Annotated in this window: 96 protein-coding genes and 1 pseudogene (2 of these 97 cut by a window edge); 40 read left to right on the forward strand and 57 right to left on the reverse strand. The window is 70.9% G+C overall.

The window, feature by feature from the left end; all coding sequences use genetic code 11:
• The 3 genes from ACIBHY_RS32770 to ACIBHY_RS32780 form a co-directional block, all read left to right on the forward strand.
• Positions 1-132, forward strand: the 3' end of a protein-coding gene (locus tag ACIBHY_RS32770; RefSeq protein WP_397248455.1) for a carbohydrate ABC transporter permease. The gene continues 888 nt to the left of window position 1, outside the view; 132 of the gene's 1,020 nt are visible here — the last part of the coding sequence; its start codon lies off the left edge, out of view; its stop codon occupies positions 130-132.
• Positions 129-980 carry a carbohydrate ABC transporter permease gene (locus ACIBHY_RS32775; RefSeq protein ID WP_397248453.1) on the forward strand — a complete coding sequence of 284 codons (852 nt, stop codon included), beginning with the start codon at positions 129-131 and terminating at the stop codon, positions 978-980. The genes ACIBHY_RS32770 and ACIBHY_RS32775 overlap by 4 nt, the downstream gene beginning before the upstream one ends.
• 74 nt (positions 981-1,054) lie before the next feature.
• Positions 1,055-2,473: a glycoside hydrolase family 3 protein gene (locus ACIBHY_RS32780; RefSeq protein ID WP_397308723.1), complete on the forward strand. Its 1,419-nt coding sequence runs from the start codon at positions 1,055-1,057 to the stop codon at positions 2,471-2,473.
• Between the two features lie 196 nt (positions 2,474-2,669).
• Here the strand turns inward: ACIBHY_RS32780 and ACIBHY_RS32785 are convergent, their stop codons facing one another.
• The 5 genes from ACIBHY_RS32785 to ACIBHY_RS32805 are packed head-to-tail and all read right to left on the reverse strand — an operon-like array spanning position 2,670 to position 8,418.
• The gene (locus tag ACIBHY_RS32785; protein WP_397308724.1) at positions 2,670-3,752 is read right to left on the reverse strand and encodes a 2-oxo acid dehydrogenase subunit E2; all 1,083 of its coding nucleotides are present in this window, start codon (positions 3,750-3,752) and stop codon (positions 2,670-2,672) included.
• Entirely contained in the window at positions 3,745-4,710 is a 966-nt protein-coding gene (locus ACIBHY_RS32790) for an alpha-ketoacid dehydrogenase subunit beta (protein WP_397308726.1), read from the reverse strand. Before ACIBHY_RS32790 ends, ACIBHY_RS32785 begins: the two co-directional genes overlap by 8 nt.
• On the reverse strand, positions 4,707-5,618 hold the full coding sequence (locus ACIBHY_RS32795) for a thiamine pyrophosphate-dependent dehydrogenase E1 component subunit alpha (RefSeq protein ID WP_397308727.1): 912 nt from the start codon (positions 5,616-5,618) through the stop codon (positions 4,707-4,709). Before ACIBHY_RS32795 ends, ACIBHY_RS32790 begins: the two co-directional genes overlap by 4 nt.
• Positions 5,615-7,018: a condensation domain-containing protein gene (locus ACIBHY_RS32800; RefSeq protein WP_397248443.1), complete on the reverse strand. Its 1,404-nt coding sequence runs from the start codon at positions 7,016-7,018 to the stop codon at positions 5,615-5,617. Before ACIBHY_RS32800 ends, ACIBHY_RS32795 begins: the two co-directional genes overlap by 4 nt.
• On the reverse strand, positions 7,015-8,418 hold the full coding sequence (locus ACIBHY_RS32805) for a class I adenylate-forming enzyme family protein (protein ID WP_397308728.1): 1,404 nt from the start codon (positions 8,416-8,418) through the stop codon (positions 7,015-7,017). Before ACIBHY_RS32805 ends, ACIBHY_RS32800 begins: the two co-directional genes overlap by 4 nt.
• A gap of 203 nt (positions 8,419-8,621) precedes the next feature.
• Between ACIBHY_RS32805 and ACIBHY_RS32810 the strand changes: the two genes are divergently transcribed.
• From ACIBHY_RS32810 to ACIBHY_RS32820, 3 genes are read left to right on the forward strand one after another with little or no spacing between them, the layout of a single operon-like run.
• Complete coding sequence (locus tag ACIBHY_RS32810; protein ID WP_379625479.1) at positions 8,622-8,858, forward strand: acyl carrier protein; 237 nt, start codon at positions 8,622-8,624, stop codon at positions 8,856-8,858.
• Positions 8,855-10,117 carry a condensation domain-containing protein gene (locus ACIBHY_RS32815; protein WP_397248439.1) on the forward strand — a complete coding sequence of 421 codons (1,263 nt, stop codon included), beginning with the start codon at positions 8,855-8,857 and terminating at the stop codon, positions 10,115-10,117. The genes ACIBHY_RS32810 and ACIBHY_RS32815 overlap by 4 nt, the downstream gene beginning before the upstream one ends.
• A complete protein-coding gene (locus ACIBHY_RS32820; RefSeq protein ID WP_397308729.1) occupies positions 10,114-11,943 on the forward strand; it encodes a N,N-dimethylformamidase beta subunit family domain-containing protein in 1,830 nt (609 codons plus the stop codon). The genes ACIBHY_RS32815 and ACIBHY_RS32820 overlap by 4 nt, the downstream gene beginning before the upstream one ends.
• Before the next feature lie 388 nt (positions 11,944-12,331).
• Here the strand turns inward: ACIBHY_RS32820 and ACIBHY_RS32825 are convergent, their stop codons facing one another.
• The 7 genes from ACIBHY_RS32825 to ACIBHY_RS32855 are packed head-to-tail and all read right to left on the reverse strand — an operon-like array spanning position 12,332 to position 22,525.
• Positions 12,332-13,045 carry a PIG-L family deacetylase gene (locus tag ACIBHY_RS32825; protein ID WP_397248434.1) on the reverse strand — a complete coding sequence of 238 codons (714 nt, stop codon included), beginning with the start codon at positions 13,043-13,045 and terminating at the stop codon, positions 12,332-12,334.
• Positions 13,045-14,178, reverse strand: a complete 1,134-nt coding sequence (locus ACIBHY_RS32830; protein WP_397308730.1) for a hypothetical protein — start codon at positions 14,176-14,178, stop codon at positions 13,045-13,047. Before ACIBHY_RS32830 ends, ACIBHY_RS32825 begins: the two co-directional genes overlap by 1 nt.
• Positions 14,179-14,202: 24 nt before the next feature.
• The gene (locus ACIBHY_RS32835; RefSeq protein ID WP_397248430.1) at positions 14,203-14,856 is read right to left on the reverse strand and encodes a DUF6875 domain-containing protein; all 654 of its coding nucleotides are present in this window, start codon (positions 14,854-14,856) and stop codon (positions 14,203-14,205) included.
• Positions 14,857-14,859: 3 nt separating this feature from the next.
• A complete protein-coding gene (locus ACIBHY_RS32840; protein WP_397308731.1) occupies positions 14,860-16,089 on the reverse strand; it encodes an FAD-dependent oxidoreductase in 1,230 nt (409 codons plus the stop codon).
• A complete protein-coding gene (locus ACIBHY_RS32845) occupies positions 16,086-17,069 on the reverse strand; it encodes a methyltransferase (RefSeq protein WP_397248426.1) in 984 nt (327 codons plus the stop codon). The genes ACIBHY_RS32840 and ACIBHY_RS32845 overlap by 4 nt, the downstream gene beginning before the upstream one ends.
• Positions 17,070-17,112: 43 nt before the next feature.
• Positions 17,113-18,423, reverse strand: coding sequence for an MFS transporter (locus ACIBHY_RS32850; protein WP_397248424.1), 1,311 nt, complete (start codon positions 18,421-18,423; stop codon positions 17,113-17,115).
• Positions 18,416-22,525 (reverse strand): thioester reductase domain-containing protein, encoded by a 4,110-nt coding sequence (locus tag ACIBHY_RS32855; protein ID WP_397308732.1) that lies wholly within the window; start codon positions 22,523-22,525, stop codon positions 18,416-18,418. The genes ACIBHY_RS32850 and ACIBHY_RS32855 overlap by 8 nt, the downstream gene beginning before the upstream one ends.
• A 114-nt stretch (positions 22,526-22,639) precedes the next feature.
• Here ACIBHY_RS32855 and ACIBHY_RS32860 point away from each other — a divergent pair, with 114 nt between their 5' ends.
• A complete protein-coding gene (locus ACIBHY_RS32860; protein WP_397248420.1) occupies positions 22,640-24,148 on the forward strand; it encodes a glycoside hydrolase family 3 protein in 1,509 nt (502 codons plus the stop codon).
• Here the strand turns inward: ACIBHY_RS32860 and ACIBHY_RS32865 are convergent.
• Complete coding sequence (locus tag ACIBHY_RS32865; RefSeq protein ID WP_397249137.1) at positions 24,138-25,316, reverse strand: ROK family protein; 1,179 nt, start codon at positions 25,314-25,316, stop codon at positions 24,138-24,140. The two genes, ACIBHY_RS32860 and ACIBHY_RS32865, sit on opposite strands and share 11 nt — an antisense overlap.
• An 89-nt stretch (positions 25,317-25,405) precedes the next feature.
• Here ACIBHY_RS32865 and ACIBHY_RS32870 point away from each other — a divergent pair, with 89 nt between their 5' ends.
• Both ACIBHY_RS32870 and ACIBHY_RS32875 read left to right on the forward strand, forming a co-directional pair.
• A complete protein-coding gene (locus tag ACIBHY_RS32870) occupies positions 25,406-27,181 on the forward strand; it encodes an endonuclease/exonuclease/phosphatase family protein (protein ID WP_397308733.1) in 1,776 nt (591 codons plus the stop codon).
• An 8-nt stretch (positions 27,182-27,189) separates the two neighbouring features.
• Positions 27,190-27,639, forward strand: a complete 450-nt coding sequence (locus ACIBHY_RS32875; RefSeq protein ID WP_397248416.1) for an RrF2 family transcriptional regulator — start codon at positions 27,190-27,192, stop codon at positions 27,637-27,639.
• Here ACIBHY_RS32875 and ACIBHY_RS32880 read toward each other — a convergent pair.
• Complete coding sequence (locus ACIBHY_RS32880; protein ID WP_397308734.1) at positions 27,610-28,848, reverse strand: MFS transporter; 1,239 nt, start codon at positions 28,846-28,848, stop codon at positions 27,610-27,612. The two genes, ACIBHY_RS32875 and ACIBHY_RS32880, sit on opposite strands and share 30 nt — an antisense overlap.
• An 82-nt stretch (positions 28,849-28,930) precedes the next feature.
• On the opposite strand from ACIBHY_RS32880, the gene ACIBHY_RS32885 reads away from it, so the two are divergent.
• Both ACIBHY_RS32885 and ACIBHY_RS32890 read left to right on the forward strand, forming a co-directional pair.
• On the forward strand, positions 28,931-29,518 hold the full coding sequence (locus ACIBHY_RS32885; protein ID WP_397248412.1) for a TetR/AcrR family transcriptional regulator: 588 nt from the start codon (positions 28,931-28,933) through the stop codon (positions 29,516-29,518).
• The gene (locus tag ACIBHY_RS32890) at positions 29,505-30,278 is read left to right on the forward strand and encodes a DNA-formamidopyrimidine glycosylase family protein (RefSeq protein ID WP_397248410.1); all 774 of its coding nucleotides are present in this window, start codon (positions 29,505-29,507) and stop codon (positions 30,276-30,278) included. The genes ACIBHY_RS32885 and ACIBHY_RS32890 overlap by 14 nt, the downstream gene beginning before the upstream one ends.
• Here ACIBHY_RS32890 and ACIBHY_RS32895 read toward each other — a convergent pair.
• From ACIBHY_RS32895 to ACIBHY_RS32930, 8 genes are all read right to left on the reverse strand, one after another.
• The gene (locus tag ACIBHY_RS32895; RefSeq protein ID WP_184966807.1) at positions 30,275-30,631 is read right to left on the reverse strand and encodes a helix-turn-helix domain-containing protein; all 357 of its coding nucleotides are present in this window, start codon (positions 30,629-30,631) and stop codon (positions 30,275-30,277) included. The two genes, ACIBHY_RS32890 and ACIBHY_RS32895, sit on opposite strands and share 4 nt — an antisense overlap.
• A gap of 256 nt (positions 30,632-30,887) precedes the next feature.
• Complete coding sequence (locus ACIBHY_RS32900; RefSeq protein WP_397248408.1) at positions 30,888-31,385, reverse strand: CinA family protein; 498 nt, start codon at positions 31,383-31,385, stop codon at positions 30,888-30,890.
• Positions 31,382-31,954 carry a CDP-diacylglycerol--glycerol-3-phosphate 3-phosphatidyltransferase gene (gene pgsA / locus ACIBHY_RS32905; protein WP_379625429.1) on the reverse strand — a complete coding sequence of 191 codons (573 nt, stop codon included), beginning with the start codon at positions 31,952-31,954 and terminating at the stop codon, positions 31,382-31,384. The genes ACIBHY_RS32900 and pgsA overlap by 4 nt, the downstream gene beginning before the upstream one ends.
• Complete coding sequence (gene rimO / locus ACIBHY_RS32910) at positions 31,951-33,354, reverse strand: 30S ribosomal protein S12 methylthiotransferase RimO (RefSeq protein ID WP_397248407.1); 1,404 nt, start codon at positions 33,352-33,354, stop codon at positions 31,951-31,953. The genes pgsA and rimO overlap by 4 nt, the downstream gene beginning before the upstream one ends.
• 36 nt (positions 33,355-33,390) lie before the next feature.
• A complete protein-coding gene (locus tag ACIBHY_RS32915) occupies positions 33,391-34,161 on the reverse strand; it encodes a helix-turn-helix domain-containing protein (protein WP_397248405.1) in 771 nt (256 codons plus the stop codon).
• Between the two features lie 78 nt (positions 34,162-34,239).
• Positions 34,240-36,756 carry a DNA translocase FtsK gene (locus ACIBHY_RS32920; protein ID WP_397308735.1) on the reverse strand — a complete coding sequence of 839 codons (2,517 nt, stop codon included), beginning with the start codon at positions 36,754-36,756 and terminating at the stop codon, positions 34,240-34,242.
• A 134-nt stretch (positions 36,757-36,890) separates the two neighbouring features.
• Positions 36,891-37,517, reverse strand: a complete 627-nt coding sequence (locus ACIBHY_RS32925; RefSeq protein WP_397248402.1) for a two-component system response regulator — start codon at positions 37,515-37,517, stop codon at positions 36,891-36,893.
• The gene (locus ACIBHY_RS32930; RefSeq protein WP_397248400.1) at positions 37,514-42,730 is read right to left on the reverse strand and encodes a HAMP domain-containing protein; all 5,217 of its coding nucleotides are present in this window, start codon (positions 42,728-42,730) and stop codon (positions 37,514-37,516) included. The genes ACIBHY_RS32925 and ACIBHY_RS32930 overlap by 4 nt, the downstream gene beginning before the upstream one ends.
• Positions 42,731-42,825: 95 nt before the next feature.
• On the opposite strand from ACIBHY_RS32930, the gene ACIBHY_RS32935 reads away from it, so the two are divergent.
• The gene (locus tag ACIBHY_RS32935) at positions 42,826-45,252 is read left to right on the forward strand and encodes a SpoIIE family protein phosphatase (protein ID WP_397308736.1); all 2,427 of its coding nucleotides are present in this window, start codon (positions 42,826-42,828) and stop codon (positions 45,250-45,252) included.
• Here the strand turns inward: ACIBHY_RS32935 and ACIBHY_RS32940 are convergent.
• Both ACIBHY_RS32940 and ACIBHY_RS32945 read right to left on the reverse strand, forming a co-directional pair.
• The gene (locus tag ACIBHY_RS32940; protein WP_397248396.1) at positions 45,242-46,144 is read right to left on the reverse strand and encodes an aldose epimerase family protein; all 903 of its coding nucleotides are present in this window, start codon (positions 46,142-46,144) and stop codon (positions 45,242-45,244) included. The genes ACIBHY_RS32935 and ACIBHY_RS32940 overlap by 11 nt on opposite strands.
• Positions 46,141-47,082 carry a LacI family DNA-binding transcriptional regulator gene (locus ACIBHY_RS32945; protein ID WP_397308737.1) on the reverse strand — a complete coding sequence of 314 codons (942 nt, stop codon included), beginning with the start codon at positions 47,080-47,082 and terminating at the stop codon, positions 46,141-46,143. Before ACIBHY_RS32945 ends, ACIBHY_RS32940 begins: the two co-directional genes overlap by 4 nt.
• 89 nt (positions 47,083-47,171) lie before the next feature.
• Between ACIBHY_RS32945 and ACIBHY_RS32950 the strand changes: the two genes are divergently transcribed.
• A complete protein-coding gene (locus tag ACIBHY_RS32950) occupies positions 47,172-48,050 on the forward strand; it encodes an NAD-dependent epimerase/dehydratase family protein (protein ID WP_397308738.1) in 879 nt (292 codons plus the stop codon).
• Positions 48,050-49,096 carry a mandelate racemase/muconate lactonizing enzyme family protein gene (locus tag ACIBHY_RS32955; RefSeq protein ID WP_397249135.1) on the forward strand — a complete coding sequence of 349 codons (1,047 nt, stop codon included), beginning with the start codon at positions 48,050-48,052 and terminating at the stop codon, positions 49,094-49,096. The genes ACIBHY_RS32950 and ACIBHY_RS32955 overlap by 1 nt, the downstream gene beginning before the upstream one ends.
• A 2-nt stretch (positions 49,097-49,098) precedes the next feature.
• Here ACIBHY_RS32955 and ACIBHY_RS32960 read toward each other — a convergent pair whose 3' ends face one another.
• Positions 49,099-49,902, reverse strand: coding sequence for an NAD-dependent epimerase/dehydratase family protein (locus tag ACIBHY_RS32960; RefSeq protein WP_397308739.1), 804 nt, complete (start codon positions 49,900-49,902; stop codon positions 49,099-49,101).
• A 136-nt stretch (positions 49,903-50,038) separates the two neighbouring features.
• Here ACIBHY_RS32960 and ACIBHY_RS32965 point away from each other — a divergent pair, with 136 nt between their 5' ends.
• From ACIBHY_RS32965 to ACIBHY_RS32985, 5 genes are read left to right on the forward strand one after another with little or no spacing between them, the layout of a single operon-like run.
• Entirely contained in the window at positions 50,039-51,352 is a 1,314-nt protein-coding gene (locus ACIBHY_RS32965; RefSeq protein ID WP_397248388.1) for an extracellular solute-binding protein, read from the forward strand.
• Positions 51,349-52,275 (forward strand): carbohydrate ABC transporter permease, encoded by a 927-nt coding sequence (locus ACIBHY_RS32970; protein ID WP_397308740.1) that lies wholly within the window; start codon positions 51,349-51,351, stop codon positions 52,273-52,275. Before ACIBHY_RS32965 ends, ACIBHY_RS32970 begins: the two co-directional genes overlap by 4 nt.
• Positions 52,272-53,129, forward strand: coding sequence for a carbohydrate ABC transporter permease (locus ACIBHY_RS32975; RefSeq protein WP_184966839.1), 858 nt, complete (start codon positions 52,272-52,274; stop codon positions 53,127-53,129). Before ACIBHY_RS32970 ends, ACIBHY_RS32975 begins: the two co-directional genes overlap by 4 nt.
• Positions 53,130-53,169: 40 nt before the next feature.
• Positions 53,170-53,931, forward strand: coding sequence for an IclR family transcriptional regulator (locus ACIBHY_RS32980; RefSeq protein WP_397248384.1), 762 nt, complete (start codon positions 53,170-53,172; stop codon positions 53,929-53,931).
• Between the two features lie 12 nt (positions 53,932-53,943).
• Positions 53,944-54,843 carry a 5-dehydro-4-deoxyglucarate dehydratase gene (locus ACIBHY_RS32985; RefSeq protein ID WP_397308741.1) on the forward strand — a complete coding sequence of 300 codons (900 nt, stop codon included), beginning with the start codon at positions 53,944-53,946 and terminating at the stop codon, positions 54,841-54,843.
• 368 nt (positions 54,844-55,211) lie between these two features.
• Here the strand turns inward: ACIBHY_RS32985 and ACIBHY_RS32990 are convergent, their stop codons facing one another.
• The gene (locus tag ACIBHY_RS32990; RefSeq protein WP_397248380.1) at positions 55,212-56,033 is read right to left on the reverse strand and encodes a carbohydrate-binding protein; all 822 of its coding nucleotides are present in this window, start codon (positions 56,031-56,033) and stop codon (positions 55,212-55,214) included.
• 152 nt (positions 56,034-56,185) lie between these two features.
• Here ACIBHY_RS32990 and ACIBHY_RS32995 point away from each other — a divergent pair, with 152 nt between their 5' ends.
• Positions 56,186-57,568 (forward strand): pyridoxal phosphate-dependent decarboxylase family protein, encoded by a 1,383-nt coding sequence (locus ACIBHY_RS32995; protein WP_397308742.1) that lies wholly within the window; start codon positions 56,186-56,188, stop codon positions 57,566-57,568.
• Positions 57,569-58,136: 568 nt separating this feature from the next.
• Here ACIBHY_RS32995 and ACIBHY_RS33000 read toward each other — a convergent pair.
• Positions 58,137-59,795 (reverse strand): aldehyde dehydrogenase (NADP(+)), encoded by a 1,659-nt coding sequence (locus ACIBHY_RS33000; RefSeq protein ID WP_397308743.1) that lies wholly within the window; start codon positions 59,793-59,795, stop codon positions 58,137-58,139.
• 112 nt (positions 59,796-59,907) lie between these two features.
• Here ACIBHY_RS33000 and ACIBHY_RS33005 point away from each other — a divergent pair, with 112 nt between their 5' ends.
• A complete protein-coding gene (locus tag ACIBHY_RS33005; protein WP_397308744.1) occupies positions 59,908-61,179 on the forward strand; it encodes a glucarate dehydratase family protein in 1,272 nt (423 codons plus the stop codon).
• Positions 61,180-61,234: 55 nt separating this feature from the next.
• The gene (locus ACIBHY_RS33010; RefSeq protein WP_397308745.1) at positions 61,235-62,368 is read left to right on the forward strand and encodes a hypothetical protein; all 1,134 of its coding nucleotides are present in this window, start codon (positions 61,235-61,237) and stop codon (positions 62,366-62,368) included.
• 629 nt (positions 62,369-62,997) lie between these two features.
• Here ACIBHY_RS33010 and ACIBHY_RS33015 read toward each other — a convergent pair.
• The 3 genes from ACIBHY_RS33015 to ACIBHY_RS33025 all read right to left on the reverse strand — a co-directional run bounded on the left by ACIBHY_RS33015 (position 62,998) and on the right by ACIBHY_RS33025 (position 65,473).
• Positions 62,998-63,489, reverse strand: a complete 492-nt coding sequence (locus ACIBHY_RS33015; protein WP_379618240.1) for a DUF402 domain-containing protein — start codon at positions 63,487-63,489, stop codon at positions 62,998-63,000.
• Positions 63,490-63,500: 11 nt separating this feature from the next.
• A complete protein-coding gene (locus ACIBHY_RS33020) occupies positions 63,501-64,145 on the reverse strand; it encodes a response regulator (RefSeq protein ID WP_397248370.1) in 645 nt (214 codons plus the stop codon).
• 206 nt (positions 64,146-64,351) lie between these two features.
• Entirely contained in the window at positions 64,352-65,473 is a 1,122-nt protein-coding gene (locus ACIBHY_RS33025; RefSeq protein WP_397248368.1) for a sensor histidine kinase, read from the reverse strand.
• Positions 65,474-65,607: 134 nt separating this feature from the next.
• Between ACIBHY_RS33025 and ACIBHY_RS33030 the strand changes: the two are divergent.
• The 3 genes and pseudogenes from ACIBHY_RS33030 to ACIBHY_RS33040 form a co-directional block, all read left to right on the forward strand.
• Positions 65,608-66,249: pseudogene (locus ACIBHY_RS33030) on the forward strand (ABC transporter ATP-binding protein); the annotation flags it as partial.
• A gap of 74 nt (positions 66,250-66,323) precedes the next feature.
• The gene (locus ACIBHY_RS33035) at positions 66,324-67,088 is read left to right on the forward strand and encodes an ABC transporter permease (RefSeq protein ID WP_397308746.1); all 765 of its coding nucleotides are present in this window, start codon (positions 66,324-66,326) and stop codon (positions 67,086-67,088) included.
• Between the two features lie 84 nt (positions 67,089-67,172).
• Positions 67,173-67,931, forward strand: a complete 759-nt coding sequence (locus ACIBHY_RS33040; protein ID WP_397308747.1) for an ABC transporter permease — start codon at positions 67,173-67,175, stop codon at positions 67,929-67,931.
• A 132-nt stretch (positions 67,932-68,063) separates the two neighbouring features.
• On the opposite strand, the gene ACIBHY_RS33045 is transcribed toward ACIBHY_RS33040, so the two are convergent.
• Positions 68,064-69,749 carry a ribonuclease J gene (locus ACIBHY_RS33045; RefSeq protein ID WP_379618230.1) on the reverse strand — a complete coding sequence of 562 codons (1,686 nt, stop codon included), beginning with the start codon at positions 69,747-69,749 and terminating at the stop codon, positions 68,064-68,066.
• A 54-nt stretch (positions 69,750-69,803) separates the two neighbouring features.
• A complete protein-coding gene (gene dapA, locus ACIBHY_RS33050) occupies positions 69,804-70,721 on the reverse strand; it encodes a 4-hydroxy-tetrahydrodipicolinate synthase (protein ID WP_397308748.1) in 918 nt (305 codons plus the stop codon).
• 1,063 nt (positions 70,722-71,784) lie between these two features.
• Here dapA and ACIBHY_RS33055 point away from each other — a divergent pair.
• The 3 genes from ACIBHY_RS33055 to ACIBHY_RS33065 all read left to right on the forward strand — a co-directional run bounded on the left by ACIBHY_RS33055 (position 71,785) and on the right by ACIBHY_RS33065 (position 76,551).
• Positions 71,785-72,501, forward strand: a complete 717-nt coding sequence (locus ACIBHY_RS33055) for a GntR family transcriptional regulator (RefSeq protein WP_397248360.1) — start codon at positions 71,785-71,787, stop codon at positions 72,499-72,501.
• Between the two features lie 493 nt (positions 72,502-72,994).
• Positions 72,995-75,859, forward strand: coding sequence for a glycosyl hydrolase family 95 catalytic domain-containing protein (locus ACIBHY_RS33060; protein ID WP_397308767.1), 2,865 nt, complete (start codon positions 72,995-72,997; stop codon positions 75,857-75,859).
• A 32-nt stretch (positions 75,860-75,891) separates the two neighbouring features.
• Positions 75,892-76,551, forward strand: a complete 660-nt coding sequence (locus tag ACIBHY_RS33065) for a RadC family protein (protein WP_397308749.1) — start codon at positions 75,892-75,894, stop codon at positions 76,549-76,551.
• A gap of 886 nt (positions 76,552-77,437) precedes the next feature.
• Here ACIBHY_RS33065 and ACIBHY_RS33070 read toward each other — a convergent pair.
• The 12 genes from ACIBHY_RS33070 to asnB are packed head-to-tail and all read right to left on the reverse strand — an operon-like array spanning position 77,438 to position 88,499.
• A complete protein-coding gene (locus ACIBHY_RS33070; protein WP_397248354.1) occupies positions 77,438-78,445 on the reverse strand; it encodes a methyltransferase in 1,008 nt (335 codons plus the stop codon).
• Positions 78,446-78,455: 10 nt separating this feature from the next.
• Positions 78,456-79,115 (reverse strand): class I SAM-dependent methyltransferase, encoded by a 660-nt coding sequence (locus ACIBHY_RS33075; RefSeq protein ID WP_397308750.1) that lies wholly within the window; start codon positions 79,113-79,115, stop codon positions 78,456-78,458.
• Positions 79,112-80,461 (reverse strand): acetyl/propionyl/methylcrotonyl-CoA carboxylase subunit alpha, encoded by a 1,350-nt coding sequence (locus ACIBHY_RS33080; RefSeq protein WP_397248350.1) that lies wholly within the window; start codon positions 80,459-80,461, stop codon positions 79,112-79,114. Before ACIBHY_RS33080 ends, ACIBHY_RS33075 begins: the two co-directional genes overlap by 4 nt.
• Positions 80,458-80,928, reverse strand: coding sequence for a biotin/lipoyl-containing protein (locus ACIBHY_RS33085; RefSeq protein ID WP_184966878.1), 471 nt, complete (start codon positions 80,926-80,928; stop codon positions 80,458-80,460). Before ACIBHY_RS33085 ends, ACIBHY_RS33080 begins: the two co-directional genes overlap by 4 nt.
• A gap of 4 nt (positions 80,929-80,932) precedes the next feature.
• On the reverse strand, positions 80,933-82,561 hold the full coding sequence (locus ACIBHY_RS33090; protein ID WP_397308751.1) for an acetyl-CoA carboxylase carboxyltransferase subunit alpha: 1,629 nt from the start codon (positions 82,559-82,561) through the stop codon (positions 80,933-80,935).
• A 9-nt stretch (positions 82,562-82,570) separates the two neighbouring features.
• A complete protein-coding gene (locus tag ACIBHY_RS33095) occupies positions 82,571-83,146 on the reverse strand; it encodes an antibiotic biosynthesis monooxygenase family protein (RefSeq protein WP_397248346.1) in 576 nt (191 codons plus the stop codon).
• Positions 83,143-83,607: an anthrone oxygenase family protein gene (locus ACIBHY_RS33100; RefSeq protein ID WP_397248344.1), complete on the reverse strand. Its 465-nt coding sequence runs from the start codon at positions 83,605-83,607 to the stop codon at positions 83,143-83,145. The genes ACIBHY_RS33095 and ACIBHY_RS33100 overlap by 4 nt, the downstream gene beginning before the upstream one ends.
• 4 nt (positions 83,608-83,611) lie before the next feature.
• On the reverse strand, positions 83,612-84,064 hold the full coding sequence (locus ACIBHY_RS33105) for an SRPBCC family protein (RefSeq protein WP_397308753.1): 453 nt from the start codon (positions 84,062-84,064) through the stop codon (positions 83,612-83,614).
• A 2-nt stretch (positions 84,065-84,066) separates the two neighbouring features.
• Positions 84,067-84,384, reverse strand: a complete 318-nt coding sequence (locus ACIBHY_RS33110; protein WP_184966897.1) for a TcmI family type II polyketide cyclase — start codon at positions 84,382-84,384, stop codon at positions 84,067-84,069.
• A 2-nt stretch (positions 84,385-84,386) separates the two neighbouring features.
• Positions 84,387-85,505, reverse strand: a complete 1,119-nt coding sequence (locus ACIBHY_RS33115; RefSeq protein WP_397248340.1) for a PLP-dependent aminotransferase family protein — start codon at positions 85,503-85,505, stop codon at positions 84,387-84,389.
• Entirely contained in the window at positions 85,502-86,626 is a 1,125-nt protein-coding gene (gene mppP / locus ACIBHY_RS33120) for an enduracididine biosynthesis enzyme MppP (protein WP_397248338.1), read from the reverse strand. Before mppP ends, ACIBHY_RS33115 begins: the two co-directional genes overlap by 4 nt.
• Before the next feature lie 19 nt (positions 86,627-86,645).
• Positions 86,646-88,499: an asparagine synthase (glutamine-hydrolyzing) gene (gene asnB / locus ACIBHY_RS33125; RefSeq protein WP_397248336.1), complete on the reverse strand. Its 1,854-nt coding sequence runs from the start codon at positions 88,497-88,499 to the stop codon at positions 86,646-86,648.
• Positions 88,500-88,690: 191 nt separating this feature from the next.
• Here asnB and ACIBHY_RS33130 point away from each other — a divergent pair, with 191 nt between their 5' ends.
• Positions 88,691-89,440: an ABC transporter ATP-binding protein gene (locus ACIBHY_RS33130; RefSeq protein ID WP_379618196.1), complete on the forward strand. Its 750-nt coding sequence runs from the start codon at positions 88,691-88,693 to the stop codon at positions 89,438-89,440.
• Complete coding sequence (locus ACIBHY_RS33135; protein WP_397308754.1) at positions 89,437-91,386, forward strand: FtsX-like permease family protein; 1,950 nt, start codon at positions 89,437-89,439, stop codon at positions 91,384-91,386. The genes ACIBHY_RS33130 and ACIBHY_RS33135 overlap by 4 nt, the downstream gene beginning before the upstream one ends.
• Positions 91,387-91,393: 7 nt before the next feature.
• On the opposite strand, the gene ACIBHY_RS33140 is transcribed toward ACIBHY_RS33135, so the two are convergent.
• The gene (locus tag ACIBHY_RS33140; RefSeq protein WP_397248332.1) at positions 91,394-92,047 is read right to left on the reverse strand and encodes a response regulator; all 654 of its coding nucleotides are present in this window, start codon (positions 92,045-92,047) and stop codon (positions 91,394-91,396) included.
• A complete protein-coding gene (locus ACIBHY_RS33145; protein WP_397248330.1) occupies positions 92,035-93,315 on the reverse strand; it encodes a sensor domain-containing protein in 1,281 nt (426 codons plus the stop codon). Before ACIBHY_RS33145 ends, ACIBHY_RS33140 begins: the two co-directional genes overlap by 13 nt.
• A gap of 92 nt (positions 93,316-93,407) precedes the next feature.
• Here ACIBHY_RS33145 and mppR point away from each other — a divergent pair, with 92 nt between their 5' ends.
• Positions 93,408-94,184, forward strand: coding sequence for an enduracididine biosynthesis enzyme MppR (gene mppR, locus ACIBHY_RS33150; protein ID WP_397308755.1), 777 nt, complete (start codon positions 93,408-93,410; stop codon positions 94,182-94,184).
• An 86-nt stretch (positions 94,185-94,270) separates the two neighbouring features.
• Here mppR and ACIBHY_RS33155 read toward each other — a convergent pair whose 3' ends face one another.
• The 7 genes from ACIBHY_RS33155 to ACIBHY_RS33185 all read right to left on the reverse strand — a co-directional run bounded on the left by ACIBHY_RS33155 (position 94,271) and on the right by ACIBHY_RS33185 (position 102,422).
• Positions 94,271-95,224: a cytochrome d ubiquinol oxidase subunit II gene (locus ACIBHY_RS33155; protein WP_397308756.1), complete on the reverse strand. Its 954-nt coding sequence runs from the start codon at positions 95,222-95,224 to the stop codon at positions 94,271-94,273.
• Between the two features lie 11 nt (positions 95,225-95,235).
• Positions 95,236-96,495 carry a cytochrome ubiquinol oxidase subunit I gene (locus ACIBHY_RS33160; protein WP_397308757.1) on the reverse strand — a complete coding sequence of 420 codons (1,260 nt, stop codon included), beginning with the start codon at positions 96,493-96,495 and terminating at the stop codon, positions 95,236-95,238.
• 92 nt (positions 96,496-96,587) lie between these two features.
• A complete protein-coding gene (locus ACIBHY_RS33165; RefSeq protein ID WP_379618182.1) occupies positions 96,588-96,845 on the reverse strand; it encodes an acyl carrier protein in 258 nt (85 codons plus the stop codon).
• Positions 96,790-98,328, reverse strand: a complete 1,539-nt coding sequence (locus ACIBHY_RS33170) for an MFS transporter (RefSeq protein WP_397248322.1) — start codon at positions 98,326-98,328, stop codon at positions 96,790-96,792. Before ACIBHY_RS33170 ends, ACIBHY_RS33165 begins: the two co-directional genes overlap by 56 nt.
• A 103-nt stretch (positions 98,329-98,431) precedes the next feature.
• Positions 98,432-99,916, reverse strand: coding sequence for an FAD-dependent monooxygenase (locus tag ACIBHY_RS33175; protein WP_397248320.1), 1,485 nt, complete (start codon positions 99,914-99,916; stop codon positions 98,432-98,434).
• Entirely contained in the window at positions 99,913-100,929 is a 1,017-nt protein-coding gene (locus tag ACIBHY_RS33180) for a methyltransferase (protein ID WP_397248318.1), read from the reverse strand. Before ACIBHY_RS33180 ends, ACIBHY_RS33175 begins: the two co-directional genes overlap by 4 nt.
• Positions 100,926-102,422: a peptide MFS transporter gene (locus ACIBHY_RS33185; protein WP_397308758.1), complete on the reverse strand. Its 1,497-nt coding sequence runs from the start codon at positions 102,420-102,422 to the stop codon at positions 100,926-100,928. Before ACIBHY_RS33185 ends, ACIBHY_RS33180 begins: the two co-directional genes overlap by 4 nt.
• Positions 102,423-102,569: 147 nt before the next feature.
• Between ACIBHY_RS33185 and ACIBHY_RS33190 the strand changes: the two genes are divergently transcribed.
• Positions 102,570-103,751, forward strand: a complete 1,182-nt coding sequence (locus ACIBHY_RS33190; RefSeq protein WP_397248314.1) for a cytochrome P450 — start codon at positions 102,570-102,572, stop codon at positions 103,749-103,751.
• Positions 103,752-103,757: 6 nt separating this feature from the next.
• Here ACIBHY_RS33190 and ACIBHY_RS33195 read toward each other — a convergent pair whose 3' ends face one another.
• Together ACIBHY_RS33195 and ACIBHY_RS33200 are read right to left on the reverse strand one after the other, a co-directional pair.
• Positions 103,758-104,423 (reverse strand): response regulator transcription factor, encoded by a 666-nt coding sequence (locus ACIBHY_RS33195; protein WP_379635699.1) that lies wholly within the window; start codon positions 104,421-104,423, stop codon positions 103,758-103,760.
• Complete coding sequence (locus ACIBHY_RS33200; RefSeq protein ID WP_397248312.1) at positions 104,420-105,559, reverse strand: sensor histidine kinase; 1,140 nt, start codon at positions 105,557-105,559, stop codon at positions 104,420-104,422. The genes ACIBHY_RS33195 and ACIBHY_RS33200 overlap by 4 nt, the downstream gene beginning before the upstream one ends.
• 81 nt (positions 105,560-105,640) lie before the next feature.
• Between ACIBHY_RS33200 and ACIBHY_RS33205 the strand changes: the two genes are divergently transcribed.
• The 5 genes from ACIBHY_RS33205 (at position 105,641) to ACIBHY_RS33225 (ending at position 111,983) form a co-directional block, all read left to right on the forward strand.
• Positions 105,641-106,054 carry a cupin domain-containing protein gene (locus ACIBHY_RS33205; RefSeq protein ID WP_184966935.1) on the forward strand — a complete coding sequence of 138 codons (414 nt, stop codon included), beginning with the start codon at positions 105,641-105,643 and terminating at the stop codon, positions 106,052-106,054.
• Complete coding sequence (locus ACIBHY_RS33210; protein ID WP_397308759.1) at positions 106,051-107,313, forward strand: beta-ketoacyl-[acyl-carrier-protein] synthase family protein; 1,263 nt, start codon at positions 106,051-106,053, stop codon at positions 107,311-107,313. Before ACIBHY_RS33205 ends, ACIBHY_RS33210 begins: the two co-directional genes overlap by 4 nt.
• The gene (locus tag ACIBHY_RS33215) at positions 107,310-108,581 is read left to right on the forward strand and encodes a ketosynthase chain-length factor (protein WP_397308760.1); all 1,272 of its coding nucleotides are present in this window, start codon (positions 107,310-107,312) and stop codon (positions 108,579-108,581) included. The genes ACIBHY_RS33210 and ACIBHY_RS33215 overlap by 4 nt, the downstream gene beginning before the upstream one ends.
• A 177-nt stretch (positions 108,582-108,758) precedes the next feature.
• Complete coding sequence (locus tag ACIBHY_RS33220; RefSeq protein ID WP_397098095.1) at positions 108,759-109,538, forward strand: BTAD domain-containing putative transcriptional regulator; 780 nt, start codon at positions 108,759-108,761, stop codon at positions 109,536-109,538.
• 1,965 nt (positions 109,539-111,503) lie between these two features.
• A complete protein-coding gene (locus tag ACIBHY_RS33225; protein WP_397248306.1) occupies positions 111,504-111,983 on the forward strand; it encodes a GntR family transcriptional regulator in 480 nt (159 codons plus the stop codon).
• Here the strand turns inward: ACIBHY_RS33225 and ACIBHY_RS33230 are convergent.
• A complete protein-coding gene (locus tag ACIBHY_RS33230; protein WP_397248304.1) occupies positions 111,970-112,371 on the reverse strand; it encodes an ASCH domain-containing protein in 402 nt (133 codons plus the stop codon). The genes ACIBHY_RS33225 and ACIBHY_RS33230 overlap by 14 nt on opposite strands.
• Before the next feature lie 89 nt (positions 112,372-112,460).
• Here ACIBHY_RS33230 and ACIBHY_RS33235 point away from each other — a divergent pair, with 89 nt between their 5' ends.
• Positions 112,461-112,712, forward strand: coding sequence for a hypothetical protein (locus ACIBHY_RS33235; protein ID WP_397248302.1), 252 nt, complete (start codon positions 112,461-112,463; stop codon positions 112,710-112,712).
• Here ACIBHY_RS33235 and ACIBHY_RS33240 read toward each other — a convergent pair.
• Positions 112,709-113,599, reverse strand: coding sequence for a LysR family transcriptional regulator (locus ACIBHY_RS33240; RefSeq protein WP_397248300.1), 891 nt, complete (start codon positions 113,597-113,599; stop codon positions 112,709-112,711). The two genes, ACIBHY_RS33235 and ACIBHY_RS33240, sit on opposite strands and share 4 nt — an antisense overlap.
• A 63-nt stretch (positions 113,600-113,662) precedes the next feature.
• On the opposite strand from ACIBHY_RS33240, the gene ACIBHY_RS33245 reads away from it, so the two are divergent.
• Both ACIBHY_RS33245 and ACIBHY_RS33250 read left to right on the forward strand, forming a co-directional pair.
• On the forward strand, positions 113,663-114,118 hold the full coding sequence (locus ACIBHY_RS33245; protein WP_397248298.1) for a nuclear transport factor 2 family protein: 456 nt from the start codon (positions 113,663-113,665) through the stop codon (positions 114,116-114,118).
• On the forward strand, positions 114,115-114,549 hold the 5' portion of the coding sequence (locus tag ACIBHY_RS33250; protein WP_397248297.1) for an SDR family oxidoreductase. It continues 231 nt past the right edge of the window; the window shows 435 of its 666 coding nt (coding positions 1-435); its start codon is at positions 114,115-114,117; its stop codon lies off the right edge, out of view. Before ACIBHY_RS33245 ends, ACIBHY_RS33250 begins: the two co-directional genes overlap by 4 nt.

A 114,549-nucleotide genomic window follows, 5' to 3' on the forward strand; every position in this document is an offset into this window, starting at 1 on the left:
TACATCGAGGCCTTCAGCCCGCCGCCCGACATGGGCCTGGGCTCGGCCATCGCCGTCGTGCTGACCGTGATCCTGCTGCTGATCACGTTCGTGTACGTACGGCAGATCGTGAAGACGGAGGACGTCCGATGAATCCCGTGACCCGCAAGAGGCTCGGCAAGATCGGCCTCAACACGGCCGGCATCGCCGTCTTCCTCTTCGCGATCTTCCCGGTCTACTGGATGATCACGGCTGCCTTCAAGCCCAACGACCAGCTCAACAGCACCTCGTTCATCCCGTTCCCGATGCCGCCGACGCTCGAGCACGTCGAGCGTGCCTTCACCAAGGGCATCAACGGCAACTCCATCTGGACCTACATGATGAACAGCGTGATCGTGTCGGTGAGCACGATCATCATCGGAGCCGTGTTCGCGCTGCTCGCCGCCACCGCGGTCGCGCGCTTCCGGTTCCGCTTCCGGACGAGCTTCCTCATCCTGCTGCTGATCGTGCAGATGGTGCCGTCCGAGGCGCTGCTCATCCCGCTGTTCCTGAACGTGCGCCAGATGGGCCTCTACAACGAGCTGCTCGGCCTGATCGTCATCAACGTCGGCCTGACGCTGCCGTTCTCCGTATGGATGCTGCGCACCTTCGTGGCCGCCGTCCCGAAGGAGCTGGAGGAGGCGTCCTGGATCGACGGCGCCAGCCGTTTCACCACCTTCTGGCGGGTCCTGTTCCCGCTGGTCGCGCCGGGCCTGGTGGCCACGAGCATCTTCTCGTTCATCACGGCCTGGAACGAGTTCGTCTTCGCGCTCACGCTGATCGAGGACTCCAGCAAGTTCACGATGCCCAGGGCGCTGTCGTTCTTCGTCGGACAGCGCTCGACGGACTGGGGCGGCATCATGGCCGCGTCGACACTGATGACGATCCCGGTCCTGATCTTCTTCCTGCTGGTGCAACGCCGTATGGTCTCCGGCCTGGTGGCCGGGGCCGTCAAGGGCTAGCACCCCGCAAGCGGCTCGCGCCGCCCGCCGTACAGGCCGCGGCGCGAGCTCACCAACCTCTGTGATGAGGAGATATGAGTCAGAGTGATCGGGGGCTGCGCCGCCTGGCGGCCGGCACATTGCTCGTCGCCTTCCAAGGCACCACCGCGCCCGACTGGGTGCTGAGGGAGCTGGAGCAAGGCCTCGGCGGCGTCACGCTCTTCGGTTTCAACGTCGGCAACCCCGCCCAGGTGGCGGAGCTGACCGGCACCCTGCGGGCGGCCGGGGAGCCCGTCATCTCGCTGGACGAGGAGGGCGGCGACGTCACCCGTCTCGCCTACCACGTCGGCAGCCCCTACCCGGGCAACGCCGCTCTGGGCGCGGTGGACGACGTCGAGCTGACGCACCGGGTCTACCGGGCGATCGGCTCGGAACTCGCCGCCTGCGGGATCAACCTGGACATGGCCCCCGACGCCGACGTCAACACCGCCGACGACAACCCCGTCATCGGCACCCGCTCGTTCGGCAGCGACACCGCGCTGGTGGCCCGCCACACCGTGGCCGCCGTACGCGGCCTGCAGTCGGTGAACGTGGCCGCCTGCGTCAAGCACTTCCCCGGCCACGGCGCGACCCGCATGGACTCGCACCTGGCCATCCCCATCGTGGACGTCACCATGGACGTCCTGTACGAACGCGAGCTCGCACCCTTCCAGGCGGCCATCCAGGCAGGCGCCAAGTCCATCATGACCGCGCACGTCGCGGTGCCCGCGCTCACCGGCGACACCCCCGCCACCCTGTCCGCCGCCGCGCTGAGCGTGCTGCTCCGTCAGGAGCTCGGCTACGACGGCGTCGTCGTCTCCGACGCCCTCGACATGCACGCGATCACCAAGAGCGTGGGCCTGGCGGGGGGCGCCGCGCGCTCGCTGGCCGCCGGGGCGGACATGCTGTGCCTGGGCCCCGTCCCCGGCTACGACGACGTCCAGCGCGTCATCGCCGAGATCGCCGCCACCGTGCCGGTCGAGCGGCTGGAGGAGTCCGCGGCCCGGGTGGCCGCGCTGCGCGAGTGGTTCGGCTCCGGCACCGCCCCCACAGCCGAGCTGAACGTGATCGGCCTGGCCGCCGCGCGCCGCGCGGTCCGCCTGACCGGCGCCACGAACCCGCTCACCAACCCCCTCGTGGTCGAACTCGACACGCCGCCCACGATCGCCGTCGGCGACGTGCCGTGGGGCCTGGAACTGCCCGAGGCGGAGACGGTCAGGCTGAAGCCCGACGACGCGGACCCGCTGGGGATCTTGGAACGCGCCAGAGGCCGCTCGCTCATCGTCGTCGTCAAGGACGCCCATCGGCACACGGCCAGCCGGCGCCTCGTCACCATGCTGGTAACCGCCCGGCCCGACACCACGGTGATCGAGATGGGCCTGCCCGTGTGGCAGCCCGAGAGCGCCGCCTACATCGCCACGTATGGCGCGGCCAGGGCCAACGCGATGGCCGCCGTCGAACTCCTCACCGCCTGACACCCGGTCCTGGGCTGACCGCGAGTGGGATGACAACCCGTGGGATGACCCAGCGCCGGCGCGACGACCGACTCCGTGGCGTGGCGCCCTGAAGGGTCAACGGCCCGTAGGTCGGCGTTCAGGCGGCGGCTTCACACGCACCGCCTGAACGCCTGCCCTCCGGGCCCGAACCCCTGGGCCCGGGGACCTTGGCCCGCTACGCGAGCGTCCCGCCCGTCCAGCCGGTCACGGCCGTCCGTAACGCGGCGAGGAACAGCGAGGCGTCCCGGCCGTTGATGAGCCGGTGGTCGTAGGCCAGCCCGATCAGCGCCGGAGCCCCGTCGGCCGGTGAGGTCACGGCCAGCGCGCCGGCCGTGCCGGGGAAGACGAACGGGATCGCCATCTCGACCTCCCCCTCGGTGTGCAGGGTCACGACGAAGTTGGCGCCGGTGAGGTCGGACTCCTTGAAGTCGCCGGTCGTGGCGGCCAGCCGGTGCTTCATGAGCGTGCCCGCGAGGTCCTTGAGGGTACGGCCGGCCGCGTCGTGCACCACCGGCACGTACAGGCCCTCCCCCAGGTCCACCGTCACCCCGATGTCCGGCGTAGCGGACAGAACCGCATGGTTGCCATCAAGCCTGGCGAAGAACAGCGGGAACTCCCCGTGCAGCCCCGCGACCGCCTGGACGAAGATCTCGGCCACGCCGACGGGCCGCCGGACCTCCTTGGTCAGGGCGCTGGCTCGCTCCAGCGCGGGCGTCAGGTTCATGCGCACCGCGACGTAGGCGGCCGGGATGGTCTGGTGGGACAGCTCCACGGCCCTGGCGACGGCACGTTGCACGCGGGGCAGTTCGCGCCGGTCCGCCTGGGTCAGCAGGCGTTCCACGTCGGCCCGCCGTACCAGATGCACGCCTAGACTCGCGACCTGCTCGGGCGTGATGCCGTGCTGGTCGATGAGGACCTGGGCGGGCGCGGTCACCAGCGGCCCGGAGCCCGCGGAGGGCATGGCGGGCGGGGAAGGCTCGGCGGCGGACGCGGAGGGCGCGGAATCCAACGTGGGGGCCGCGGCGGGGTCGGAGCCGATCATGGCGATGACCTCGTCGGGGCGGCACCAGGCGCCGGCCTTCATCGCGTGGCGCAGGACGCCGGTGGTGTCGGCGGGGAGTTCCTCGGTCGCCTTGGAGGTCTCCACGAGCACGACCGCGTCGTCCTCGTGCACCTCGGTCCCGTCGGGAACCAGCCACTCGACGATCATGTACTCGGTGTCGTTGTTGTTCAGCTTGGGCACGCGCAGCTCAGCCACGGATGACCTCTCTGATGACGCGGTGGATCACGGTCTCGTCCACGACCACTTCGCGCTCCAGGTGGGCGGCGGTGGGGATGACGGAGTCCGCGGAGTGGACGAGCGTCACCGGGCCGGCCAGCCGGTCCCAGTGCCGCCGGTGGACGGCGTGGGCGACCTCGGCCCCCCAGGTGCCGCCCGCGGTGCTCTCCTCGACGACGAAGACGTGCGGCGCGGCGGGCACGTCGACGTCGAACGGGTAGAGGCGCGAGGGGACCAGCAGGGTGCAGGAGATCTCCTCTTCCATCAACAGCGAGTGCATGGCGGCCAGCGCCCGGTGGGCCATACCGCCGGGTGCGACGATCACGCAGTCGGGCCGGGTGTCGAGGGAGACGCGGGCGACGCCACCGGTGTTCTCGACGGTGAAGGGGGGCCGCACGGTGTGCATGGGGCGGGTGTAGAGGACCTTGTCCTCGAACAGGACGCACGGCTCCTCGCGGGCCAGCATCTCCTGGAGGACGGCGAGGTTGTCGTGCAGGTGCGACATCTCGTACAGGGCGAGGCCGGGGATGCCGACGAAGTGCTTCTGCAGGCTCTGGCTGTGGGTGGGGCCGTAGCCTCTGCCGCCGCCGACGGGGCAGCGCACGATCATGCGCATGGGTACGCGGGAGCCGTACATGGAGACGGACTTCGAGGCGAAGTTGAGCAGCTGGTCGAAGGCGAGTGCGGCGAAGTCGCCGAACATGACCTCCACGATGGCGCTGTCGCCGCACAGGGCCAGGCCGGCGGCGACGCCGGTGATCGCGCTCTCGCTGATCGGGGTGGTCAGCACGCGGCCGGGGTGGCGGGTGGACAGGCCGCGGGTGACCTTGAAGGCGCCGCCGTAGGGGTCGAGGACGTCCTCGCCGAGCAGGTACAGGTCCTGGCGGGTGTCCATGAGGGTGTGGAGGGCGGTGTTGAGGTTCTCTGCGACTCTCATGGGCGCGCCCATCGGGACGGCGGGCGGGCGACGACGTCGGCGGCGACGGCCTCGATACGGGCGCGAGCGGCCTGGTCGAGGCGTTCTGCCTGCTCGGGGTGGGCGGCGGCGTAGAGGGTGCGCCAGTCGCGCAGTTCGCTCAGAACCTCGGGCGGACGGGTGTCGTCGCCCTTGCTGTGCGGGCCGATCCGATGGGTGGCGAACTCCGCGATCAGCGGGTCGCCCTGCCGTACCCGCGCGATCAGCGGTTCCAGCGCGGTGCGGATGCCCTGCAGGTCGAAGCCCTCCACCAGGTGGTGGCCGATGCCGAAGGCGGCGGCCCGGCCGGCGATCGTGCCGGCCAGGTGCGAGGCGATCGGGGTGGACTGGGCGATGCCGTTGTTCTCGACCACGACGAGGACGGGCAGCCGCCAGAGCGCGATGATGTTGAGCGCCTCGTAGACGGCTCCCTCGCCGAAGGTGCCGTCGCCGATGTAGACGAGCGCGAGCGCGCCGGAGCCCGCCCGCGCGAGGTGCAGGGCGACACCGGCGGCGACGGGCAGGCTCTCGCCCTGGACGCCGGTGGACAGGTAGCCGTCGCGGCGGATGTGCTGGCTGCCGCCGACGCCCGCGCAGACCGCGCCTTCGCGGCCCATGATCTCGGCCAGCAGCCCTTCGAGGTCGCCGAAGCGGGCCAGGTAGTGGCCGTGGCCGCGGTGGTTGCTGAAGACGTGGTCGCCGGGGGTGAGCAGCGGGCGCAGGGCCACGGGCACGTACTCCTGGCCGAGGCAGGTGTGCGTGGTGCCGTTGAGCAGGCCCTGGGAGAACAGGTCGAGCAGCTTCAGCTCGAACGCCCTGATCTCCAGCATGAGGGACAGGTCCGCGTCGTCGAGCTTCGGCACCAGCGCCCGGTCGAGCGTGGTGGTCATCGGCGCATCACCTCGACGAGCCCGGCGATGGTCGGGTTGTCGAAGAAGTCGTCCAGCTCGATCTCGACGCCGAGGCGCTTGCGGACGCGGGCGATGATCTGGGTGATGGTCAGCGAGTGCCCGCCGAGGTCGAAGATGTCGTCGTGCGGCTCCACCGGCGAGAACTTGAGCACCTCCTCCCAGATCGCGGTGATCTCCGCGAGCAGCGGGTCGCCGGGCGTGGCCTCGGCGGCGGCCTGCCTGGACTCCTCGGGCGCGGCGGTGGCCAGGTCGTGGAAGGGGGTCAGTTCCTTCAGGGGGCGGCCGGGCTCGATGCGGGCCAGGAGCGCCTGGAGGTCGGCGGCGACGCGGCCGGGGTCGGGCAGTTCCCGCGGGTCGTGGCGCAGGCTGGCGGTCAGGCCCTCGGGGCCGTCGAGGAGCTGGAGCTGCAGGGCGCCGCGTACGGCCTCGTTGAAGGCCAGCCACTCGACCTGCCAGCCGGGGATCTCGGGTCCGGCCTTGCGGTAGCTGACGCTGACGGGGGCCAGCGACGCGTGTGGCCTGATCCCCGGTACGGCACGCGCCACGGGCACCTCGCGGAAGCCGTACACGAGACGCAGCTCGGCACGCAGCCCGGCGGCGAAGTCCCCGAACGTCGTGTCGGGAGACGGTTCGCCGAAGACCGGCACCTCGTTGACGAACGCCCCGATCCGTCCGGTCTCGGCGGGCGTGCGGGTGGACAGGTCGACCGCGGTCACGACGTGCTCGTTGCCATAGGAGCGCAGCAGCGTGTGCAGAGCCGCCAGGACGACCTCGAACCTGGTCAGGCCGGGCAGCTCCGGCGGTTCCAGCGTGAACTCCAGCACGCCGCCCTCGCCCGCGCGGCGCGAGCGCAGCCGTCCGCCGGGCACCGCCACCTCGCCCGGCTCCCGCCAGCGCGCCGACCAGAACGCCTTGGCGTCCTCCAACTGGGCGGCCACGCGCTCGCGCTGGGCGGCGGCGACGTCGAACGCCGGCAAGGAGGCGGGCTCGCGGCCCTCGTAGAACGCGGCGAGGTCGGCGACCAGCACGTCCTTGGACTGGCCGTCGAAGACCAGGTGGTGGGCGAGGACCAGGAGGCGGTCACCGGCCAGCGTGAAGCGGATCAGCGGCCCCTTCTCCAGGTCGAAGGGCCCGTCGACGGGCTGCGCGTCGAGCGCGGGCCGCAGGGCCGCGGGAATCAGGTGGGGCACGCCGGAGCGTTCCTCGACGGCGCAGGCCAGCAGCGGATGCCGTTCCACGAGCCTGGTCACGGCGGCGGCCAGGCGCTCGCGGTCGGGCGGAGTGGCGAAGCGGACGGTCAAGGGCATGTGGTACGCCGACCCGGCGCCCATGGTTTCCATGATCCACATGCCGTGCTGGGTGAAGGTCGCTTCGGTCATCTAACAACCTCTCGAAGTGCGTGTTTGTCCACTTTGCCGTTGTGGTTGCGCGGCAGAGCGTCGAGGGAGATGAGGCGGACGGGCAGTTCGTGGGGAGCCAGGCGCTCCTTGAGGAAGATCCGCAGCTCCTCGTGGGTCACCGGGCCGACGACGGCGACCGCGACGGCCTTGCCGAGCGTCGGGTGCGCCACGTCGAAGGCGGCAGCCTCGGTGACGTCGGGGTGCTGGTAGACGGCGTCCTCGACGTGGATGGTGGAGACCTTGTAGGCGCCGGACTTGATGACGTCGCTCTCGCGGTCGACCAGGTAGAGGTAGCCGTCCTCGTCGAGGTAGCCGAGGTCGCCCATGCGGACCCAGCCGGCGCGGAAGACCTCGCCGGTGGCCGCGGCGTCGCCGTAGTAGGCGCGGACCGCGGCGGGCGAGCGCATCCAGACCTCGCCCGTGGTGCCGGTCGGCAGGGGTTCGCCCTGCGCTGTGGCGATCTTCACGGCGCCGCCCGAGGCCGGTCGGCCCACGCTGGACGGTCGGTCGGGGTCGAAGATCATGACGGTCTGGGCGGGCGCGGCCTCGGTCGAGGTGTAGTAGTTGGTGATCGTGGCGTGGGGGAAGGCGTCGCCGAGCCCCACGGCGATCTTGGCGGGCAGCGGCGCGGCGGCCGAGCCGAGCAGCAGCACGCTCGACAGGTCGTGGCGCTCGTGCACGCGGGCGGCGAGCATCTCGATGGCCATGGCGGGGACCACGAAGACCGTGCCGGCCTCGTAGTGCTGGATGAGCTGGGCGAAGCGGCCGGGTGTGAAGCGGGGCAGCGTCACCGTCTCGGGGTGCGCGTCCACCGCGTTGACCAGCATCCACTGACCGGCGTTGGTGCCGATCGGGAAGGCGTGGGCCAGGTGCTTGCTGTGGGCGAAGGGGCGGCGCCGGCCGCCGCAGCCGTGCGCGAGGTTGGCGTGGGTGGCGGAGACGCCCTTGGGGCGCCCTGTGGTTCCGGAGGTGTAGAGGATTTGGGCGAGGGACCCGGGCGCGGGCAGCGACGGCGCGGCCGCGGCGGCCAGGACGTGCGGGACCTCACCCGGGCGTAAGACCGCGCTCGCGCCGCAGTGGGCGAGCATCGCGTCGATGTCGGCCCGCGCGAGCCGGTCGGACAGCGGTACGGCCACGCCGCCCGCCTTCACCGCCCCGAAGAAGGCGACGGCGTAGTCGAGCCAGTCGCCATTGCCATAGACCAGCCCCACCCGGTCACCCTCGCGGACTCCCCGTTCGACCAGCGCGGCGGCCAGGTCGGTCGACCTGGTCTCCCACTCACCGAAGGTCAGCGAGCCCGTGCCGTGGACGGTCATCGCCACGCGACCGGGGTCCGCGGCGGCTCGCGCGCGGAGAAGGGATGGAAGCGTCACGCTCACGATCGCCCCCAGGCTCGGACGTCTTTCTATTAGGAAAGTTTCCTTTTATTTCAACGAGCGCCAGTCTCGCACGCTGCCGCGACGGAGACAAGCCCCGAACCCCTTGCACTGCTGGCCTTGCGGTCTTCGGAAGATCCATGGAACACTCAACAGTAAAGAATCTTTCCAGTAAGGTGCTCTCCATCCAGGAGGCCGGGCAAGTGATGATCAAGGAAAGACTCGCCGAGCTCGTCGCGGAGTCGTCCGACGGTGAGATCAGCGCCCGGGAGGCGCTGACGGCGGGAGTACCGCTCAGCGCGCTCGGACTCACCTCCATCGCGCAGTTACGCCTGATCGACGCGATCGAGTCGGAGTTCGGCGTCGAGATCGACCTCACCGACGAGGGCGTGGCGCTGCTCGACGACCTCGACGCGCTGGCCGGGCGGCTGGCCGCGCGATGAGCGCCGACTTCGCCGCGCGCGACTCGGGCACGGCGCCGCTGACCTGGGGGCAGCGTGCGATCTGGGAGGCGATCCAGCGCACCGCCCCCGACGACCACTACTTCAACTTCGGCCGGGTGCTCAAGGTGCCGGGCCGGCGCTCGGCCGCCGAGGTCACGAGCGCGCTGGGCGCTCTGGTGGAACGGCACGGCGCCCTGCGCACCCGCCTCGGCGACCGGGCCGAGCAACGGCTCTTCGCCAAGGGCGGCCTGCCCGTCGAGGTCGTCGAGGGCGACCCGGGCAAAGTGCTGGACGACCTGGCCGCCACCCGGTTCGACTACTCCGCCGAGTGGCCGCTGCGCGTCGCGCTCGTGGCCGACGGCGACGCGGTCACCCACGCGGTGCTGGTCTTCTGTCACCTCGCCGCCGACGGGATCGGCGCCGAAATCGCCGTCCGCGACCTGCGCGCGCTGATCCTGCGCGGCCACGTGGCCGGGTCCCGCGCCCCGCAGCCGCTCGAACTGGCCCGCTGGCAGGGCGGCGCCGAAGGCCGCCGGGTCGCCGAAGCGGCCGCCGCGCACTGGGCGGAGGAGCACCACCGCGCGCCCGCCACGATGTTCGCCGAGCCGGGCGGCGAGACGAGCACGCCGCCCATCTGGCGGGCGATGCTCCGCTCCCCCGCGCTGGGCCTGGCCGTCCGCGCGATCGCGTACGCCCGGCACACCTCCACCTCGACCGTCCTGCTGGCCGCCACCGCCCAGCTCGCCGGCCGGCACTCCGGCCACGACACCTGCGCGATGCTGCCCATCGTGGCCAACCGCTTCCGCCGCGACAGCCTGGGCATCGTCAGCACGCTCTCCCAGGAGGGCCTGTTCACGCTGGACGTGAGCGGCGAGTTCACCGACGTGCTGAGCGCCGCGGGACCCGCCGCGATGCGCGCCTACCGCTCCGCCTACCACGACCCCGCTGACCGGGCGCGCGTGGTCGCCGCCGAGAGCGAGCGCAGGGGCGAACCCGTCCACCCCAACTGCTGCTTCAACGACATGCGCCTGGCCGACCCGGGCCCCGCGCCCTGCTCGGCAGCCGAACTCGACAAGGCGCTGGAGGACAGCGCGCTGGAGTGGCCGATGAGCCAGGACATGCTCAACTGCAGGTTCTGCGTGCACGTGACCGGCGAGGGCGTCTCGCTGACCGCCGACACCCGCTACCTGCCGCGCCCCGCCATGGAGCGCTACCTGCTGGACCTGGAGTCCCTGCTCGTCGAGACGGCCCGCCGATGACCGTCAGCGCCTACGCAGCCGCCACCTCCTGCGAGCAGGGGTCCTCACTGCGGTTCACGCTCTCCGCGCCCGCCGGCGTCGAGGTCGCCGACGTCGCCGACGAGCGCGTCCTCTTCTCCGGCACGGCCACGCGCGACTGGAAGCTGGAGATCGGCGCCGACTGGCCCAGCTCCCTCTACCGGGCCCGGTTCGGCGCCGAGATCCCCTGGCCGCAAAGCCTGCCGGGCGGGCGTCCCTGCCCCGACAACGAGGTCTACTTCGTCGTACGGCAAGCCGTCGCGACGTCCCCGATCCTGGTCAGCCTGCCGTTCACCACCTGGCAGGCGTACAACAGGTCCGGCGTGCCCGGCGAGGGCGTCTACTGGACCGAGTCCCCGCACCGGGCCGCCAGGGTCAGCTTCGACCGCCCCGGCGTCGGCCCCTCCCCCGAACGCTGGGAGCAGGGCATGCTGCGCTGGCTGCGCCCGGCCGGCTACGACGTGGCGTTCTGCTCCAACCTGGACCTGCACGACGGGCTCGACCTGCTGACCCGCCACCGCGTGCTCGTGGTGAACGGCCACGACGAGTACTGGACGGCCGGCATGCGCGACGCCGTCGAGGAGTTCGTCCGCCTGGGCGGCAACGTCGCCTTCTTCGCCGGCAACACCGCGTGGTGGCAGATCCGGCTGGAGGACGGCGGGCGGACCATGGTCTGCCACCGGGACGCCATCGCCGACCCGGTCGCCGATCCGCGCCTGGCCACGGTGGAGTGGTCGGCCGCCGGCCGTCCGGAGAACTCCCTGACCGGCGTCAGTTTCCGTGCCGGGGCGGGGACGTGGGGGCCGTACATGCCGCGCATGCTGGAGGAGTCCTACACGGCGCGCTTCGCCTCGCACTGGGTCTTCGAGGGGACCGGGCTGACCGACGGGGACGAGTTCGGGCGGGGCTGCCTGGGCTACGAGACCGACGCGGCCGAGTTCGAGGAGGTGGGCGGGGTGCCGCGGGCGACCGCACGGGACGGCACGCCGGCCTCGTTCGTCGTGCTGGCCACCGCCGACCTGCGCCACTGGGCCTCCTACGGCCAGGGCGGCATGGCCACCATGGGCGTCTTCACCAGCGGTCTCGGCCAGGTCTTCACCGCGGCCACCGTCAACTGGGGCAACACGCTGCACGACCCGGTCGTCGAGCGCATCACCAGAAACGTCATCGACCGCTTCTCCGCCGAGGAGAGCGAGCGGTGGGAGGTCATCGGCCCGAGCGCCGACCTGCGGGCGATGGCCGTGTTCGGCCGCACCCTGTACGCGGCGGGAGCAGGCGGCAGGCTCCTGAGACGCGAGCTGTGCGGCCAGAACCTGCCCTGGGCCGCCACCGCCGCCACCGCCGACCTCCGCGGCCTGGCGGTTCCCAGGGAGGCCGCCGGCGGCCGCGGCGTCGCCCTCTACGGCGTCTCCGCCGAGGGCCGCCTCCTGCAGCTCGACGGCACCGGTACGGCCTGGCTCGACCTGGCCCCGGCCCCGGAGAACCCCGTGGGCCTGGCCATAGCCGACTGCGTCTTCTACGTGGCCACCGCCACCGGCGAGCTGTGGCGCCAGCCCTTCGGATCCTCCGGATGGGAGCCGGCCGGATCCTCGGGCGGCGCCGTCAGCCTCGGCGGGATGAACGGGCGCCTGTTCGCGGTGGACGAGCGCGGCCTGCTGCTGACCATGCTGCCCGGAGGCGCGTGGGAGGAGCACGGGCTGGAGGTCCCCGGCACCGTCCTGACGGCCCATGCGGGGCTGCTCGTCGCGGGCGGCCCCGGCCTGCCGCTGCGCCGGCGCCCGCTCAGGAACATCGGGACGCTGGCATAGCGGGAGCCGGCGGTAAGAACCGCCGGCTCCCGGGTGCTCAGGCAGGGTGTGTTACCACCACCACCCTCCTCCCCACCAACGCCTGCGGCAGCCGCCACCCCAGCGGCGCCATCTACGGTGACGCCTCCGCCTGTGGCGACGGCGGTGGCCATGGCCCCAGCCATCCCAGTCTGTCGAGAAGCCGACATTCGCCATGATTCCCCTCCTCATGAACAAGCTCCCTCTGACGGGAGCCCCTATATGCCGACAAATCGACGCTAACACCGCATAAGTCACATATAAGGAGATAAAGGGAGTATTGGTGCGTTCTTGGCGTGCAGCCCCTCAAGCCCAAATCCGCATGGGAACGATCGGTGGAAAGTATCTTGAGGCCTTGGCATTACCGAGGTCAGAAGCGAGCCGCCCAGACCAGTTCGTGCATAAGGGGCCCCGGCATCGCCAGCACCTCCCCGAAATCGGTGGCCAGCGGCGCCAGTTGGGAGGCGTAAGCCAGCACCGCCCGGCGCTTGGCCACCCACGCCTCGCCCTTCAGCGACGGCGCGCGGCACGGCGCGATGGCACAGGACAACGCCCTGATCGGCGCGCCCGCCCGGGGATGCTCGGCCAGCGCGCCCGCCGCCGCCTCGGTGCCCCACTCGGGCACGACCGAGGCGTACGGCAGGTCGGCGTAGATCCACGGCGCGGGCAGCCCTGCCCCGGCCAGGGTGTCGAGCGCCTGGTCGCGTACCTGGGCGTGGTCGGCGTTGCCGATGCCCATCGGGATCAGGATCCTGGTGGCCGCGCCGGCGTGGGCGCGCAGGAATTCGGCCAGGCCGGCCAGCCGTACGCCGTTGGCGGGCAGATCCGGGTTGTCCAGGACGAGCTGCTCGACGCCGAGCAGGTCGCACGCCCTGGCGTCCTCGGCCCGTCGCTCGCGGGCGGCCTCAGCGGCCGAGGTGAACCCGCACAACCGCTCCCACGCCGACGGCGCGCGGCCGTTCGGCGGCGCGCCGCCGAACACGGTCACGAACACCGCCGGGCGGGGCAGCGCGTTGAGCAGCCCCGACACCGACAGCGCGGCGTCGTCGAAGTGTGGCGAGAGCACAATCGTGCGAAAGCTCACTATCTGGCTCCGTTTCGCGTCAGCGCCAATCCCCGGCTGCCGCGTTTTCGGACGTAGGCCAGGCCGTCGCAGACCTGTTCGAGGGCGGGCGGGGCCAGTTCGCGGCGTTCGGCGACCCGCCAGACGTCCTGCTCGCGCACCCATGGCCAGATCGTGTCGGCCATGCGCTCCTCGGCCAGCGAGATGAGCAGGACCTCCGCGGGCAGATCGTGCAGCACGTCGAGGTCCTGCCCGTAGTACAGCATCTCGCCGAGCAGGTAGACCTTGGCCGGCCAGCGGCGGTGCGCGGCCAGGTCCTCCAGGCTGTCGGGCAGCGCCGCCACGCCGTGCTCGCGTTCCAGGCGGTCGCGGAAGAGCGGATTGGGCTCGGCCGCGCGCACCTCATACCCCTTGGCCAGCAGCCGCGCGGTCAGCGCCCCCTGGCAGGCGCCGACCTCGACCACCGGCCCGTCCTCCGGCACGCACCAGCGCGCCACCCACGCCGCCGTGGCGTCCAGACGGGCCATCTCGTACGGCGAGCCGCGAAACTCCCACGGGTCGTCGGCCAGCGCGGCGTCCTCCCCGAGGCTGGCCGTGAGCGCGTAGAGCCGGTCGGCCTGCCCGGCGTCCACCCGGAAGAACCGCTCCACCGAGGGCACCCGATCGGTGGTAACCAGCCGCTCGGCCACCCGGCTCGCCAGCAGCGCGGCGCCGTGCCGTACCACGAAATCGATCTTCGCGGCCGCCTCGGCCGGGGTGAGCGCGGCGGCCTGGTCGGCGAGCACCTGCAGGTGCGCGCTGTCACCCGCCGAGCAGAGCGCCGCGCCCGCGCTCCGCGCCACGGTCCATCCGTGGCGCGCCCGCCGCATGCGGTGGTCGGCGGGCGAGTGGGTCCACACCACCGGGGCGCGCAGGGCGGCCAGGGCTTCGGCCACCTGCTCGGGTGTGGGCGGGGCGGCGGTGTTGCGTCCGGGCTCGACGTACGGCGCGAGCAGGCCGAGCCGCTCGCGCAAGGGCAGTCCGCCCGGCAGGACGAGCGCCGCGGCAGGCACCCCGACCAGCACGTGGACATCGTCGTCCGGGTGCCGGGTCAGGACGGAGACGAACTCCAGGGCGACGTCCTCGGCATGCAGGACGGCCAGGACAGGCAGCATGGTGGTTTCCCCCGTGAAGTGGTGTCAGCCGGGCCGGATCGCGGCGATGGCCTCGCGCAGCGCCGCCGGCGGGCGGTCGCCGAAACGCTCCAGGTAGGCGGCGGTCTGCTTGGGATCGTCCTTGAGGAACGGGAAGTCGCTGGCGACCATGTGCCGGATCGCCAGCAGCGGCACCGGGCTACCGAGCGGCCTGAAGTCGGGGTTCCAGAGTCCCGCCTTGGGCGGCGGCCCAGGGTAGAACTCGCCGATCATCAGCCCGGCCTCCACGTACTCCTGCTTGAGCTGGAGCTGCGCGGCGTCGATCAGGTCGGCCGCGCGGGCGTGGGGCAGGTCGGGCACCAGCACCAGGATCGTACGGAACTGCGGCGAGACGCCGGCGGGCGCCACCAGCCGCTGGAACCAGGAGCGGTATCCGGCCAGCAGGCCCGACAGCTCCTCCACGGTCGGCTCGCCGGGGCAGACGGCCAGGTAGAAGGTGCCCCGGTCGAGGGAGGTCTGGGCGTAGGGGCAGACGGGGCCTTTCCTGCCGAGGGACGGATGGGGCCGGGTCAGGTACGCGCGCGCCCAGTCGACGATGGCGCGCAGCGGCTTGCCGTACATCTTGACCAGGTCGGAGTCCCCGTCGAGGTCGGCCACTTCGATGAGCGCGCGAGTGGGGTCGGTGGGATCCGTGAGCATGGTTTAGCGGACCTTCCTGGCGAGCATGGCGACGGCGGCGAGTCCCGCGGCGCCCGCCGCGGCCCAGCGCAGGACGGCGTCCTGCCGCTTGGCCTTGGCGAGCGCGTCCGCGTAGGGCGTGGTGGTGTGGGAGACCATGGTGTAGAGGGGAACCCAGCGGCCGGGGAAGATCCTCGCCAACGTCAGATCGGCGCGCTTGCGCGCGTGGTGGAGCGGCGAGCGGACCCGCTCGCGCAGCTCGACGAAGTTCTGCCTGGACAGCTCGTCCAGGACGTCGGTGTGCGGCCGGCGCCGGTGCTCGAACTCGGCGAAGGCGGCGGCCAGGTCGTCGGGATGCTCGTCCAGGCAGGCGTCGAGCACGGTGCAGTCTTCGAGCGCGGAGTTCATGCCCTGGCCGTAGAAGGGGTAGACGGCGTGGGCGGCGTCACCGATCAGCACGACCCGGCCCTCGTGGTGCCACGGCGCGGTGCGGATCGAGACGAGATGGCCGACGGGGCGCTCGGCGAACTCCTTGGCCAGGTCGGGGATGAGCGCGAGCGCGTCGGGGAAGCGGTCGGCGAAGAACGCCTCCGGGTCGGTGATGGCGGCGAGCTTGTCGTAGGGCAGGAAGAGGGTGGCGGTGGCGGAGCCGTCCAAGTTCGGGTGGGTGACGATGAGCCCGTCGTCGCCGCCGGGCCACACGTGCAGCGCCTCGTGGTGGCTGGGCATCCTGGGGATGGTCAGCTCTTTGTACCCCCAGGGCAGGTACTCCTGGCGGAAGTCGGCGCGGGCGCCGCGGTGCATGAGCGTCCTGACCGTGGAGAACGCGCCGTCGGCGCCCACGACCGCGTCCGCCTCCGGCAGGGCGCTCAGGGTGGTGTCGAAGTGGAAGGCCACGCCGGCCGCGTCGGCCTGGTTGACCAGGCTGATGACCAGGTCGCGGCGGCGGATCGAGTGCAGGATCTCCGTCTGGCGGTTGCCGTAGGGATGGAAGGCGACCTTGCCGTCGGGCGCGTGTACGGCCCGGCCGCGCATGGGCACGGTCAGCGGCTGGATCTCGGCCATGAGCCCGACGTCGGTGAGCGCCCGCATGCCGCGGGCCGACAGGCCGAGGTTGATCGAGCGGCCCTCTTCGTCGTCGTAGCGGCGCGGGTCCGGCCGGCGTTCGTAGACTTCGACCTGGTGGCCGCGCCTGACCAGGTAGCAGGCGAGCAGGCTGCCCGCGGGCCCCGCCCCCACGATCGCGATCTTCACTGCGCCTCCCGCCGCGCCACGAGCAGTTCGTCGGTGCCCGGCGCCGACAGCGGCAGGCGCTCGACGCCGCTCAGCCCGGCCGCCGAGGCCCAGCCGGCGACCTCGTCGAAGGTGTACAGACGGCCGCCCTGGGTGGCGGCGAGGTTGAGGCTGAAGCCGCCCAGCAAGGCGGTGTCGTGCGCCCTCGCGCCGTCCGGCGGGTCGGCGAAGGGTTCCAGGACGAGCAGGACGCCGCCGGGCCGCAGCGCGCGGGCCGCACGGGCGACCAGGTCGGCGCCGGCCTCGGGGTCGAGGCCGTGCACGACGTTGAACAGCAGCACGGCGTCGTGGCTGCCGTCGATGGGGTCGGCCAGGTCGCCGGGGACGAGCTGGATCCGCTCGGCCAGCCCGGCCTCATCGACGTGGGCGCGGCCCTGCGTGAGCGCGCCGGGCAGGTCGACGACGGTCGCGGTCAGCTCGGGCGCGGCGCGGCAGAAGGCGATGCTGTAGATCGCGTGCCCGCCGCCGATGTCGAGAAGGCTGCCGCCGATCTCCGGGGCCGCCTCGACCACCGCGGGGGCCAGCATTCCGGCCAGCCCCGCCAGCATCGTCTGGAAGTCGCGCACCCGGTCGGGGCTGCGCTCCAGCCAGGGGTAGAACGGCTCGGGCGGGCGCCCGGTGCGGACCGCGTCCTCCAGCCCTTGCCACAGCTCGCCGAGCAGGTCGTGCCAGACGGCCAGGGTGGGCGCGAACCCGCCGTCGGCGTTGCGGTCGAGCCACGGGCTGGCGGGCGGGCCCGCCGTATAGAGGTCACCCGACTTGCGCAGGTAGCCGAAGCCCACGAGCGCGTCGAGCAGAACGGTCAGAGGCTCACCGGGCAGGCCGAGCTTCGCCGCCACGCCCGCGGCGGACTGCGGGCCGGCGCCCAGAACCTCGAAGAGGCCGAGCCGCTGGGCGGTCCCTGCCGCGCGGAAGGCCATGGCGCCGATCAGGTCGAGCATGGCGCCAGGGCCTTGGTTCAGATCACGAAAGGAATGAAGTACGTCAGGATCTAGATAGAGCGGCATCCGAGGGCTCCTCGATGTCGGGCAGTTCCGTCTCCACCCGGCGCAGGCGCGGCTGGAGGTAGGCCAGAGGCGCGAGCACGAGCAGCCCGGCCCCGGCGATCAAGAAGATGAAGGCGATCCCGCGGCCGGGACCGGTGCCGATCAGCGCCCCCACGCTGTCGGCCAGCGCGCCGCCGGGCGCGAGCATCGGCTCGAAGACCCGGTCGGCCAGCGGCCCCGCGGCCAGGTAGGTCAGGACGGTGGCGGCCTGGGTGACCATGCGGACCGCGCTGAGCACGCGGCCCAGCTCGTTCGGCGCGGTCTTGAGCTGGATGACGGTGATCCCGGTCCCCTGCACGAACGGCAGCGTGAACAGGAACGCGGGGGCGACCACGGCGATCAGCCAGGGCGACGGGCTCAGGCTGTGGGCGGCCAGCAGCACGCCGCCCGCGACCATGAAGACGAGCATGCCGCGCACCCGCTGTTTCGGGCCGCCCCAGGCGCTCATCACGAGCCCGCCGGCGAAGATCCCCCCGCCGCCCGCGGCCATGAGCACGCCGAGCACGGCGGCCGAGCCGAAGGACAGGATGAGCGGCTGGACGAGCACGCCGGCGATGCCGAAGAACAGGTTGTAGGCGGCGAGCAGGACGACCAGCCAGAACAGTCCTCGCCTGGTTCGCAGGTAGGACAGGCCGAAGGCCAGGTCGCGCAGCCACGGCTCGGCCGGTTTGCCCTCGCCGGGCCGGGTCACGGCCTTCGGCAGGGGCACCAGGTGGAGCACCACCCGGGAGATCAGGAAGGCCGCCAGGTCGATGACGACCACTCCGGTGAGTCCGACGGCGACCAGCAGCGTGCCGGCCAGCAGCGGCGAGGCGATGCGGACGGCGTCGGCCACCTGCATCATGCCGTTGGCCCTGCCGAGCTGTTCCTTCGGCACCAGCAGGGGCATCATCGAGTGGTAGGCGGCCATCTGCGCGGTGCCGAAGACGGCGCCGACGGCGGTGACGAGGTAGATGTGCCAGACCTGCAGCCCGCCGGTGGCCAGCAGCACCGCCAGGGCGCCGGTGGTCAGCGCGGCGCCCAGGTCGGCGCCCATCATGAGCTTGCGCCGGTCCCAGCGGTCGGCCAGCGAGCCGACCAGCGGCGCGAAGACCACCTCCGGCAGGATCGCGCAGAGCGTGATCGTGACGAACTGGGTGGCGGAGCCGGTCTGCTGGAAGACCCAGACACCCAGCACGAAGCCGGTGATGCTGGAGGTGATGATCGACAGCAGCTGGGAGGACCAGATGATGACGAAGGTCCTAGGCACGACATCCTCCCGGGAGTGTTCCGGAGTCGATCAGGTCGTCGAGGTAGGCGTCGAGCAGGGCGGGCGCGGGCGGGCACACCAGCCCCGCCTGGGCGAGCCTGGCCTCGGTGGCCGAGCAGTCGAAGCGCGGGCGGTGTTCGTCCCCGTGCTCGTCGCCGTACTCGGCGAAGTAGGCGGGGAAGGCGGCGACCGGCAGTTCCTCGCCCTTCTCCAGCCGCTCGCGCACCTCCGCCCGCCACTCCGACGCGGGTGACAGGGCCACGGCGACGCCGTGCGCGACCATGCCGTCCGCGAGCTGGGCCGAGCTGAGCGTGCCCGGGTTGTAGTAGTGGAAGTCGCCTTCGGCTCCGCTCCTGGCCAGGTGGCCGATGGCCGCCGCGACATGGTCCACGGGGGCCATGTCGAGATGTTCGCCGTCGGGAACCGTGCCGAGCAGCGCGCACGTGGCCAGGAACCTGGCCAGGAAGTCGTTCTTGGGCACCTTCCCGGTACGGCTGTCGCCCGAGATCCGCGCCGGCCGGTGGATCGCCACCGGCAGCCCCGCCTCCCTGGCCGCGGCGGCCAGCCGGTCGGCCACCCACTTGCTCTGGTCGTAGCCGAGGTGCAGGTGTTCGGGGTCGGGCAGCAGGTCGCCCTCACGCACCACCCGCTCCCCCGGCGCCAGGTAGACGCCGAGCGTGGAGACCAGGTGCACGGGCGTGGCCGAGCGGGCGGCCAGGCGCAGGATCGCCAGCGTGCCGTCCACGTTGGCGGCCTTGAGCCGGGCGTAGGGGCGGGTGAAGTCGACGGCGCCGCCGTTGTGCAGGATCAGGTCCATCTCGCGGGCGGGCATGATCGGCCCGGTGGCCAGATCACCGGGTTCGGGGACGATCCTGTCGGTGAACTCCTCCTGCCACAGGCCGTGCGCTTCGAGGTTGCGGCGCAGGCGGTCGGCGGGGGCGGCGCCCCTGACCAGGCAGTGGACGGTCGCCGTCGAGCGGGTCAGCAGATCGGCGAGGAGGTGGGCGCCGAGGAAGCCGGTGGCGCCGGTGAGCAGGACCCGGCCGGGTTCGCGGCGGGGGCGGGCGGGGACCACGGCGTAGTCGGCCGGCAGGACGGCGTCGCCGTACAGGCCGGGCGGGGCGGTGGCGGGGGCGTGGCCGTCGAGGGCGGCGGCGAGCTCGGCCAGGTCGGCGCAGGCGAAGAAGACGGGCAGTTCGACGCGGACGCCGGTGGCGTCGGCGAGGCGGGTGACGGTGCGCGGGGTGAGCAGGGAGTGGCCGCCGAGGTCGAAGAAGTTGTCGCGGCGGCCGGCGCGGACACCGAGCACCTCCTCCCAGACGGCGGCGACGGTCTCCTCGGTGGGGGTGCGCGGGCTCTCGTAGGCGACGGCGGCGATCTCGGGCTGGGGCAGCGCGCGGAAGTCGATCTTGCCGTGCGCGGTGAGCGGCAGGGCGTCCAGCGCGACGGCGGCGGCGGGCACCATGGCGGGTGGCAGCCGGTCGGCGAGGAAGGCGCGTAAGTCGGCGGTGGAGGGCGGGTTGCCGGTCAGGTAGGCGACCAGCCGGCCGCCCGCGGCGGTCACCACCGCCTCGCGGACGCCGGAGTGGGCGAGGCAGGCGCTCTCGACCTCGCCGGGTTCGATCCGGACGCCGTTGATCTTGAGCTGGCGGTCGGTGCGGCCGAGGAAGTCGAGCGTGCCGTCGGCGTGGCGGCGGACGAGGTCGCCGGTGGCGTACATGGTGGCGCCGGGCAGGAACGGGTCGGGCTGGAAGCGGGCGGCGGTCTGCTCGGGGCGTCCGAGGTAGCCGCGGGCCACGCACTCGCCGCCCAGGTGGAGCTCGCCCGGCACGCCGACCGGCGTGGGCCGGCCGTGCCGGTCCAGCACGTACGCGCGCACGTGCGGCAGAGCCGTGCCGATCGGCAGATGGGTGCGGCCGGTGAGCTCACCCCCGTCGACGGTCCGGTAGACGGTCGCGCAGACCGTGGCCTCGGTGGGTCCGTAGTGGTTGTAGAAGGCGACCCGGCCGCCGGTGAGCGTGGCCCACGCGCGCAGCCGGTCCAGCGGGACGCTCTCGCCGCCGACCATCATGGTGGTGAGCGGGCCGGTGTTCACGGGGCCGTGGCCGGTCAGGTCCTCCACCCACTGCTGCCACAGGGCGCTGGCGGTGTCGACCATGGTGATGCCGAGCCGTTCGCACAGCGCGAGCACCGCGGGGCCGCCGAGCGAGGCGGGGTCGGGGTGCAGGACGAGCGCGGCGCCGCTGACCAGCGCGGGGAAGATGTCGCCGACCGAGGCGTCGAAGCTCAGCGGCGGCACCATGAGCACGCGCTGGCCGGGGCCGAAGCCGTGCGCGTCACGGAAGGACATGGCCAGGCGCGCGGCGGTGCGGTGCTCGACGACGACGCCCTTGGGCGTGCCGGTCGAGCCGGAGGTGTAGATCACGTAGGCGGCGCCGGGTTCGCTCGCGCCGCCGGGCAGCCGCTCCACGCCCGTCTCGGAGATCACCGCGGCGCAGCCGTCCAGCATGAGCCGGGTCCTGGCCTCCGGCTGGGCCGGATCGACCGGCACGTACGCCGCGCCCGCCTTGAGCACGGCCAGCAGCGCCACGATCGCCTCGGGCCCGGCGCGCATCCTGATACCGACCAGCTCTCCCGGCGCGACGGCGAGTTCCTCCGCCAGCAGGCCGGCCCGCCGGTCGAGCTCGGCGTACGACAGCAGGCTCTCCTCGGTCACCACGGCCGGCGCGTCGGGGGTGCGGGCGACCTGCTGGGCGATGAGCCCGTCGAGCCGGTCGGGCAGCACCAGCGCCAGTTCGGCGGCGGTGAGCATCCGCAGCTCGCTCAGCCGCTCGCCGGGCCGCTCCACCATCTCCTCCAGCAGCCGCCGCAGGTGCGCGGCCATCCGCTCGACGGTGGCGGGTTCGAACAGCTCGCTGCCGTAGGTGAGCATGAACTGCAGGTGGCTCTCGTAGACGACGACGTCGACGGCCAGGTCGAACTTGGCAGGGGCCAGCCCCGAGATGACCGGGGTGCGCTCCAGCCCGGCGAGCGTGAGGCTGCCAGTGCCGTCCGTCAGTCCTTCGTCCGGGTTGTCGAGGTTGAGCATGGCCTGGATGAGGGTGCCGTCCTCGCCCTGCCGGCGTAACGCGGCGACCACCTCGTCGAAGGGCACCTCCCGGTGCGCGAACGACTTCAGCACCCTGCGGCGCACCCGCTTGATCAGGTCGCGCACGGTCGGGTCGCCGGCCAGGTCGGCGCGCAGCGCGAGCGTGTTCACGAACGGGCCGAAGACCTGCTCGAAGTCGACGTCCTCGCGCCCGGCGACGGGGATGCCGACGCAGAAGTCCTCCTGACCCGAGTACCGGGCCAGCAGAGTCTGGAAGGCCGCCAGCAGCACCATGAAGGGTGTGCACCGCTCGGCCCTGGCCAGCGCCGTCACCCGCGTCCAGAGCTCGGCGGGCATGCGGTGGATGACCAGGTCGCCGGCGCCGGTCGGCGCGGCCGGGCGCGAGTGGTCGGCGGGCAGGTCCAGCGCGGGCACGCCGCCCAGGTCGGCGGTCCAGAAGTCGAGGTGCGCGCCGTGGTCCTGCTCGCGCTGGCGCCGGGCATAGTCCGAGTACGGCGGCGCCACCGGCAGCTCCGGCGCCGGTCCGCCCGAGGCGTGGGCCGCGTACAGGGCCGACAGCTCGGGGAACAGGATCCGCTCCAGCGACCAGGCGTCGCCGATGATGTGGTGCAGCACGAACACCAGCACGTGCTCCCGCTCGCCGACGCGCAGCAGGCTCACTCTGGCCAGCGGGCCCGCGGCCAGGTCGAAGGGGCGGTTGGAGCGTTCGGACAGCAGGGCGGGCAGGTCGGCCTCGGTGGCGTCGAGCAGTTCGACGGGGACGGGGGCGGCGGGGCGCACCACGGCGGAGGGGACGCCCTCTGCCTCGGGAAAGACGGTTCGCAGCGCCTCGTGGCGGGTGGCCAGGTCGGTGAAGGCACGCTCCAGGGCGGCGACGTTCAGGGGGCCGGTCAGCCGCTCCGCGACGGCGATGTTGTAGGACGAACCTCCGCTGGAGAGGCGGTCGAGGAACCACAGGCGCTCCTGCGCCCTCGACATGACCGCACTGTGCATGAAGACCTCTCCTTGAGCACCATTTGGGAGGTTCACAAACTCTTAGGAAACTTTCCTATTTATTAGCCGAGTTTGATGCTATACACAGGTGATGACCACAGACAAGGACTTGGCATGACGTCATGGGTGAGCTCGCGGAACGCCGAGAGTTCCGCGCTGGCCGGGCTTGCCGACGCCGTGCTGCAACCCGGATTCAAGGGCACGACTCTGCCCGATTGGGTCCGCAAACGCCTTGCGACCGGCTTAGGCGGCATCGCCCTCTATTCGCGAAATTTGGTAGAAAAAGGACAGATAGAGGCACTTACGGCGGCAATCCGGGCGGAGAATCCGGACGTGATCCTCGCGCTCGACGAGGAAGGCGGCGACGTCACCCGCCTGGAGGCCTTCACCGGCAGCTCGCGGCCCGGCAACCTGGCGCTCGGCGCGGCCGACGACCTCGTGCTGACCCGGGGCGTCGCCCAGGGCATCGGGCGCGACCTCGCGCGCGCGGGCGTGAACCTCAACTACGCGCCGGTCGTGGACATCGACGCGGGCCTGGACAACCCCGTGGTCGGCACCCGCGCCTTCGGCGCCGACCCCGAGCTCGTCGCCCGGCACGCCGCGGCCTGGGTCACCGGCCTGCAGGCGGCGGGCGTGGCCGGGTGCGCCAAGCACTTTCCCGGCCACGGCGCCACCGCCGTCGACTCCCATGACGCGCTGCCCACCGTCGAGCTGCCCGCCGAGGAACTCGCCGTCACCGCCCTCGTCCCCTATAGGGCCGTCATCGCCGCGGGCGTCAAGGCGATCATGACGGGCCACCTGCTGGTGCCCGCGTACGACGCCGGCGCCCCTGCCACGGTCAGCGCGCCCATCATGATGCGGCTGCTCCGCGAGGAACTGGGCTTCGAGGGCCTGATCGTCACCGACGGCATCGAGATGCCCGCCGTCTCGGCCGCGTACGGGCTCGGGGGCACCGCCGTACGGGCGCTGGCCGCCGGGGCCGACGCGCTCTGCGTGGGCGGGGAGAACGCCACGCCCGGCGTGGTCGGGCTCCTGCGCAACAGCATCATGGCCGCCGTCAACGACGGCACCCTGCCCGAGGAGCGCCTGGCCGAGGCCGCCGCCCGCGTCCGGTCCGTCTCCGCGTGGGCCGCCCGCCACCGCGACCCCTTCCCCCGGCTGCCCGGCGACGACGGCTCGGAGGCCGCCGCGCGACGCGCGCTGCGCGTGAGCGTCCGGCGTCCGCCCGCCGGATCGGGCCCGCCGCACGTGATCGAGCTGGACGCCCCCACCAACCTCGCCATCGACCCGGTCACCCCCTGGGGCCTGGGCGTCCCCCTGTCCCGCCTGCTCCCCGGCACCACCGTGCTGCGGCTGAGCGCCCCGGGCGCCGCCGAGCTGGACGAGGCGGTGCGCGCGGGCGCCGGGCGCCCCCTGGTGATCGTCCTCAGGACCGCCTACCGCCACGCCCACCTGACCGGCGCGGCCGACCGCGTCCTGGCCCGCGTCCCCGACGCCGTCGTGGCCGAGCTCGGCGTGCCGGGCGAGCAGGTGCCAGGCGCCGTGCACGTGGCGACGTCCGGCGGGACCACGCTGTGCTGCGAGGTCGCCGCCGAGGCCCTGGCGAACCTGCTCAGGAACTGAGCAGTTCCTCCCTGGCCTGGTCGAGCGCGGCCAGCACCGCGCCACGCAGCACCGGGTTCTGCTCCATCGTGCTGGTGACGACCTGCGGCCGGACGGGGCAGATCCGCGCCACCGCCTCCTCCACCCGCGAGGTCAGGGCCGCGCCGCCCGCGTGGCCCACCTCGCCGGCCAGCACCACCAGCCCCGGGTCGAGGATCACGCACACGGCCGCCACGCCGAGGGCCAGGCGATGGGCCAGCTCGTCGAGCAGCGGGTCGCCCCGCTCCCCCGCCGCCACGGCCACCCGGACCGCCTCGCCGGCCGAGGCGGCGGCGAAGCCGTACCCCTTGGCGAGCTCGGCGACCACTTCGGCGCTGACGAGCGACTGCAGGCCGCCCGCCAGCGTGGGCAGGCGGCCGGGCACGGCGTGGATGTCCTGGGGCAGCGGCACGCCCGGCACGGCGAGGTAGCCGATCTCGCCCGCGCTGCCCGAGCGGCCGCGGTGGAGCTTGCCGCCGAGCATGACCGCGAGGCCGAGGCCGCGGCTGGCCCACAGCAGCACGAAGTCGTCGATGCCCTGCGCCGCGCCGTCGGAACGCTCGGCGATAGCGGCGAGGTTGACGTCGTTCTCGATCGTGACCTCGCGCTTGAGGTCGCCGGCCAGCGCCTCGTGGATGCCCTCGTGCCAGCCGGGCAGGTCGAAGGAGAAGCGCACGTCGCCGCTGCGCGGGTCGACCACGCCGGGCGTGCCGATCACGACGCCGCGCAGCTTGGCCAGGCTGACCTTCGCGCTGCGGCAGGCCTTGACGATCGCGCCGTGCACGACCGGCACGGGGTCGTCGTGGCCGTTGGGGTCGACGCTGACCTCCGCGATCGTGCGGCCGTGGATGTCGGCGATCACGGTGGAGATGAGCTCCGGCCCGACCTCCAGCCCCGCCACGAACGCGCTTGAGGACACCACCGAGTAAAGGGCGGCATTGGGCCCGCGCCCGCCGCCCTGCGTGCCGACGACCTCGACCAGCCCCCGCTCCTCCAGTCTGGAGAGCGTCTGCGAGGCCGTCACCTTGGACAACCCCGTCAGATCGCCGATCTGGCCCCGCGTCATGGGGCCGGTGGCCAGCAACAGGTCGAGCGCGGCCCGGTCGTTGATCTCTCTCAGCAACCTGGGCACACCAGGACGTCGCTCCACGCTGTATCCCACCGTCATTCAGTCAAGGTTGTTGGAAGTTTAGCGCTCCAGCTCTTGCGAATCATCGCAGGCGAACACGAGGATGGCTCATGACCATCCCCCGCGGCCCGCTCCTGCTCGGGCTGGGCGTCACTTTGCTCTTCGATGTGCTGCGTGTCTTCCTGCCCTCGTTGATCACGCTCTTCGGCCGCGCGGGCGAGACGCCACCCGAGCTGATGGGACTCTACGCCGCCGTATGGTTCATTCTGCCCTTCCTCGCCGTTCTGGTCAGGCCGAGGTGGGCTCTCGCGGGTGGCGCGGTCGCGCTCGTGCTGGCCCGCCTGCTGCTCCAGGCCGAGATCTCGCAGCTCTACGTCGCCTCGGCGGGCGTCAGCGCCGGTCTCGTCTTCCTGTACGGCAGCGCCCGCACCATGCCCAGATCCTGGGCCGCCCCCGGCGTCATGGGCGGCCTGGCCCTGTCGTTCACCGTCCACTTCCTGCTGGACGGCGTCGACCTGGTCTGGCGCGACGGCCCGGTCGCCTGGCTGGCGACCGCCACGCTGTGCGCCGCGTTCCTAGCCCTGACCTGGAGCTTCCGCCCTTCGGACGCCGATCCGGCCCCGTGGTCGGTGTGGTTCCTGGCGGGCCCGGTGATGCTGGTCGCCGGCATGTCGGCCACCGCGCAACGTACCGGCTCGGGTCCGGGCGGCGGCTGGCTGTGGGTGATGCCCGTGGTGCTGGCGCTGGTCTTCTCCCCCTACCTGGCCACCCGGCCGCCGCGCTCGTCCTGGAGCGCGATCGCCTTCGGCGTGTTGTGCGTGGCGGGCACGGTGTTCCTGCAGCCTTGGGCCGTCGTGGCCGGCGCCGCCGTGCTGATGGCGGTGCCCGGCGGCCCGTCCAGGCGGCCCGGCGCGGCCGTGCTGAGCGGCGGGCTCGTGTTCTTCGTGGGGTTGTTCGTCTACTACGCCGCCTACGACATGAACCTGGGCTTCCCCAACCGGGTCGTGCCCGTCGTGGCGGGCCTGCTGATCGCCGGCGTGGCATTGTCGGCATATTTCCGGCACCGTCCGCCGCCTTACGCCCTCGGCCGCATCTGGCCGCTCAGCGCCGCCGCGGTCGTGGTGGCGCTGCTGGCGGGCGCGACGGCCTACCAGCCGGAGCCGGCCGTACAGGCCAAGCAGGGTGACACGCTCAAGCTCATCGCCTACAACATCCGCATGGGCTTCGGCCTCGACGGCCGCCTCTCGCTCGACCGGATCGCCTCCTGGGCCGTCGCGCGCAAGCCCGACATCGTCCTGCTCAGCGAGGTGGATCGCGGCTGGCTGCTCAACGGCGGCCACGACGACCTGGCCCGCATCGCCCGCGGCCTCGGCATGAGCTACTACTTCGCCCCGGCAGCCGACGAGCTGTGGGGCGACGCTCTCCTGACCAACCTGCCCGTCGGCGCGCTGACCTCGCACAAGCTGGGCGGGCACGACTACCCCACCGGCGCCCAGGCCCAGACGTTCACGGTCGAGGTGGGCGGCAAGGAGGTGGGCGTCGTCAACACCCACCTGCAGGCGCCCGAAGGCCAGGCGCCCGAGGTGGCGGCCATCGTCCGCGGCCTGCGCGCGGGCGGGCGGCCCGTGGTCCTGGCCGGAGACCTCAACCTCCGGCGCGGCGACCCGGGCATGCGTGTGCTGGAGTCGGCGGGCCTGACGGACCCGCTGGTCGCGCTCGGCGACCCGCCCACCTCACCGGCCGACGCGCCGAAGGAACGCATCGACCACGTGCTCGTCAGCGACGGTCTCACGGTCGTGTCGGCGGAGGTGCCGCCCCTGCCGCACTCCGACCACCTGCCCGTTTTGGTGGTCCTGCGCATAACCAGTGTTGACCACCAGGGATAATCGACAACATGCGCCTTTCCGCTCGTGTCGACTACGCCCTCCGTGCCGCCGCCGAACTCGCCGCGGCCGGGGCCGGCCCCACCACCGTGGGCGAGCTCGCCAAGGAGCAGGACATGCCGCCCAAGTACCTGGAGAACATCCTGCTCCAGATGCGCCGCGCCGGGCTGGTGCGCGGCCAGCGCGGCCCGGAGGGCGGCTACGTCCTGGCCCGCCCGGCCGGCGAGATCAGCCTCGCCGATGTCATCAGGGCGGTCGACGGCCCCCTCGCCAACGTGCGGGGCGAGCGCCCCGAGCACGTCGGCTACCGGGGGCCCGCCGAATCGCTTCAGGCCGTCTGGATCGCGCTGCGGGCCACCGAACGCGCCATCCTCGAAGAGGTGACGCTCGACCAAGTGGCCACCGGCACCCTGCCCGAGCGGGTCCGCCAGCTAGCCGCCGACCCCGCCGCCTGGGACTGACCCCGGGACCTGCGCCGGGCCTGGGCCCGGATCGTGGCCTGGATCGGGGTCGGGCCCCCGGCTCGCGCCGCGGGCCGCCGCCCGGAGCAGCAGCAGCGCGGCCAGCTCGACGATCGCCGCGGCGGCCGGGAGCACGGCGCTGCCCCATGCCTCCAGGAGCAGGCCGCCGAGCGCGCCGCCGCCGGACACGCCCACGTAGACCGCGCTGCTGTTGAGCGCGAGCGCCTGCGGGCCGGCCGTACCCGCGAGAGCCAGCAGCCGTGTCTGGGCGGGCGGCGGGATCCACCACGAGACGCCCGCCCACACCGCCAGCAGCGGCAGCAGCGCGAGCAGCGGCACCGGCCGGACGAGCCAGCACGCGGTGAAGGCCGCCATGACGGCGGTGAAGCCGCCGACGCCCACCAGCAGCGCCCGGTCGGCGCCCCACTTGTCGGCCGCCCGGCCTCCGAGCTGCCCGCCGGCGAGCCCGGCCACCCCGGCGAGTACGAAGATCCAGCCCAGCTCCGCCGCCGACACCCCGGCGAGGTCGCGCAGGTAGGGGGCCAGGTAGGTGAGCACCATCATGCTGCCCATCACGATCGCGACGATGCCGAGGAGCCCGAGCAGCACGGGCCGCCTGGCCAGCGGGCGCAGCCGCTCGGCGATCGGCATCGCCGGCACCGGCGGCAGCTCGGGCAGCGTCCAGCGCACGGCCACCAGCGCGACGACGCCCAGCGCGCCCCCGAGCCCGAACGTGGCCTGCCAGCCGAAGGCGCCGCCGACCCAGGTCCCGATCGGTACGCCCAGCGCGAGCGAGCCAGTCAGCCCGCCCATCACCAGGGCCAGGTACCGCCCGCCGCGTCCCTCCGGCGCGAGCGCGGTGGCGATGGCGTAGGCGGCGGGCACCACCGCGGCGGCGGCCAGCGCGGCCAGCACCCGCAGGCCCATGAGCAGCGCGTACGACTCGGTGAAGGCGGCGGCCCAGTTGGCGGCCACGAACACCAGCAGCGCCCAGGTGACCAGCCCTCTGCGCGACCAGCGCGCGGTCACCACCGAGGCCACCGGCGCCCCGAGCGCGAAGGCCAGCGAGAACACGGTCACCAGCTGGCCGGCCGCCGCTTCGCTGACTCCGAGGTCGGCGGCGATGGCGGGCAGCACACCGGCGATGACGTAATCGTCGGTGGCGAAGGCGAACGTGGTGAACATCAGCGCGAACAACCACGCGGGCATGACTCTCCCCTCGATAAAGGTAACACTCGTTACCCATATAAGGTAACGAGTGTCACCCCACCCGCGTCAAAGGGAAATCCGGATGGCCAGGACGCCCGACCCGCAGCGCCGCTCCGAGCTGCTCGACCAGATCGTCGACTACCTCGCCGACCACGGCCTGTCCACGCTGTCCATGCGGCCGCTGGCCGAGCATCTGGGCAAGTCCACGCGCGTACTGACCCATCACTTCTCCGACAAGGAAGAGCTCCTGTCGGCCACCATGCGCCGCCTCGACGAGCGTCACCGCGCCTGGCTGCGCTCCCTGCCGGGATGGGAGGGCGGCGACAGCGTCGGCACGATCGTGCGCCGCACCTGGGACTGGCAGCTGCGGGAGGAGAACCTGCCCGTCGCCCGCCTCATCCACGAGATCGAGGGCCTGGTCGCGGGCGGCCGCCTGGCCGGGCACGTGCCGGAGCTGCTGTCGGACCGCTCCGCCTTCGTCGCCGGGCTGCTGCGCGAGCGGGGCGTACCGGAGAAGGACGCCCGGCGCATCTCCACGCTGGTCAACTCCGCCTACACCGGCCTGCAGCTCGACTTCCTGACCACCGGCGAGCGCGAGCGCGTGGAGGGCGCGCTCGACCAGCTCACCACGATGCTGGACGCGTGGGTGGCCGAACATGCCCGAGGGTGACGCCGTCTACCGCACCGCCGCCCGGCTGCGCGAGGCGCTCGACGGGCGCGTGCTGACGCGCACGGACTTCCGCGTGCCGCGCCACGCCACCGCCGACCTGTCCGGCCGCACGGTCCTCACCACGGCCTCGTACGGCAAGCACCTGCTCACCAGAGTCGAAGGCGGCCTGACCGTGCACACGCACCTGCGCATGGACGGGAGCTGGCGGATCATGGAACCGGGCCGCCGCCTGCCACCCGGCGACCAGGTACGCCTCGTGCTGGCCACCGCGGAACACCAGGCCGTGGGCCTCAAACTCGGCATGGTGGACCTGGTCAAGGACGAGCGCCAGATCATCGGGCATCTGGGCCCGGACCTGCTCGGAGAGGGATGGGACGCGGCGGAGGCGGTCAGCCGGCTGCGCGCGCGACCGGAGAGAAGCATCGGAGAGGCGCTGCTGGATCAGCGCAATCTCGCGGGCATCGGGACGATCTACCGGGCCGAGACACTCTTCCTGCGCGGCGTGTGGCCATGGCGGAAGGTCGGCGAGATCGAGAGTCTGGACAGCCTGGTCTCGCTGGCGCAGCGCTTGCTGGACGCCAACAAAACACACGCGGGCACGGTGACCACAGGCGACCGCCGTCCGGGCAACCAGACGTGGGTCTACGGCAGGGCCGGGCGACCCTGTCGCCGATGCGGCACCCGCATCAGCCGCGGGGAGATGGGGGCACAACCACAGGAACGCCTGATCCTGTGGTGCGGGAACTGCCAGCCGCGCTAGGCGGCCACCATGTCCTTCACCTCGGGGAACACCGAATCGGAGATCGAACCGGGGACCGACTCGGAAAGGGGCAGACGCTCGTGCTCGGGCGCGTCGGCGAGAACGGGAGCAGCCTGGAGTTCGGCCAGCGCGAACTGGTCGGACACCTCACGAAGCACCTGCGACAACGGCACACCCAAGGCACCGCAGATCGAGGCGAGCAGCTCCGACGATGCTTCCTTCTGCCCACGCTCGACCTCGGACAGGTATCCGAGCGAGACACGCGCAAGCGTCGACACTTCCCGAAGGGTGCGACCCTGACGCACCCGCAGCCGCCGCAACACGTCACCGAGCAGCTGACGCAGCAGAATCATCTGTCGCTCCCTCCCCGGCGCGGATGTCGGCACCACGCCTCGCGCGATCGGACTCTTCTTCTTGGGTTCGTACATACTCCTCGCCGTCATCATCGGGCGTCGCCGCTGCGTCGCACGTGGCTTGTCAGGCCCGCCGGCCGGGCGCTCAATGCTTGCTGATGGCTCACGGACCTCACTCACAGCTCCACCGTACCCGTATCCACCGACACCGCGTCAGACCGTGCTTGGCATGTTCGCTGGGGACGTAACACGGTAATCACCCGGAATGTTCCCCATTGCTCCGCTTCAGCACACCTGCGAGGAGATCGACAGCCTCGTCCACCGTCCTTACCCGGATCTCCTGCCTCGACCCTCCCCGCTCCAGATTTCGCCGCCAAACCTGGTCACCAGGTCCGCTCACGGCGATGTGCACGGTGCCCACGGGCTTGCCGTCCTGCGGGTCGGGTCCGGCCACGCCCGTCACGGCCAGGCCGTAGGTGGCACCGCACAGCTTCGCCGCGCCCCGGGCCATCGCCGCCGCCACCTCGGGGTGCACGGCGCCCTCCCGCCGCAGAAGATCCTCCGGTACGGCCAGCAGCGCCCGCTTCAGATCCGTGGCATAGGCGATCACCCCGCCACGGAACGCCCTGGAGGCCCCCGGCACGCCGGTGAACGCCGAACCCAGCAGCCCACCGGTCAGCGACTCGGCCACGGCCAGGGTCGCGGACTGGCGTACCAGGAGATCGAGGGCCTCGGCGGCGCGGCCGGCGCTCACTCGCCCCGCACCCGCCTGGCCACGCCGCGCAGCCGGATCGCCCGGAACACGTAGTCGACGCCCGTGCCCACGGTGACCACCACCGCCGCCCCCATTACCACCCAGCGCACCGGGTCGGAGCCCCAGGGCAGGATGTACAGGACGATCGCGGCTATCTGCAGCACCGTCTTGACCTTGCCGCCGTAGCTGGCCGGGATGACCGCGTGGCGCAGCAGGACCAGCCGCAGCAGCGTGATGCCGAGTTCACGGCCGAGGATCACGATCGTGACCCACCAGCCCAGCTCGCCCAGCACCGACAGGCTCACCAGCGCCGCCCCGGTCAGCGCCTTGTCGGCGATCGGGTCGGCGATCTTGCCGAAGTCGGTGATCAGGCCGTAGCGTCTGGCCAGCTCTCCGTCGAGATGGTCGGTGATCGAGGCCACCGCGAACACCCCGAGCGCGGCCAGCCGCCAGCCCATGCCGGGCAGAAAGAGGCAGACAACGAAGAAAGGGACGAGCACCATCCGGACGACCGTGAGGACGTTGGCGATGTTCCACGGGCTGACCACCCGGCGCTCGTCCTTCGTCATGGACCGGCCTTGATACGCGCGATCAGGTCGACCCCCTCGGCGTCGACCGCGACCGCGCGCACGATCTGGCCCGGCACCAGGCCGATGCCCTGAACCGTCACGGAACCATCCACCTCGGGGCCCTGGTGGGCCGCGCGGCCCTCGTAGCCGCCGTCGCCGAGGTCTTCTTCGATGAGCACGTCGAGCTCGGTGCCGATGCGCTCCTCCGCGCGCTGCGCGGTCAGCTCCTCGGCCAGCTCGGTCAGCGTCCGCACCCGCTCGTCGACGACGTCCTGGGCGAGCTTGCCCGGCAGCGAGGCCGCCTCGGTGCCGTCCTCGTCGGAGTAGCCGAAGACGCCGATCACGTCGAGCCTGGCCGCCTCAAGGAAGCCCACCAGCTCGCCGAACTCCTCCTCGGTCTCGCCGGGGAAGCCCACGATGAAGTTGGAGCGCACGCCCGCCTCCGGCGCCTTGTCGCGGACGGCGTCCAGGAGCTCCAGGAAGCGCCTGGGGTCGCCGAAGCGGCGCATCCGGCGCAGCACCGAGCCGCTGGCGTGCTGGAAGGACAGGTCGAAGTAGGGCGCGATGCCCTCGGTGCCGGAGAGCACGTCGATGAGGCCGGGGCGCAGCTCGGCGGGCTGCAGGTAGCTGGCCCGCACCCGCTCGATGCCCTCGGTCGCGGCCAGCTTGGGCAGCAGCTTCTCCAGCGCGCGCAGGTCGCCGAGGTCCTTGCCGTAGGACGTGGAGTTCTCGCTCACGAGCACGAGCTCGCGGACCCCGCGATGGGCCAGCCAGTCGGCCTCGGCCAGCAGCTCCTGCGGGTCGCGCGAGACATAGGCGCCGCGGAAGGCCGGGATCGCGCAGAACGAGCAGCGGCGGTCGCAACCCGAGGCCAGCTTCAGCGAGGCGACCGGGCTCTCGTCGAGCCGCCTGCGCAGCACCCTCGGCCCGCTGGCCGGCGCCAGCCCCTCGGGCAGGTCGCCGTGACCTGGGATGGCGGATTTGGGCGCGCTGGCACGATCCACCGGCGAGATGGGCAGCAGGGTACGGCGGTCGCGTGGCGTGTGCGGCGTCAGCGACCTGCCGTCGAGCACGTCGTCGAGGCGCTCGCCGATCTCGGCGTAGTCGTCGAAGGAGATGACCGCGCTCGCCTCGGGCAGAGCCTCGGCCAGCTCCTTGCCGTAGCGCTCGGCCATACATCCGGCCGCGACCACCTTCGCGCCGGAGTCGGCGGCGGCCAGCAGCGTGTCGATCGAGTCCTTCTTCGCAGAATCGATGAAGCCGCACGTATTGACGACGACGACATCGGGGTCGTCGTCACCGAGCTGCCAACCGGCAGCCTCGATGCGCGCGGCGAGCTCTTCGGAGTCGACCTCGTTGCGCGCGCAGCCCAGGGTGATCAGCGATACGGACTTTGACATGGTGAACACTACGGTATCGGGAGTTGGCCACTACCTTCACCGTGGCCGGGGTGCAGATGGCCCGAACGAGCGCCGCACCGTCTCCCCACGCCCGCCGGGCTGGCCCAGATCCTTGCCGTTGACCTGCAGCAAGACCGCTCCGGCATCGCCGAAGAGCAGCTTCATCTGAGTCGGTGCCCGCCACGTCGAGCTCTTGCCCGCCACCAGTGTCCCGGCGAACAGCTTGCGCCCCTTCGCGTCCCGCACGTTCAGATAGGACGAGCGCTTCGCCTCCACCTTCACCACGACAAGATCCTTCATCGCGGGTACGGCAGGCGCCGGCTTCTTCGGCACCGGCGGCGGCTCGGTGAACGGCGTGTTGGGCGGCACGCTGGGCGCGGCCGAGACCGGCGTGACGTCGGCGACCCGCGTCTCCCCCGACCCGCCCATCACCCGCACGACCCCGAACACCACCACGATCGCCAGCGCCACCCCCAGCGCCATCGTCCAGTTGGGCCCGCGCCGCTCGCGCAGCTTCACCCGGCGGTCGGCCTGGAAGATCGTGGCCGCCCGCACCGGCATCGGCACGCCGCCGTGATGCTCGTCATAGAGGTGGACCATGGCCTCGGGATCGAGGCCGACCGCCCTGGCTATCGCCTTGATGTGCCCCCTGGCGTAGAAGTCGCCCCCGCACAGGGAGAAGTCATCGCGTTCTATCGCGTAGATCAGCGCCTCGCGCACGCGCGTGGTCGCGCTGAGCTGACCTACCGTCAGCCCCGATGCCCGTCTGGCCGCCGCCAGCGTGGACCCAATGCTCTGCTCCTGCACGGCAAACGCCTCCCCGCCCCCGACGTTGCGTAGTGGTCCATATTCAACCAGTAATCGCCGGGCGGGGAAGCATTGGGGTCACTCGCCGCGCAGGTCGGCCAGCAAACCCGCGAGTTCGTCGGGCTTCACCATGACCTCGCGGGCCTTGGAACCCTCGCTCGGGCCGACCACGTTCCGGCTTTCGAGCAGGTCCATGAGACGCCCGGCCTTGGCGAACCCGACGCGCAGCTTGCGCTGGAGCATCGAGGTCGAGCCGAACTGCGTGGTGACGATCAGCTCGGCCGCCTGCAGCAGCAGGTCGAGGTCGTCGCCGATGTCCTCGTCGATCTCCTTCTTGACCGTCACCGCGGCCACGTCGTCGCGGTACTCGGCCTGCATCTGCCCCTTGCAGTGCTCGACGATCGCCGCGATCTCCTTCTCGGAGACGAACGCGTTCTGGATGCGGATGGGCTTGCTCGCGCCCATCGGCAGGAACAGCGCGTCGCCCTGGCCGACGAGCTTGTCGGCGCCGGGCTGGTCGAGGATGACCCGCGAGTCGGTGAGGCTGGAGACGGCGAAGGCGAGCCTGGAGGGCACGTTGGCCTTGATCAGGCCGGTCACGACGTCCACGGAGGGCCGCTGGGTGGCGATCACCAGGTGGATGCCGGCCGCGCGGGCGAGCTGGGTGATGCGGACGATGGAGTCCTCGACGTCGCGCGGAGCGACCATCATCAGGTCGGCCAGCTCGTCCACGATCACCAGCAGGTACGGGTAGGGCTGGTAGACGCGCTCGCTGCCCGGCGGCGGCTTGAGCTGGCCCGCCCGCACGGCCTTGTTGAACTCGTCCACGTGCCGGAAACCGCTGGCCGCCAGGTCGTCGTAGCGGCGGTCCATCTCGCCCACGACCCAGTCGAGGGCCTCCGCGGCCTTCTTCGGGTTGGTGATGATCGGGGTGATCAGGTGGGGGATGCCCTCGTAGACGCTGAGTTCCACCCGCTTGGGGTCCACGAGCACCATGCGGACCTCGTCCGGGGTGGCGCGCATGAGGATGCTGGTGATCAGCCCGTTCACGCAGACGGACTTGCCGGCGCCGGTGGCGCCCGCGATGAGCAGGTGCGGCATCTTGGCGAGGTTGGCGACGATCGTGCGCCCCTCGACGTCCTTGCCCAGGCCCACGATCATCGGGTGGTGGTCGGCCTGCGCCACCTGTGCCCGCAGCACGTCGCCGAGCGCGACAAGATCCTTGTCCGCGTTGGGAATCTCCACCCCGATCGCCGACTTACCGGGGATCGGCGACAAGATCCTGACATCCGCCGATTTAACGGCGTAAGCAATGTTTTTGGTGAGAGCGGTGACTTTTTCCACCTTCACGGCGGGCCCGAGCTCGATCTCGTACCGCGTCACCGTCGGGCCGCGCGTGAAGCCCATCACCTGCGCGTCGATCGTGAACTGCTCCAGCACGCTGGTCAGCGCGTTGACCACGACGGTGTTCGCCTTGGTCTGCGGCTTCGGCGCCGACCCCGGCTTGAGGCTCTGAAGATCCGGCAGCTGGTACGGCCCGGCCTGCGGCGACAGGACAAGTTGCTCCACCTTGCGCGGAGCCGGGCTCGGCTCCGGCAGCTCCGGCTTGCGGGCCTCCGGGCCGGCCGGCGACTCCTCCTCGTCCGTGAGCCCCGGCACGATCTCCGGCGAATGGTCGCCGCGCTTGTCCTTGTCCTTCTCCGCCAGGACCGGCGTGTCATAGGGCTTGACCAGGTCGCCGGCCTCCGGCTCGCCCGGCTTCTTGGCCCTGGTCCGCTTCTTGCCCTGGTCGCCGGGTTGCGCGGAGCCCTGCCGTTCGAACAGAAGATGCTTGAGCTCGGCCAGCCGTTCCGGAATGCGGTGGACCGGCGTGGCCGTGATCACCAGCACGCCGAAGCCCGACAGGATCAGCAGCAGCGGGATCGTGATGAACGGCGGCAGAATGCTGTGCGGCGGCGCCGAGACGATGAACCCGATGATGCCACCGGCCTCCGACACCTTGTCCATGCCGTCGGTCTTGGTCCCCGAGGGGTACGGCACGCCGTTCGCGACGTGGATGACGCCCAGCACGCCGATGAGCAGCGCGCTCCAGCCGATCACCATGCGGCCGGTGTCGGCGTTCTGGTCGGGGTGGCGCAGGAACCGCCAGGCCAGCAGCCCGAGCAGCAACGGCAGCGCCCAGGCCAGCGACCCGAACACACCCTGGACCACGGCGTTGACCACGTCGGAGACCGCGCCCCTGGCGTCGCGCCACGTCATGGCGGCCAGCACGATCGCACCCGCCAGCACCGCCAGACCCACACCGTCACGCCGATGGGCAGGGTCGAGCTCACGGGCGCTGGAGCCGAGCGCACGGGCGGCGCTGCCGATACCGTTGGCCAGCAGCATCCACAGCCCGACGATGAGCTTGCCGATCATCGTGAAGATCCAGCTGATGGGGTCCTGGTGGGTCACGGACGACTTGCGGGCCGAGCCCGTCCCCTTCGCCTTGGGGCGTCCCGCCGACGAGGACGGCCGCTTGGCAGGGGTCGCCCGCGACGAGTTCGACCGCTTCGCCGGCCCCTTCGGTGCGCTTTTCGGCGTACGGGTGGCCATGATGCCAAAGGTACGTCCCCAACCCCCGCCACGGCACAGAGGCTCGCCGTTGCGCCCGAAAAATCCCCTTTCCCCCACCCACCCCACTGGCCCCCGCCGCAACGCGAAGCCGGCACGGGTGGCGAGGGGCGAGGTCAGGGGGTGGGGTGGAGGGTGTCGAAGGCGGACTGCATGGCGTGGACCCGGTCGGCCAGGTCCTTGATGGCGTCCCTGAGGCCGTCGTCGTCCGGGACCGCCACCGTCAGCGTGGTCAGCTGGTCCTCCACGGACTTCAGGCGGTCGGCGAACGTGGTCAGCGCCTGGGCGTTGCGGGTCAGGTCGGGGTCGTTGCGGAGCAGGTCGCGCAGCAGGGCGGCCTGTTCACGCAGCATGTGGCTCTTGCGGGACAGTTCGATGAACACCGCCACCTTGCTCCGCAGCACCCACGGGTCGAAGGGTTTGGTGATGTAGTCCACGGCCCCGACGGCGTAACCGCGGAAGGCGGCGCCCGAGCCGGTGTCGGTTCCGGTGAGGAAGATGATGGGCACGTCACGGGTCTGGTCGAGGCGTTTGATGTGGGCGGCGGTCTCGAAGCCATCCATGCCGGGCATCAGCACGTCCAGCAGCACCACGGCGAAGTCGTGGCGCAGCATCAGCTTCATGGCCTCCTGCCCCGACCTGGCCTTGAACAACTGCTGCTGCAGCGGCCGTAGCACCGCCTCCAGCGCGACCAGGCTCTCGTCCTTGTCGTCGACAAGGAGGATCTTGACCTGGCGGATCATTCTGTACTCTCCTCCGCTTCGGCGACGCGCTCGCCGTCGAGCCAGCCGCGCATCACCTCCAGCAGGTGATCGAGGTCGACGGGCTTGGGAACGTAGTCGGACGCGCCGCAGGCGATGGTCTTCTCCCGGTCGCCGGGCATCGCCTTGGCCGTCAGCGCGATGATCGGCAGGTCGGTGAAGCGAGGCATCTGCCGTACGACGCCGAGCGTCTCGTAGCCATCCATCTCGGGCATCATCACGTCCATGAGGACCAGGGCGATCTTCTCCTCGCGTTCGAGCGCCTCGATGCCCTCGCGGCCGTTCTCGGCGTAGATGACCTCCATGCCGAGGCGGCCGAGGACGTGGGTGAGGGCGTAGACGTTGCGGATGTCGTCGTCGACGATGAGCACCCGCTTGCCGGCGAAGGCGGCGCCGACGGGGCCGTCGACGAGCGCGCTGAGCTGGGCCGCCGACTGCCACAGCTCGTCGCCGCTGTCGACGACCGGCCATTCGGCCTGCGGCGGCGGGGCGGCCCGGGTGTCGACGGCCTTGCGCAGCGGCTCGGTGGGCAGCCACGCGGGCTCAAGAGCCGCGGGCTCGGCGCCGCCCGACTCGACGGTGACACTGGTCGCGGGGCAGACGGCGGGCACGAACAGGGTGAACGTGCTGCCGCGCCCGGGTTCGCTGACGGCGTGGATCTGGCCGCCGAGCAGCCGGGCGATCTCGCTGCTGATGGACAGGCCGAGGCCGGTGCCGCCGTACTTGCGGCTGGTGGTGCCGTCGGCCTGCTGGAAGGCGCCGAAGATGGCGGGCAGCTTGTCGGCGGCGATGCCGATGCCGGTGTCGGAGACGGCGAAGGCGATCACGTCGCCGGGCCGGGTGTGGCCGTCGTCGCCCTCGGAGGCGAAGGCGCCGACGTTGGAGACGGCCAGGCGTACCTCGCCGCTGCTGGTGAACTTGACCGCGTTCGACAGCAGGTTGCGCAGGATCTGCTGCAGCCGCCGCTCGTCGTTGAACATCTCCCGCGGTACGCCGGGGTGCACCTCGATCTCGAAGGTGAGACCCCGGTCGACGGTGAGCGGGCGGAAGGTGGCGTCGACGTAGTCGAGGACCTTGCTGAGCGACAGGTTCTCCGGTCGCACGTCCATCCGGCCGGCCTCGATCTTGGACAGGTCGAGGATGTCGTTGATGAGCTGGAGCAGGTCGCTGCCGGCGTTGTGGATCGTGGAGGCGAACTCGACCTCCTGCGCGGACAGGTTGTTCTCGGGGTTGTCGGCCAGCAGTCTGGCCAGGATGAGCAGGCTGTTGAGCGGCGTACGCAGCTCGTGGGACATGTTGGCCAGGAACTCCGACTTGTAGCGCGAGGAGGTGGCCAGCAGGTGCGCCTTCTCCTCCAGCGCGGCGTTGGAGCGGCGCAGCTCTGCCTGCTGGCGCTGGAGTTCGTCGGAACGGCCCTGCAACTGCTGGGCCAGCCGCTGCGACTCCGACAGCAGCGACTCGGTCCTGGCGTTGGCGATGATCGTGTTGATGGCCACGCCGATCGTGACCACGAACTGGTCGAAGAAGGCCAGGTGGACCTCGCTGAAGCGGCTGAAGGAGGCCAGTTCGACGACGCCGAGCACCTTGTCCTCGAACAGGATCGGCAGCACGACCACGCTGGCGGGCGCGGCCTCGCCGAGCCCGGTGTGGACCTTGATGTAGTCGGCGGGCACGTCTTCGAGCAGGATGCGCTTCTTCTCCAGCGCCGCCTGGCGGATCAGGCCGGGCCCCTCGGTGCCGGGGTCGGGGAGCACGTCGCGGTCGTGGGCGGCGCCGTACCCGGCGATGAAGGCGAGCGCGCCGCCGCGCGCGTCGAGGTCGGCGAGGTAGAACGCGCCGAACTGCGCGCTGACCAGCGGGGTGAGCTCGCGCAGGATGAGGTCGGCGACCTCGACGAGGTCGCGGTGGCCCTGCATGAGCCCGGCGATGCGGGCGAGGTTGGACTCCAGCCAGTCCTTGGCTCGGGTGGTCTCGCGCAGGTTGGCGACCATGAGGTTGACGTTGTTCTTGAGCTCGGCGACCTCGCCCTTGGCTTCGAGGCTGATGCTGCGGCTGAGGTCGCCCTGGGCGACGGCGCTGGCGACCTCGGCGATCGCGCGCACCTGGGTGGTGAGGTTGCCGGCGAGCTCGTTGACGTTCTTGGTGAGGCGTTCCCAGGTGCCGTAGACGCCTTCGACCTCGGCCTGGCCGCCGAGGCGGCCTTCTGAGCCGACCTCGCGGGCCACGCGGGTGACCTCGGAGGAGAAGGACGAGAGCGTGTCGACCATGGTGTTGATCGTGGTCTTGAGCTCCAGGATCTCGCCGCGGGCGTCCACGTCGATCTTCTTGGACAGGTCGCCGTTGGCGACGGCGGTGGCCACCTGGGCGATGTTGCGTACCTGGGAGGTGAGGTTGGAGGCCATGAAGTTGACGTTGTCCGTGAGGTCCTTCCAGACGCCGGACACGCCGCGGACCTGGGCCTGACCGCCCAGGCTGCCTTCGGTGCCGACCTCGCGGGCCACCCGGGTGACCTCGTCGGCGAAGGCGGACAGCTGGTCGACGGTGGTGTTGATGGTGTCCTTGAGCTGGAGGATCTCGCCCCGGGCGTCGACGGTGATCTTCTTGGACAGGTCGCCGTTGGCGATGGCCGTGGTGACGACGGCGATGCTGCGTACCTGGGAGGTGAGGTTGGAGGCCATGAAGTTGACGTTGTCGGTCAGGTCCTTCCAGACGCCGGACACGCCCCGGACCTGCGCCTGACCGCCCAGGCGGCCCTCGGTGCCCACCTCGCGGGCCACCCGGGTCACCTCGTCGGCGAACGCGGACAACTGGTCGACCATCGTGTTGATGGTGTCCTTGAGCTGGAGGATCTCGCCCCGGGCGTCGACGGTGATCTTCTTGGACAGGTCTCCCTCGGCGATGCCGGTGGTGACCTGGGCGATGTTGCGTACCTGGGAGGTGAGGTTGTCGGCCATGAAGTTGACGTTGTCGGTCAGGTCCTTCCAGACGCCCGAGACGCCCTTCACCACCGCCCGCCCGCCGAGCTGGCCCTCCGTGCCGACCTCGCGGGCCACGCGGGTGACCTCGTCGGCGAAGGAGGAGAGCTGGTCGACCATGGTGTTGATGGTGTTGGTCAGCTCCAGGATCTCGCCCTTCACCTCCACGGTGATCTTCCGCGACAGGTCGCCCTGGGCCACGGCCGTGGCCACCTGGGCGATGGAGCGCACCTGGGTGGTCAGATTGTCGGCCATGAAGTTGACGTTGTCGGTCAGGTCCTTCCAGACGCCGGACACGCCCCGGACCTGGGCCTGACCGCCCAGGCGGCCCTCGGTGCCCACCTCGCGGGCCACCCGCGTCACCTCGGCGGCGAACGCGGACAGCTGGTCCACCATCGTGTTGACGGTGTCCTTGAGCTGCAGGATCTCGCCCTTCACGTCAACGGTGATCTTCCGCGACAGGTCACCCTGGGCCACGGCGGTGGCCACGGTGGCGATGTCGCGTACCTGCGTGGTCAGGTTGGAGGCCATGAAGTTGACGTTGTCGGTCAGGTCCTTCCAGACGCCCGAGACGCCCTTCACCACCGCCCGGCCGCCCAGCTGGCCCTCCGTGCCCACCTCGCGGGCCACCCGCGTCACCTCGTCGGCGAACGCGGACAGCTGGTCCACCATCGTGTTGATGGTGTCCTTCATCTGCAGGATCTCGCCGCGCGCGTCCACGGTGATCTTCTTGGACAGGTCGCCGTTGGCCACGGCCGTGGTGATCTGGGCGATCGAGCGCACCTGGGAGGTGAGGTTGTCGGCCATGAAGTTGACGTTGTCGGTCAGGTCCTTCCACGTGCCCGAGACCCCGCGCACGTCGGCCCGGCCGCCGAGCTGGCCCTCCGTGCCCACCTCGCGGGCGACCCGCGTCACCTCGCTGGCGAAGGCCGACAGCTGATCGACCATCGTGTTGATGGTGTCCTTGAGCTGCAGGATCTCACCGCGGGCGTCAACGGTGATCTTCCGCGAGAGGTCGCCCTGCGCGACCGCGGTCGTCACCTGCGCGATCGAGCGCACCTGCGTCGTCAGGTTGGAGGCCATGAAGTTGACGTTGTCGGTGAGGTCCTTCCACGTGCCGGAGACGCCCTTCACCTCGGCCCGGCCGCCGAGCTGGCCCTCGGTGCCGACCTCGCGGGCCACCCGCGTCACCTCGTCGGCGAACGCGGACAGCTGGTCCACCATCGTGTTGATGGTGTCCTTGAGCTGCAGGATCTCGCCCCGGGCGTCCACGGTGATCTTCTTGGACAGGTCGCCGTTGGCCACGGCCGTCGTCACCTGCGCGATCGAACGCACCTGCGTCGTCAGGTTCGACGCCATGAAGTTGACGTTGTCGGTGAGGTCCTTCCACACCCCGCTCATCCCGCGCACCTGCGCCTGACCGCCCAGGCGGCCCTCGGTGCCGACCTCGCGGGCCACCCGCGTCACCTCGTCGGCGAACGCGGACAGCTGATCGACCATCGTGTTCACGGTGAGCTTGAGCTCCAGCAGCTCGCCGGTGGCCTCGACCGTCACCTGCCGGGTCAGGTCGCCCCTGGCCACGGCGGTCGTGACCACCGCGATGTCGCGCACCTGCGCGGTCAGCCGCCCGGCCATGGCGTTGACCGCCTCGGTCACGTCGCGCCAGCTGCCCTGCATGCCCTGCACCTTGGCCCGGCCGCCCAGACGGCCCTCGGTGCCCACCTCGCGGGCCACCCGCGTCACCTCGCCGGAGAACAGCGCGAGCTGGTCGACCATGCGGTTGACGGCCTTGCCCATCAGCCGCAGCCCGCCGCGCAGCGGCCGGCTGTCCTCCTGCAGGTCGACGCGCTGCGACAGGTCGCCGTCCGCGACGGCGTTGAGCACCCGGGTGGCCTTGGCGGCCGGGATCACCAGGGCGTCGATGAGCGAGTTGACCGCGGTGACGTTGCCCGCCCAGGAGCCGGCCCCCTGACTGGGGCTGATCCGCTCGTCGAGGTGGCCCTGCCTGGCGACCTCGGTGCGGACCCTGTTCAGCTCTCTGGACATGTGCTCGTTGCGCTCGACCACCTGGTTGAACGCGACCGCGAGCTCCGCCAGGACCGGGTCGTCCGGCACCGGCAGCCTGCTGCGGAAGTTGCCGTCGCGCAGGCCGTGCAGGGCGACGAGTAACGGGCGCAGATCGGCGGATTGGAGCGCTCCAGGAGCAAGCGATGTGACCATGGCCGCCTTCTTCGCAACTGGAAGTATCAGCGGCTTCAGTCTGCCACTCTGAGTGTGACCGAACTGCCACATCGAGTGATGTTCTAGGAAGACGCGTGGACGCCGCCCGGGTTACGAGCACGGCCTTCGACGGGACGCCCCATGCCCCGGCCGCGGCACGCCGCTTCGTGCGTGACGTTCTCGCCGAATGGCACCTCAGCCACGTCGAAGCGGACGCGGTGCTGCTGACCAGCGAACTCGTCACCAACGCCGTCGTCCACGCGGGCACGGCGATCGAGCTGACCTGCCGCCTCGACGAGGCCGCCACCCCGCCGCGGCTGGAGATCGAGGTGGACGACCACCACCCCTCGCGCACGGTCCAGTCCACCGGTGCCCTGGCCACCTCCGGCCGCGGTCTGGCGCTGGCCGGGATGCTGGCCGACGCGTGGGGGGTCACCTACTCCCGCTCGGCCAAACGCGTGTGGGTGCGCCTGGACCTCATGGACGACGACGGTACGCGGGAGACGGGCGGGCCACCGGCCGCCGCCCCCGCGATCGCCGCCGCGCCCGTGGAGTCGCTGCACGTGGGGGTGATCGTGGCCGACGCCCACGGCCGCGTGCTGCTGTGGAACCCGGAAGCCGAGGCGCTGCTCGGCCGGCTGGCGAGCGAGGCGGTCGGGATGACGCTGGCCGAACTGGTCGCCTGGCGCGGCCACGGCGGCTACGCGCTGACGCTGGACGACATGCTCGGCCTGGGCCGCTGGCGCGGGGCGTCGTGGATGCGTCACCGCGACGGCCGCCTGGTTCCCGTGTACGTCTCCCATCTGCGTACCGGCGGGCGGGCGGGTGACCGCCGGGTGGTGTGGATGGTGGTGGCCGAGGACCACCGCTACGTCCTGGCGCCGACGTCCACGCCGCTCAGGCGCGAGGCGGGCGAGCGGATCATGGAGGTGCTCGGGCGCGCCCGTCCGCTGACGGAGCGCCTGCAGGCCACGGCCCAGGTGATCCAGGCCTCGTCCGGGGCGGACGCCGCGTACGTGCTGGTCAGGAGCGAGCACGACGACGGCTTCGCCGTGGCGGGCGGCGCGGGCGCGACGGCGGGGCCGGTGAGGGTGCTGGGCGCGGGGGTGTTCTCGCGATCGGGCGCGAGCCCGAGCATGGTGGACGATCTGCTGAGCACGGACGTGGAGCTGGCGCGGCAGCTGCACGCCAGGTCGCTGGCGTGCGCGCCCCTGCGCACGGCCGGTGAGGTCCACGGCTATCTCGTGGTGACCGCGACCGAGCCGGGCCGCTTCGACAGCGCGCTGGCCGCCGGGCTCCAGCACGTCGCCGACCAGGTCGCCCTGCACGTGGAGCGGGAACGGCTGGCCGAAAGCGACCGCGCGCACCGGGGCCGGCTGTCGTTCCTGGCAGAGGCGGGCGAACTGCTGGCCGGCGTGCACGACGAGGAGCTGATCGCGGCGCTGGCGGCCCAGCTCGTGGTGCCCAAGCTCGCCCAGTGGGCGGCGGTGTATCTGACCGATCTGTCGGGCGCGACCCGTCTGGCCCATGTCTGGCACTGCGAGGAGCGGCACAACGCCGAGCTGCGCCGCGTGCTGCCGGCCAGGCCGCAGCCGGAGCTGGGCGAGACCGACTGGCCTCCCGGGGCGGCGACGGTGCTGTCGTTCCCGCTGCTGACCGGCGACAGGTCGCTCGGGGCGCTGGTGCTCGGCCGGGCCGAGCCGATGCTCTCCCACGAGCTGGCCGACCTGCTGGCCGACCTGTGCCGGCTGGTGGCGCTCAACCTGCACACCGCCATGCTCTACGCCCGCCAGGAGACCACCTCGCGGGTCCTGCAGCGCAGCCTCCTGCCGGTGACCACCTCCTCGATGCCCGGCCTGGAGTCGGCGGTGGTCTACGAGCCGGCCGAGGAGGGCGCGGACGTGGGGGGCGACTTCTACGACCTGTTCGCGGTCGGCGACCGGTGGTGTTTCGCGCTGGGCGACGTCTGCGGCAGCGGTCCTGAGGCGGCCGCGGTGACCGGTCTGGCCCGCCACGCCGTACGCCTGCTGGCCAAGGAGCGCTATCCGATCGCGGCGATACTCGACCGGCTCAACGCGACGTTGATCGACGAGGCGGAGGAGGGCCGGTTCCTGAGCCTGCTGTGCGGGGAGCTGACGCCGCTGCCGCAGGGCGGCGCGCGCTGCGCGATCGCCTCGGCCGGGCATCCGCCGCCGCTGGTGCTGCGCGCGAACGGCGTGGTCGAGACGGTCGCCGCGCCGCAGCTGCTGCTGGGCATCGAAGGCTCGGCGGAGTTCTTCGACGAGAGCTTCGAGCTGGCTCCCGGCGACGTGCTGCTGTGCGTGACCGACGGGGTGACCGAGCGGCGCGAGGGCAAGCGGCTGCTGGACGACGACGACGGGCTGGCGAGGTTGCTGGCCACGTGCGGAGGACTGAGCGCGCACGCGGTCGCCGAGCGGGTACGGCACGCCGTCGACACCTTCGCCGCCGAGCCGTCCCGCGACGACCTGGCGGTGCTGGTGCTGAAGGCGGTCAGGCCGTGAAGCGGTAGGTGGTGCTCGACTCCATGCGCTCGCCCGGCCGCAGCACGGTCGAGGGGAAGCGCGGCTGATTGGGCGAGTCGGGGAAGTGCTGCGTCTCCAGGCAGAACCCGGAGAACGGCCCGTACGGCGTGGCCGTCGGGTCGAGCATGCCGCCGGCGTAGAACTGCAGGCCCGGCTCGGTGGTGGCGACCTCCATGGCCAGCCCGGAGATGGGTTCGACGACCCGGACGCCGCCGTCGAGGACGAAGCAGTGGTCGTAGGCGGCGCCGTACCTCTGCCCGATGACCGTCGGGGTGGTGAAGTCGAACGGGGTGTCGCGCACGGACGCGAGCTCGCCCGTGGGGATCTTGCCGCCGTCGACGGGCAGGTAGCGGCCGGCGTCGACGCGCAGGATGTGGCCGCGGACGTCGCCGCCGCCGGCGAGGTTGAAATAGGTGTGGTTGGTGAGGTTGACGACGGTGGGGGCGTCGGCGACCGCGGTGTAGTCGAGGCGGAGCGCGTCGCCGTCGAGGGTGTAGGTGACGGTGGCGGTGAGCTCGCCCGGGTAGCCCTGGTCGCCGTCGGGGCTGGTGAGGCTGAGGGTCACGGACTTCGGGGAGGTTCGCGCGACGGCCCAGTCGTGCTTGTCGAAGCCCTTGAAGCCGCCGTGCAGGCTGTTGGCGCCGTTGTTGACGGGCAGGGTGTGCTCGACGCCGTCGAGGACGAAGCGGCCGCCGGCGATGCGGTTGGCGTAGCGGCCGACGACGGCGCCGAAGTAGCGGCTGCGGGTGAGGTAGTCGGCGGGGTCGTCCAGGCCGAGCACGACGTTGACGCCGCCGACCTCCAGCGACTGCAGGACGGCGCCGTAGGGCAGCACGCGGGCGCGCAGCGCTCCGGACGCCAGCTCGATCATCTGGGGGCCTCTCCGGTGGATTCGCGGACGATGAGCGCGGTCGGCAGCTTGACGGGCCCGGTCTCCGCGCCCAGGAGCAGGTCGACGGCGGCGCGTCCGGCGGCTTCCGTGGGCATGGCCACGGTGGTGAGCTTGGGCCGGTTGAGCCGGCCCGGCAGGATGTCGTCGACGCCGACCACGCTCACGTCGACCGGCACGCGTACGCCGAGGTCGGCCAGGCCCTCGATGAGGCCGAGCGCGACCAGGTCGTTGTAGGCGAGCACGCCGGTGGCGCCGGAGTCGGCGACGGCGCGGGCGGCGGCGATGCCGCCCTGCTCGGTGGGCTGGTTGGGCCCGATGACCGGCACGTCCCCGGCGGCGACGCGCATCTCCTCGCTGGTCCACGAGCCGGCCGGGCCCCTGACGTAGGCCAGGCGGCGGTGGCCGAGGCCGCGCAGGTGCTCCAGGGCGAGCGCGGCGCCCCGGGCGACGTCCATGAGGACCCAGGGCAGGCCCTCGACCTGGCGGTTGACGACGACGAACGGCACGTCTTCCGCCAGCCGGACGATCTGGTCGTTGGCCAGGCGCGGGCTGCACAGGATGACGCCGTCGACCTGTTTGGCGAGGGTGCGGAGCAGCTCTTCCTCTGCCCTGGGGTCCTCGTCGGTGTCGGCGACGAACACGTGGTAGTCGTGGCTCCTGGCGTGGCTCTGGGCGGCCTTGATCAGCGGCGGGAAGAACGGGTTGGCGATGTCGGCGACGATCAGGCCGAGGTTCATGGTGCGGCCGGTGGTGAGGGCGCGCGCGGCCCGGTTGGGCCGGTAGCCGAGCTGGTCGGCGGCGGCCAGGACGCGGTCGCGGGTGGCCGGGTTGACCAGGTGCGGGGCGGAGAAGCTGCGGGAGACCGTCGAGACGTGCACTCCGGTGGCGCGGGCCACGTCTCTGATCGTCACCGCCATGGCGTTCCCCCCTGCAAACGGTTGCCCACAAACCTTGACGGTTGCGATTGCGGCCGTCAAGGTCAATGCAACCGTTTGCTTTAGGAGAGATGATGACGCGTACGCTCGTGACCGGGAGCGCGGGCAGGCTCGGCCGTAGCGTGGTGAGCGCCCTCGCCGCGGCGGGACACGAGGTGATCGGCATCGACCAGGCGCCCGGCACGCCCGCGCAGGCCGCGGCCACGCTGCCCGCCGACCTGACGGACCTGGGCGAGGCGTTCGAGGTCATGACGCGGTTCCGGCCCGGCGCGGTGGTGCATCTGGCGGCGATCGCGGTGCCGTTCAGCAGGAGCGACGCGGTCACCTTCAAGGTCAACAGCCAGCTCGCGTTCAACGTCTGCCAGAGCGCCGTCCGCTCCGGCGTCGAGCGCGTCGCCGTCGCCAGCAGCCCCACGGTCATCGGGTACGGCACGCCCGGCTGGACCCCGTCGTACCTGCCGATCGACGAGGCGCACCCGCTGGCCCCGTGGAACGCCTACGGCGTGTCCAAGCAGGTGGCCGAGGAGGTCGTCAAGAGTTTCGCGCGCACCGCGCGGACCCGGCTGGCCGTCTTCCGCCCCTGCTACGTCGTGGCGCCCGAGGAGTGGGAGGGCGCGCCCACGCAGCAGGGACACACCATGGCCGAGCGCCTCGACCGGCCCGAGCTGGCCGGAGTCTCCCTGTTCAACTACATCGACGCGCGCGACGCGGCCGACTTCGTGATCACCCTGCTGGAGCGGCTGCCGGACATCCCCAACGGGGAGGTGTTCTTCGCCGGCGCCGCCGACGCGCTCACCCGCGAGCCCTTGTCGGAGGTGCTGCCCAAAGTGGTGCCGAGCACGGCCGGGCTGGCCGACACGGTGGGCGAGACGGTCTTCTCCTGCGGCAAGGCCGAGCGGATGCTCGGGTGGCGGGCCGCGCGCAGCTGGCGGACGGAGCTGGCCTCGTGATCACCGACGTCGTCGTCTCGCCGCGCACCGTCCCGCTGCGCCGCCCTTGGGGCGCCGACGTGCCCTCCAACCACCTGCTCAAGGTCGAGGTACGGCTGGCCGACGGCCGCACCGGCACCGGGTTCTCCTGGACGCCGCAGATCGGGGCGCGAGCCGTACAGGCGCTGCTGGAGAACGAGGTGCGTGCCTTCGTCGCCGGCCGCGAGCCCGACCCCGGCGTGCTGTGGGACCTGCTGTGGCGGCACCTGCGCGAGGCCGGCGGCGGCGGGCTGACCACGATCGCGATGGCCGGGGTGGACCTCGCGCTGTGGGACCTGCGCTGCGCCGGTACGAGCCTGCCCGACGCGCTGGGCCGGCGGCGCGCGTCGGTGCCCGTCTACGGCAGCGGCGTCAACATCCACTACAGCCTGGACGAGCTCGTCGCGCAGGCCGGGCGGTGGAAGGCGGCCGGGTACCCGGGAGTCAAGGTCAAGGTGGGGCGGCCCTCGCTGGCCGAGGACGTGCGCCGGGTGGCGGCGGTGCGGGAGGTCGTCGGGCCGGACGTCCTGCTCATGGTCGACGCCAACCAGCGGTGGGACCTGCCGTCCGCGCGGCGGGCGATCGCGGCGCTGGCCGAGTTCGGGCTGTACTGGGTGGAGGAGCCGCTGCCGGCCGACGACATCGGGGCGCAGGCCCGGCTGCGGGAGTCGGTGCCGGTGCCGATCGCGGTGGGCGAGAGCGCGTACACCGTCTACGACTTCCGCGACCTGCTGGTGGCCGGGGCCTGTGACGTGGTGCAGCCGAACGTGGTGCGGGTGGGCGGGCTGACGCCGCTGCTGCGGATCGCGGAGCTGGCCCGGACCTTCGATGTCCCGACTTTTCCGCATCTGCTGCCGGAGGTGTCAGGGCAGGTGGCCATGGCGTTGCCGCTGCCGTGCATGGTGGAGGAGGTGGAGGACGCCTCGTTCGCGGCCCTGGGGGTGCTGGCGGAGCCGTACCCGGTGGAGATCGTGGACGGGGAGCTGCGCACGGCGGGGAACCCGGGGCTCGGCCTGGTCTGGCGCTGAGCTCACCAGGCTTCGCCCAGGGGTTTGATGCTGAACATGCCGCCCGCCCTGTCGTGGAGCGGCTCGGCGAGGTCGGGCTCGCCCTGGGCGGCGAGGATCGGGGCGGCGTAGGTCTCGGAGTCGTCGTGGGAGACGTAGCCGATGGCCTGGGCCTCCTCCAGCGACCACCAGCGGCGGGCGTTGTCGGAGACGCCCCACACCACGTGGTAGCCGGGCGCGGTCAGCGCCGCCTCGACCAGGCGGGTCAGGTCGCCGGGCGAGATCCAGGTGGCCAGACCGCGGGTGTCGCCGGAGGCGTCGTTGCAGGTGCCGAGCCTGATCACGGTGACGTTCATGCCGAAGCGGTCGTGGTAGAGGCTGCCGAGGGCCTCCATGACGACCTTGCTGACGCCGTAGAAGGTGTCGGGGCGGGGGAAGGCGTAGTCGGGCAGGTCCTCGCCGGTGACGGGGCGGGTGTGAAACCCGGCCGCGTGGTGGCTGCCGACCAGGACCACGTGGTTCACGCCTTCCTTCCTCGCCGCCTCCAGCAGGGCGTGGGTGCCGTTGATGTTGGCCTGGACGATGTCGGCCCACGGGTGCTCGCGGCTCTGGCCGCCCAGGTGCAGGACGGCGTCCACGCCTTTCATCGCCGCGGCCAGCGCGGGCTCGTCGTTGAGGTCGGCCCGCGTGAACTCCTCGCCGGGACCCAGCTCGCCGGGCGGCAGCGGGTGCAGGTCGGACAGGCGGACGGTCCTGGACGGGCGGGCGAGGCGGGGCCGGAGGAGGGTGCCGACCTTCCCGGCGGCCCCCGTGACGAGGATGCGCATGAGGACTGTTGTACACAAGTCTGATCGAAATTCACATCCTTGAATATTGACCGTGACACAGGTGCGTCGTTACGTTCACATGAACCAGCTCCACATTTGGAGAACACGTCCACATACGTGAACAGGAGGCGGTCTGATGTCTCGCAACCTGATCGGGGCCGGCGTTGCCATGGCTCTGGCCGTAACAGTGGTGGGTTGTGGATCGCAGTCAGGCTCCGGCACCGGTACGGACGCCCTCGAGATCTGGATCCGTCAGGTGCCCAACTCCCCGTCGCACAAGACCGCCCAGAAGTTCGTGGCGGAGTTCGAGAAGGCCAGCGGCGTCAAGACCAAGCTCGTCTCCCTGTTCGACGACTTCGAGACGAAGCTCCAGCAGCAGGCCCAGGCCAAGGACCTGCCGGACGTGGTCATCAACGACACCGCCCGGCTGGGCAACATGCAGCACCAGGGCTGGCTGCGCGAGGTCGACAAGGCCAAGCTGGCCGGCCAGGACAAGGTCACCGAACTGGCGTGGAAGGCGGCCGCGGCGGGCGACGGCAAGCACTACGCGGCGCCGTTCTCCGCGCAGTCGTTCGCACTGATCATCCGCAAGGACTGGCGCGAGAAGCTCAAGCTGGAACCGCCCAAGACCTGGGAAGACCTGGCCGCGCTCGCCAAGGCGTTCACCGAGAAGGACCCCGACGGCGACGGCACGGCCAACACCTACGGCTTCGTCGCCCCGGCCGGAACCAAGCGTGGCTACGCCTCGTGGTACGTCTCCTCGCTCGTCTACGCCAACGGCGGCGACTTCATCAAGGCCGACGGCGGCGGCAAGTTCAGCTCCAGCGTCAGCGACCCCAAGACGGTCGAGGCGGTCAAGTGGATGCAGGACCAGTTCTGCACCGCCAAGACCGTCAACCCCGGCGCGGTCAGCAACGACACCACCGTCACCCACACGGTGTTCGAGAAGGGCCAGGGCGGCATCTACCTGGTCGGGCCCTACGTCCTGGCCCGCTTCGTCAAGAGCGTGGGCGACGACAAGATCGAGGTCGTCCAGGTGCCCAAGGGCCCGTCCGGCGGACCCGGCACGCTCGGCGAGGGCGAGAACGTCTACCTGATGGCCGGCTCCACGATGGAGCCCGAGCAGCAGAAGTTCGCCGAGTACGCCATTTCCGTCGCCGGCCAGAAGATCGGCATGAACGGCGACAACGAGGGCCCGATCGTCCGCCTGCCCGTCAACCAGGGGGTGGACCTCGCGGCCGAGCGCAAGGACCCGCGCTGGAAGGTCTTCGCCGACGCCTACCCGAGCGCCGTCTACACGCCGCCGGTGCCCGACTGGACGCCGTTCCGCCAGAAGGCCGCCGACGCCATCAACGCCGCCTGGGCCGACTGCGGCAAGGACGTCAAGGCGACGCTGGACGAGCTCAACACCACGTTCACCACGGAACTGACGACCCAGAAAGCGTCATGACCGCCACGTTGTCGCCCCCGCGCACGGGGACCGCGCCGCGCCGCCGCCACAAGCGGATCCGGCGGCGCGGAGCGCTGGTCCCCTGGCTGTTCCTCACTCCGGCCCTGCTGCTGTTCCTGTACTTCAAGTTCATCCCGATCTTCGTGATGATGAAGGACAGCTTCTTCGAGGTCCGGCCCTTCCTCGGCAACCGCTGGGTCGGGCTGGAGAACTACGAGAACGCCCTCACCGACAGCGCCTTCACCTCGGCCATGTGGCACAGCGCGGTGCTGGCCCTCCTGACCACGGCCGGCTCGATCGTGCTCGGGCTGGTGCTGGCCCTGCTGGTCGAGGGCCCCGCCCGCTATCTGTGGTTCGTCAGGACCGCGGCGTTCCTGCCGGTCGTGACCACGATCGCGGCGGTCGCCGAGGTCTGGCGGATCATGTACCACCCGGGCCCCGACGGCCTGCTCAACACCGTGGCCGGCTGGGTGGGCATCGGGCCCCTGTCGTTCCTGTCCAGCGAGGACAGCTCGCTCTGGTCGATCATGGTGATGATGATCTGGCGCGGCGCGCCGTACGACATGATGATCTTCGTCGCGGGGCTGGTCGGCGTGGACCGCACGCTCTACGAGGCGGCGGCCGTGGACGGGGCGACCGTGTGGCAGCGGTTCTGGCGGGTGACGCTGCCCGCGCTGCGGCCGGTGTTCTGGATCCTGTTCACGCTGGCGGCCATCCGCGGGCTGCGCGTGTTCGTCGAGGTGTACGTGCTGACGAACGGCGGGCCGAACGGCTCCTCCGAGGTGCTCATGACGCTGATCTACAAGGAAGGCCTGCAGAACAACCGCTTCGGGCTCGCCTCCGCCGCCTCCGTCGTCCTGTTCCTGGCGACGCTGCTGCTGACCGTGATCGTCCAGGTGCTGCGCAGAAGGCAGGCGCGATGAGGTTCGACAGCACGCTCGGACTGGAGAGCAAACGCGGGCCGCTCGCGGTCACGCTCAAGACCATCCTGTACGCCGCCATCGTCATCGTCTTCCTCGGGCCACTCGTCGGCCTGCTGATCAACGCCTTCGGCGCGGTGCCCGACCCGACCCGCTTCTCCCTGCCCGACAGCTTCTCCCTGGACAACTTCATCCAGGCGGGCAACCGCAAGGTCTTCCTCTACCTGCTGAACTCGTTCGTGGTCGTCGGGTTCGGGCTGCTGCTGCAGATGATCGTGAGCGTCTTCGCCGCGTACGCGCTGGCCCGCAAGAAGTTCCGCGGGATGACGGTCGTGCTGCTGCTCATGCTGGTCACGATGATGATCCCGGAAGAGGTCATCATCCTGCCGCTGTCGGCGGTGCTCGGCGAACTGCCGCTCATCGGGACCCGGCTCATCGGCACGTACGCCGGGATGATCCTGCCCATCGGCGCCTGGGGCTTCTCCATCCTGGTCATGACCGAGTTCATGAAGGAGGTCCCGGTCGAGCTGGAAGAGGCGGCCAGGATCGACGGCGCGGGCGAGATGCGGACGTTCTTCACGATCATCCTGCCGCTGTGCCGGCCCGCGATCGGCGTGATCGGGGTGTTCGGCTTCACCATGATCTGGGACCAGTACGTGCTGCCGCTGATCGTGGCCACGGACTCCGACCAATGGACCCTGCCCATCGCGCTGCGCTCGCTGCGTTCCGACGAGGAGGTCGGGATCGGCGTCCTGCTGGCCGCTTCGCTGCTGGCGCTGCTTCCTTCGATCATCGCGTTCCTGGCGTTCCAGCGGCAGTTCATGCGCGGTCTGACCAGCGGTGCCATCAAGGGTTAAGTGTCCATGTATATGAACGCCATCCAATATCCTGGACCCTATGGAGTCCTCGATGGTCAAGTCAGCCGAGCGAACGGTTCGCATCCTGGAGACGCTCGCCGCGTCCCCGGACCGCCTCTCCCTGTCGGAACTGCAGACACAGACCGGCTTCCCCCGCAGCAGCCTGCACGCGCTCATGCGCACCCTGGTCGAGCTGAAGTGGGTGGAGACGGACGGCGCCAAGTCGGCCTTCGGCATCGGCCCGCATGCCCTGCTCACGGGGACGGCGTACCTGGACAAGGACCAGGCTCTTCCCTTCGCGCTGGAGACCCTGGACGACCTGCGCGACGAGATCGGGCACACCGTGCACTTCGCCCGGCGCGACGGCGCGCACGTGCTCTACCTGGCCACGCGCGAGGGCCGCAGGACACACCGCGTGATACCGCGCGTCGGCCGCCGGCTGCCCGCCCACGTGACCGCGCTCGGCCAGGCGCTGCTCGCCCAGCTGACCTACGACGAGGTCACGGACCTGCTGCCGGACGAGCTGGTCGGCTACACGCCGCACACGCTGACCGATCACGGGAAGCTGGCCAAGGAACTGGAGCAGGTCCGCACACGTGGGTGGGCGCTCGAAAGCGAGCAAGGGACCCCTGGTGTGAAGTGCGTCGCGGTCGCGGTCGACTACCGCATCCCCGCGACCGATGCCATCAGCTGCTCGATGCCCACCGACCTGGACGACGACAAGCTCGACAAGGTCATCGACGCCGTGATCCGGCACACACGCAAACTGATTGCCACCCTGCGCAGGGAGGGCATTCGCTAGAAAGGACCGTACATGCGTCTTGATGGTGTTCTCTTCTTCCCGGTGACCCCCTTCGGAGCCGACGGCGACGTGGCGGAGACAGTGCTCGCCGAGCACGTCGCGCGAGGGGTCGCGGCCGGGGCGGGAGGAGTGTTCACCGCGTGCGGCACCGGCGAGTTCAACGCGCTGGACCTGGCCGACTACACGCGGGTCGTCAAGACGAGCGTCGCGGCGACGGCGGGCAACGTGCCCGTCTTCTCCGGCGCGGGCGGCGTCTCCGGGCGCGCCTACGCGCGGGCCGCCGCCGAGAGCGGCGCCGACGGGCTGCTGCTCTTCCCGCCCTACCTCGTCTCCTCCCCCACACAAGGTCTCGTCCGGTACGTCAAGGACGTGGCGGCCGAGACGGATCTGCCGCTGATCGTCTACCAGCGCGGCACCGCCCGGTTCACGCCCGAGGCGGTGGCCGAGCTGGCCTCGCTGCCCAACGTGATCGGGTTCAAGGACGGGCTCGGGGACCTTGATCTGCTTCAGCGGATCATCCTCACCGTCCGGCAGGCCAGTGACCGGGACTTCACGTTCTTCAACGGGATGCCGACGGCGGAGCTGACCGTACCCGCCTATCGCGGGCTGGGGGTGACGCTCTACTCCAGCGCGGTGTTCGCGTTCGCGCCGGAGATCGCCCTCGCCTTCTACAAGGCGGTGACCGGCGGAGACGAGGAGTTGACCCGGGCTCTGCTCACCCGGTTCTATCTGCCGTTGGTCCGGCTGCGGGATGTTCAGGCCGGGTATGCGGTTTCGCTGGTCAAGGCCGGTGTTCGGCTGCGTGGGCTGGATGTGGGGGGTGTACGGCTGCCGCTGCTGGATCCCGCTCCTGAGCATGTGGCGGAGCTTGAGCGGATCATCGCGGCTGGGTTGGAGCTGGCGGGGGCCTGACCGGTGTTGCGTTCTGGCTTTCGCGTTGACCGGTTGGTGTTCGCTTTGACCGGCGTCTTCGCGCGTATGTTCGCGTTGACCGGTTGGTGTTCGCTTTGACCGGCGTCTTCGCGCGTTCGTTCGCGTTGACCGGTTGATGTTCGCCTTGACCGGCGTCTTCGCGCCTTGTTCGCGTTCGACCGGCGCGCCTTGCGGCGTTGCCGGGGCGCGCGCTTGCGGCGTTGTTGGGAGGCGCGCTCGCGGGAGCCTTTGAGCGGCGGCCCTGGGGGCTTTGGGCGGCGTGCTCGCGGGACATGGCTACCGCGAGCGCGCGGAGCCTGAGGGATGGGCGGCCGCCGCCGGGCTCGACAGGCCCGGCGGCGGATGGTTCACACGCGCTGCCAGAGCGCCGGCACGTTGGGCGGCTCCCAGCCGGCTTGCGAGGTGTGGGACTGCAGGCACCGGTAGCTGGAGCCCCCGTACGTCACCCCTGCACCGGCTGTGTACCCGACGCCCGGAGCCCAGGTACCGGTGGGCGGCGGGGTACTGGGAGGCGGAGTGCTGGGCGGCGGGGTCGTGGGCGGGACCCCCGGCACACGGAGCACGAAGTCGAACGTCGCCTCCCGGCGCCCGCCGACCGTCCGGACGGTCATCAGCAGAGCCGGGTTGAAGATGGTGTCGGTGTTGTTACGCGGCTCGCCGGGGAAGTACAGCTGCGTCGTGAGCACGGGCCGGTTCGGCGCCTGCGCCTTGACGTGGATGTGCCGGGTACGCCCCGGATAGAGGCCGGGCACGATCGTGGTCAGCTTGAAGGCCCCGTTCGCGTCGGTGAACTGGTGGCCGCGGTAGTTGAACCCGACGTTGTCGTAGTTGCCGTTGGTGTCGCACTGCCAGAAGTCCAGCAGAACGTTGGCGAGAGGCTGGCAGGCCAGCCCGAAGACGTATCCGCTGACGGTCAGCCCGGTGCCGGATCCGGGGATCGTGCTGCGCCGGGGCGAGTTGGGCTTGAAGTAGGGGCCTTCCGTCTGCGCCGGCGTCGGGTCGTCGCCGTCGTCGCAGAAGGGCGTGGGGGTCAGTGGCCCGCCCTCGGCCCAAACGGTGCGGGCCAAAGCGGGCGCCCCCGCCGCGAGCAGCGGCACCGGTGTGGCGATGAGGGCTGCTTTCAGAAGGGTTTTGCGGGAGATTGCGGGGGTGTTTCCCTCTTCTTCCATGGGGGGTCCTTCTCCTTGTCAGAGTTGGCCCCAAGTTCGCATCGTGGACATGACTGGAGAACCCTTCATATCTCTATAACGTGGCCCTATGTCAATGTTCAAATCTGAACAACACTGGCGTATGGCAAGACCTGCCAGAAAGGAGCACCCGCATGCCGTACCCCCTTGAACCTACTCCCGAGGACGCGCGCGCGATGGGAATGGCCGCCCTCGAGTTCGTCCAGAGTTATGTGAACGGCCTCGCCGACCGGCCGGCCAGCGACTTCGACGGCGCCGCCGAACTCGCCGCCGAACTGCGTGAACCCGCGCCCGAACAAGGCCAGCCGTTCGCCAAGCTGCTCGACGTGGTGGCCAGAGGCGCCACCACCGGCGTCACCACGGCCGGACCCGGCTACCTGGCCTACATTCCCGGCGGCGGCCTCTACGCCTCCGTCCTCGCCGACTTCGTGGCCGCCGCCGCCAACAAGTACGTGACCGTCTGGAACCTCGCGCCCGGCTTCTCCCAGATCGAGGCGACGGTACTGCGCTGGCTGTGCGACCTGTTCGGCTACCCGGCCGCCGCGCGCGGCATCCTGACCTCGGGCGGCTCGCTCGCCAACTTCTCCGCCATCGTCACCGCGCGCACCGCGCTCCTGCCGGAGAACTTCCTCGACGGCGTCATCTACGTCACCGGGCAGACCCATGCCTCCTGCGCCAAGGCGGCGATGCTCGCCGGGTTCCCGCGTGCGAACGTGCGGGCCGTACCCACACGGAACACCCTCTCCATGGACCCGCAAGCACTCGACGCCCTGGTCGACGAGGACCGCCGCGCGGGCCGCCGGCCGTTCCTGGTGATCGGCAACGCCGGCACCACCAACACCGGCGCGGTGGACCCCCTCGACGCGCTCGGCGCGGTCGCTCGCCGGCACGGCCTGTGGTTCCACGTGGACGGCGCCTACGGCGGCCCCTTCCAGCTCACCGAACGCGGCCGGGCGGCCTTCCGCGGCATCGAGACCGCCGACTCGATCACGCTCGACCCGCACAAGGCCATGTTCCTCCCCTACGGTACCGGCGCCCTGCTGGTCCGCGACGGCGCCCGCCTGCGCGCCGCCCACCACGTGGGCGCCGATTACCTCCAGGACCTCAGCGCGGAGGAGGACATCCCGAACTTCACCGAGTACTCCCCCGAACTGACCCGCCGCTTCCGCGGCCTCGCCCTGTGGCTCCCGATCAAACTCCACGGCCTGGCCGCCTTCCGCGCGGCCCTCGACGAGAAGCTGGATCTGGCGAGGTACGCGTACGAGGAACTGGTCGCGGCGGGCTTCGAGGTGCCATGGGAGCCCCAGCTGAGCACGGTCGCGTTCCGTGTACCAGGCGACGACGACCAGGCAAGCCAGGAGCTGTTGCGGCGGGTGAACGCGGGCGGACGCGTGTTCCTCTCAAGCACGCTGGTGGGCGGACGCTTCTTCCTGCGCCTGTCGATCGTCAGCTTCCGCACCCACCGAGACCGCGTAGAAGAAGCCCTCCAAGCCATCGGCCACCCCCACCAGCCCTAGCCACCCCCACGTAAGCCAATCCCCAGATCCCAACAACCGGCTCCGCCTCCCCAAAACCAGACGCGGAGCCACTCCCTCACACCACCGCAGACCCACAACCGGCCCTTCTACACGGTGCGTCCAACCACAGACACACCGCCACTCCGTCACACCACCGCGCGTCCAACCGCAGCCGACCCTTTCACCCCCCAGCACACGTCCGACCCACAGACGCGAAGCCACTCCTTCACGCCACCGCAGACCCACAACCGGCCCTTCTACACGGTGCGTCCAACCACAGACACACCGCCACTCCGTCACACCGCCGCGCGTCCAACCGCAGCCGACCCTTTCACCCCCAGCACACGTCCGACCCACAGACGCGAAGCCACTCCTTCACGCCACCGCAGACCCACAACCGGCCCTTCTACGCGACGCGTCCAACCACAGACACACAGCCGCTCCTCCACACCACCGCGCGTCCGACCACAGCCAGCCCTTCACCCCGCCACGCGTCCGACCACAGACGGACAGCCAGTCCTTCGCGCCCGAGTACAGCCGACCCTTCACCCCCGCCACGCAAGCCCGGTCAGGTGCGGAGCCGCCCGTCCACCCGCTGCGGGACACCCAGCGGGTTGCCATCCTGCAGTTCGAGCGGCAGCAACTCAGCCGGCCAGTCCTGATAGGCAGTCGGTGCCAGCCACCGATCGATGGCCGTGGCACCAACCGAGGTATGGGCCGCACTGGTAGAGGCGGGCCAAGGCCCACCGTGATGCATGGCCCAGCAGACCGCCACCCCGGTCGGCCAGCCGTTCCAGATCAGCCGCCCGGCCTTGCGCCCGAGCACCTCAGCGACGGAAGCCGCCTCCTCGGGCACGGTGCCGTGCACGGTAGCCGTCAACGACCCTTCCAGCTGCTCGAGTACGGCTGGCAGCTCCGACACTTCCCGATACGTCACCACAATCGACGCAGGCCCGAAGCACTCCTCGGCCACCCGAGGCAGCTTGTCGGCGAACTCCCGGATATCGGCGACAAAGACCGTGGGCGTAACCCCCCAGGCCCCCTCACCCGCCTTCCCCTCGGCCAGTACCCGCAGCCCAGACAGCCGCTCCAGTCCGCCCAGATACCCGTCCCTGATCCGCTCGGCCAGCATCGGCCCGCCCGTGGTCTCCCTGACCGCCGCCGCCAGCCGATCGAGCAGCCCGGCATCCTCCGGCACAAACAAGAGCCCCGGATTCGTACAGAACTGCCCCACCCCCAACGTCAGCGACCCCGCGAACCCGCCGGCCACCTCCTCCGCCCGAGCCGAAGGCAGCACCACCACCGGATTGACGCTGCCCAGCTCCCCAAAGAACGGAACAGGCGTTTCCCGCTGGTCGATCAGCGCCTGAATGGCCTTGCCCCCCGCAACCGACCCGGTGAACCCGACCGCCACCACATCCGGATGCCGTACGAGCTCCGCCCCAGCCCGCATCCCATGCACCAGCCCAAGCAGGTCCGGCGAAGGCAGCGCCGACCGCACCACCTCGGCCACCAGCTCCGAGGTCCGCGGATGCCCAGGATGCGCCTTGACCACCACCGAACACCCAGCCGCCAGCGCCGAGGCGGTATCCCCTCCCGCCACCGAGAACGCGAACGGGAAGTTGCTGGCCGCGAACACCGCCACCACACCGGGCAGCGGCCGCTTCATCCTCCGCACATCCGGCCGGGGCGGTGTCAATGACGGATCGGCATGGTCGATAATCGCCTCGACATGACCACCATCCCTGATCACCTGCGCGAACAGCCGAAACTGCCCGGCACTCCGGGCGATCTCCCCCCGCAGCCGCACCTCACCCAGCGCAGTCTCCCGCTCGGCCACCACCCAGAGATCGTCCGCCCGCGCGATCAACGCATCAGCAACGGCCTCAAGCACCCGAGCCCGCTCATGCACCGAAGCACCCCGCCACCCACCACCCCCGCTTGCCCCGTCGGCCGTACTTGCCCCGCTAGCTCCACCAACACCACTTGCCTCGCCGACCCCACCCGGCCCACCGACCCCGACAGCTCCGCTCGCCCCACTGACCTCACCGACCTCACTCGCCTCACCGACCCCCGCGGCTCTACTTACCCGACTGGCTACGGTGACGGCTGCGGCTGCGGCTGCGGCTGCGGCTGCGGAGACGATCGTGTTGACGCCAGCGCTGTCGGTCTCGGGCAGCGCTTCGCCCACGGTCTCGCCGGTCCTCGGGTCATGTCCGTAGATCATTGCTTGGCCTCCCAGTGCAATATCACACTTCACAACCTATCGCTTGACACCCCCACAGGGCGATTCTTACAGTTGCGACACCTGTCCACAAACCTGTCTTTCGTTCACATATATGGACGGCGGTTTTATGATCATCCAGGAGATCCGTGTCACGCCTGTCGCGTTCCGAGACCCGCCGCTGCTGAACGCCGCAGGCGTCCACGAGCCCTGGGCACTGCGCACGATCATCGAGGTGATCACCGACGACGGCCTGTCCGGCCTCGGCGAGACCTACGGGGACCTCGACCACCTGACGAAGATGCGCGAATGCGCGCCCGCCCTCATCGGTGTGGACGTGCACCACACCAACGAGATCTACACCCGCATCAGCGCGATCGCCGGCGACGTCGTCAGCGACCTCCACGGCCTGACCGGTACGTCCACCAAAGAGAAGAGCATCGATCGCATCTTCTCCCCCTTCGAGGTGGCGTTGCTGGACATCCGGGGCAAGGCGGCCGGCGTCCCGGTCTGCGACCTGCTCGGTGGCCGGGTGCGGGAGGCGGTGCCGTACAGCGCCTATCTCTTCTACAAGTGGGACAGCCACCCGGGCGGCACGCCCGACCGCTTCGGCGGCGCGCTCGACCCCGCGGGGCTGGTGGAGCAGGCCGCACTTTTCATCAAGGAGTACGGCTTCCGCTCCATCAAGCTCAAAGGCGGCGTTCTCCCACCCGATGAAGAGATCGCCGCGATCCGGGCGCTGCACGAGGCGTTCCCCGGCGTGCCGTTGCGGCTGGACCCCAACACCGCCTGGACCCCCGAGACGTCCATCCGCGTGGCCCACGAGCTGAATGGCGCGCTCCAGTACCTCGAAGACCCCTGTCCCGAGATTTCCGGCATGGCGAATGTCTCGCAAAATATCGTGACAAAGCTTGCTACCAACATGTGCGTCGTCACCCCCGAACACCTCCCACCGGCCATCGCCTCCGACGCGATCCAGGTACTGCTGCTCGACCACCACTACTGGGGCGGCCTCACCCGCTCCGCCCAGGTCGCGGCCCTGTGCGGAACATTCGGTCTGGAACTGTCCATGCACTCCAACTCCCACCTCGGCATCAGCCTGGCCGCCATGACCCATCTCGCCGCCGCCACCCCCAACCTCACCTACGCCTGCGACACCCACACTCCCTGGCAGGACGGCCAGGACGTCGTCGCCCCCGGAGCCCTGCGCTTCGTGGACGGGGCGGTGCCGGTGCCCGACGGTCCCGGACTGGGGGTCGAGCTGGACCGCGAGGCCCTGGCCACGATGCACGAGCAGTACCTGACCTGCGGACTCACCTCCCGAGACGACACCGGCTACATGCGACGCTTCGACCCCGAGTTCGTGGTGAAGCGAGGCCACTGGTGACAACCCCGAGGCCGTTCGCCACCACCGCAAGGCAGCCGGCAGAGAGGAACCCCCGGTGAACATCGCCTACCTCTACCCCTGGGACGTCGTAGGCGACCCCACCGCCCCCGGCCGCATCGCCGACCTGGGTGTGGAGGCAGTGGCCCTGGCCGCCTCTTACCACTCCACCCGCGCCGCCACGCCGCACCACCCGAACCACCGCGTTCTGGACGTATCCCACTCAGCCTTCTACCTGCCCGTCCGCGAAGAGGCCTGGGGCACCTTGGTCCCCGCCTCTCCCTCATGGACAACCCCCGACGCCTACCTCACGGCCCGGGACGCCCTGAAGGCGGCAGGCCTCAAGGTCCTGTCCTGGACCGTCCTCACCCACAACTCGTTCTTGGGCAGCAAGCATCCGGGTGTCGCCACCCGCAACGCCTTCGGCGACCTGTACCCCCACGCGCTCTGCCCCGCCCACCCCGAAGTCGTCGACTACTGCGAACGTCTGGTCAGCGAAACCCTCACCGTGGGCGAACCCGACGGCCTCATCCTCGAATCCTGCGGCCCCATGGGCTTCGGCCACCAGAACATGCACGAGAAGACCGCCGGAGCCGACTGGAACGGCCCCCTCAGCGACCTCCTCTCCCTCTGCTTCTGTACGGCCTGCGCCTCCCGCTACCCCGAAGGCACCCAAGAGCACGTCAAACAAGTCATCGACACCCAGCCCAACCCCCTCACGACAGAACAGGCTCTGGCCGACCACGCACAGGCCATCCAAGAGGTACGGCTCAGCCTCTCCACCCACCTACGCCAACGCCTGATCACCGTCTCCCGCGAGCTCTCCCCCGAAACCCCGATCACCCTCCACGCCAACCCCGACCCGTGGGCCGCAGGCGCCTTCGCAGCCCTCCCCAACGGCGAACCCGGCGCGGACGTCCTGGTCGGCAACTGCTGGGGCGACCCCGCCTCCGACGCGGACCGCCTCACCACCCTGGCCAACATGGCCACCACCCCGACCGAAAACACCACCGGCCCCCAGCGGATCGGCGCCTACGTCCTCGCCCTCCCGCCCCGCCCGGCCGACGCCACGGTCCTGGCCGACCAGATGGCCACGTACGCCAAGGCAGGCGCCACCGAGTTCCACCTCTACCATGCGGGTCTCGCCTCCCCCGCCCGCCTGTCCGCCCTCCGCAAAGCCCTCAACCGCTGAACCACACACCACCAAGCCTGAAGCCGCTTCGCCCCGCACCCCTAGATCCCTGCAGGCCAAGCGACCCAGCCCACCCCGGCACGGGCCAACCCACCCAGGCCAACCCACCCAGGCCAACCGGCCCGGCCAACCAGCACGGGCCAACGGCCCCACCTAGACAACCGGGGCTGGCCCACGACCTGCCCCAGACCACCAGCGCAGCCCAATGGTCCAGTCCGACCGGCACAGGCCAACAGCCGGAGCCCCGGTACCGACAAGCGTCGGTCGTCCGGCAAGCAGCCCGGACAACCAACTGCGGCCGGTGGAACCCAGTCAGCCGTCCACCCCCTGCGGAGCGGCTCAGGCTGCAGCCATGCGAGAGACCGACACCGCCGAATTGGCGGCGCCCAGCACCCACACGCAGGTGACCCGCGATGGCCAGCGCACTAACCACACGCAGGTGACCCAGCCAGCGCACTAACCACACGCAGGTGACCCGAAGCAGCCAGCGCGCAGAGCTCGCATAGGCGACCGGCGCTGCCAAGCGGGCCGAACCCAAACAGGTATCTGACGCTAGCCAGTGCACGATGCCTCGACCCCGCAGGCTCAGGACCAGCTCTCCAGCCCCGAACCCCCGCAGGTGCCCAACCTCAGCCCGTGACCTGACTCATCCATCGCTCATGCGCTCCGCCGAACGGCCCTTCGCCCTCGGTGACCGCCTTGAGCACCCACCGGGCCGACTCCTCAGCCGCCGCGATCACCTCAGCCGGATACCCAAACCGCACCTGATGCTCGGCGAACTCATCCTCATCATCCAGATAGATAACCCCGGTCCGCTTCTTCACCACGTCGAGATCCAGATCCACCATGGTCACGATGCCGTCCCGCCATTCAGGCACCGTCGTGACGTCCACGTAGATGGCGGTCCGGTGCGGTTCGGCGTTGAACAGCGCCACCCACCACTGATCCCGTGGAAACAACATCACGAACGGCTCTTCCCACACCACCGGCGGTTCGTGTCCCTTTGCCCCGACGGTTCCGGCCCCGGCGCCCACCCAAACGCCATGGGCGTCTTCTCCGAGCCGCCGGGCCGCATGGTGCCAGTGAAGCGAACCGTCAAATTTCCGGAATTCCACCCTCATGTCACGTGACGCTATCGTGCCGCTCCGACGAGGCCGCTCTCGTATGCGGCGATGACAAGTTGTGCCCGGTCACGAGCGTCCAGCTTGGTGAGCAGGCGACCGATGTGTGTCTTGATCGTGGCCAGGCTGAGGTGCAGGTACCCGGCGATCTCGTGGTTGGAAAGTCCTCGAGCGATCAGCGTGAGCACTTCCCGTTCCCGCTCGGTGAGCCCGTCGAGCCCCCCGAACGTGGGCGCGGCAGGCGTCCTGGTGAACTCCTCGATCAATCGCCGCGTGATGGTCGGCGAGAGCAGCGCCTCTCCCGCCGCCACCACGCGGATCGCCGACAGCAGAGCGGCCGGAGGGGTGTCCTTGAGCAGGAAGCCACTGGCCCCGGCCCGCAAAGCCGCATACACATACGCATCAAGGTCGAACATCGTCACGATCAGCACCCTGGCCCCACCGCCCCCGAGCCGCCGGGTGGCCTCGATGCCATCCATTTCCGGCATCCGCACATCCATGAGGACGACATCCGGCCGCACCACCGCGGCCAGCGTCACCGCTTCGAGTCCCGTGGCCGCCTCGCCGACGACCTCCAGGTCGGGCTCAGAGTCCACGAGCAGCCGGAAGCTCCCTCTGAGCAACGCCTGATCGTCGGCCACCAGCACCCGGATCACTGACTCTCCCTGCTCACCCGCCCCGCTCACTGAACTCCCCACCCCGGCGGCCCGTCCTCCCTCGGCGACCTCACGCGCTGAGCGGCTCGTCTCCTCCCTGGACCCTCCCAACGCTCCAGCCAGCATTCCGGACGACTCACCCACGCCCGCGACCGACGTGTCCTCCACGGGATTCCGTGCGGCCGACCGCGCCCTGACCGCCCTGCTCATGGAACCTCCCCGTACGGCAGGGCCGCCCGCACGCGAAAGCCCTTGGCTCCCGGCCCGGCCTCGAAGGCTCCGCCGTACATCATGACCCGCTCCCTCATCCCGACCAGCCCGTGCCCCGCGCCCGTCGCCGGCAGCACACGCCAGCCGGGACCATCGTCCGTGACCTCGATGAGTACCTCCCGCCCGTCTGCGGCCACCGACACGCGGGAGCGGGCGGGGGCCGCGTGTTTGACCACGTTGGTGAGCGCTTCCTGGACGATCCTGTAGGCCGACAGACTCACTCCTTCCGGCACTTCGCTGACATCACCGACGTCGAGTTCGACCTCGACGCCGCCGAGCCTGGCTCGTTCGGCGAGTTCGGGCAGGCCGTCCAGACCGGGTGCCGGGCCGAGGTCGGGTTCCTCGGCGGAGCGCAGCACCCCGAGCATGTGGCGCATCTCGACCATCGCGTTTCTACTGGCCGTCTCGATCACGCCCAGCGCCTCGCGCGCGTCCTCGGGGCGGGTGGAGAACACGTGGCTGGCCACGCCCGCCTTGACCGTGATCAGCCCCACGCTGTGGGCTACGACATCGTGCAGTTCGCGGGCGATGCGCAGCCGTTCCTCGGTGACGGCCTGTTCCGCCCTGCGCGCCGCGTCTCGCGCGGCGAACGCACGGCGCTCACGGATGGCCAATCCAAAGGTGAACGAGATGCAGATCGCGGCCAGGGTCGACGTGGTCTCGCCCATGACCCAGGTGACTCCACCGGGTACGCCGGCGATGAGCAGCGTGACCAGGGCCAGGACGCTGAAGATCGCAATGGAGTTGATCGGCAGTCTGCGCGAGGAGGCGGAGGCGACCAGATAGGCGGCGTAGGCGGGCGCGACGTACGCCAGACTCGGGAAGCCTGACATGATGGCGGCCACGACCGCCGCCGTCACGACCGCGAACACCGCGACCGGCCACAACCGGCGCACCGCCAGCGGCACGGCGAGCGCGAGTGGCAGCGCGAGCCGGATCCAGCCGGGTGCGTCGGCGCCCGCGGTGCCGGCCAGGTAATACAGCGCGCACACCCATGCGAACGCGCAGTCGAGCGCGATGAGCTGGGCGCGGCTGAGCCGCCTGGCGAACAGGTCCACGCGAAGAAAGGTATCCGGAGGTCAGGCCGGGCGCGTCATCCCACGGTCTGACTCTGCGAGCCCCGAATGACACCGTGGTCTGACGGATCCCAGTCCGATGTGCGAACGGCCCGCCGTACCGCACCCTTGATCGCGTGATCGAACTCAGGCAACTGACCAAACGATACGGAGACACGCTCGCCGTCGACGAGCTGAGCTTCCGCGTCGAGCCGGGGCACGTGACCGGCTTCCTCGGCCCGAACGGCGCGGGGAAGTCGACGAGCATGCGGCTGGTGCTCGGCCTCGACACGCCCACCTCGGGCCACGCGCTGGTGAACGGCGGCCGCTACGCCGACCTGCGCCGTCCGCTCCACGAGGTGGGTGCGCTGCTCGACGCCGGCGCCGTGCATCCGGGCCGCAGCGCCTACAACCACCTGATGTGCCTGGCACTCAGCAATGACATAGGTGCGCGCAGGGTCGCGCAGGTCCTGGAGCTGGTGGGCCTGAGCGGCGTGGCGCGCAAGAGGGCGGGCGGGTTCTCGCTCGGTATGAAGCAACGGCTCGGCATCGCGGCGGCGTTGCTGGGCGATCCGGGGGTGCTGATGTTCGACGAGCCGGTCAACGGCCTCGACCCCGACGGCGTGCGCTGGATCCGCGGGCTCATGCGCGGGCTGGCCGAGGAGGGCAGGACCGTCCTGTTGTCCAGCCACCTGATGAGCGAGATGGCGTTGACCGCCGAGCGCATCGTCATCGTCGGCCGCGGCCGGCTGGTGGCGGACGCGACCGTGGCCGACCTCACCGCCGGATACCCCTCCCTGGAGGAGGCGTACATGGCCCTGACGGCCTCCAGCGTCGAGTACGGAGCCGCGCGATGAGGGCGGTCCTCGCGTCGGAGTGGCTGAAGCTGCGCTCGGTCGGCTCCACAGGCTACGCGGTCGGCGCGGCCGCGCTCACGATCGTGCTCGGAATCGTCTGGACCCTCTATGTCGCGAGTCTGGCCGACGCGCGCGGCTCGATCAGGGCCGCGGCTCCAGAAACGGGATTCCTGCCGCTGGTGCAGGTCAGCCTGGCTGTCCTGGGCGTGCTGGCGATCACCTCGGAGCAGGCGAGCGGCATGCTCAGAACCAGTCTGGCCGCCGTGCCCCGGCGTGGGCGCCTGCTGTTCGCCAAGGCCGCGGTGGTCGGCGGCGTGACACTCGCGGCGGGCGCAGCCGTCCTGATCGCCACCTACGCCACAAGCCGCCTCATCGCGGGCGACCGCGCCCTCGGCTTCAACGACATCGGGCTGCTCGACGGCCTGCCCACCGTGCTGGCCTCCGCCCTGTCGGTCGCGGTGCTGGCGCTGGTCGGCCTGGGGCTGGGCGCCGCCACCCGCTCGACGGCCGCCGGCATCGTCTCGGTCGTCTCGCTGCTGTTCGTGCTCCCCGGCGTCGCCACGTACCTGCCCGCTCCGTGGAACACGCGCGTCGCCTCGGTCATGCTCCCCAACCTGGTGCCGCAGATCGCGGGCGACCGCCTGTCCCGCCGCCTCGGCGACGGGGTCCTGCCGCCGTGGGCGGCACTACTCGTCCTCATCGCGTACGGCGTCGCCGCGCTGTTGGCCGGATACCTCCTGTTGAGGAGGCGCGATGCGTGAACCGGCACCACCTGGCGAGCAGGCAGGACCCGTGAGCCGGACATCCCGCCCGGAACACGCGTGCCCAGGAGAAGGGAGACGTGGATGAGTGTGCTGGCCGCTGAATGGCTCAAGGTGAGATCGGTCCGCTCCAGCCATCTGATCGTCGGCATCGGGCTGGGCTCCGTCCTGCTCGCCGCAGGGCTGGCCTGGATGGCGATCGGCATGTACGACGATGCGTCGCCGTCCATGCGGGGCAGCGCCCGCATCGCGGAATTGGAGGAGGTGGTGGTGATCGTTCCGCAGTTGTGCCTGGGCATCCTGGGCGTACTGTCGTGGACGTCGGACCGCGTGCTCCAGACCAGCCTGACCATCGTGCCGCGCCGCTGGCCCGTCCTGGTGTCCAAGGCGGCGGTGGCCGGCGGGCTCGGGCTCGTGGTGGGTGCGGTCACGGTCTTCGGGACGTTCTTCCTGTCCCGCGGAATGCTCGCCGGGCGCTACCCGGTGAGCGGCTTCGCCGAGTCCTGGCCGATTCTGGTGCCGACCAGCATCTCCGTGGCGGTCTTCGCTCTGCTCGGGGTCGGGCTGGGCGTGATCATGAGGTCTGCGGCGGGAGCCGTGGCCGTCCTCGTCGGGCTGGTCTACGTCATTCCGATGATCGGCGGCAATCTGCCCGAGCCGTGGAGCGAGCGGCTGGGTTCGGTGATGATCGGGGCGCTGCCCAGGGAGATCGCCGGTGCCTCGCTGGCCTCGTCGGTCTACGGCGAACTGCTTTCCCCGGTCGCCGCCGCGCTCGTCCTGGCGGCGTACGCCCTGCTACCTCTGCTCGCGGGGGCCTGGTTGTTAAGGCGTCGTGACGCCTGACCGCCCGCACAACCTGACCACCGTCAAACCTCGAAGCAGAAGGGCACCGGCATGGCCCGAGGATCCGGGCCCGGGTACGGCCCCGCCGTACCCGGGCAGGGGTGCGGCGTCGCCGTACCCCTGGAGAGGGTGCTAGACCTCCACCACGACCGGGATGATCATCGGACGGCGGCGGTAGGTGTCGCTCACCCAGCGACCCACCGTGCGGCGCACCACGCGGCGGATCTCCTGCATGTCGACGACCCCGTCGGCGGCCTTGGCCTCGAGGGCCCGTTCGATCTGCGGGATGAACTCGTCGAACTGCCTCGGGTCGATCCCGGAGCCCCTGGCGTATATCTCAGGGCCGGCGGTCAGTTTGCCGGTCTGGGAGTCGACGACCACGACCACCGAGATGAAGCCCTCGTCGCCGAGGATTCTGCGGTCCTTGAGCGAGGTGTCGGTGATCTCGCCGACGGACGAGCCGTCCACGTAGACGTAGCCGGCGTGGACGGCACCAACGATCTTCGCCCGGCCGTCGATGAGGTCGACGACGACGCCGTCCTCGGCGATCACGATGTGATCGTCGGGAACGCCGGTGAGCGAGGCCAGCCTGGCGTGGGCGCGCAGGTGGCGCCATTCGCCGTGGACCGGCATGAAGTTGGAGGGCCTGGTCAGGTTGAGCACGTACAGCAGTTCGCCCGCGGCGGCGTGTCCCGAGACGTGCACCTTGGCGTTGCCCTTGTGCACGACGCGAGCGCCCCAGCGGGTCAGGCCGTTGATGACCTTGTTGACCGCTGTCTCGTTGCCCGGCACCAGCGAACTGGCCAGCAGCACCGTGTCGCCCTCCGCGATGCGGATGGGGTGGTCACGGTTGGCCATGCGCGACAGTGCCGCCATCGGCTCGCCCTGGGAGCCGGTGCAGATGAGGACGACGTCCTCCGGCGGCCATTCCTCGATGTCGCGAGAGTCGACGATCAGCTCCGGCGGCACCTGCAGATATCCGAGGTCACGGGCGATGCCCATGTTGCGCACCATGGAACGGCCGACGAGCGCGACCTTGCGGCCGTACTTGGCGGCGGAGTCCATGACCTGCTGCACGCGGTGGACGTGGGAGGCGAAGCTCGCCACGATCACGCGCTTGTCCGAGGTACGGATGACCTCGTCCACGACCGGGCCGATCTCGCGTTCGCTGGTGACGAACCCGGGCACTTCGGCGTTGGTCGAGTCGGACATCAGCAGGTCGACGCCCTCGGAGCCGAGCCTGGCCATGGCGCCCAGGTCGGTCAGCCGGCCGTCGCTGGGCAGCTGGTCCATCTTGAAGTCGCCCGTGTGCAGCACCAGCCCGGCGGGCGTGCGGATGGCGACCGCGAGCGCGTCCGGGATCGAGTGGTTGACGGCGAGAAACTCGCAGTCGAAGGGCCCGAAGCGGTCGCGCTGCCCCTCCACGACCTCGATCTTGGCGGGCTGGATGCGATGTTCGGTGAGCTTGGCCTCGATGAAGGCAAGCGTCAGCTTGGACCCGACGAGCGGAATGTCGCGCCGCTCGCGCAGGAGATACGGCACGGCGCCGATGTGGTCTTCGTGGCCGTGCGTCAGGATGAGCGCCTCGACGTCGTCGAGCCGGTCCCTGATGTATTCGAAGTCGGGCAGGATCAGATCGACGCCCGGCTGGTCGGGCTCGGGGAACAGAACCCCGCAGTCGACGATCAGCAGCCGGCCGTCGTATTCGAAGACGGCCATGTTGCGGCCGATCTCACCGAGACCGCCCAGCGCGACGATGCGCAGGCCCCCGTCGGCCAGCGGCGGCGGGTCCGGGAGTTCCGGATGCGGATGGCTCATGGTCTACCCGCCTGGAGACGTAGTGTTCGCAAAACTTCCTTGTCCTCCCCGTTCCTATGTATCTGTCAATTTCACTCCGCCGGCCACCAGGCACGCCCGCAGCTCGGCGATCTGCCTGTCGTCCGCTTCCACGAGCGGCAGCCGTACCGGGCCCACGGGCATTCCGACCAGGCCGAGCGCCGCCTTGGCCATGATCGCCCCACCGGCGCGCAGCATGATCCCGTCAACCACCGGAATCAACTGGTGGTGGATGGCGCGCGCTTGCTCGGCGTGGTTGTTCCGGAACAGCTGGATCATCTTGGCCAGCTCCGCGCCGACCACGTGCCCGACCACGCTCACGAACCCGGCCGCGCCCACCGACAGCCACGGCAGGTTGAGCAGGTCATCCCCCGAGTAGAAGGCCAGGTCGGTGGCGAGCATCACCTGACCGGCGGCGAACATGTCGCCCTTGGCGTCCTTCACCGCGACGATGCGCTCGTGCTGCGCCAGCCGGATCAGGGTCTCGGTGGCGATCGGAACCCCGCTGCGGCCCGGGATGTCGTAAAGCATCACCGGCAGCTGGGTCGAGTCCGCCACCAGCGAGAAGTGTCGGTAGAGCCCCTCCTGCGGGGGCTTGTTGTAGTACGGCGTGACGACGAGCAACCCGTGGGCGCCCGCCCGCTCGGCCGCCTTGGCCAGCGTGACGCTGTGGTGGGTGTCGTTGGTGCCCGCTCCGGCAACGACGGTCGCCCGATCACCCACAGTTTCCAGCACCGCCTCCAGGATGCGAGTTTTCTCCTCATCCGAGGTGGTGGGGCTCTCGCCGGTCGTCCCACTGACGATCAGGCCGTCATTGCGCTGCTCATCAACCAGGTAGGTCGCGAGCCGCCGCACAGCGGCATAGTCGACGGCGCCGTCCCGAGTGAACGGCGTGACCATCGCGGTCAGCATGCGACCGAAGGGGGCGTCGGTGGTTCCATTGGGCGAAGCCATAGTGCGAACGCTACCCGGATTCCCCAAACGCCACCGACAGCGCCACCCCGATAGTGGCCTCTGCTGGGGTTTGAGGTCTATCCGTTACGCCAGCGTGTGCTCTCCCCGACGTCCCCTATCCATCCAACTGCACCCCTATGTTACGGCACAGCCAAGTGAACGCCTCCCACCGCCGCGAGCGCGCCCCGATCGGCCGCACGCTTCTCACGTCGGACGTGGTAACCCGCCGTAACGACGCCCCTGACCCGACCAAGTGGTCACCCCCCGATTTACCGCAATCCAGCGGCACATCCTCATTGCCGGGTAACCGGCCTGGGATGCCTCTTGAGGGTGTCCTTGCTACGTGGCCGGCCTGGCTCGGGCTACTTGCCGGGGAGGCTGCCCGTTGGCGGCCGCCATCTGGCTGGTGTTCTCGCCGACACCGCGATCCGCTGGGCGCTGCCGAGTTTGGAGCGTCTGGCGAGAGGGGCACCCCACCCATCGCTCATGCCCACAGCCCACAGCCCACAGCCCACAGCCCACAGCCCACAGCCCACAGCCCACAGCCCACAGCGACAGGTTGCCCGTAACCACAGCTCAAGGTGCGCAGTCCGAGCCCTCCGATGGACACCACCGCTTACGACCAGGAGCAGTCCCTGATATGGCTGGCGTTTCGTTCGCGCGGCTTGGCCGAATCCGCAGGTCATGGCCTGATGCCGTCTACCTGCTGGTGCAGGCGGCCCCGGACCGGTATCGGCGCCTGGTCAGGGGTTGCGGTTGGTGGTGGATGTTTGTGGCCAGGGTGGAGGTGGTTACCGGGGGCCCGTATCGCCACATGTGGGGTTTCGGCAGCACGTCCGGTCGTGTCCTGGAAATGGAAGAGGTCGCCGATATGTGCTCGGGGGTACACACATCGACGACCTCTAACGGAGAATCGGTCACCCTTACACCCGCGTTACAGGGTTTCGCGGACAATTTTCCGCCAACGCAAAGTTGGTACTCCAACACTCGGCGATGACGGATGGTTACCTGCCGAATACGGCAACATGGGGCAACGCCTCACACGAACCCCAGGGATGCACTAGTGGCCACCTCTGATCCGGTCTACCTGCGCGTCGTCGAAGACATTCGGCGGCAGATCAACGACGGCACCCTCCTCCCCGGCGCGCCCATCCCCTCACGGGCGCAACTCACCCGTAAATACCAGGTCGGCGAGACCGCGGCGCGTCACGCGCTGCGCGTGCTGGCCGCCGAAGGTCTCATCATCGGCCGCGTGGGCTCCGGCCATTACGTACGGGAACAGCCGGAGCTGTCCCCGTTGCACCGTTGGCGATTTCTCGACCACCCGGCCCCTTTCGCCGCCGACCTGCAGTCGCAGGGCAGGCGTGTGACTTGGGACTGGCACAGCGAACCCGCCGAAGCCGGGCCGGACATCGCCCGGCGGCTGCGTGTCGACGAGTCCGTGACGGTCTCGCGTACCCGATATGTCTTCCGCGGCGACGGCAAGGCGCTGCAACTGGCCACCTCGTATGAGCCGATCGAGTTCGCGGCCCACTCGGAGGACGAACGGCGCAGCCTGGTGACCCGGATGTCCGCACATGGCATCAAGATCACGGAGATCGTGGAGAGCGTGCGCACGCGCGTGCCGCGCCCTACGGAGAGTGACGCTCTGGACCTTCCGGCCGGGGTACACGTTCTCCACGTCGAACGCACTCACTGGGCCGGCGACCGCCCCGTCGAGACGAGCGACATCGTGATCCCCGGCGACCGATTCCAGGTGGTGTACAGCATGCCCATGTAATTCATCGGACGTTCCTTCCGATCAAGTCTGGATTCGACCGTAATCTCTGGTTATCGTCACGGCAATACCTCCGATGTATGGAGTGCCGATGAGTCCAAGGATGCTGGCAGGAATGACCATGGTCGCGGTGATGCTGGTGGCGCCTCCGGCGGGGGCAGACATTCGGGCCGAAGGCGCCCCGGCACACGAAGACCCGCAAACCGACGGACCGCCGACCGGCGACGCCACGACCCGCGCGGCCCTTTCCCAGCAGGCCGGGACAGAGCGGAGAGCGCCCGAAGAGCTGGCGGCCCAGGGATCCACGACGGTGGCGCGGCCCGGAACTGGTGCAGAGTCGCGGGAGTTCCCCACGGGTGCCGCGCGACCGGAGCCTGCCAAGGGCGCCGCACATCCGGAACCTGCCAAGGGTGCCGCACATCCGAAGTCTGCCAAGGGTGCCGCGCAGCCAGAGTCTGCCGAGGTCTGGGCAGGCTACGGGCCTCCCGTTGGTGCGATGGTCCAGCAGGCTTCCGGCCCAGTGGCGGCCCCTGGGCGTTCTGAAACGGCGAAGTTCCAGAAGGCTGCTGTAGAACCGTACACGCTATGGTTTGACGAGCCGGCGCCTGACTCCAACAGCGGGTGGGAGCAGCGGTCGTTGCCGATTGGTAACGGGGCGCTGGGGGCGACGGTGTTCGGCGGGGTGGCGGCTGAGCGGCTGCAGTTCAACGAGAAGACCTTATGGACCGGTGGGCCGGGGGTCAGCGACTACAACTACGGCAACTGGGACACTTCGCGACCGGGGGCGCTTGAGGGTATTCGCGAACGCATCTGGAAAGAGGGCGGGGTCAAGCCCGAGGACGTACTGGCGGCGTTGGGGCACAAGTCCGACTCGCCGCGCCATCGGCGCTTCGGGGCGTATCAGAGCTTTGGGGACCTCCGACTGACTTTCACCCAGCCACCCACCGCTCCGGACAACCCCTCAGAGCGACCCGCCTCCAGCCCGAAAGCCGCTGATCCGTCGGGCTGGGACGAGGGGGCGGACTCGGGCGAGAGGACGGGCTCGGCTTCGGGCGAAAGGGCAGGCTCGGGCTCAGCTTCGGGCGAAAGAGCGGGCTCGGGCTCAGCTTCGGACGAAAGGGCAGGCTCGGGCTCAGCTTCGGACGAAAGAGCGGGCTCGGGCTCAGCTTCGGACGAAAGAGCGGGCTCGGGCTCAGCTTCGGACGAAAGGGCAGGCTCGGGCTCAGCTTCGGACGAAAGAGCGGGCTCGGGCTCGGCTTCGGACGAAAGGGCAGGCTCGGGCTCGGCAGCTTCCGGGTCAACCGCCCCTGGCCTGGCAACCTCCAGCCCAGCAACCCCACGCCTGACGGCCTCGGGTACGACGACCTCAGGGCTGCCAGCCTCGGGTCTGACAGTCCGGGGTCCCGCTGGCTCAGAACCGGCGGACGCCTCCGAATACCGCCGCTACCTCGACATTTCCCAAGCAGTGGCAGGCGTCTCCTACACCTCAGCGGGCGTCGGCTTCACCAGGGAGTACTTCGCCTCCGCCCCGGCGGGCGTGATCGTGGGCCGTCTGTCGGCGAGCGCGCCAGGTCAGGTGTCGTTCAAGGCCGAGATCTCCACTCCGGCCAACCGCACCAGAACCGCCACGGCCTCCGACGGCCGCGTCACGGTCAAGGGCGCCCTGGCCGGCAACGGCATGCGGTACGAGACCCAGCTCCACGTGGTCAACCGGGGCGGAAGCCGTATCGATGGAGCGGATGGGTCGGTGACGGTCACGGGTGCGGACGAGGTGGTGTTGATCCTCGGTGCGGGCACCGACTATGCCGCGCAATATCCGATGTATCGGGGTGATGACCCTCATGCCAAGGTCACCGCTCAGGTGGATCGGGCGGTCAGGCTGGGGTATGACGGGCTGCTCAAGAAGCATCAGGCCGACTATCGGGGGCTGTTCGACCGGATGCGTGTGGAGTTGGGTGGGGTGATGCCGGCCGTACCGACGGACGAGCTTCTTGCCTCCTACGGCGCCGCACCTCAGGCGGATCGCGCGCTTGAGCAGCTTTACTACCAATTTGGGCGATATCTGCTGGTTTCATCTTCCCGGCCGGGATCACTGCCCGCCAATCTGCAGGGTGTCTGGAATGTCCATGAGGCGCCCCCGTGGCAGGCCGACTACCACGTCAACATCAACCTGCAGATGAACTACTGGCCGGCCGAGATGACCAATCTCGGTGAGACGTTCGAGCCGTTTGCCCGCTATGTCGATGGGCTGCGCGAGCCCGGACGGGTGACGGCGCGGCAGATGTACGGTGCGGATGGGTTCGTCGCGCACCATGCCTCGAACATCTTCGGCCACACGGGCGCTTGGGATCATCCCGCCTATTTCTTCCCGGAGTCCGGCGCGTGGCTGGCCGGCCAGCTGTACGACCACTACCGATTCACCCGCGACCGCTCCTTCCTGAAGAAGACCGCGTACCCGGTCATGAAGGACGCGGCGCGCTTCTGGCTCGATTTCCTGCAGACCGACCCGCGCGACGGCAAACTCGTCGCCATCCCCAGCCGCTCGCCCGAACTCGGTCCGTCGGTGGCGGGGGCGTCGATGTCGCAGGAGATCTTGTGGCAGCTGTTCACCGAGGTCAGGGAGGCCGCGCTGCTGACCGGCGACCCGGCGTTCGCGGCGAAGGCCAAGAAGGTGCTCAAGAAGCTCGATCCCGGGCTGCGCATCGGAAAGTGGGGCCAGCTTCAGGAATGGAAGGAAGACCTGGACGACCCGGACGAGACACACCGCCACGTTTCTCATGTGTACGCGCTTCACCCGGGCCATCAGATCTCCCCGCGAACCACTCCAGAGTTCGCGGAGGCCGCCAAGGTCTCGCTGAACGCTCGTACGGACGCGGGGACCGGCTGGAGCAAAGCCTGGAAAATCAACTTCTGGGCGCGTCTGCTCGATGGCGACCGGGCCCACAAACTGCTCGGCGAGCAGCTCAGGACCAGCACCCTGCCCAACCTGTGGGGCACGCATCCGCCGTTCCAGATCGACGGAAATTTCGGGGCGACGGCGGGAATGACGGAGATGCTCCTGCAGTCCCATCTGGGTGCCCTTGACCTGCTCCCGGCCCTGCCCGCCGCCTGGGCCGACGGCTCAGTGGACGGCCTGCGTGCGCGCGGTGCGTACACGGTGGGACTGACGTGGAAGGGCGGCAGGCCATCCGAGGTACGGCTTCGCGCTGACAAAACGGGTTGGGTGACGCTACGGCATGACATGTTTCGCATGCCGGTACGCGTCTACCAGAGCGGCCGTCCGGTCGCCGCCGTCCGCCATGGCGACAAGCTCCTCATCACCACCAAATCCAATGCGAACTATCGCATTGTGCCCGCATGAATACTGTCGGTGGCGGTTGATAGAAAGTTCTCGTGCTAGTCAACGACCTGCCCGCTCACGAGCGGCCACGCGAGCGCCTCATGGCGTCCGGCGGCGCCGCCCTCGCCGACCGTGAGCTGCTCGCCGTGCTCCTCGGGTCCGGGTTCCGTGGGGCCGGGGCCGTCGAGCTCGCCGCGCGGGTCATCGAGCACTGCGGTGACCTCGGTGAACTCGCCCGCGCCGAGCCCCATCGCCTCCTCGCCGTCCGGGGCGTGGGGCCTGCGAAGGCCGCACGCGTCGCCGCCGCCTTCCATCTCGTACGGCGGGCGCAGGCCGGGCCGGAGCGGGCCAGGATCACCGGGAGCTCCGACCTGGCCGAGGTCACCGCGCCGTTGCTCCGCGGGCACACGCGCGAGCGGCTCGCGATCGTGGTGTGCGACGGCCAGGGCGGCATCCTGCGACGTACCGTCCTGACGGAAGGCGGGGCCGACCATACTCTGTTCCCGGTCCGCGAGATCATCACCACCGTGCTCACCATGGGCGGCGCCGCGTTCGGGGTCGCCCACAACCACCCGGCCGGCACCCTCACCCCCAGCCACGCCGACCTGACCGCCACGACCCGCCTGGCGGAGGCAGCCGACACCGTGGGCCTGCGCCTCCTCGACCACCTGATCATCACCGACACCGCCTGGCGCCGCATCCCCAACCCGTAGCCGTGCCTTGCCTGGGGGTACGGCTGGGCGGGCTGTTGCCCGGGATGGCGGGTGGTCGGGAGGGCCGAGGGCATGGGCGGGTGAGCCCAGGAGCGGGCGGGCCAGGGGTCAAAGGCGGGAGAGGGCGGAGCCACGGACGGGCGGGCCGGGAGCAGGTGGGCCGGAGGCCGTGGCCAGGGCCGAAAAGGTTGGGGGCGTGCGCGTTGCGCCGGGAACCGCCGGGCCACGTCTCGCCGACGCGGCGCCGGACAAGCGTGGGATTCCCCGCACTTCCCCGGTAACCGGAGCCAGGGGCGGGTGGGCCGGAGGCGGCGGCAGGGGGCGGACAGGCGGGGTCGGGTTTGGGTGCGGGCAGCGGACGGGCGGGGCGAGGGGCGTGCGCGTTGCGCCGGGAACCACCGGGCAACATCTCGCCGACGCGGCGCCGGACAAGCGTGGGATTCCCCGCACTTCCCCGGTAACCGGAGCCAGGGGCGGGTGGGCCGGAGGCGGTGGCAGGGGGCGGACAGGCGGGGTCGGGGTTTGGGGTGCGGGCAGCGGACGGGCGGGGCGAGGGGCGTGCGCGTTGCGCCGGGAACCACCGGACCACGTCTCGCCGACGCGGCGCCGGACAAGCGTGGGGGGTGCGCCCTGCCTCCCCGACCACCGGGGCGGAGGGCGGCGACATGGACGAGCGGGGTCGGGTTGGGGTTTGGGTGCGGACAGCGGACCGGGTCCGGGATGGGGCAGGGCGTGGGTGGAAGGGGGCGGATGGGGAGTGAAGGGATCTGGGAGTGGCGGGTTGGGTTTGGGGTGGGGTGGCGGGTTGGGGTGGGGTGGGGTGGCGGGTTGGGGTGGGGTGGGGTGGCGCCGGGGAGTCGGGTTGGGCCCCGGCGCCAGGTAGTGGTTAGTTGGGCTTGCGGCCGATTAGGAGGGTGGTGAGTTCGTTCAGGGCCACCGGGCTGTCCACCTGGAAACCCGCCTCACGCAGCCACCCCTCCCCCTGCGCGATCGTGTACTCCGACGAGCCGCTGAGCAGCGCCATGTTCAAGCTCATCAGCAACCCGAACGCCGACTCCTCCCGCTGGTCGTCGATCATGCTGTCGTAGATGAGCAGCGCGCCGCCCGCGGGCAGGTGGTCGTAGGCGCGCTGGATGATCTGGCGGCGCTGGGACTCGACCCAGTCGTGGAGCACGTGCCCGATCACGTACACCTCGGTCTCGGGCAGCGGGTCGGTGAAGAAGCTGCCGGCCTGGAAGCGGACTCGGGTGCCCAGGTCGGTCGAGGCCACCAGCTCGTCGAACAGCGGGTTGAGGGGGGCCAGGTCGAAGGTGACGCCCTCCAGGTGGGGGTGGGCGGCGGCGATGCGGGTGGTGAGCATGCCGCGGCAGCCGCCGAGGTCGGCGAAGGACTTCACCGAGGACCAGTCGAACTTTTCGGAGATGGGGCGGCCGAGGAGGGTGGCGTAGCCGTCCATGCCTTCGGCGAAGGAGCGGGTGCGCTGGGGGGTGGCGTACAGGGCGGGCATGGGGTCGTCGACCTTGGCGCCGTGGGCCAGGTTGGCGGCGGTCTTGAGGAAGGAGGTCAGGTCGCCCCACGCGGGGTAGAGGCGTCGCTGGTTGAGGGCGAGGAAGCCGCCGATGTACTCGGGGGCGCCGGGGGTGAGGTACGCGCTGGCGGCGGCGGTCGGGCCGTAGCCGCTCGCGTCTCTGGTGAGCAGGCGCATGGCGACGAGCGCGTCGAGGAAGTCGCCGGCGACGTTCTGGTGGAGGCCGAGGTCGTCGCGCAGGCGCTCGAAGGGGACCGGGCCGTCGGCGACCTTGGAGAAGACGCCGAGTTCTACGGCGGCGTAGAGGGCCTGGGCCTCGTAGAAGCCGGTGGCCGTCTTGATCAGAGAAGCTGCGGTCAGCGTCATGGGCTGTCTCCTAGTCCTTGGTGAAGCAGAGGATGAAGGCGTCGCCGCGGGTGCTCGGCGTGTAGGCGGTGGTGGCATAGGCGTGGTACGGCTGCCGCTCGACGACCACGCGGTCGAAGAAGCGCAGGTAGCGTTCGAGGATGGTGGCGGCGGACGCGGTGCAGGTGGCGGCGTCGGGCACGTCGCCGTCGAGGGAGAACATGGGCACGAACGTGCCGCCGGGGCGCAGCGCGCGCACCACCTTGGGCATGAACGCGTCGAGCCTGGCCCGGTCCTCGAAGATGGCCTTGGGCAGTTCGGGGTCGAAGAAGACGCCGTCGTAGCTTTCGGGCCGGAGGGTGTCCACGTGGTCGAAGAAGTCGGCTTCGACGATCTCGAGGGTGGCGGGCACGTCGGGGTTGGCCTCGCGGAACAGCTCGATGACCTTGGGGTGCTTCTCGACGACGGTGTGCCGGTAGGTGTCGGCGCGCCCGGCGATGCGCAGGGCGGAGTAGCCGAGCCCGAGGCCGACCTCCAGGAACTCGCCGCCGCGCTCGCACAGCAGGTCGGCGGAGCGCCACATGAGGGAACGTTCCCACCCCTGCATGGCCTGGACTTCGCCGATGTAGAGCGTCACCTCTCCTTTCTCGTCGCGCACGAGGTTGATCTCGGTATCCGGAAGGGTCGTCATGTCTCTCCCTTGGTGAGGTGGTCGATGAAGCCGGTGGTGTGGGCGCCTTTGCGGAAGACGGGGGTGGCGAGCACCTCGCGCAGGAAGGCGGCGTTGGTGCGCAGTCCCGGCCCGGAGACGCGCAGCTCGGACAGGGCCCGGTCCATGCGGTCGATGGCCTGGTCCCGGTCGGCGCCCCAGGTGACGATCTTGGCGATCATGGGGTCGTAGTCGGGCGGGATGCGGGTTCCGGCCCGCACGTGGGTGTCCACGCGGACGAACGGGCCGCCGGGCGGCGTGAACTCCTCGATGAGGCCGGGGGCGGGGGCGAAGTTCCGCTCGGGATCTTCGGCGTTGATGCGGCATTCGAGCGCCGCGCCCCGCCGTACGACGTCTTCCTGCCGGAACGGCAGAGGGTGTCCGGAGGCGACGGCGAGTTGCTCGCTGACCAGGTCGAGGCCGGTGACGAGTTCGGTGACGGGGTGTTCGACCTGGATGCGGCAGTTGGTCTCGATGAAGAAGTAGTCGCCGGTGTCGTCGTCGACGAGGAACTCGAAGGTGCCGAGTCCGCGGTAGCCGATGGCGCGGGCGCCGGCGAGCGCGGCCTGCGCCATCCGCTCGGCGAGCTCGGGCGCGACGGCGGGCGAGGGGGTCTCCTCCAGCAGCTTCTGACGGCGCCGCTGGGTGGAGCAGTCACGTTCGCCCAGGTGTACGGCGTTGCCGTGCGCGTCGCAGATCACCTGGATCTCCACGTGGTGCGCGGCCCGCAGGTAGCGCTCCAGGCAGACCCGGTCGTCGCCGAACAGGAGCTGGGCCTCGGCCCGTACCCGCCGGTAGGAGCCGGAGAAGTCGTCGCCGGAGTACACGATCGCCATGCCGCGCCCGCCGCCCCCGGCGACGGCCTTGATGACGACCGGGTAGCCGACCTCGTCGGCGAGCCGGCGGCCTTCTTCCTCCTCGACCGCGTGCAGGCTGCCGGGCAGGACCGGCACCCCGGCCGCGCTCATGGTGGCGCGAGCGGCGGCTTTGTCGCCCATGGCCTCGATGACGTCGGCGGACGGGCCGATGAACGTGAGTCCGTACTCCTCGCAGATGCGGGCGAACTCCGCGTCCTCCGACAGGAATCCGTAGCCGGGGTGCACGGCGTCGGCGCCGGACTGCAGGGCGGCCTCGACGAGGGCGGCGGCGTTGAGGTAGCTGCGCCGGGCTGGGGCGGGGCCGATCCTGATGGTCTGGTCGGCCCAGTCGGGCGGCGCGTCGGCCGCGGAGTGCACGGCGACGGTCCTGATGCCGAGTTCCCGGCAGGTACGCCCCACCCGGAGCGCGATCTCGCCCCTGTTGGCGATCAGCACGGTGCCGAACATCATCGCGACCCGGGGAAGAGGGTGTCGCAGGCCGAGGAATCGCCCGGCGCGATGACCACGAGCGGCTGGTCGTACTCGACCGGCGCCGCGTCGGCCGCGGGGATCTCGACGACGCGGCCGGGGGCCTCGGCGACGATCGGGTTCATGAGCTTCATCGACTCGACGATCCCGATCTGCTGGCCGACCTCGACGGTGTCGCCGACGGAGACGTACGGCGCCGCCCCCGGTTCGGGCGCCCGGTAGAAGGTGCCGACGAGCGGGGCCCGCACCTGGATGTGCCCGTCGTCGGGAAGCGGCGGGTCCACCGTCGTGGTCACCACGGCGGGGAAGCCGTCGCTCCAGGTCAGCTCGGCGCTGGCCAGCCCGTGCGAGATCTTGAGCGTGGCCGGCGGATGCGGCAGCAGGGAGACCAGTCTGGTCGCCGCCTCGCACAGCGTGTCGAAGTCGCTGTCGTTGGGGAGCTCGGTCATGGTTTCACCTCCGGGTGAGTTCTGGGACGCCGAAGCGCCGGAACCGGTCGCGGCGCTGCCGTACCAGTTCGGGGCCGGACAGCGGGAGCAGTTCGGCGAAGGCGGCGCGGACGGCGGCGCCGAGCAGGGCGGCGGCCTTGGCGGGGTCGGTGTGCGCGCCCCCGTCGGGCTCCTCGACGACCGCGTCCACCACGCGCAGCCGCAGCAGTTCGCCCGCCTCGACCTTGAGCGCGGCGGCGGCGCGCGGCGCCTCAGCGGCGCTCTTCCACAGGATCGAGGCGCACCCTTCTGGGGTGATCACGGAGTACCAGGCGTTGGCGCTGATGAGGACGCGGTTGGCGACGGCTAGCGCGAGCGCGCCGCCGCTGCCGCCCTCGCCGGTGACGACGGTGACGACGGGCACGGTGAGCTGGGCCATGAGCCGCTGGCTCTCGGCGATGGCCAGTGCCTGGCCGCGTTCCTCGGCGGACAGGCCGGGGTAGGCGCCGGGCGTGTCGACGAGGGTGAGGACGGGCAGGCCGAGCTTGTCGGCCAGGCGCATCAGCCGGCCGGCCATCCGGTAGCCCTCGGGTGAGGGCATGCCGAAGTTGGAGGCCGTGCGGTCGCGGGTGGTGTGGCCTTTCTGGTGACCGATGAGCATCAGCGGGAGGCCGTCGAGGCGGCCGATGCCGGCCACGATCGACGGGGAGTCGCCGAAGACCCGGTCGCCGTGCAGGCGCAGGAAGTCGTCGAGGACGAGGCCGGCGTAGTCGGCGGTGGTGGGGCGGCCGGTCTCGCGCGCCAGCCGTACGACATCCCAGGGTTCACGCGACGGCGGGATGAACGGCGCGACAGCCTCGAAAGCCGGCGAAGCACCCGAAGAAGCCGATACCAGTGACGACAGCGTCGCGCGCAGCCCGGAGCGCGGCACGATCGCGTCGACCATCCCGTGCTCCAGCAGGAACTCCGCCGTCTGGAAGCCTTCCGGCAGCTCCTGCCTGATCGTCTGCTGGATGACCCGGGGCCCGGCGAAGCCCAGCCGCGCCCCCGGCTCGATGAGGATGACGTCGGCCAGCGTCGCGAACGAGGCGGCCACCCCGCCGAACGTGGGATCGGCGACCACCGAGACCGACAGCACCCCGGCCGCGTCCAGACCGGCGAAGGCCTGGGCGGTCTTGGCCATCTGCATGAGCGCGATCACGCCCTCCTGCATGCGGGCGCCGCCCGAGGCGGTCACGGTGACCAGCGGCGCCCGCTCGGCCGCCGCGGTCTCGGCGGCGAGGGTGACCAGCTCCCCGACGGCGGCGCCGAGGCTGCCGCCGAGGAAGCGGAAGTCCATGACGACCAGCACGATGGGCCGCCCGCCGATCGTCCCGCGTCCGCCGATGGCAGCCTCGTCGAGGCCGGTCGCCGTCCGCGCCGCCGCGACCCTGTCCGGGTACGGCACCGCGTCGACGAACCCCAGCGGGTCCTCCACCACCTCCGGCGTCTCGAAGGGCCGGAACGAGCCCGGGTCGAGCAGCTGCTCCACCCGCTGCCCCGCGGTGACGGGATGATGGCACCCGCACTCGGGGCAGACGCCCAGCGCCCTGCCGAACCGGCGGTGATGGATCATCGCCTGGCAGCGCCGGCAGTGGATCCACCTCTCCTCCACGACTTCCTCCTAGAACGCCGAGACCACGGTGAAGGTCTCGTAGGGCTGCTCGCGGGCGGTGTCGAGGTAGGGGCGCAGCGGGCTGGTGTGGCGGTGGCTGCTGCTGTGCACCCAGTCCTGAAGGTGCTGGGCGCTCTCCCAGTAGCTGGTGACGGCCATGGTGGTCTCGTTCACCTGGGAGTGCAGGAGCTCGTTGCCGAGCATGCCGGGGGTGCCGACGAGCTGCTCGCTGATCTGCTGGTACGTCTTCGACAGCGGCTGCACCTCCTCCTTCGGCACGCGGTACCAGAGGATGACCCGGACCCGCTCGTGGTCGGTCGGCATGGTGGCCATGGAGCCTCCTGTTCGGTAAGGGGCCAGCCGCGCGCGGTTGTCGACGTGCGCGGGGCTGAGTTCGAATTGCCGGAACGCGGACTCGTCGGTCCAGTCGGTGATCACGTAGTAGGCGCCCTCGCCGCGCAGCAGGCTCTGCCCCCGGTTGGCGGGGTGGGCGGCGATGCCCTCGGCGACCTCGCGCCAGGTGCGCTCGAAGGCGTCCTCCTGGCCGGGCCGTACCTGGATGTCGAGCAGCACGCGGAAGGTCACAGCGTGTACACCGCCATGGCCTCGACGTTGCCGAGGAAGACCAGCACCGTGATGACGGTCCTGACCATGTTCCACTTGCCGAAGGCGGGACGGGGGTCGCGCTGCGACCAGTCGGCGGGCAGGTCGTCGGGGTCGAGCCGCATGACCCGCTTCTTCAGCACGGCGTTGCGGGTCGCGGAGATCACGATGACCGCGACCAGTGCTGCGATGAGCGTACCGAGCAGGTATCGTGCGCCCTTGGTGGGCGCGACCAGCAGCAGGTAGACGTCGCACGCCAGCACGCCGACCACCATGATCGGCCCGAGCGGGTCGAACCGGGGCGACCAGTACTGGTGCAGCCGCACGTACTCGCCGGCGGGCAGGCGGCGCATCCAGGGCACGCCGCCGATCGCCGACCACAGGAGCATGCCCGCGACCAGGCCGCTCAGCGCGATGGAGATCTGTGAGACCAGGACGCCCATCGGCTCAGCCCGCCGCCTGCTCGACCAGGCCCTTGATCCGCTTCATCTGGACAGCGGTGTTGGTGTTGAGGCGCTCGCGCATGGCGGCGTCGTCCACCGGGGAGACGGGCTTCATCTCGAAGTCCTGGACCCAGCGCATGCGTACCTGGCCGGGCGCGGTCTCGGTGTACTCCCAGAAGAGGTTCATGTACTTGAACCAGCCGGTCTCGACCCGGTGGGCGCGTACGGTCCTGGTCTCGGGGTCGGAGGTGCGCTCGGAGACCCAGCTCCACGTGTTGCCCTGCGGGTCGGGGTGCATGGTGAGCCGGAACCTGATCGTGTGACCGTCGCGGGCGAGGATCTCGGTGGCGGCGTACTCGCTGAACAGCTCGGGCCACGACTCGACGTCGTTGGTCATCTTCCAGACCAGGTCGAGCGGGGCGGCGATGTCGATGGCGTTGTCGGTGTGGCCGGCCATGATCAGGCCTCCCAGTGGTAGAAGGGCGTGGCCATGGCGTCCTTGGGCTCACGCCAGTTCGGGTCGTAGGGCGAGATGAACTCGCTGAGGCCGGTGTTGAGCTCCTTGTAGAGCTCCGTGCTCCTGGCCTTGTAGAGCCCGTCGGTGATGTCCTCGCCGGCCTCGACCAGGTGGAAGTAGAGGTCGTGGAAGCGGAACAGGGTGCGCCGCGAGGCCCCGATGAGGTGGGGCAGCTCGGAGGCGTCCGACTTGGCGAAGAGGGCGGCGACGGCGTCGGCGTTCGCCGCGTCCATCTTCGCCACGATGAGCGTGCGCTGCATGGTCATCCCTTCTGGTGTTGGGTCAGCCGGCGGCCGGCCTGGAAGAGGGTGTCCGGGGGGTTGAAGCTGTAGCTCAGGCGTACGGCGGGCGTCGGCGGCCGGCCGAACCGGGAGCCCGCGGCCACCCGGATCTTGGCCCGCGCGGCGGCGGCCAGCATGTGCTCCTCGCTGGCGCCGCGCACCCACAGGAAGAACCCGCCGTGCGGCGGCCGGGCGAAGCAGGCCGTGCCCAGGCCTTTGACCAGGGCGTCCCGGCGCGCGCCCAGTTCCTTGCGGAGCATGGTGAGCCTGGTGTCGTAGCCGCCGTCCTCGATGAGGGTGGTGACCGCCAGCGAGGCCAGGTGGTTGAGCCCGCCGCCGCTGGACAGCAGCCCGCCGGCGGCGGCCGCGGCGACCATGGGCGGCGCGGCCAGCATCCAGCCGAGCCGCAGCCCCGGGCCGAGCGTCTTGGCGAACGAGCAGAGCCTGACCACTCCCTCATAGCCCGCCAGCGCGGCCATCGGCGCCGGCATGGTCAGCTCGTCCAGGCACAGCTCGGCGTAGGCGTCGTCCTCCACGACGAGGACGTCGTGCTCGCGGGCCACGTCCAGCAGCGCCAGCCGCCGCTCCTCCCCCACCAGCCGCCCGGTCGGGTTGTGGAAGGTGGGGATCAGGTAGGCGAACGCGATCCGCCTGCCCACCGCCCGGTGCCTGCGGATGGCGGCGGCCAGCGCGTCCGGCTCCGGTCCCGCGTCGTCGGCGGCGAACGGGGCCAGGCGCAGCCCCCGGTCGGTGAAGATCTGCTTGCCGTAGTCGTAGGCGGTCGGCTCGCACAGGACCACGTCGCCCGGCTCGGCCAGCGTGGTGGCCAGCATGTGCAGGGCGTGGGAGGTGCCCGCGGTGATCAGGATGTGCTCGGGTCCGCAGCCTGCGCGTTCGGCGAGGGCCTCGCGCAGGGGCTGGACGCCCTGGTTCTCGCCGTAGGTGAGGGCGGCGGGGCCGTACCGGGAGAAGGCCTTGTCGTAGGCGGCGGCGAGCAGGTCCACGGGGAGCAGGGCGGGGTCGAGGTAGCCGGGGGCCAGGTCGGTGATCCCGGGCGGCGCGACGTCCTGCACGATTCCGGTACGCCAGTACGGGCTCACCCCGCGGCCAGCAGGACGGCGCGCAGTTCTTCCGCCGCGGCGCGGATGGAGCTGTGCGGCCTGGCCAGCGCGATGCGCAGGGAGCGGTCGCCCCGGGCGGGCTCGGCCCAGTGGAACTGGGTGCAGGGCAGCGCGTAGACCTGACGCTTGTGCAGTTCGTCCCAGATGTCGTCGCAGCTCAGGTGGCCCAGGTCGACCCGCTCCACGCTGACGCGGCTGTCGGGGTCGGGGAAGCTGACGCCGGGCACGTCGCCCAGGACGCTTCGCACGATCGCGCGGCCTTCGGCGATGAAGGCGTGCAGGTCGGACAGACCGCCGTTGGCCGCGTCCTCGGCGAAGTGCTCGACGAGGGTCAGGATGAACGGCGAGACGCCGAGCAGGATGTCGGAGTAGATCTTGGGGATCGGCAGGCCGATGTTGCGGCTGTAGGCCAGCAGGCCGACCTTGAGGTCGAGCGTCGCCCAGAGCTTGCCGGTGTCCTCGATGACGACCCACCGGCAGCCGCTGGCCTCCAGCACCGCGTAGTGGTCGTAGTGGGCGCGGGTGTCGAAGCCGCGGAAGGAGGTGTCCAGGGCCAGCACGACGTCGCGCTCCCTGCACACCTCGGCCACCTCGGCCAGCCGCCGGGCCGACAGCACCCGGCCGGTCGGGTTGTTGGGCGTGGTGATGAAAACGCACCCCACCCCCTCCGGTACGGCCAGCGCCGGGTCCCCGGTGTGCAGCGGCTCCTCCTCGACCGGCACCAGCCGCAGCCCCACGCCGCGCAGGATGTCGGGGATGTTGTCGAAGGTCGGATGGACCAGCCCGACCGCGTCCGACGTCGTCACCAGCGACCTGGCCAGGATCTCCATGGCCACGGACGAGGCGTAGCAGCTGAGCACCGCGTTGTCGCCCACGGGGTAGCGGTGCTGGCCGAGCAACTGGAAGAAGGTGCGGTGGGCGGTCCTCTCCAGGTCGGCGATCGGCTGCATCGCGGCCTTCTGGAAGAGCGTGGACAGCTCGTCGATGATGCGCTGCTGGCCGTCGCTGAGCTCCTGGCGGGCGTGGCCGTCGGCCACGTTCAGCTCGCTGTCGAGAGCCAGGATTTCGAGTTCGGTGAGGTTGACATTGCTCGAGATCATCTCTACGCCCCGTCGTGTTCTACCGGGAAATCCGGATGCTGTGCTGGTCAAGCCATTGGTTGATCTGCAGGACCGACTCCATGTCGGTCAGGTCGCGCCACGCCCGCTTGGGCTCGATCGGCGACTCCAGCAGCGCCCTGGCCCTGCCCGTGTCGATGAGCGGCAGGACGGGGGCGCCGGAGTCGTCGAGGAGCCGGCCGAGCTCCGACTTCAGCAGCGGCGCGTACCCCGGGTCGCGGCCGGTGGGGAACTGGCTGGGCCCCCGCTCCAGGACGGAGGCGGGCAGCAGGTCGGCGACGGCCGCCCTGAGCAGGCTCTTGGGCTTGCCGTCGAAGGTCTTCATCGCCCACGGCACGTTGAAGAGGTATTCGACGAGCTGGTGGTCGCAGAACGGCCAGCGCAGCTCCAGCCCGCCGGCCAGGCTGACGCCGTCGTCGAGCGCGCAGCCGAACTCCTGCCACCCCTGCAGGTGCAGGTAGTAGATCTCGCGCATGCGCCGCTCGTCCTGGTCCTCCCCCTCCAAGTACGGCATGCCGGCCAGGTCCTCGCGGTACCGGTCGGCGCAGTAGCCGGGCACGTCGAGCTCCTTGAGCAGGTCGGGCGCGAACAGCCCGGTGCCGAGCCCGTCGGGCGGCAGGTGGTGGGCGGTGGCGGCGACCCACGGGTAGGTCTGGGCGGCGACGACCTCGGGCCGGTCCATGCCCATGAAGGAGGCGAAGACGGTGTCGGCCTGCTCGCCGGCCAGCACGACGCTGACCTTCTCGCTGACGCGCCTGGCCAGCGCCCGCAGGGACGCGGGGAACTGGGGCGCGGCGACCGGCAGGTCCTGCTGGGCGGCGACCGCGGTGCGCCGCAGCACCGGGTCGGTGACGGCGACGCCGTCCAGTTCGACGAACTCGTGCTCGGAGCCGATGTGCGCGGCCACCTCGCGGGCGTAGGGCGCGTCCTCACCGGCCCGCATCGGCCCGGGGCCGCCGGCGGCGCCGCCGGGGTAGCCGACGGTGAACGTGCGCAGCGGCCGGTCGCCCCGCTCGGCCCCCCGATCGGCCAAGGTCTTGGCGGCGATCGCGGCGACCGTGCTGGAGTCGAGGCCGCCCGACAGGAGCACGCCCACGGGGACGTCGGCGTCGAGTTGCTGGGCAACCGAGTGTTCGAGCAGCTCGCGGATGCGGGCCACGGTGGTCTCGTGGTCGTCGGTGTGCGGCCTGGCCGCCAGTCGCCAGTAGAGGTGTTCGTGGACGCCGGAGCGGCTGACGGTGACGACCTCGCCGGGCCGTACGCGCCGCATGCCCTTGACCGGGCTGCGGCCGACGCTGCTGGTGAAGGCGAGCAACTCGCGCAGGCCGTCGAGGTCGGCCACCCGCTCGACGAGCGGGTGGGCGAGCACGCCCTTCGGCTCCGAGGCGAAGACGACGCCGGAGACGGTCGGGTAGTAGAACATCGGCTTGACGCCCATGCGGTCGCGGACCAGCAGCAGCCGCTCGCGGCTGTTGTCCCAGATCGCGAAGGCGAACATGCCGTCCAGGTGCTCGGGGCAGCGCTCGCCCCACTCCAGGTAGGCGTGCAGCAGCACCTCGGTGTCACTGCGGGTGGTGAACGTGTGGCCGAGCGCCTTCAGCTCGGCCCGTAGCGCGTTGTGGTTGTAGATCTCGCCGTCGAAGGCGAGGACGGCGCCGCCGTGCGCCATGGGCTGGGCGCCGCCGCCCAGGTCGAGCGCGGCTCTGCGCCGGTGGCCGAGCACGGCGCGCGAGGAGGCCCACAGGCCCTCGCCGTCCGAGCCGCGCCACGCGAGCGCGCCGAGCTGCGCCAGCACGATGTTGCGGTCCAATGCGAGATCACGGTGGAAATCCACCCATCCTGCGATGCCGGCCATCCGCCAGTTCCTCCGCGCGATTCGGGGACGCTTGCCCCGGTATGGTGGCAACCCGGTTTCGGCGCGGCCTGTAGCCGTGATCCAGACGGGAGCCAGCCCGCTTGGTCCAGGCGGTGGTAGTGCTGACACCACCCCGGGATCTCTCGTCGCCACCCGGGTCTTTCGCGCCCGATCTCGGTTGACTGGGACCCATGACAGAGACCGCCACCGTGACGACGGACGCCGTACGCCTGATCGACCTCTCCCGCGTCTACGGCGAGGCACCGAACGAGGTCGCCGCGCTGCGCGGGGTCAGCACCACCTTCCCCGCCCGCTCCTTCACCGCGATCATGGGCCCGTCGGGCTCCGGCAAGTCCACGCTGCTGCAGTGCACCGCCGGGCTCGACCAGCCGACCGGCGGGAAGGTGCTCATCGGCGGCGCCGACCTGGGCGAGCTCAACGAGCGCCAGCGCACCGAGCTGCGCCGTGACCGCCTGGGCTTCGTCTTCCAGTCCTTCAACCTCATCGCCTCGCTGACCGCCGCCCAGAACGTGGCGCTCCCGATCCGCCTGTCGGGCCGCCGCCCGCCGCGCGCGTGGATCCGCGAGGTGCTCACGCTGGTCGGCCTCGGCGAGCGCATGGGACACCGCCCGGCGGAACTGTCCGGCGGGCAGCAGCAGCGCGTGGCCATCGCCCGCGCCATCGCCGCACAGCCCGAAGTGATCTTCGCCGACGAGCCCACCGGCGCCCTCGACAGCAAGTCCGGCCGCGAGGTGCTGGCGCTGCTGCGCCGCCTGGTCGACGAGCGCGGCGACACCGTGGTGATGGTGACGCACGACCCGTTCGCCGCCTCCCACGCCGACCGCGTGCTCTTCCTGTCCGACGGCCTGCTGGTGGATGAGCTGCGTCAGCCCAGCTCCCGCACGGTTGCCGCCCGCCTGGCCGAACTGGAGGCGGCGTGACCACCATCTCCGCCCTCCCCGCGCGGCGGGGCGTACGCACCCGCACGCTGCTGTCGGTCGCCTGGCGCACGCTGCGCAGCCGCGTCTCCGGTTTCGCGGGCGCGGTGATCGCGCTCGCCCTGGGCGTCGCCTTCGCGGGCGGCGCGACCTCGATGCTGGCCTCCGGCTCCGCCCTCCCGCCCGAGACCCCCGAGGCGGTACGGCGGGCCGTGTCGGAATCCGGCGCGCTGCTGGTCATGCTGGCCGTGATCGGCGCCTTCGTCACCGTCTTCGTGGTGGCCGGGACCTTCGCCTTCATCGTCGCCCAGCGGCGCAAGGAACTGGCCGTGCTGCGCACCGTCGGCGCCGCGCCCCAGCAGGTGCGGTGGATGGTGCTGGCCGAGTCGACGTTCGCCGCGATCCTGGCCTCCACGCTGGGCGTGCTGCTGGCCGGGCCGCTCATGGCCGCGATGGCGGCGCTGCTGCGCTCGCAGGAGCTCCTGCCCGCCGCCTTCACCCCGAGCCTGTCGCCGGGCGCGCTGGCCGGCTGCTTCGCCGCCGGGGTGCTCGTGGGCCTGGTCGCCACGGTGGCCGCCGCCCGCCGGGCCGCCGCCGTCCGCCCCGTCGAGGCGCTGCGCGCCGCGGCCCTGGCCGACCAGCCGATCGGCAAGGGCCGCTGGCTGGGCGGGCTGGCCGCGCTGGCGGCCGGCGGCGGCATGCTGGCCCTGGTGCCGGTGGCGCCGCCGGACGGGCGGATGCCGCTGACCATGTTCGTCTCGATGCCGCTGGTGATCGGCTTCGCGCTGCTGTCACCGGTCTTCGCCTCCTGGACCAGCGCGCTGGTGGCCGCGCCGCTGGCCCGCTGGACCGCCGCCACCGGCGAGCTGGCCAGGGAGAACGTGCGGATGGCGGCCCGGCGCACCGCGGCCACCGCCGCGCCGGTGCTCATCACGGTCGGGCTGGCCGGGTCGCTGCTCGGCGGCACCACGCTGCTCGGCGAGGCGATGGCCGCAGACGCCAGGCAGGTGTGGCGCTCCGACCTGGTCGTGTCCGGCGCCGGGAGCGCCGAGGCGGCCCGGTGGCTGGGTGGGCGGGCCGGGGTGGGCGCGGCCGTACCGGTGACGTCGGGACAGGTGGAGGTGCACGCCAACCGCACCACCCGCACGGTGCCCGCGCAGGGCGTGGACCCGGCCGGGATCGGCGAGGTCATGAACCTCACCAAGGTCGAGGGCAGCCTGGAGGCGCTGCGCGAGGGCGCGGTGGCCGCCGACCGACGGCAGGCCGCGGCGCTCGGGTGGCGGCTCGGCGAAAAGGTGGAGCTGGGGCTCATGGGCGGGATGAAGGCCACGCCGCGGCTGGCCGCGCTCTACGAGGGGTCCCCGCTGGGCGGCGGGCTGCTCGTGCCGACCGGCCTGCTGCAGGGCGAGAACGCGGGCTGGAGCGCCGTGCACGTGTCCGCCGACCGGCCCGCGGCGATCCGCGCCGAGTTGGAGAAGCGCTGGCCCAAGCTGAAGGTGTTCGACACCGTGGAGATCATGACCATGGTGAGCGGGGCCCGGCAGGAGGGCATGCGCATCGGGGCCATCGCGCTGGCCGGGTTCGCCGTTGCGTACACGCTGATCGCGGTGGCCAACACCTCGGCGCTGTCGTTCGGGGCGCGGCGCGGGGAGTTCGCGCGGCTGCTGTTCCTGGGCGCGCGGCGGGCGCAGGTGCTGCGGATGGCGCTGTGGGAGGCGTTGTGCGTGGCCGCCACGGGCGTGCTGCTCGGCGGCGCGGTCACCGTGGTGGCGGTGCTGGGGCTGCGCGGCGTGCTGGGCGGGCTCGGGCTTGAGGTGCCCACCGCGTTCCCGTGGGCCGAGGCGGGGCTGGTGGCGCTGGCCTGCGCGCTGGTCGTGGTCGTGTCCGCGCTGGTGCCCACGGCGCTGCTGCTGCGCCGCCGTACCTCCGTGGCCGAGGCGGCCGCCTAGCGGCCGCTTAGCGGGCGCCCTCGCGCAGGTACCGGAGCACCGCCGCGACCCGGCGGTGCTCCTCGTCGCTCGGCTCCAGCAGCAACTTGGCGAAGATGTTGCCCACGTGCTTGAGCACCGCCGCCTCGGTGACCACGAGCTCGCGGGCGATCGCGCTGTTGGAGCGGCCCTCGGCCATCAGCGCGAGCACCTCGCGCTCGCGCGGCGTGAGGCGCTCCAGGCCGGGGTCCTGGCGGTTCTCCAGTAGGCGCACCACCACGGTCGGGTCGATGGCGGTGCCGCCCGCGGCCACCCGGGTGACGGCGTCGAGGAAGTCCTCGATCTCGCCCACCCGGTTCTTCAGCAGGTAGCCGACGCCCCTCCCGGAACCCGACTCCAGCAGCTCCATCGCGTACGAGCGCTCGACATACTGCGACAACACCAGCACCGCCACCTTCGGGTGCTCGGTGCGGATGCGCAGGGCCGCGCGCAGCCCCTCGTCGCGGAACCCGGGCGGCATCCGCACGTCCACGACCGCGACGTCCGGCAGGTGCCGGTCGACGGCGGCCAGTAACGACGGCGCGTCGCCGACGGAGGCCACGACCCGGTGGCCGAAGCGCTCCAGGATGTGGCGCAGCCCCTCGCGCAGCAGCACCGCGTCGTCCGCGATCACGACGTCCACGTAACCTCCACCCGCAGGGTCGTTCCCCCGCCTTCGGGGCTGGACAGGCTGACCGTGCCGCCCACCGCCGCCACCCGGTCGGCCAGCCCGACCAGCCCGGTGCCCGCGGCGGTGTCGGCGCCGCCGACGCCGTCGTCGCTCACCTGCAGCACGATGCGGCCGGGCGCGTCGCGCAGCAGCAGCTCGGCGCCGCTCGCGCCGCTGTGCTTGGCGAGGTTGGTGAGCGCCTCGCAGCCCGCGAAGTACAGGGCCGACTCCACCGACTCGGGCGGGCGTCCGTGCGAGGTCTCCACGCGTACGGTCACCGGCACCGGACACCGCTCCGCCGCCTCGGCCAGCGCCCCTTCGAGCCCGCGGTCGGTGAGGATGGGCGGATGGATGCCGCGTACGAGGTCCTGGAGCTCGGCCAGCGTCTCCCCCGCCTCGCGGTGGGCCCGCTCGACCAGCTTCCTGGCCTCGGGGTCAGCCCCTGCCAGCTCCATCTTGACCAGTCCGAGCGTCATCATCAGCCCGGTGAGCCGCTGCTGGGTGCCGTCGTGCAGGTCGCGTTCGAGGCGGCGGCGCTCGCTGTCGAAGGCGTCGGCGAGCCGGGCCCGCGAGCGGTCCACCTCGATGAGCCGCAGCTCCAGCTCCTCCTCCGGCGGCTGCGTGAGCAGCGTACGGGCCAGCCCGGCCTCGGCCGCCGCGACGGCGGTCACCAGGTAGGCGGCCAGGACGAGCAGCACCAGCCCGGCCAGCGAGGCCCCCCACGCGAGCGCCGGGTCGGAGGTGACCTTCTGCCAGGACGGGTTGGCCGACGGTGAGAACGGCAGCAGGCGCCAGAACGGGGCCAGCAGCGGGCCACCGGCCAGCAGCGCGAGCACCAGCAGGGCGACGGCGTTGAGCGGGCCGAGCAGGCAGAGCAGCAGCCCGTGCCCGGCCTCGCGCCACGTGGCCGCCTCACGCAGCAGCGGCCTGCCACGATGGCGGCCGCTGTGGGGATCAGGCGCCGGACGGCCGTCGACCAGGCGCAGCCTGGCCCGCTCGACCCGGCCGAGCGTCTCGGCCCAGCGCGGCAGCAGGCGCAGCAGCGGCACGCCGACGACGATGGGGACGGTCACCACGCCGACCACGAGCAGCACGACGGTCCCGGCCAGCCAGACGATCGCGACGAGGAAGCCGCCGAGCAGGTAGGCGACCGAGCGCCAGGGCCGGGAGCTGAGCGGCACCCGCGCCGGCGCGCTGACCAGCCCTTCCCACGGCCCGCCCTCGATCCCCACGATCCTCATCCTAATGAGGGAATTGAGCCTGGTTAGTGGCCCGCGCCAGGCCGGATGGAGGCTCATTGCCGATCTCTCCGGCGCTTCCTAGGCTGCGGGACATGACGCTGACCGGGTACTCCCTGCCGCTGTCCCCGTCCGGAAGCTCCTCCTCCCTCACCTCGCCGCCCTGGTACTTCTCCGGCGAGGTGGTGATGGTCGACTACCGCATCGACCCGGCCGCCGCCGCCCGCTTCCTGCCACCGGAGCTCGAACTCGGGCCCGACCCGGGGGCCGCGGCCGCGGTGTTCGCCGAGTGGCAGTGGTGCTCGGAGTCGGGCGCGGAGCTGGAGGACCCGGCGGGCAGCCGGTTCTCGGAGTTTCTGATCCTGCTGGGCTGCTCGTTCGGCGGGTCGCCGATGGCGCGCTGCCCGTATGCGTGGGTGGACCAGGCGGTGCCGCTGATGCGCGGCTGGGTCCAGGGCATGCCGAAGCAGTTCGGGTCGGTGCACCTGACCAGGCCGGTCCAGGTGGGCCGGGCGGGGCCGCGCATGGCCGCCGGCGGACGCTTCAGCGCCAGCCTCGCGGTGCGCGACCGGCGGGTGGCCGAGGTGGCGGTGACGCTCGCCGAGCCCGCCGAGCCGCCGCACCTGCACACGGTGCCGCTGGTGCACAACCGGCACTTCCCGGCCTGGGTGCCGGGCGAGAAGCCGCTGTACCAGCTCGTCGCCTCGTCGGTGCGGGATGTGGAGTTCGGGCCGGTGTGGCGCGGCTCTGGCGCGTTCCGGCTGCTGCCCGGCGCGGACGAGGACCTCGCCTCGCTGGCGCCGGTCGAGGTCGGCGCCGGATACGCCTTCAGCTACGCCGAGACGCTGGTGAGCGGCCGCCGGCTGGGCTGAGCGCACGCACAGGGCCGCCGGCTGGGCTGAGCGCACACGCGGGCCCCGGGACGGAACACCGTCCCGGGGCTTCTCCATGCTCAAGGTCAGAAGAACACCACCGTGCCCGCGTGCACCCGGCGGCGGAACGTCCACCACATCCACGCCTGCATCGCCGCCAGCACCGGGACCAGGATGACGAGGAAGCCGCTCAGCACGCTCAGCGTCGCCGGGTCCGCGGTGACGTCCGACAGGCCGCCGGCCAGGCGCAGGCTCGCCAGCACCGCCGGTACGGCCGCCGCGAACGAGGTCAGCGCGACGGCACTGCCGTACCGGGACTTGGCGAGGGCGGCGGGGGCGGCCCAGAGCGCGGCGGCGGCGAGCAGCCCGAGCAGGACGACCGGCACGGTCGTGGCGATCCCGCCGGGGCCGGGCACGGCGAGCTGGGCGAGGGAGGCGAGCGCGAGCAGCCCGGCGGCGGGGCGCGACAGGCGGGTGGCCGTGGCGGTGGCGCGGGCGGCGAGGTCGGCGGGCAGGCGGGCGGCCAGGAAGACGGCGCCGTGCGTGGTGAACAGCAGCACCATCACCACGGCCCACACCGCGGCGTTGATCCCGGCCACGAGCCAGCGGTCGGTCAGCGGCGGCGGGCCGGTCAGCAGCGTGCCCACGAGCAGCCCCCAGAAGACGGCGAACACGCCGCTGGATCCGCCCAGCATCGCGTCCCATCCGGCGCGCCAGCGCGGCGACGGGCGGCGGCTGCGGAACCAGATCGCCGCGTCGCGCACCACCCAGATGAGCAGCCCGGCCACGATGAGCAGGTAGAGGCCGCCGAGCAGGTGGTCCTTCATCAGCGGGAAGGCGCCGGCGAGCACGCCGCCGACGGCCACCAGCCACACCTCGTTGCCCAGGAAGAAGGGGCCGATGGAGGTGAGGACGGCCCGCCGCTCGTACTCGCCGCCGCCGAGGCGGCGCAGCAGCAGCCCGGCGCCGATGTCGAACCCGTCCACGACGAAGTATCCGGCGAACAGCAGGCCCAGCAGGATCGGCCAGAGAAGGTCCATGGTCTGCTCCTTCAGAAGCTGTGGGCAGAGGCGGGCTTGGCCACCTGGTCGAGAGTGGAGCCGAACAGCTCGTCGTCCGGGCCCTTCCGGACGAAGCGCGCGATCAGCACGTAGTCCACGACCGCCAGCGTGCCGAGCACCAACGTGAACCCGACGAAGGAGATCAACACGACGGCGGCCGGGAGATCGGAGACGGCCTTGTCGGTGGTCAGCAGGCCGTAGACGGTCCACGGCTGACGGCCCACCTCCCGCACCAGCCAGCCGGAGATCACCGCGACGAACGGCAGCGGCACCATGATCAGGAGCACGTAGAGCGGGAAGCGCAGCCGTACCACCCAGTTGCGGAACAGCAGGATGAGGCAGACGAGCAGGATGAGCGCCATGATGAAGGCGCTGTTCATCATGATCTGGTACGGCACGCCGATCCACCCTGGCGGCGCCCAGTCACCGGGCCCGAACTGCTGCTCCATGGCCTGTTGCGCCGCCACCAGCCGTTCCGGCTCGCCGTACATCTGGGCGAGTTTGGCCGGTTGGGTCTTCTCGATCACGACCTCCTGCAGGAAGCCCCAGTGGATGATCGAGAACGCGCCGATCGGGGCGGCGATCAGTCCCCAGCGCATCGACCGGCGGAAGACCTCCACCTCCTGCGTGCGCTTGATGAAGTGGTAGGCGCTGATCCCGGCCACGAACAGCCCGCCGGCCAGCACGGCCGCGGAGATCACGTGCAGCAGCGTGTCGATGAGGTTGCTGTTGGCCAGAAGGGCGCCGAAGTCGGTGAGGTAGGCCTGGTCGCCGCGCATCTCGTAGCCCACCGGGTGCTGCAGGAACGCGTTCGCGACCATGATCCAGAAGGCCGAGGCGTAGGCGGTGAGCGCCACCAGCCAGATCAGCGTCAAATGGACGCCCTTGCGGATCCGGTCCCAGCCGAAGATCCACATGCCGAGGAAGGTGGCCTCGGCGACGAACGCGATGAGCGTCTCCAGGGCCAGCGGCACGCCGAAGACGTTGCCCGTCACCTTCGACAGGCCGCTCCAGTTCAGCCCGAACTGGAACTCCATCACCAGGCCCGTGACGATGCCGACCGCGTAGTTGACGACGTAGATCTTGCCCCAGAACTTCGTCATGCGGCGGTAGACCGGGTTCCCGGTGATCGTGTAGGCGGTCTGCATGCCCGCCACGAACAGCACCAGCCCCAGCGTCAGCGTGACGAAGAGGAAGTGGATCGAGGTCGTCGTCGCGAACTGCAGCCTCGACAACAGCAGGTTGTCCATGGTTCACCAGCCTGTCAGTCCAGGTCGGAAGGGGGCGTCCGCCGCAGGGAGGCTTCTGCGCCTACCCCGGCGGACGCAGTGGGCGTGGCCGTCTACTCCCCCGGCTGTAGGCGGCTGTTGACCAGATCGATGAACTCGCTCGGCAGCTTCACACCGCCGACCTCGTCGTCGCCGAGCTTGACGCCGAACTCGCGCTCGACGCGCACGGTCATCTCCAGTACGGCCAGCGAGTCGTAGTCGAGGTCGGCGAAAGGCGTGTCGAGGATGTCGCCGTCCAGGTCGACGGCCTCTCCCTCACCCGCGGCCTCCCTCATGATGCGCCGCAGGTCGTCCAGGGTGAACACGGTCATGGTCGCTCCCTTTCTTCGTTGGGGTGGGCAGTTTGAGCAGAAGGGTGGCCAGCAGCCCGACGCCCGCGCAGACGGCGGCGGCGAGCAGGACCAGCGTGAGCGCCGAGCCGTAGCCGCCGGTGACCGCGGTGCGCAGCGCCTCGGGCAGCGCGCTGACCGTCTCCGGGTCGCCGGCGGCGGTCACGGCCCGGGTGAGCTGGTCCTCCGGCACGCGGGCGGCCAGTTCGGCCCCCAGCCGCGCCTGGAAGGCGCCGCTGAGCGCGGCCAGGCCGAGCGTGCCGCCGAGCTGTCGGCTGAGCGACTGCAGCCCGATCGCCGAGCCGAGGTCCCGGCGGGGCGCGTGGTTCATGACGGCCACGGAGTAGACCTGGAAGATCAGCGCCAGCCCGACGCCGAACACGAGCGCGCCGGCCAGCATCGCCGGCCCCTCCGCCACCGCCAGCGCGACCAGCCCGCCGGTCAGCAGCACGCCGCCGAGCACGGCGAACAGCTGGGGCCGTCCGGCGCGGGCCATGAACGAGCTGAGGCCCAGGGAGACGATCAGCGACCCGGCGGTGAGCGGCATGAGCGCCAGCCCGGCGCCGGTCGCCGACTCGCCGCGGGCCACCATGAGCAGCGGCAGGAAGGTGACCGCCGCGAACATCGTGAGACCGGTGACGAAGCCCTGGACGTTCGCGACGACCAGCACCGGGTCGCGGAAGAGCCGCAGCGGGATGATCGGCTGCTCGGCCCGCCGTTCGACCCGCAGCCAGGCGATCACCAGCACGATCGCGGCCGCGCCGAGACCGACGACGACCGGCGAGCCCCACGCGTAGGCGACACCGGCCCAGCTGCTGACCAGCACCAGGCAGGTGCAGACGCCGCCGAGCAGCGCCGCGCCCAGGTAGTCGATGCGCACCCGCGCCTCGGGCCTGGGCAGCAGCCGGGTCCTGGCGATGAGCGCGACCGAGATCAGCGCCACCGGCACGGTCAGCCAGAACGTCCAGCGCCAGTTGATCCAGTCGGTGATGAGGCCGCCCAAGAACGGGCTGATCGCCGCCGAGGCGTTGAGCGTGGTGGCGAACCAGATCTGGTAGCGCATGCGCTGCTCGGGGGTGAGCAGCTCGGCGTAGATGGCCATGGCCGAGACCATGAGGCCGCCCGCGCCGACGCCCTGGACGATGCGGAACAACACCAGCTGCGGCATCGACTGGGCCAGCGCGCACAGCACCGACCCGGCGGTCAGCAGGGCCAGCGCCAGGATGAAGACCTGCTTGCGGCCGAGGACGTCGCTGAGCTTGCCGTACAGCGGGGTGGTGACGGTGGAGGCGAGCACCGCGCCGGTGGTGACCCAGGCGAACAGGTCCAGCCGCCCGAACTCGCCCACGATCGCGGGCATCGCGGTCGCGGTGATGTTGAGGTCCACCATCGCCAGGAACTGCGCCAGCGCCACGGCGACCAGCGGCAGCGCCACGCCCTGGCGGCGGGTCCCGGCGTTCACCATGGCCGCTCCTCTTCCTCCGCGCGTTCCTCCTCCGGCGCGGGGAACCAGATCCAGAACACTCCGGCCTTGGCGATCTGCTCCAGCAGGTGCATGACCACTCCTCTCACCGCGTCGCCCGGCACAGGACGCGCGCCAGCGCGTCCGGCAGTTCCTCGGGCGAGCCGCCGCGCCAGGCCACGATGCCGTCCGGCCGCACCAGTACCGCCCCGTCCCGCTCCACGCCGTAGCGCGCGGCGAACTCCGGCGCCCGCACGACGTGCACCTCGAGATCCGGTACGGCCGCGCGCCAGCGTTCACCTGCGGACCCGGTCAGCAGGCACGCCTCCCGCCCGACCAGGTCGAGCGTCGAGCGGCCGTCGCCCAGTTGGACATGCGGCGCCCGGGTCCCGGGCTCGCCCGCCGGCTCGGCGTACTCGCCCTCGCCGTAGCGGAAGCCCAGCGTGAGCGTCAGGTCGTCGAGCAGCCCCGCGTCGGCGGCCGGGCGGCCGAAGCCGGTTCCCGAGGTGACCCTGCGCAGGCACTGCTCGACGGTGAACTCCGCCACCGGGGCGCGCTCGGCCTCGTAGGTGTCGAGCAGCTCGGGCCCCGCCTTGCCGCGCAGCACGTGGGCGAGCTTCCAGGCCAGGTTGTGCGCGTCCTGGATGCCGGTGCTGGCGCCGAAGCCGCCGACCGGTGGCATCACGTGGACCGCGTCCCCGGCGAGGAACACGCGGCCTTCGCCGTACCGGGTGGCCGACAGTGCCGACAGCTCCCACGACTGGGTGTCGAGGATGCGCACCGGCAGACCCGGCGCCCCGATCGCCGCCCTGACGAGCTGGACGCAGCGCGGCCACGGGTAGTCGGCCGAGCTCTGGCCCTTGGCCGGGTCGTACTGGATGTAGAGCGTTCCCTGCGTGAGTGTGTCGTCGTGGACGAGCAGCCCCTCGACGGTGTCGTTGACCACCTGGCAGATGGCGAAGCGGCGTTCGCCCAGGTACTCGCGCAGGTCGGCCTTGAACACGATGCTGAGCTGGCGCAGCAGCGCGGGCGTGCCCTTGAGCTCGATGCCGAGGCGCTGCCTGACGCGGCTGCGCACCCCGTCCGCGCCGATCAGGTACCGGGCCCTGATCCGCTCCGCCGAGCCGTCGCCGCGGCTGCGCACGGTCGCGGTGACGCCGTCGCCGTCCTGCTCGAAGGCCGACAGCTCGACGCCGAAGTCGACCCGCGCGCCCAGCTCCACCGCGTGCTGGCGCAGCAGCGGCTCCAGCCGGTCCTGGCTGCACAGCGCCCAGGGCGACGGGCTGAGCCGGTCGAGGTCGGTGGCGGTGGGCAGATCGGCGCGGAACATCTCCTTGCCGGTCAGGCTCTCCACGCGGGCCCGCATCGTGTGCCCGGCGAAGCCCTTGCTGGCCTCCAGTACGGCCGGCTCCAGGCCGACCTGGCGCAGCAGTTCGACCGCGCGCGGGTTGAAGCCGCGCGCCCTCGGATGGATGGACAGGTCGGCGCGGCGCTCCACCACCCGGCAGGAGACGCCGTGCCAGGCCAGGAAGGCGGCGGCCGACAGGCCGACCACGCCGCCGCCGACGATCAGAACCTCGGTCTCGCTCATGGCTTGCGGGCGGTGATGAGCGTGTTGTGCGTACCGAGCTCGGCCTCGGTCAGCCCGGTGAACCCGGCCTTCTCCAGCCAGGAGCGGCAGTCGGCCCGCGTGTACTCGGAGCCGTGCGGCGTGACCATGAGCATGTTGAGGCTGGTCAGCAGCGCTCCCGCGGGGCCCTGGCGGTCGTCGTCGATCATCGGGTCGCAGATCAGCAGCACGCCCCCGGACGGCAGCGCGGAGTAGGCGGCGGCCACGAGCTGCTCGCGCTCGCTCACCCCCCAGTCGTGCAGCACATGGCTCATGACCAGCGCCTGCGCGCCTGGCATCGGGTCCTCGAAGAAGTTGCCCGGGTGGAAGGTGATCTTCCCGGAGAGCCCGAGCTGGGTCATGTGCTCGTGGAAGACCGGCTCGACGCCGGGCAGGTCCATGACGCCCGCCTCGATGTGCGGGTGGCCGCGCAGGATCGCCGCGGCCAGGTTGCCGCGCGCCCCGCCCACGTCGACCACCGAGGTGACCGTGGACCAGTCGAACGCCTCGGCCAGCACTGGGCCGATCATGCCGTTGAGGTAGTCCATGCCGGCGGTGAAGTTCCGCCAGGCGGCCGTGGTGCGGTACTGCTCGGTGAACATCTGCGCGCCGGAGCCCCACCGGTTCTGCGGCTCGCCGGTGCGCAGGGCGTCGATGAGCTGGTTCCAGCGGGCGTCGGCCGCGTTCAGGAAGGCGCCCACGTAGGAGGCGCGGTCGGAGTTGAGGTAGTGCTCGGCCAGCGGGGTGTTGTGGTAGATCTCCCCTTCGCGGCTGAGCACGCCGAGCGCGACGAGCGTGTCGAAGAAGTCGCGGGCGCCGCGTGGATGCAGCTCCAGGCGTTTGGCCAGTTCGTCGGACGAGGCGGGCGCGCCGGACAGGGTGGTGAAGACGCCGAGCTCGGCCGCCGTCAGCACCGTCTTGCGGCTGAAGTAGGCCGTGCCCAGGCGCCACAGCGGCTCTGCGCTGACGGCGGGCGCGGTCATCTCGCTGGTCATACGGGACCTCCATCGGTGGTGAGCTGGAAGGACGGGTTTGCGGGGCCCGGTCGCAACCGGGCGGCGATGCGGGTGCGGGCCAGCGCGAGCGCGGCCGCGACGAGAAGGGGCAGGATCGTGAGCGCGAGGAAGTAGCCGGGCCCGGGGCCCTGCGCGGCCTGCGGTCCGGCGCCGCCGGGCATGGCCAGCCGCGCCAGCTGCCCGCCGACGACGGCGCCGACCGCCCCGGCCAGCCACCACAGCCCCATGAGCTGGCTGGTGGCCCCGGCCGGCGCGACCATGGCGGTCACCCCGAGCCCGACCGTGCCGATGATCAGCTCGGCGATCGACAGCGTCAGGTAGACCACGACCAGCCACAGCGGCGACGCCGCCGGGCTCTGCGCGGCGAAGACCATGAGCAGGAAGCTGCCGGCCGCGATCACCAGCCCGGCCGCAAGCTTCACCGGTACGGCCAGCCGCCCCGCCGGCCCGCCCCACACCCGCGCCAGCACCGGCGCGGCCAGCAGCACGAACAGCGGGTGCAGCGACTGGAACCAGCTCGCCGGCACCAGGAACCCGCCCACCTGCCGGTCGGTCGAGACGGCGGCGAAGTGGTTGAGCACCGAGTTGCTCTGGCTGACCAGCAGGAACAGCACGGCCGTGGTGAGGAAGACCCAGGCGTAGGCGCGCAGCCGTACCCGCTCGTCCGCCGACGCCCGTTTGAGGATCATCTGTGAGTACGGCAGCGGCGCGACGAGCACCAGCAGGCCCACCACGGCCACGAGCACCTCAACCCGCAGCACCCCTTGGACGGCGGCGGCGATCAGCCCCGCCGCCACGACGGCCACCACCACGGCGCTCCAGAGCCGCAGCCGCCGCAGGGTGGCCGGATCGGCGGGCTGTCCGGGCTCGCGCCCGAGTTCGCCGAAGTGCCTGCGGCCCCGGGCGAAGACGGCGATGCCGACGCCCATCCCGATCGCGGCCGTGCCGAAGCCGAGATGCCAGTCGACGGTCTCGCCCACGAAGCCGGTGATCAGCGGCGCGAGCAGCGCGCCGACCTGGATGCTGACGAAGAAGACGGAGAACGCCGCCTCCCGCTCGGCCGCCTGGCCGGGCGGATAGAAGGAGCCGAGCAGCGCGGAAAGGTTGGGTTTGAGCAGGCCGGTACCGGCCGCGATCAGCGTGATGCCGAGGTAGAACGTCGCCTCGGCCGGGACCACCAGCGTGACGTGGCCGCAGGCGATGAGGATCGCGCCGTACAGGACCGCGCGCTGCGGCCCGAAGACCCGGTCGCCCAGCCAGCCGCCCGGCACCGAGGCGACGAACGTGGCCGAGATGTAGAGCCCGACCAGGGCGCCCGCACTGCCGGGAGGCATGCCGAGCCCGTCGGAACTGGTCGCGTAGAGGAAAAGGATGGCCATCATCCCGAAGAAGCTGAATCGCTCCCACAGGTCGGTCATGAACAGCGTGCTGAACCAGCGCGGCTGTCGCCAGGGAAGCAGCGATGGCGCCATGGGCATCCACTCCCGTCGCTCGGGGGCCGGTCCGTCGGCAGCGATGCTGGCACCCGGATCTTGTGCCGGGTTTGTGTCTCCTTGGTGCCCGAGTCGTCTCCAGCGCCGCTCAACGTCCGCACGACGGCCGCCCGGTATGGCTGGGGGATGCGCAGATTCCCCTTCGTCCCCCGCTGCCCCGGCGAGCCGGCGCCCGAGTTCGAGCAGCTCAGGCGGGAGGAGCCGGTGAGCAAGGTGACCTTCCCGACCGGCGACACCGCCTGGCTGGTCACCACCTACGAGGACAACAAGACCGTGATGGGCGACCAGCGCTTCAGCCGGGCCCACACCACCCGGCCGGGCGCGCCCCGCCTGCAGCCGATCCCGCCGGACCCGAACTCGATGTTCAGCATGGATCCGCCCGAGCACACGCGGCTGCGCCGGCTGGTCTCACCGGCCTTCAACAACCGCAGGACCGCCGCGCTGCGCCCCGTCATCGAGCGCGAGGTGGACCTGCTCGTCGCCGCGCTGAAGGAGGCCGGCCCGCCCGCCGACCTGGTCTCGCTGTTCGCCAGGCGGCTGCCGATCACCGTCATCTGCGAGCTGCTCGGCGTGCCCGCCGCCGACCGCGACACCATCGCGGGCTTCGTGGACGTCCTGCTCAGCCTCACCCAGTACCCGCCCGAGCAGGTCGCGGCCACCCGGGCCGAGCTCAAGCGGTACCTGGCCGGGCTGATCGCCGACCGGCGCGCCGACCCGCGCGACGACCTGGTCAGCGAGCTGATCGCCATGCGCGACTCCGGTGACCGGCTCAGCGAGGACGAACTGGTCATGCTCGGCGCCACCGTGCTGACCGGCGGCTTCCTCAGCACCGCCAGCGAGATCGCGCTGTCGTTCCTGTGCCTGTTCCGTCACCCCGCCGAGCTGGAACGGCTGCGCGCCGACCCCGGCCTGCTGCCGTCCGCCGTGGACGAGCTGCTGCGCTACAACGCCCTCACCACCGGCGGCGGCCTCCTGCGGATCGCAACCGAGGACGTGAAGCTGGGCAACGTGACCATCGCCGCCGGCGAGGCCGTGCTGCCCGCGATCTCCTCGGCCAACCGGGACCCGGGCGTCTTCCACGACCCGGACGTGTTCGACGTCGGCCGCGAGGACAACCCGCACCTCACCTTCGGCCACGGCATGCACTACTGCCTGGGGGCGCGGCTGGCCCGGCTGGAACTGGAGATCGCGCTGGCCGGGATGTTGCGCGGCCTGCCCGAGGTACGGCTGGCCGTACCGGTGGAGGAGCTTCGCCCGCAGGGCGGGCACCTCATCCGCGGCCTGCCCGAGCTGCCCGTGACCTGGTGAGGTTCCTCAGAGCCTTCTGCGGGGCGTGACCAGGCCGGACTCGAAGGCGATCACCACGAGCTGCGCCCGGTCACGCGCGCTCAGCTTGATCATGGCCCGGCTGACGTGGGTCTTGGCGGTGGCCGGGCTGACCACCATGCGCTCGGCGATCTCCTTGTTGGACAGGCCCGCGGCGACCAGCGCGACCACCTCACGCTCGCGGTCGGTCAGCACGTCCAGCTCGGGCGTCGGGCGGTCCTCGGTCGACTTGGCGGCGTACTCGTCGATCAGGCGCCTGGTCACGCCGGGGGTGAGCAGCGCCTCGCCCCCGGCCACCACCCGGATCGCCTGCAGCAGCATGGCCGGCTCGGTGTCCTTGACCAGGAAGCCGCTGGCCCCGGCGCGCAGGCTCTTGAAGACGTACTCGTCCAGCTCGAAGGTGGTCAGGATGACCACGCGCACCCCGTCCAGGCGGGGGTTCTCGGCGATGCGGCGGGTGGCCTCGATGCCGTCCATCTCCGGCATGCGCACGTCCATGAGGACGATGTCGGGTCTTAACGTGGCGGCCAGTTCCAGCGCGCGACGGCCGTCGCTGGCCTCGCCGACGACCTCGATGTCGGGTTCGAAGTGCAGCAGCGCCCGCAGGCCCGCCCTGATCAGCGGCTGGTCGTCGGCCAGCACCACCCGGATCACGCCGCCAGCCCCCTCACCGGCAGCCGGGCCGCCACCAGGAAGCCGCCGCCGGGCGCGGGACCGGCGTCGAAGGCGCCGTTCAGCGACGCCGCGCGCTCGCGCATGCCCACCAGTCCGTTCCCCTCCCCCGGCGTGCCGCCCACGCCGTCGTCGCGTACCTCCACCAGCAGCTCGCCGCCCGAGCAGCGCACCGACACCTCGGCGCGGGCCGCCCCGGCATGTTTGATGATATTGGTCAGAGCTTCCTGAACAATCCGGTAAACCGCTAGATCGACGGTTTTCGGGAGTGCGGGGCAGTCGGCGGGCAACGTGAGATCCACTTCGACGCCGCCGGATCTTGCCCGCCGTACCAGCTCGGGAAGGCGGTCCATGCCCGGTGCGGGCGCGAGCGGCTCCTCACCCTCGTCCACGTCGCGCAGCACCCCGAGCGCGCCCCGCAGCTCCACCAGGACCTCCTTGCTCACCCGGCGGATGTCGCCGAGCGCCCGGCGAGCCTGCTCAGGATCGCGGTCGATGAGGTGCTCGGAGACGCCCGCCTGCAGGTTGATCACCGAGATGCTGTGGGCCAGCAGGTCGTGCAGTTCGCGGGCGATGCGCAGGCGCTCCTCGGTCACCCGCCGCCTGGCCTCCTCCTCGCGGGCGCGCTCGGCCTGGGCGACCCGCTCGCGCTCGGCGATCAGCTGCTCGCGGCGGTTGCGCGACATCTCGCCCAGGATGAGGATCGCGACCAGCCAGGTCACGAACCACACCGTCCCCTGCACACCCGGCGGGCGGGTGCCGAACCAGCCCAGCATCAGCGTGCCCACCAGCCAGACCAGCGCGCCCGCTCCTCCAAGCCTGCGGTAGCCGGCGCTCATCACGGTGAACAACGCGATCGACGGCGGGATCGTCGACGCTCCCCCGGGGAAGTCGAGACCCTGGTATACCAGTGCACCGGCGACAACGGCCGCCACTGCCATCGCGGGCGCCCTCTGCAGGAGCAGCAGCGGCAGCGACATCGCCGTCAGCAGCAGAAAGCCCAGCCACAGCGGCAGCGGGCCGGGCGGCGACTCCCGCGCGATGAAGGCGGTCCCCACGATCGTGACCGCGATGACCGCCACCACCTGCGCGACGTCCATCGGGATTCGGCGGATCATACGCAACACTGTAGGCGCTAACCAACGCCACTCGACTGAGCCTGGAAGTCCGCACCAACGGGCTTTGGCAGGGTTGCGGGCATGAAGATCACCGCTAGTGATGTCGTCCCCAACAGGCGCAGAGGCGGCGACATCCGGGTCCTGCTCAGCCCGAAGACCGTGCGGAGCACCTCGGGCTTCATGGGAGTGCTCAGGCTCGCGCCAGGCGAGTTCGTGGCCGAGCACTACCATCCCCACTCCGAGGAGTTCCTTTACGTCGTCCGCGGCACGCTCACCATGCGCGTGGAGGATGAGTCGGTCGAGCTCGGCCCCGGCGACAGCCTGATGGTGCCCATCGGCGCCAAGCACCGGCTCGTCAACACCGGCGCCGAGGAAGGCGAGGCCGTCTTCCACCTCAGCCCGCTCGCTCCCCGTCCGGAACTCGGCCATGTCGACACCGAGGAGCCGCCCCACGCTCACGAGTCCTCCCCCCAGGTAGGCGGGGCGCGGCTGTGAGACGCCGGGTCGTGATCACCGGGATCGGCATGGTCACACCGGGGGGTGTGGGCACCAAGGCCACCTGGGAGATGCTCACCGCCGGACGCTCGGCCACCCGCCTCATCCAGGCCTTCGACGCGAGCCCCTTCCGCTCGCCGCTGGCCGCCGAGGTCGACTTCGACCCCGCCGCCGCGGGGCTCACCGCCCGCCAGGTACGCAGGATGGACCGCGCCGCCCAGTTCGCCGTCGTCAGCGCCCGCGAGGCGCTGGCCGACAGCGGCCTGCCGGAGGTGGACCCCGGCCGGATCGGGGTCAGCCTCGGCAGCGCCGTCGGGTGCACGGTCAGCCTCGAAGAGGAGTACGTCGTGCTCAGCGACGCCGGCAAGCGCTGGCTGCTCGACCACGAGTACGGCGTGCCCCACCTGTACGGTCACATGGTTCCGAGCACGCTGGCCGTCGAGGTCGCCTGGGAGAGCGGGGCGGAAGGTCCCGTACAGCTCGTCTCCAACGGGTGTACCTCAGGACTCGACGCCGTCGGGTACGGCGCGCAGCTCGTCGCCGAAGGCACGGTGGACGTGGCGATCGCCGGAGCCACCGACGCGCCCGTCTCACCGATCACCGTCGCGTGCTTCGACGCCATCAAGGCCACCACCGCCGACACCAGCGACCCCGCCGCCGCCTCCCGGCCGTTCGACCGGACGCGCAGCGGGTTCGTGCTCGGGGAGGGCGCGGCCGTACTCGTGCTGGAAGAGCTCGAAGCCGCACGGGCGCGCGGCGCGCACATCTACGCCGAAGTGGCCGGATACGCCGCGCGCAGCAACGCCTTCCACATGACCGGGCTCAAGCCCGACGGCAGGGAGATGGCCGAGGCCATCACCGTCGCCCTCGGCGAGGCCCGCCTCGACCCCACCGCCGTGGACTACATCAACGCCCACGGCTCGGGGACCAAGCAGAACGACCGCCACGAGACCGCCGCCTTCAAGCGCAGTCTCGGGCAACACGCCTACGAAGTGCCGGTCAGCTCGATCAAGTCCATGGTCGGACACTCGCTCGGGGCGATCGGCGCGATCGAGGTCGCCGCCTCCGCCCTCGCGATCGAGCACCAGATCGTCCCGCCCACGGCGAACCTGCACCACCCCGACCCGGAATGCGACCTGGACTACGTACCGCTGACGGCCCGCGACCACAGGACCGACGTGGTGCTGAGCGTCGGCAGCGGGTTCGGGGGGTTTCAGACCGCCATGGTGCTGGCCAAGCACGAGAAGGGAGATTCGTGAGGGAACGCCTCGGCGTCACGGGCATCGGCGTGGTCGCGCCGAACGGCACCACCACCGAAGAGTACTGGGCGGCCACGCTCGCCGGCCGCAGCGGCATCGGCCCGATCACCAGGTTCGACCCCGCCTCCTACCCGGCGCGGCTGGCCGGCGAGGTGCGGGGCTTCACCGCGCGCGAACTGCTGCCCAGCCGGATCACCACCCAGACCGACCACTGGACCCACATGGGCCTCGTGGCCGCCGACCGCGCGCTCGCCGACGCGGGGGTACGGCCGGCGGACCTGCCCGAGTACGAGATGACCGTCGTGACCGCGAGTTCGTCCGGCGGGACGGAGTTCGGGCAGAAGGAGATGACCGGGCTCTGGGGCAAGGGGCCCGACCACGTGGGCGCCTATCAGTCGATCGCGTGGTTCTACGCGGCGTCCACGGGACAGATCTCCATCCGCAACGGGATGCGGGGACCCTGCGCGGCTATCGCCACCGAACAGGCGGGCGGACTGGACGCCGTCGGGCAGGCGCGGCGGATGCTGCGCTCGGGGGCCCGGCTGGCGTTGGTCGGGGGGACCGATGCCTCTCTGTGCCCCTACGGTCTGGTCGCCCAGTTGTCCAACGGCGGATTGAGCACCCTTTCCGATGCTTCTCGGGCTTATGTGCCGTTTGACGAGAAGGCATGTGGCTACGTGCCCGGGGAGGGCGGCGCGATGTTCACCGTCGAGCGCATCGACGATGGGCGTGGTGCCGGTGAGCGCGGTCCTGGTGAGCAGGGTCCTGGTGAGCACGGTCTTGGTGAGCACCGTCCTGGCGCGCCGATTTATGGCTATATAGCCGGATATGCCGCGACTTTCGATCCTCCCCCGGAGCGGGAGCGCCCGCCCACGCTGACCCGCGCCCTCACGCTCGCCCTGAAGGACGCGGGGCTGCGTCCCGACGAGATCGACGTCGTGTTCGCCGACGCCATGGGCCTGCCCCACGCGGACCGGGCCGAAGCGGATGCCCTGAACGCTATTTTCGGTCCCCACAAAGTGCCGGTTACTGCGCCCAAAACCATGACCGGCCGTCTTTATGCCGGCGGCGCGGCATTAGACGTGGCAACAGCCCTGCTGAGCATGCGTGACGGTGTGATTCCGCCGACAGTGGGAACGACAGACCCCGTGCGATCTCTCGGTCTCGACCTCGTCCTCGGGCGGCCCCGCGAGCGCACCCTGCGCACAGCCTTGGTGGTGGCCCGCGGATTCGGCGGCTTCAACGCCGCCCTCGTGCTCACCAAGTGAATCGGGGAGCAGACAATACCAACACGGAATTGACAGCGCAACCAGACTTTCGACCGTTGCCATTCCTTGCCGGGTCTGCTTATTCTGAGTCAACTCCCATGCCAAATCGAAGATGGGCGGCGGCTTGCCTCCGCCCGTCTCCATGCGCTTCGATCCGCATTCAACGGGGTAGGTAAAATGCTGGAGTTCAAAGTTCTGGGGGCACTGGAAGTCCTTGATAACGGCCGTGTATGCACACCCACACCGCCCAAAGTCCTGCGCGTGCTGGCGCTCCTGCTTCTGCGCGCCAACCGCGTCGTCCCCATCGAGACCCTGGTCGAGGAACTGTGGGGCGACAACCCCGCGAGGACCGCGGTCACGACCACACAGACGTACATCTACCAGGTCAGAAAACTCATCGACCGCGACCGGTCGGGCACCGACGAGGAACTCCTCGTCACCAAGTGGCCCGGCTACATGCTTCGGCTCCCCGCGGGGGCGCTGGACGCAGACAAGTTCGAGGCGCTCGTCACGCGAGGCCGTACGCACCTGGAGCAGGGCCGCGCCGCAGAGGCGGCGCCGATATTGCACCAAGCGCTGAATTTGTGGACCGACTTACCGCTGGCGAATGTCCCGCAAGGCACCATTCTGGCGACGCACACGCAAAGCCTAATGGAACAGCGCCTACGCGCGATCGAACTGCGTATCCAAGCGGACAGCCAATTGGGCCGCCACGTGGAACTCATCGGGGAGCTGCGCGAGCTGATAGCTGAGTACCCATTCAATGAATGGTTGCACGAGCAGCTGATTTCCGCGTTGAATCACGCCGGACGGCGAAGTGACGCTTTGCTGGCATACCAAGAGATTCGGTCGACATTGCACACGGAACTGGGCCTGGAACCATCGACCCAGCTCCAGCGCCTGCAGCACGAGGTCCTGTCCAACCAACCGGTCCGCGTACCCAGGCTGAAAGCCTAGCCGAAACGCCGGCCGTACCGGCGGGACGTCAGGATTTCGTGCAATCCCGCAACACCCTCGCAACACCGGCGCGAGCGCCCCCTCGCGCACCACAACTGAACAGCACAAGCGCCACCCGGGAGTCAACGCACACAGTGACCCTCGCGCACGAAGACCCTCGGCAAGACCCGCGCAGCGCCCCCGCACCCCCCACCGCGAGGCAGCGCGCCCCCCTCGCCGGCAATGCCGCGAGCACCCCCTGCAACACCTCACGCCCGCGCCCCTCGCGCACAGCACCACCCGCGCGAGCACCCGTGCGCGCCACCACCCGCGTGAGCGCCCGGTGCGCACCACCACCCGTGCGCCATGCCTCGCCGCGCCCACCCCGCGCGAGCACTCCCCCGCCAGTCCGTGGTCGGCCCTGCCACGTGCGCCACACCCTCGCAACCGCCCCCTGAAGCGCTCAGTTCGGGCGGCATTCGCACCTCCGTGCCATGCCTTGCCAACGCTTCCAGTTCGCTGGCACCCCTGGGCACGGTCGCGTCTCCCGCAGGCCACTGCCCCCGCGAATCCCCACGTGATGTGCCCCGCGCGTCCCAAGCGACGCGGGGTCACCCCGCGAGCGATGCCCCAAGTCCGCCCACGGGGGTCCCGGCGCGAGACGCAGGCGTCATCCCGCGCGTGAACCGGGCTGGGCGCGCGACTCCCCGGCGGAAGGCGCCCAGCCCGGAAGCAAGGCGAAAGGCGTGACCCCGGCAACGCAGGGAGGGAGGCCGAGGCCACGCCAGTCGACGACGCCGTAGCGCCATTCGGCGGCGTGGCTCCCGCAGCAGAGGCCACGCACCAAAGTGAACCGCCGTGCGCGCATCCCACTGCGCTGTGACGCGCACACGGCAGATCTGCCTCGGACAGGGAGGGGGATTTAGCCGAAATCCTGCCCGAGAGCCTCAAAGGGCGGGGTCCCCGCAGGGGTGCAACGCTGGGATGACCTGCGGGGACCAGCTCCACCCGGCCGAAGGGGAGACGCAACCCTCGGCCTGTACCAGCACCAGCGCCACGGCGCCGGGCAGGTGATCGTGGTCCTTGTTTCCGACAGCCCCCGGCCCACTAAGCAGTCCGACGGCACCCAGTCACGCGACCGGGAACTCCAGAGCGCCAAGACGCCTACGACAGCCGCAGGCGGGTCCCGGGCCTTGGCACCCGCCCACGACTGCCCATGGGCCGTCGAGAATGGCCCATGGTGCGCGCCGGACCTTGAAGGTCTGCAGGCGCGTCACGTCTGGCGAACCGCGTCGCGTGAAGTCAACGCTCTCAACCACTGCCGGGAGCCCCCGCGGAGCCTTCGGTGGAGTCGCTCCGCGGGGACAACTGGCAAATCCCTCGGTGGTCGCAGGCGGCATCTCCCGCGCCGGAGACCCGCCCGCGACCACCCATGGACCGTCATCTGGCCCATGGCGCGCCAGAACCAAGGGGAAAAACGGGTTCCGCGCCGCGTAAGGGAAGCTCAACTGCTTGCGAAGCCGCCGCCCAACCGAGTCGTCCCAGCTACCGACGACGCCCATCTCGCGATGCCCGCACGCGAGCGCTGTCAGTACGCCTCCCCGCACAGCAGGCGCGTCCACATCTCGTCCGTCTTCGCCGCAGGAAGCCACGTCGACTCATGCACGATCACCCGCTTCCTCTCCCTCGTGTATCGCCGTATGAACCGCAGCCCGCCACCTTGGCAGAGCTCGTAGTACACCCTCCTGCAGCAGCACGTATGGTCCTTGACCCGCACCCGCTCCGCCCGAGGGACCGCGACGTCCCAGTCGATCTGCCGTGCCCGGGGCTGCGCGGGAGCCGGATGAGGTGACATGCACTGCCGCTCTTCCAGCACATCCAAAGAATACGTCTAGTTGTATCGCAACGTCTAGCGAGAACGATCGATTCGTCTATTCAGTAGGAGCGTTATGTAGGGGCTCGTACCTGTTCGTCTATCTTGCGGATGTGATCGACTACGACGGTGACACCCACGTCTACATCCAGATCGCGGAGGTTCTACGCCGCCGTGCCGCGGAGCTCACCGCCGGGCAGCCGATGCCGAGTGAGGCCGACATCCAGCAGGAGTTCGGGGTGGCCAGGACCACGGCGCGGCGGGCGATTCACATGCTGCGCGAAGAAGGGCTGATCTACACGGTCCAAGGCGAAGGTACGTTCGTCGGAGCGCCGGAAGACGCGCCTCGTGCGGCACGGAAGACGCCGCTCTACCGGCAGATCGCGCATGACCTGCGGGAGCGGATCACCTCCGGGCAGCTTCAGCCGCGCCGGCCGGTTCCGCCCGAGTCGACCATTCAGCAGCAGTACGACGTGGCGCGCGAGACGGTCAGGCGGGCCATGGCGCTGCTGCGGGAGGAGGGCTGGATCTATACCGTTCCGGCCCGGGGCAGTTTCGTCTCGCCTGAGGACGACTGGCCTACGAAGCGGTGACCAGGCGGAAGTGCAGGCAGACGACCTCTGTTTCGTCGTCCACCTGCTGTCCCTCGCCCGCCCAGTAGCGGCGGTGAACCTCGCCCCAATGCTCGACCGAGCGAAAGCCCTCGCCCTCCGCCTGCGCGAACTCCCAGGTCACGGCAGCGAAAGTCGTCACTTCGACGGAAGTCACCGACACCTCGCCGACCCGGCCGCCGTGGTCGTCGACCAGCACCAGGTGCTCACCGACATGCTCCAGGTCCTCGCCCTCGGCGCGGTAGTCGGACTCCATGAGCCCAGCCGTAGCGGTCTTGGCGCCGGACAGGACCAGGCCGTTGAGTTCTGCGCGCAGCGGGCCGGGGGTGCCGAGGTCCAGCACTCTGAGGCCGTCGATTCTTCCCCACATAGTGGGACTCAGCATAAGTGTGAGGAACGCACTGGTGGTGGTGATGCCTGCCTCTGGGAGGGCGGGCGCGCCGGCCGTACCGTCTGGGCATGGTCGGATGGTGCATCGCGGTGCTCGGCGCGGCCATGCTGGCCGCGCCGAGCACCCAGGCGACGGGCGGGTACATCTGCGTGACCGGCGAGTTCGGTCAGGGATGGCTGAGCGCGGAGGACTGCGCGGGCAACGGACTGCGGGACGTCACAGTGATCATCTGGTACGGCGACGCCGGCACCTACACCTGTGAGCAGGCCACCTTCTATCCCCTGGCCTCCCATCTGGAAGCCAGGGGCTGCACCATCTAGGAGCGAATGCCGGGTGACAGGGCCTCGATCAAGTCGCGGATGGCGGTGCGGTGGTCACCGGGCCGCCACGCGAGGGCGAGCTCGCAGGGAGACAGCCCTGTGACCGGGATCGCCGTGATCCCCGGCCGCCGGTAGATCTCGGCGTTGCCGGCGGCGAGCAGGACGACGGCGTCGCTGCTCTCCAGCGCCGCGAAGGTCTCCTCGGCGTTCGTCACGGTCGCGCACACCACCGGCGGCCGCCCGCCACGCTCACCGGTCGCGAGCCAGTGGTCGCGCAGCGGGCCGGCGCTTTCGGGAAGGGCCAGGAACGCGTCGTCCAGGAGCTCGGAGAAGCCGACCTCGTCCCGTCCGGCCAGCCGGTGTTCCTGCCGGAACGCGACCCAGCGCGGCTCACGGGCCACGACCCGGACGTTGAGATCGTCCTGGCCGGGGATCGGCAGCCAGACGAACGCCACGTCCACCTCGCCCTCGGCCAGGCCCGCCGTGGGGTCGGTCCAGTTGACCTGGCGAAACCGCAGTTCGCAGCCCGGACGCCGGGTGGTGAACCGTTCCCGTATCGCTGCCAGGAAGCCGCGTCCGACGCTGGTGGACATGCCCACGGTGAGCCGTGCGGTTTCGGCGGCGGCGGCGTCGCCGACGGCCCGCTGGGCCTCGTCCCAGCGCTGGAGCAGCTCGCGGGCGATCGGCAGCAGCGCCTGGCCCGGTGCCGTGAGCCGCACCGCGCGCCGGTTCCGGTCGAACAACCTCACCCGCAGCAGATCTTCGAGCTGGCGGATCTGCTTGCTGAGCGTCGGCTGCGCGATGAACAGGCGCTCGGCCGCGCGGGTGAAGCTGAGCTCCTCCGCCACGGCGACGAAATAGCGCAGGTCCCGCAGGTGAGCATCCATAGCCGTTGTCTATTACAGCAGCTATTGGACGTGCCCGAAAGAACCGTTCCATCATTGCCCCTCATGAGCACCACTGAGGATCGCCTGGCGATCATCGAGACCTGCACCCGCATGGCATGGCACACCGACCAGCGTGAGTGGAGCCGCCTGGGCGAGGTGTTCGCGGACTCGGTGACCCTGGACTACACCAGCCTGCACGGCGGCGAGCCCTCCGTGCTGACACCCGGCCAGATCGTCGAGGCGTGGTCGGGCCTGCTCGGCGCGTTCGACGCCACGCAGCACCTGGTGACGAACCACCTGGTGATCGTCGACGACGACACCGCGATCTGCACGGCGTCGTTCCAGGCCACGCACCGCCTCGCCAATCCGTTCGGCTCGCCGCTCTGGACGCTGGGCGGCACGTACCGCTTCGACCTCGTCCGGTCCGGCCACGCGTGGAAGATCAGTGGGGTGGTGATGACCACCACCTGGGCCGACGGCAACAAGGACCTGCTGTCCCTGGCGGCCGGTACCGGATGATCGCGCTCGTGACCGGCGGCAACCGGGGGATCGGCCGGGAGGTGTGCCGCAGACTCGCGGAACTGGGCCACACGGTCCTGCTCACCTCCCGGTCGCCGAATGCCGGGGAGCTCGGCGGCGACATCGTCCGGTTGCAGCTCGATGTCACCTCCGCTGCGGACATCGCGGAGGTGGCTGCCGCGGTCGCCGACCGGTACGGCCGACTGGACGTCCTGGTCAATAACGCCGCCATCACCTACGACACGTGGCAGGACGCCGTGTCCGCCGATCTGGACGTGGTCCGCGAGGCCGCCGAGACGAACCTCTACGGCCCGTGGCGGCTGACCCAGGCGTTGCTGCCGCTTCTGCGCGAGAGCGCGCACCCCCGGATCGTCAACGTGTCCAGCGAGGCGGCCTCGCTGACCAACATGGGCGGTGGCACACCCGCGTAC

It is taken from the genome of Nonomuraea sp. NPDC050547, assembly GCF_044457345.1.
Taxonomy (GTDB): Bacteria; Actinomycetota; Actinomycetes; order Streptosporangiales; family Streptosporangiaceae; genus Nonomuraea.

Coding starts and splice junctions, on each gene's coding strand:
- ACIBHY_RS32775 (WP_397248453.1), top strand. CDS start 129: ATGAATCCCGTGACCCGCAAGAGGCTCGGCAAGATCGGCCTCAACACG.
- ACIBHY_RS32780 (WP_397308723.1), top strand. CDS start 1,055: ATGAGTCAGAGTGATCGGGGGCTGCGCCGCCTGGCGGCCGGCACATTG.
- ACIBHY_RS32790 (WP_397308726.1), bottom strand. CDS start 4,710: ATGAGAGTCGCAGAGAACCTCAACACCGCCCTCCACACCCTCATGGAC.
- ACIBHY_RS32795 (WP_397308727.1), bottom strand. CDS start 5,618: ATGACCACCACGCTCGACCGGGCGCTGGTGCCGAAGCTCGACGACGCG.
- ACIBHY_RS32800 (WP_397248443.1), bottom strand. CDS start 7,018: ATGACCGAAGCGACCTTCACCCAGCACGGCATGTGGATCATGGAAACC.
- ACIBHY_RS32810 (WP_379625479.1), top strand. CDS start 8,622: ATGATCAAGGAAAGACTCGCCGAGCTCGTCGCGGAGTCGTCCGACGGT.
- ACIBHY_RS32815 (WP_397248439.1), top strand. CDS start 8,855: ATGAGCGCCGACTTCGCCGCGCGCGACTCGGGCACGGCGCCGCTGACC.
- ACIBHY_RS32820 (WP_397308729.1), top strand. CDS start 10,114: ATGACCGTCAGCGCCTACGCAGCCGCCACCTCCTGCGAGCAGGGGTCC.
- ACIBHY_RS32830 (WP_397308730.1), bottom strand. CDS start 14,178: ATGCTGCCTGTCCTGGCCGTCCTGCATGCCGAGGACGTCGCCCTGGAG.
- ACIBHY_RS32835 (WP_397248430.1), bottom strand. CDS start 14,856: ATGCTCACGGATCCCACCGACCCCACTCGCGCGCTCATCGAAGTGGCC.
- ACIBHY_RS32845 (WP_397248426.1), bottom strand. CDS start 17,069: ATGCTCGACCTGATCGGCGCCATGGCCTTCCGCGCGGCAGGGACCGCC.
- ACIBHY_RS32855 (WP_397308732.1), bottom strand. CDS start 22,525: ATGCACAGTGCGGTCATGTCGAGGGCGCAGGAGCGCCTGTGGTTCCTC.
- ACIBHY_RS32860 (WP_397248420.1), top strand. CDS start 22,640: ATGACGTCATGGGTGAGCTCGCGGAACGCCGAGAGTTCCGCGCTGGCC.
- ACIBHY_RS32870 (WP_397308733.1), top strand. CDS start 25,406: ATGACCATCCCCCGCGGCCCGCTCCTGCTCGGGCTGGGCGTCACTTTG.
- ACIBHY_RS32875 (WP_397248416.1), top strand. CDS start 27,190: ATGCGCCTTTCCGCTCGTGTCGACTACGCCCTCCGTGCCGCCGCCGAA.
- ACIBHY_RS32880 (WP_397308734.1), bottom strand. CDS start 28,848: ATGCCCGCGTGGTTGTTCGCGCTGATGTTCACCACGTTCGCCTTCGCC.
- ACIBHY_RS32885 (WP_397248412.1), top strand. CDS start 28,931: ATGGCCAGGACGCCCGACCCGCAGCGCCGCTCCGAGCTGCTCGACCAG.
- ACIBHY_RS32890 (WP_397248410.1), top strand. CDS start 29,505: ATGCCCGAGGGTGACGCCGTCTACCGCACCGCCGCCCGGCTGCGCGAG.
- ACIBHY_RS32895 (WP_184966807.1), bottom strand. CDS start 30,631: ATGATTCTGCTGCGTCAGCTGCTCGGTGACGTGTTGCGGCGGCTGCGG.
- pgsA (WP_379625429.1), bottom strand. CDS start 31,954: ATGACGAAGGACGAGCGCCGGGTGGTCAGCCCGTGGAACATCGCCAAC.
- rimO (WP_397248407.1), bottom strand. CDS start 33,354: ATGTCAAAGTCCGTATCGCTGATCACCCTGGGCTGCGCGCGCAACGAG.
- ACIBHY_RS32920 (WP_397308735.1), bottom strand. CDS start 36,756: ATGGCCACCCGTACGCCGAAAAGCGCACCGAAGGGGCCGGCGAAGCGG.
- ACIBHY_RS32925 (WP_397248402.1), bottom strand. CDS start 37,517: ATGATCCGCCAGGTCAAGATCCTCCTTGTCGACGACAAGGACGAGAGC.
- ACIBHY_RS32930 (WP_397248400.1), bottom strand. CDS start 42,730: ATGGTCACATCGCTTGCTCCTGGAGCGCTCCAATCCGCCGATCTGCGC.
- ACIBHY_RS32940 (WP_397248396.1), bottom strand. CDS start 46,144: ATGATCGAGCTGGCGTCCGGAGCGCTGCGCGCCCGCGTGCTGCCCTAC.
- ACIBHY_RS32945 (WP_397308737.1), bottom strand. CDS start 47,082: ATGGCGGTGACGATCAGAGACGTGGCCCGCGCCACCGGAGTGCACGTC.
- ACIBHY_RS32950 (WP_397308738.1), top strand. CDS start 47,172: ATGATGACGCGTACGCTCGTGACCGGGAGCGCGGGCAGGCTCGGCCGT.
- ACIBHY_RS32960 (WP_397308739.1), bottom strand. CDS start 49,902: ATGCGCATCCTCGTCACGGGGGCCGCCGGGAAGGTCGGCACCCTCCTC.
- ACIBHY_RS32965 (WP_397248388.1), top strand. CDS start 50,039: ATGTCTCGCAACCTGATCGGGGCCGGCGTTGCCATGGCTCTGGCCGTA.
- ACIBHY_RS32970 (WP_397308740.1), top strand. CDS start 51,349: ATGACCGCCACGTTGTCGCCCCCGCGCACGGGGACCGCGCCGCGCCGC.
- ACIBHY_RS32975 (WP_184966839.1), top strand. CDS start 52,272: ATGAGGTTCGACAGCACGCTCGGACTGGAGAGCAAACGCGGGCCGCTC.
- ACIBHY_RS32980 (WP_397248384.1), top strand. CDS start 53,170: ATGGAGTCCTCGATGGTCAAGTCAGCCGAGCGAACGGTTCGCATCCTG.
- ACIBHY_RS32985 (WP_397308741.1), top strand. CDS start 53,944: ATGCGTCTTGATGGTGTTCTCTTCTTCCCGGTGACCCCCTTCGGAGCC.
- ACIBHY_RS32990 (WP_397248380.1), bottom strand. CDS start 56,033: ATGGAAGAAGAGGGAAACACCCCCGCAATCTCCCGCAAAACCCTTCTG.
- ACIBHY_RS32995 (WP_397308742.1), top strand. CDS start 56,186: ATGCCGTACCCCCTTGAACCTACTCCCGAGGACGCGCGCGCGATGGGA.
- ACIBHY_RS33000 (WP_397308743.1), bottom strand. CDS start 59,795: ATGATCTACGGACATGACCCGAGGACCGGCGAGACCGTGGGCGAAGCG.
- ACIBHY_RS33005 (WP_397308744.1), top strand. CDS start 59,908: ATGGACGGCGGTTTTATGATCATCCAGGAGATCCGTGTCACGCCTGTC.
- ACIBHY_RS33015 (WP_379618240.1), bottom strand. CDS start 63,489: ATGAGGGTGGAATTCCGGAAATTTGACGGTTCGCTTCACTGGCACCAT.
- ACIBHY_RS33035 (WP_397308746.1), top strand. CDS start 66,324: ATGAGGGCGGTCCTCGCGTCGGAGTGGCTGAAGCTGCGCTCGGTCGGC.
- ACIBHY_RS33040 (WP_397308747.1), top strand. CDS start 67,173: ATGAGTGTGCTGGCCGCTGAATGGCTCAAGGTGAGATCGGTCCGCTCC.
- ACIBHY_RS33045 (WP_379618230.1), bottom strand. CDS start 69,749: ATGAGCCATCCGCATCCGGAACTCCCGGACCCGCCGCCGCTGGCCGAC.
- dapA (WP_397308748.1), bottom strand. CDS start 70,721: ATGGCTTCGCCCAATGGAACCACCGACGCCCCCTTCGGTCGCATGCTG.
- ACIBHY_RS33060 (WP_397308767.1), top strand. CDS start 72,995: ATGGTCCAGCAGGCTTCCGGCCCAGTGGCGGCCCCTGGGCGTTCTGAA.
- ACIBHY_RS33070 (WP_397248354.1), bottom strand. CDS start 78,445: ATGACGCTGACCGCAGCTTCTCTGATCAAGACGGCCACCGGCTTCTAC.
- ACIBHY_RS33075 (WP_397308750.1), bottom strand. CDS start 79,115: ATGACGACCCTTCCGGATACCGAGATCAACCTCGTGCGCGACGAGAAA.
- ACIBHY_RS33080 (WP_397248350.1), bottom strand. CDS start 80,461: ATGATGTTCGGCACCGTGCTGATCGCCAACAGGGGCGAGATCGCGCTC.
- ACIBHY_RS33085 (WP_184966878.1), bottom strand. CDS start 80,928: ATGACCGAGCTCCCCAACGACAGCGACTTCGACACGCTGTGCGAGGCG.
- ACIBHY_RS33100 (WP_397248344.1), bottom strand. CDS start 83,607: ATGGGCGTCCTGGTCTCACAGATCTCCATCGCGCTGAGCGGCCTGGTC.
- ACIBHY_RS33105 (WP_397308753.1), bottom strand. CDS start 84,064: ATGGCCGGCCACACCGACAACGCCATCGACATCGCCGCCCCGCTCGAC.
- ACIBHY_RS33110 (WP_184966897.1), bottom strand. CDS start 84,384: ATGCAGCGCACGCTCATCGTGGCGAAGATGGACGCGGCGAACGCCGAC.
- mppP (WP_397248338.1), bottom strand. CDS start 86,626: ATGATCTCGAGCAATGTCAACCTCACCGAACTCGAAATCCTGGCTCTC.
- asnB (WP_397248336.1), bottom strand. CDS start 88,499: ATGGCCGGCATCGCAGGATGGGTGGATTTCCACCGTGATCTCGCATTG.
- ACIBHY_RS33130 (WP_379618196.1), top strand. CDS start 88,691: ATGACAGAGACCGCCACCGTGACGACGGACGCCGTACGCCTGATCGAC.
- ACIBHY_RS33145 (WP_397248330.1), bottom strand. CDS start 93,315: ATGAGGATCGTGGGGATCGAGGGCGGGCCGTGGGAAGGGCTGGTCAGC.
- mppR (WP_397308755.1), top strand. CDS start 93,408: ATGACGCTGACCGGGTACTCCCTGCCGCTGTCCCCGTCCGGAAGCTCC.
- ACIBHY_RS33155 (WP_397308756.1), bottom strand. CDS start 95,224: ATGGACCTTCTCTGGCCGATCCTGCTGGGCCTGCTGTTCGCCGGATAC.
- ACIBHY_RS33160 (WP_397308757.1), bottom strand. CDS start 96,495: ATGGACAACCTGCTGTTGTCGAGGCTGCAGTTCGCGACGACGACCTCG.
- ACIBHY_RS33165 (WP_379618182.1), bottom strand. CDS start 96,845: ATGACCGTGTTCACCCTGGACGACCTGCGGCGCATCATGAGGGAGGCC.
- ACIBHY_RS33170 (WP_397248322.1), bottom strand. CDS start 98,328: ATGGTGAACGCCGGGACCCGCCGCCAGGGCGTGGCGCTGCCGCTGGTC.
- ACIBHY_RS33175 (WP_397248320.1), bottom strand. CDS start 99,916: ATGAGCGAGACCGAGGTTCTGATCGTCGGCGGCGGCGTGGTCGGCCTG.
- ACIBHY_RS33180 (WP_397248318.1), bottom strand. CDS start 100,929: ATGACCAGCGAGATGACCGCGCCCGCCGTCAGCGCAGAGCCGCTGTGG.
- ACIBHY_RS33185 (WP_397308758.1), bottom strand. CDS start 102,422: ATGGCGCCATCGCTGCTTCCCTGGCGACAGCCGCGCTGGTTCAGCACG.
- ACIBHY_RS33190 (WP_397248314.1), top strand. CDS start 102,570: ATGCGCAGATTCCCCTTCGTCCCCCGCTGCCCCGGCGAGCCGGCGCCC.
- ACIBHY_RS33200 (WP_397248312.1), bottom strand. CDS start 105,559: ATGATCCGCCGAATCCCGATGGACGTCGCGCAGGTGGTGGCGGTCATC.
- ACIBHY_RS33205 (WP_184966935.1), top strand. CDS start 105,641: ATGAAGATCACCGCTAGTGATGTCGTCCCCAACAGGCGCAGAGGCGGC.
- ACIBHY_RS33220 (WP_397098095.1), top strand. CDS start 108,759: ATGCTGGAGTTCAAAGTTCTGGGGGCACTGGAAGTCCTTGATAACGGC.
- ACIBHY_RS33230 (WP_397248304.1), bottom strand. CDS start 112,371: ATGTGGGGAAGAATCGACGGCCTCAGAGTGCTGGACCTCGGCACCCCC.
- ACIBHY_RS33235 (WP_397248302.1), top strand. CDS start 112,461: ATGGTCGGATGGTGCATCGCGGTGCTCGGCGCGGCCATGCTGGCCGCG.
- ACIBHY_RS33240 (WP_397248300.1), bottom strand. CDS start 113,599: ATGGATGCTCACCTGCGGGACCTGCGCTATTTCGTCGCCGTGGCGGAG.
- ACIBHY_RS33245 (WP_397248298.1), top strand. CDS start 113,663: ATGAGCACCACTGAGGATCGCCTGGCGATCATCGAGACCTGCACCCGC.